This window comes from Streptomyces sp. JH34 (genome assembly GCF_029428875.1).
GTDB lineage: Bacteria > Actinomycetota > Actinomycetes > Streptomycetales > Streptomycetaceae > Streptomyces.
In genome coordinates this window covers 5,351,229-5,464,880 of the sequence record NZ_JAJSOO010000001.1, presented here as the reverse complement: position 1 = coordinate 5,464,880, position 113,652 = coordinate 5,351,229, and the positions used below count along the sequence as shown (strand labels likewise).

101 protein-coding genes and 2 pseudogenes (2 of these 103 running past the window's edge) are annotated in these 113,652 nt (G+C 71.6%); 55 read left to right on the top strand and 48 right to left on the bottom strand.

The features are described from left to right. On the top strand, positions 1-539 hold the 3' portion of the coding sequence (locus tag LWJ43_RS24515) for a hypothetical protein (RefSeq protein WP_277334368.1). 910 nt of this gene lie to the left of the window's left edge; only the last 539 of its 1,449 coding nucleotides appear in the window; its start codon lies off the left edge, out of view; its stop codon occupies positions 537-539. Between the two features lie 103 nt (positions 540-642). Here LWJ43_RS24515 and LWJ43_RS24510 read toward each other — a convergent pair whose 3' ends face one another. Further along, entirely contained in the window at positions 643-999 is a 357-nt protein-coding gene (locus LWJ43_RS24510; RefSeq protein ID WP_014156674.1) for a HesB/IscA family protein, read from the bottom strand. A gap of 220 nt (positions 1,000-1,219) precedes the next feature. On the opposite strand from LWJ43_RS24510, the gene nadA reads away from it, so the two are divergent. Further along, complete coding sequence (gene nadA, locus LWJ43_RS24505) at positions 1,220-2,419, top strand: quinolinate synthase NadA (RefSeq protein ID WP_277334367.1); 1,200 nt, start codon at positions 1,220-1,222, stop codon at positions 2,417-2,419. Between the two features lie 89 nt (positions 2,420-2,508). On the opposite strand, the gene LWJ43_RS24500 is transcribed toward nadA, so the two are convergent. From LWJ43_RS24500 to LWJ43_RS24480, 5 genes are all read right to left on the bottom strand, one after another. Next, positions 2,509-5,664 carry an efflux RND transporter permease subunit gene (locus LWJ43_RS24500; RefSeq protein ID WP_277334366.1) on the bottom strand — a complete coding sequence of 1,052 codons (3,156 nt, stop codon included), beginning with the start codon at positions 5,662-5,664 and terminating at the stop codon, positions 2,509-2,511. 205 nt (positions 5,665-5,869) lie between these two features. After that, positions 5,870-6,559, bottom strand: coding sequence for a response regulator (locus tag LWJ43_RS24495; RefSeq protein ID WP_277334365.1), 690 nt, complete (start codon positions 6,557-6,559; stop codon positions 5,870-5,872). Then, entirely contained in the window at positions 6,556-7,821 is a 1,266-nt protein-coding gene (locus tag LWJ43_RS24490) for a sensor histidine kinase (protein WP_277334364.1), read from the bottom strand. Before LWJ43_RS24490 ends, LWJ43_RS24495 begins: the two co-directional genes overlap by 4 nt. 186 nt (positions 7,822-8,007) lie before the next feature. Further along, entirely contained in the window at positions 8,008-8,286 is a 279-nt protein-coding gene (pspAA, locus tag LWJ43_RS24485; RefSeq protein WP_277334363.1) for a PspA-associated protein PspAA, read from the bottom strand. 10 nt (positions 8,287-8,296) lie between these two features. Next, positions 8,297-9,079 carry a PspA/IM30 family protein gene (locus LWJ43_RS24480; RefSeq protein WP_014156668.1) on the bottom strand — a complete coding sequence of 261 codons (783 nt, stop codon included), beginning with the start codon at positions 9,077-9,079 and terminating at the stop codon, positions 8,297-8,299. A gap of 296 nt (positions 9,080-9,375) precedes the next feature. On the opposite strand from LWJ43_RS24480, the gene LWJ43_RS24475 reads away from it, so the two are divergent. The 3 genes from LWJ43_RS24475 (at position 9,376) to LWJ43_RS24465 (ending at position 11,917) form a co-directional block, all read left to right on the top strand. Beyond that, positions 9,376-9,975 carry a DUF3043 domain-containing protein gene (locus tag LWJ43_RS24475; protein WP_277334362.1) on the top strand — a complete coding sequence of 200 codons (600 nt, stop codon included), beginning with the start codon at positions 9,376-9,378 and terminating at the stop codon, positions 9,973-9,975. A gap of 59 nt (positions 9,976-10,034) precedes the next feature. Next, positions 10,035-10,769, top strand: a complete 735-nt coding sequence (locus LWJ43_RS24470; protein WP_277335979.1) for a class I SAM-dependent methyltransferase — start codon at positions 10,035-10,037, stop codon at positions 10,767-10,769. Between the two features lie 74 nt (positions 10,770-10,843). Further along, on the top strand, positions 10,844-11,917 hold the full coding sequence (locus LWJ43_RS24465) for a S1C family serine protease (RefSeq protein WP_277334361.1): 1,074 nt from the start codon (positions 10,844-10,846) through the stop codon (positions 11,915-11,917). 74 nt (positions 11,918-11,991) lie between these two features. Here the strand turns inward: LWJ43_RS24465 and LWJ43_RS24460 are convergent, their stop codons facing one another. Continuing rightward, positions 11,992-12,195 carry a hypothetical protein gene (locus LWJ43_RS24460; RefSeq protein ID WP_203185752.1) on the bottom strand — a complete coding sequence of 68 codons (204 nt, stop codon included), beginning with the start codon at positions 12,193-12,195 and terminating at the stop codon, positions 11,992-11,994. An 86-nt stretch (positions 12,196-12,281) separates the two neighbouring features. Here LWJ43_RS24460 and LWJ43_RS24455 point away from each other — a divergent pair, with 86 nt between their 5' ends. Continuing rightward, positions 12,282-13,484, top strand: a complete 1,203-nt coding sequence (locus LWJ43_RS24455) for a bifunctional adenosylcobinamide kinase/adenosylcobinamide-phosphate guanylyltransferase (RefSeq protein ID WP_277334360.1) — start codon at positions 12,282-12,284, stop codon at positions 13,482-13,484. A gap of 114 nt (positions 13,485-13,598) precedes the next feature. Beyond that, entirely contained in the window at positions 13,599-14,702 is a 1,104-nt protein-coding gene (gene cobT / locus LWJ43_RS24450; protein ID WP_277334359.1) for a nicotinate-nucleotide--dimethylbenzimidazole phosphoribosyltransferase, read from the top strand. A gap of 23 nt (positions 14,703-14,725) precedes the next feature. On the opposite strand, the gene LWJ43_RS24445 is transcribed toward cobT, so the two are convergent. Then, complete coding sequence (locus LWJ43_RS24445; RefSeq protein ID WP_277334358.1) at positions 14,726-15,502, bottom strand: hypothetical protein; 777 nt, start codon at positions 15,500-15,502, stop codon at positions 14,726-14,728. Between the two features lie 97 nt (positions 15,503-15,599). On the opposite strand from LWJ43_RS24445, the gene LWJ43_RS24440 reads away from it, so the two are divergent. From LWJ43_RS24440 to LWJ43_RS24405, 8 genes are all read left to right on the top strand, one after another. Beyond that, a complete protein-coding gene (locus LWJ43_RS24440) occupies positions 15,600-16,379 on the top strand; it encodes an adenosylcobinamide-GDP ribazoletransferase (protein ID WP_277334357.1) in 780 nt (259 codons plus the stop codon). A gap of 161 nt (positions 16,380-16,540) precedes the next feature. Then, entirely contained in the window at positions 16,541-18,097 is a 1,557-nt protein-coding gene (locus tag LWJ43_RS24435) for a leucyl aminopeptidase (protein ID WP_277334356.1), read from the top strand. Positions 18,098-18,441: 344 nt separating this feature from the next. Further along, positions 18,442-19,830 (top strand): dihydrolipoyl dehydrogenase, encoded by a 1,389-nt coding sequence (lpdA, locus tag LWJ43_RS24430; protein ID WP_277334355.1) that lies wholly within the window; start codon positions 18,442-18,444, stop codon positions 19,828-19,830. A 56-nt stretch (positions 19,831-19,886) separates the two neighbouring features. Continuing rightward, positions 19,887-21,662, top strand: coding sequence for a 2-oxoglutarate dehydrogenase, E2 component, dihydrolipoamide succinyltransferase (gene sucB, locus LWJ43_RS24425; RefSeq protein WP_277334354.1), 1,776 nt, complete (start codon positions 19,887-19,889; stop codon positions 21,660-21,662). 148 nt (positions 21,663-21,810) lie between these two features. Beyond that, entirely contained in the window at positions 21,811-22,434 is a 624-nt protein-coding gene (locus LWJ43_RS24420) for a GntR family transcriptional regulator (protein ID WP_277334353.1), read from the top strand. A gap of 267 nt (positions 22,435-22,701) precedes the next feature. Continuing rightward, positions 22,702-25,371, top strand: coding sequence for a pyruvate dehydrogenase (acetyl-transferring), homodimeric type (aceE, locus tag LWJ43_RS24415; protein WP_277334352.1), 2,670 nt, complete (start codon positions 22,702-22,704; stop codon positions 25,369-25,371). Between the two features lie 78 nt (positions 25,372-25,449). Then, positions 25,450-26,418 carry a helix-turn-helix transcriptional regulator gene (locus tag LWJ43_RS24410; protein ID WP_277334351.1) on the top strand — a complete coding sequence of 323 codons (969 nt, stop codon included), beginning with the start codon at positions 25,450-25,452 and terminating at the stop codon, positions 26,416-26,418. Between the two features lie 83 nt (positions 26,419-26,501). Then, entirely contained in the window at positions 26,502-27,023 is a 522-nt protein-coding gene (locus LWJ43_RS24405) for a DUF4240 domain-containing protein (protein WP_277335978.1), read from the top strand. A 30-nt stretch (positions 27,024-27,053) separates the two neighbouring features. Here LWJ43_RS24405 and LWJ43_RS24400 read toward each other — a convergent pair whose 3' ends face one another. Then, the gene (locus LWJ43_RS24400) at positions 27,054-27,581 is read right to left on the bottom strand and encodes a GNAT family N-acetyltransferase (protein WP_277334350.1); all 528 of its coding nucleotides are present in this window, start codon (positions 27,579-27,581) and stop codon (positions 27,054-27,056) included. Positions 27,582-27,668: 87 nt separating this feature from the next. On the opposite strand from LWJ43_RS24400, the gene LWJ43_RS24395 reads away from it, so the two are divergent. Both LWJ43_RS24395 and LWJ43_RS24390 read left to right on the top strand, forming a co-directional pair. Continuing rightward, positions 27,669-28,568: a TIGR01777 family oxidoreductase gene (locus LWJ43_RS24395; protein WP_277334349.1), complete on the top strand. Its 900-nt coding sequence runs from the start codon at positions 27,669-27,671 to the stop codon at positions 28,566-28,568. A 184-nt stretch (positions 28,569-28,752) separates the two neighbouring features. Continuing rightward, positions 28,753-30,066 carry an NAD(P)/FAD-dependent oxidoreductase gene (locus LWJ43_RS24390; protein ID WP_277334348.1) on the top strand — a complete coding sequence of 438 codons (1,314 nt, stop codon included), beginning with the start codon at positions 28,753-28,755 and terminating at the stop codon, positions 30,064-30,066. Between the two features lie 45 nt (positions 30,067-30,111). Here the strand turns inward: LWJ43_RS24390 and LWJ43_RS24385 are convergent, their stop codons facing one another. Beyond that, positions 30,112-31,719, bottom strand: coding sequence for a regulator (locus LWJ43_RS24385; RefSeq protein WP_277334347.1), 1,608 nt, complete (start codon positions 31,717-31,719; stop codon positions 30,112-30,114). 314 nt (positions 31,720-32,033) lie between these two features. Here LWJ43_RS24385 and lipB point away from each other — a divergent pair, with 314 nt between their 5' ends. The 4 genes from lipB to LWJ43_RS24365 all read left to right on the top strand — a co-directional run bounded on the left by lipB (position 32,034) and on the right by LWJ43_RS24365 (position 35,161). Continuing rightward, positions 32,034-32,852, top strand: a complete 819-nt coding sequence (lipB, locus tag LWJ43_RS24380; RefSeq protein WP_277334346.1) for a lipoyl(octanoyl) transferase LipB — start codon at positions 32,034-32,036, stop codon at positions 32,850-32,852. Between the two features lie 131 nt (positions 32,853-32,983). Then, on the top strand, positions 32,984-33,952 hold the full coding sequence (gene lipA, locus LWJ43_RS24375) for a lipoyl synthase (protein ID WP_277334345.1): 969 nt from the start codon (positions 32,984-32,986) through the stop codon (positions 33,950-33,952). A 270-nt stretch (positions 33,953-34,222) separates the two neighbouring features. After that, on the top strand, positions 34,223-34,423 hold the full coding sequence (locus tag LWJ43_RS24370; RefSeq protein WP_109879887.1) for an SCO2195 family GlnR-regulated protein: 201 nt from the start codon (positions 34,223-34,225) through the stop codon (positions 34,421-34,423). A 30-nt stretch (positions 34,424-34,453) separates the two neighbouring features. Continuing rightward, positions 34,454-35,161 carry a DUF4191 domain-containing protein gene (locus LWJ43_RS24365; RefSeq protein WP_147963090.1) on the top strand — a complete coding sequence of 236 codons (708 nt, stop codon included), beginning with the start codon at positions 34,454-34,456 and terminating at the stop codon, positions 35,159-35,161. A gap of 117 nt (positions 35,162-35,278) precedes the next feature. On the opposite strand, the gene LWJ43_RS24360 is transcribed toward LWJ43_RS24365, so the two are convergent. Next, a complete protein-coding gene (locus LWJ43_RS24360; RefSeq protein ID WP_277334344.1) occupies positions 35,279-35,746 on the bottom strand; it encodes an RDD family protein in 468 nt (155 codons plus the stop codon). A gap of 221 nt (positions 35,747-35,967) precedes the next feature. Between LWJ43_RS24360 and glnA (LWJ43_RS24355) the strand changes: the two genes are divergently transcribed. After that, positions 35,968-37,377, top strand: coding sequence for a type I glutamate--ammonia ligase (gene glnA, locus LWJ43_RS24355; RefSeq protein ID WP_014156643.1), 1,410 nt, complete (start codon positions 35,968-35,970; stop codon positions 37,375-37,377). Positions 37,378-37,456: 79 nt separating this feature from the next. On the opposite strand, the gene LWJ43_RS24350 is transcribed toward glnA (LWJ43_RS24355), so the two are convergent. From LWJ43_RS24350 to LWJ43_RS24325, 6 genes are all read right to left on the bottom strand, one after another. Further along, positions 37,457-38,062 carry a hypothetical protein gene (locus tag LWJ43_RS24350; RefSeq protein ID WP_277334343.1) on the bottom strand — a complete coding sequence of 202 codons (606 nt, stop codon included), beginning with the start codon at positions 38,060-38,062 and terminating at the stop codon, positions 37,457-37,459. A 66-nt stretch (positions 38,063-38,128) separates the two neighbouring features. After that, positions 38,129-39,877: a choline/carnitine O-acyltransferase gene (locus LWJ43_RS24345; RefSeq protein ID WP_277334342.1), complete on the bottom strand. Its 1,749-nt coding sequence runs from the start codon at positions 39,875-39,877 to the stop codon at positions 38,129-38,131. A gap of 99 nt (positions 39,878-39,976) precedes the next feature. Further along, positions 39,977-40,300, bottom strand: a complete 324-nt coding sequence (locus tag LWJ43_RS24340) for a hypothetical protein (protein ID WP_277334341.1) — start codon at positions 40,298-40,300, stop codon at positions 39,977-39,979. Positions 40,301-40,839: 539 nt separating this feature from the next. After that, positions 40,840-41,709 (bottom strand): HalD/BesD family halogenase, encoded by an 870-nt coding sequence (locus LWJ43_RS24335; protein ID WP_277334340.1) that lies wholly within the window; start codon positions 41,707-41,709, stop codon positions 40,840-40,842. A 143-nt stretch (positions 41,710-41,852) separates the two neighbouring features. Continuing rightward, positions 41,853-42,659 (bottom strand): hypothetical protein, encoded by an 807-nt coding sequence (locus tag LWJ43_RS24330; RefSeq protein WP_277334339.1) that lies wholly within the window; start codon positions 42,657-42,659, stop codon positions 41,853-41,855. 85 nt (positions 42,660-42,744) lie between these two features. After that, entirely contained in the window at positions 42,745-43,014 is a 270-nt protein-coding gene (locus tag LWJ43_RS24325) for a hypothetical protein (RefSeq protein WP_277334338.1), read from the bottom strand. A 119-nt stretch (positions 43,015-43,133) separates the two neighbouring features. Between LWJ43_RS24325 and LWJ43_RS24320 the strand changes: the two genes are divergently transcribed. Continuing rightward, positions 43,134-43,493, top strand: coding sequence for an arsenate reductase family protein (locus LWJ43_RS24320; protein WP_277334337.1), 360 nt, complete (start codon positions 43,134-43,136; stop codon positions 43,491-43,493). 65 nt (positions 43,494-43,558) lie between these two features. Continuing rightward, positions 43,559-43,792, top strand: a complete 234-nt coding sequence (locus LWJ43_RS24315; RefSeq protein WP_277334336.1) for a hypothetical protein — start codon at positions 43,559-43,561, stop codon at positions 43,790-43,792. A gap of 34 nt (positions 43,793-43,826) precedes the next feature. On the opposite strand, the gene LWJ43_RS24310 is transcribed toward LWJ43_RS24315, so the two are convergent. Continuing rightward, positions 43,827-44,750: a Gfo/Idh/MocA family protein gene (locus LWJ43_RS24310; protein ID WP_277334335.1), complete on the bottom strand. Its 924-nt coding sequence runs from the start codon at positions 44,748-44,750 to the stop codon at positions 43,827-43,829. Between the two features lie 233 nt (positions 44,751-44,983). On the opposite strand from LWJ43_RS24310, the gene glnII reads away from it, so the two are divergent. The 4 genes from glnII to LWJ43_RS24285 all read left to right on the top strand — a co-directional run bounded on the left by glnII (position 44,984) and on the right by LWJ43_RS24285 (position 49,146). After that, complete coding sequence (glnII, locus tag LWJ43_RS24305; protein ID WP_277334334.1) at positions 44,984-46,018, top strand: glutamine synthetase; 1,035 nt, start codon at positions 44,984-44,986, stop codon at positions 46,016-46,018. Between the two features lie 429 nt (positions 46,019-46,447). Next, positions 46,448-47,068 carry a winged helix-turn-helix domain-containing protein gene (locus LWJ43_RS24295; RefSeq protein ID WP_277334332.1) on the top strand — a complete coding sequence of 207 codons (621 nt, stop codon included), beginning with the start codon at positions 46,448-46,450 and terminating at the stop codon, positions 47,066-47,068. 180 nt (positions 47,069-47,248) lie between these two features. Next, complete coding sequence (locus tag LWJ43_RS24290; protein WP_277334331.1) at positions 47,249-48,514, top strand: sensor histidine kinase; 1,266 nt, start codon at positions 47,249-47,251, stop codon at positions 48,512-48,514. Then, positions 48,499-49,146, top strand: coding sequence for a LuxR C-terminal-related transcriptional regulator (locus LWJ43_RS24285; RefSeq protein WP_205019720.1), 648 nt, complete (start codon positions 48,499-48,501; stop codon positions 49,144-49,146). Before LWJ43_RS24290 ends, LWJ43_RS24285 begins: the two co-directional genes overlap by 16 nt. A 49-nt stretch (positions 49,147-49,195) precedes the next feature. On the opposite strand, the gene LWJ43_RS24280 is transcribed toward LWJ43_RS24285, so the two are convergent. Beyond that, positions 49,196-49,678, bottom strand: a complete 483-nt coding sequence (locus tag LWJ43_RS24280; RefSeq protein WP_277334330.1) for a MarR family winged helix-turn-helix transcriptional regulator — start codon at positions 49,676-49,678, stop codon at positions 49,196-49,198. Between the two features lie 69 nt (positions 49,679-49,747). Here LWJ43_RS24280 and LWJ43_RS24275 point away from each other — a divergent pair, with 69 nt between their 5' ends. The 3 genes from LWJ43_RS24275 to LWJ43_RS24265 all read left to right on the top strand — a co-directional run bounded on the left by LWJ43_RS24275 (position 49,748) and on the right by LWJ43_RS24265 (position 53,263). Next, positions 49,748-50,293, top strand: a complete 546-nt coding sequence (locus tag LWJ43_RS24275) for a carboxymuconolactone decarboxylase family protein (RefSeq protein WP_277334329.1) — start codon at positions 49,748-49,750, stop codon at positions 50,291-50,293. 204 nt (positions 50,294-50,497) lie between these two features. After that, positions 50,498-52,423, top strand: coding sequence for a hypothetical protein (locus LWJ43_RS24270; protein ID WP_277334328.1), 1,926 nt, complete (start codon positions 50,498-50,500; stop codon positions 52,421-52,423). 105 nt (positions 52,424-52,528) lie between these two features. Then, complete coding sequence (locus LWJ43_RS24265) at positions 52,529-53,263, top strand: TetR/AcrR family transcriptional regulator (protein WP_277334327.1); 735 nt, start codon at positions 52,529-52,531, stop codon at positions 53,261-53,263. On the opposite strand, the gene LWJ43_RS24260 is transcribed toward LWJ43_RS24265, so the two are convergent. From LWJ43_RS24260 to LWJ43_RS24250, 3 genes are all read right to left on the bottom strand, one after another. Beyond that, positions 53,248-53,598, bottom strand: a complete 351-nt coding sequence (locus LWJ43_RS24260; RefSeq protein WP_277334326.1) for a 5-carboxymethyl-2-hydroxymuconate Delta-isomerase — start codon at positions 53,596-53,598, stop codon at positions 53,248-53,250. The two genes, LWJ43_RS24265 and LWJ43_RS24260, sit on opposite strands and share 16 nt — an antisense overlap. Before the next feature lie 184 nt (positions 53,599-53,782). Then, positions 53,783-59,089: a pullulanase-type alpha-1,6-glucosidase gene (gene pulA / locus LWJ43_RS24255; RefSeq protein ID WP_277334325.1), complete on the bottom strand. Its 5,307-nt coding sequence runs from the start codon at positions 59,087-59,089 to the stop codon at positions 53,783-53,785. Positions 59,090-59,186: 97 nt separating this feature from the next. Next, positions 59,187-60,905: a carbohydrate-binding module family 20 domain-containing protein gene (locus LWJ43_RS24250; RefSeq protein ID WP_277334324.1), complete on the bottom strand. Its 1,719-nt coding sequence runs from the start codon at positions 60,903-60,905 to the stop codon at positions 59,187-59,189. Between the two features lie 661 nt (positions 60,906-61,566). Between LWJ43_RS24250 and LWJ43_RS24245 the strand changes: the two genes are divergently transcribed. Then, positions 61,567-62,379, top strand: coding sequence for a hypothetical protein (locus LWJ43_RS24245; RefSeq protein ID WP_277335977.1), 813 nt, complete (start codon positions 61,567-61,569; stop codon positions 62,377-62,379). Positions 62,380-62,424: 45 nt separating this feature from the next. Here the strand turns inward: LWJ43_RS24245 and LWJ43_RS24240 are convergent, their stop codons facing one another. The 4 genes and pseudogenes from LWJ43_RS24240 to LWJ43_RS24225 form a co-directional block, all read right to left on the bottom strand. After that, entirely contained in the window at positions 62,425-63,186 is a 762-nt protein-coding gene (locus LWJ43_RS24240) for a hypothetical protein (protein WP_277334323.1), read from the bottom strand. A gap of 72 nt (positions 63,187-63,258) precedes the next feature. Further along, positions 63,259-63,552, bottom strand: a complete 294-nt coding sequence (locus LWJ43_RS24235; protein ID WP_277334322.1) for a hypothetical protein — start codon at positions 63,550-63,552, stop codon at positions 63,259-63,261. Positions 63,553-63,624: 72 nt separating this feature from the next. Further along, positions 63,625-64,583: pseudogene (locus LWJ43_RS24230) on the bottom strand (RpnC/YadD family protein). A 225-nt stretch (positions 64,584-64,808) separates the two neighbouring features. Then, positions 64,809-65,246, bottom strand: coding sequence for an ATP-binding protein (locus LWJ43_RS24225; RefSeq protein ID WP_277334321.1), 438 nt, complete (start codon positions 65,244-65,246; stop codon positions 64,809-64,811). A gap of 163 nt (positions 65,247-65,409) precedes the next feature. Between LWJ43_RS24225 and LWJ43_RS24220 the strand changes: the two genes are divergently transcribed. Both LWJ43_RS24220 and LWJ43_RS24215 read left to right on the top strand, forming a co-directional pair. Further along, positions 65,410-66,288 (top strand): helix-turn-helix domain-containing protein, encoded by an 879-nt coding sequence (locus tag LWJ43_RS24220; RefSeq protein WP_277334320.1) that lies wholly within the window; start codon positions 65,410-65,412, stop codon positions 66,286-66,288. Next, entirely contained in the window at positions 66,285-66,494 is a 210-nt protein-coding gene (locus LWJ43_RS24215; protein ID WP_277334319.1) for a DUF397 domain-containing protein, read from the top strand. The genes LWJ43_RS24220 and LWJ43_RS24215 overlap by 4 nt, the downstream gene beginning before the upstream one ends. Positions 66,495-66,565: 71 nt before the next feature. Here the strand turns inward: LWJ43_RS24215 and LWJ43_RS24210 are convergent, their stop codons facing one another. The 8 genes from LWJ43_RS24210 to LWJ43_RS24175 form a co-directional block, all read right to left on the bottom strand. Beyond that, a complete protein-coding gene (locus tag LWJ43_RS24210) occupies positions 66,566-66,907 on the bottom strand; it encodes a hypothetical protein (RefSeq protein ID WP_277334318.1) in 342 nt (113 codons plus the stop codon). 105 nt (positions 66,908-67,012) lie between these two features. Further along, on the bottom strand, positions 67,013-67,927 hold the full coding sequence (locus LWJ43_RS24205; RefSeq protein ID WP_277334317.1) for an RNA polymerase sigma-70 factor: 915 nt from the start codon (positions 67,925-67,927) through the stop codon (positions 67,013-67,015). Positions 67,928-68,014: 87 nt separating this feature from the next. Beyond that, positions 68,015-68,578: a GNAT family N-acetyltransferase gene (locus LWJ43_RS24200; protein WP_277334316.1), complete on the bottom strand. Its 564-nt coding sequence runs from the start codon at positions 68,576-68,578 to the stop codon at positions 68,015-68,017. A gap of 155 nt (positions 68,579-68,733) precedes the next feature. Next, on the bottom strand, positions 68,734-69,792 hold the full coding sequence (locus LWJ43_RS24195) for a LacI family DNA-binding transcriptional regulator (protein WP_277334315.1): 1,059 nt from the start codon (positions 69,790-69,792) through the stop codon (positions 68,734-68,736). After that, entirely contained in the window at positions 69,777-71,453 is a 1,677-nt protein-coding gene (locus tag LWJ43_RS24190) for a glycoside hydrolase family 13 protein (protein WP_277334314.1), read from the bottom strand. Before LWJ43_RS24190 ends, LWJ43_RS24195 begins: the two co-directional genes overlap by 16 nt. A 99-nt stretch (positions 71,454-71,552) precedes the next feature. Further along, positions 71,553-72,449 carry a sugar ABC transporter permease gene (locus LWJ43_RS24185; protein ID WP_277334313.1) on the bottom strand — a complete coding sequence of 299 codons (897 nt, stop codon included), beginning with the start codon at positions 72,447-72,449 and terminating at the stop codon, positions 71,553-71,555. Further along, positions 72,446-73,462 (bottom strand): carbohydrate ABC transporter permease, encoded by a 1,017-nt coding sequence (locus tag LWJ43_RS24180; RefSeq protein ID WP_014156612.1) that lies wholly within the window; start codon positions 73,460-73,462, stop codon positions 72,446-72,448. The genes LWJ43_RS24185 and LWJ43_RS24180 overlap by 4 nt, the downstream gene beginning before the upstream one ends. A 21-nt stretch (positions 73,463-73,483) precedes the next feature. Next, positions 73,484-74,755, bottom strand: coding sequence for an extracellular solute-binding protein (locus LWJ43_RS24175; protein ID WP_277334312.1), 1,272 nt, complete (start codon positions 74,753-74,755; stop codon positions 73,484-73,486). A 359-nt stretch (positions 74,756-75,114) separates the two neighbouring features. Here LWJ43_RS24175 and LWJ43_RS24170 point away from each other — a divergent pair, with 359 nt between their 5' ends. Both LWJ43_RS24170 and LWJ43_RS24165 read left to right on the top strand, forming a co-directional pair. Further along, on the top strand, positions 75,115-76,158 hold the full coding sequence (locus LWJ43_RS24170) for a LacI family DNA-binding transcriptional regulator (protein WP_277334311.1): 1,044 nt from the start codon (positions 75,115-75,117) through the stop codon (positions 76,156-76,158). A gap of 1 nt (position 76,159) precedes the next feature. After that, positions 76,160-77,230, top strand: coding sequence for a phosphatase PAP2 family protein (locus tag LWJ43_RS24165; protein WP_462100959.1), 1,071 nt, complete (start codon positions 76,160-76,162; stop codon positions 77,228-77,230). 61 nt (positions 77,231-77,291) lie between these two features. Here LWJ43_RS24165 and LWJ43_RS24160 read toward each other — a convergent pair whose 3' ends face one another. From LWJ43_RS24160 to LWJ43_RS24150, 3 genes are all read right to left on the bottom strand, one after another. Next, complete coding sequence (locus LWJ43_RS24160; protein ID WP_277334309.1) at positions 77,292-80,288, bottom strand: bifunctional [glutamine synthetase] adenylyltransferase/[glutamine synthetase]-adenylyl-L-tyrosine phosphorylase; 2,997 nt, start codon at positions 80,286-80,288, stop codon at positions 77,292-77,294. Between the two features lie 146 nt (positions 80,289-80,434). Beyond that, complete coding sequence (locus tag LWJ43_RS24155) at positions 80,435-81,223, bottom strand: putative protein N(5)-glutamine methyltransferase (protein WP_277334308.1); 789 nt, start codon at positions 81,221-81,223, stop codon at positions 80,435-80,437. A gap of 218 nt (positions 81,224-81,441) precedes the next feature. Beyond that, entirely contained in the window at positions 81,442-82,185 is a 744-nt protein-coding gene (locus LWJ43_RS24150; protein ID WP_277334307.1) for a metallophosphoesterase, read from the bottom strand. Between the two features lie 38 nt (positions 82,186-82,223). On the opposite strand from LWJ43_RS24150, the pseudogene LWJ43_RS24145 reads away from it, so the two are divergent. Next, a pseudogene (locus LWJ43_RS24145) lies at positions 82,224-82,427 on the top strand (CGNR zinc finger domain-containing protein); the annotation flags it as partial. 37 nt (positions 82,428-82,464) lie between these two features. Further along, the gene (locus LWJ43_RS24140) at positions 82,465-83,718 is read left to right on the top strand and encodes an MFS transporter (RefSeq protein WP_277334306.1); all 1,254 of its coding nucleotides are present in this window, start codon (positions 82,465-82,467) and stop codon (positions 83,716-83,718) included. A 245-nt stretch (positions 83,719-83,963) separates the two neighbouring features. On the opposite strand, the gene glnA (LWJ43_RS24135) is transcribed toward LWJ43_RS24140, so the two are convergent. After that, positions 83,964-85,325, bottom strand: coding sequence for a type I glutamate--ammonia ligase (gene glnA / locus LWJ43_RS24135; RefSeq protein WP_014156604.1), 1,362 nt, complete (start codon positions 85,323-85,325; stop codon positions 83,964-83,966). 244 nt (positions 85,326-85,569) lie between these two features. On the opposite strand from glnA (LWJ43_RS24135), the gene LWJ43_RS24130 reads away from it, so the two are divergent. From LWJ43_RS24130 to LWJ43_RS24100, 7 genes are all read left to right on the top strand, one after another. Next, positions 85,570-86,244, top strand: coding sequence for a DUF3105 domain-containing protein (locus tag LWJ43_RS24130; protein ID WP_277334305.1), 675 nt, complete (start codon positions 85,570-85,572; stop codon positions 86,242-86,244). Then, positions 86,241-86,957: a DUF305 domain-containing protein gene (locus LWJ43_RS24125; RefSeq protein ID WP_277334304.1), complete on the top strand. Its 717-nt coding sequence runs from the start codon at positions 86,241-86,243 to the stop codon at positions 86,955-86,957. The genes LWJ43_RS24130 and LWJ43_RS24125 overlap by 4 nt, the downstream gene beginning before the upstream one ends. 123 nt (positions 86,958-87,080) lie before the next feature. Continuing rightward, complete coding sequence (locus LWJ43_RS24120) at positions 87,081-87,506, top strand: CBS domain-containing protein (protein WP_277334303.1); 426 nt, start codon at positions 87,081-87,083, stop codon at positions 87,504-87,506. A 174-nt stretch (positions 87,507-87,680) separates the two neighbouring features. Then, positions 87,681-89,291, top strand: coding sequence for a multicopper oxidase family protein (locus LWJ43_RS24115; protein WP_277334302.1), 1,611 nt, complete (start codon positions 87,681-87,683; stop codon positions 89,289-89,291). 92 nt (positions 89,292-89,383) lie between these two features. Then, positions 89,384-91,144 (top strand): NAD+ synthase, encoded by a 1,761-nt coding sequence (locus tag LWJ43_RS24110; RefSeq protein WP_277334301.1) that lies wholly within the window; start codon positions 89,384-89,386, stop codon positions 91,142-91,144. A gap of 147 nt (positions 91,145-91,291) precedes the next feature. After that, positions 91,292-91,960: an RNA polymerase sigma factor gene (locus tag LWJ43_RS24105; RefSeq protein WP_277334300.1), complete on the top strand. Its 669-nt coding sequence runs from the start codon at positions 91,292-91,294 to the stop codon at positions 91,958-91,960. Beyond that, the gene (locus LWJ43_RS24100) at positions 91,957-93,033 is read left to right on the top strand and encodes a CU044_5270 family protein (RefSeq protein WP_277334299.1); all 1,077 of its coding nucleotides are present in this window, start codon (positions 91,957-91,959) and stop codon (positions 93,031-93,033) included. The genes LWJ43_RS24105 and LWJ43_RS24100 overlap by 4 nt, the downstream gene beginning before the upstream one ends. 80 nt (positions 93,034-93,113) lie before the next feature. Here the strand turns inward: LWJ43_RS24100 and LWJ43_RS24095 are convergent, their stop codons facing one another. The 4 genes from LWJ43_RS24095 to LWJ43_RS33115 all read right to left on the bottom strand — a co-directional run bounded on the left by LWJ43_RS24095 (position 93,114) and on the right by LWJ43_RS33115 (position 97,707). Beyond that, complete coding sequence (locus tag LWJ43_RS24095; RefSeq protein WP_277334298.1) at positions 93,114-94,337, bottom strand: MFS transporter; 1,224 nt, start codon at positions 94,335-94,337, stop codon at positions 93,114-93,116. A 177-nt stretch (positions 94,338-94,514) separates the two neighbouring features. Next, positions 94,515-95,699: a Cmx/CmrA family chloramphenicol efflux MFS transporter gene (locus LWJ43_RS24090; protein ID WP_277334297.1), complete on the bottom strand. Its 1,185-nt coding sequence runs from the start codon at positions 95,697-95,699 to the stop codon at positions 94,515-94,517. A 318-nt stretch (positions 95,700-96,017) separates the two neighbouring features. Next, positions 96,018-96,968, bottom strand: coding sequence for an endonuclease/exonuclease/phosphatase family protein (locus LWJ43_RS24085; protein WP_462100958.1), 951 nt, complete (start codon positions 96,966-96,968; stop codon positions 96,018-96,020). A gap of 121 nt (positions 96,969-97,089) precedes the next feature. Continuing rightward, a complete protein-coding gene (locus tag LWJ43_RS33115) occupies positions 97,090-97,707 on the bottom strand; it encodes a TetR/AcrR family transcriptional regulator C-terminal ligand-binding domain-containing protein (protein ID WP_462100907.1) in 618 nt (205 codons plus the stop codon). 57 nt (positions 97,708-97,764) lie between these two features. Between LWJ43_RS33115 and panB the strand changes: the two genes are divergently transcribed. From panB to LWJ43_RS24060, 3 genes are all read left to right on the top strand, one after another. Continuing rightward, on the top strand, positions 97,765-98,652 hold the full coding sequence (panB, locus tag LWJ43_RS24070; RefSeq protein ID WP_277334295.1) for a 3-methyl-2-oxobutanoate hydroxymethyltransferase: 888 nt from the start codon (positions 97,765-97,767) through the stop codon (positions 98,650-98,652). A gap of 143 nt (positions 98,653-98,795) precedes the next feature. Then, entirely contained in the window at positions 98,796-99,815 is a 1,020-nt protein-coding gene (locus LWJ43_RS24065) for an ATP-binding cassette domain-containing protein (protein ID WP_277334294.1), read from the top strand. Continuing rightward, complete coding sequence (locus tag LWJ43_RS24060) at positions 99,812-100,669, top strand: ABC transporter permease (protein ID WP_277334293.1); 858 nt, start codon at positions 99,812-99,814, stop codon at positions 100,667-100,669. Before LWJ43_RS24065 ends, LWJ43_RS24060 begins: the two co-directional genes overlap by 4 nt. Before the next feature lie 3 nt (positions 100,670-100,672). On the opposite strand, the gene LWJ43_RS24055 is transcribed toward LWJ43_RS24060, so the two are convergent. Beyond that, a complete protein-coding gene (locus tag LWJ43_RS24055; RefSeq protein WP_277334292.1) occupies positions 100,673-103,978 on the bottom strand; it encodes a BTAD domain-containing putative transcriptional regulator in 3,306 nt (1,101 codons plus the stop codon). A 126-nt stretch (positions 103,979-104,104) separates the two neighbouring features. On the opposite strand from LWJ43_RS24055, the gene LWJ43_RS24050 reads away from it, so the two are divergent. Further along, positions 104,105-104,917 (top strand): site-2 protease family protein, encoded by an 813-nt coding sequence (locus LWJ43_RS24050; protein ID WP_277334291.1) that lies wholly within the window; start codon positions 104,105-104,107, stop codon positions 104,915-104,917. Between the two features lie 37 nt (positions 104,918-104,954). Here the strand turns inward: LWJ43_RS24050 and LWJ43_RS24045 are convergent, their stop codons facing one another. The 3 genes from LWJ43_RS24045 to LWJ43_RS24035 all read right to left on the bottom strand — a co-directional run bounded on the left by LWJ43_RS24045 (position 104,955) and on the right by LWJ43_RS24035 (position 106,276). Continuing rightward, the gene (locus tag LWJ43_RS24045) at positions 104,955-105,137 is read right to left on the bottom strand and encodes a hypothetical protein (protein ID WP_277334290.1); all 183 of its coding nucleotides are present in this window, start codon (positions 105,135-105,137) and stop codon (positions 104,955-104,957) included. A gap of 80 nt (positions 105,138-105,217) precedes the next feature. Beyond that, positions 105,218-105,928, bottom strand: coding sequence for an NADPH-dependent F420 reductase (npdG, locus tag LWJ43_RS24040; protein WP_277334289.1), 711 nt, complete (start codon positions 105,926-105,928; stop codon positions 105,218-105,220). Positions 105,929-105,937: 9 nt separating this feature from the next. Beyond that, complete coding sequence (locus tag LWJ43_RS24035) at positions 105,938-106,276, bottom strand: hypothetical protein (RefSeq protein WP_277334288.1); 339 nt, start codon at positions 106,274-106,276, stop codon at positions 105,938-105,940. A gap of 118 nt (positions 106,277-106,394) precedes the next feature. Here LWJ43_RS24035 and LWJ43_RS24030 point away from each other — a divergent pair, with 118 nt between their 5' ends. Next, positions 106,395-106,997, top strand: coding sequence for a hypothetical protein (locus LWJ43_RS24030; RefSeq protein ID WP_277334287.1), 603 nt, complete (start codon positions 106,395-106,397; stop codon positions 106,995-106,997). A 56-nt stretch (positions 106,998-107,053) separates the two neighbouring features. Then, a complete protein-coding gene (locus tag LWJ43_RS24025; RefSeq protein WP_277334286.1) occupies positions 107,054-108,361 on the top strand; it encodes an MFS transporter in 1,308 nt (435 codons plus the stop codon). On the opposite strand, the gene LWJ43_RS24020 is transcribed toward LWJ43_RS24025, so the two are convergent. Further along, entirely contained in the window at positions 108,358-108,591 is a 234-nt protein-coding gene (locus tag LWJ43_RS24020) for a hypothetical protein (protein WP_277334285.1), read from the bottom strand. The two genes, LWJ43_RS24025 and LWJ43_RS24020, sit on opposite strands and share 4 nt — an antisense overlap. Before the next feature lie 58 nt (positions 108,592-108,649). On the opposite strand from LWJ43_RS24020, the gene map reads away from it, so the two are divergent. After that, on the top strand, positions 108,650-109,507 hold the full coding sequence (gene map / locus LWJ43_RS24015) for a type I methionyl aminopeptidase (RefSeq protein ID WP_277334284.1): 858 nt from the start codon (positions 108,650-108,652) through the stop codon (positions 109,505-109,507). Positions 109,508-109,676: 169 nt separating this feature from the next. Beyond that, the gene (locus LWJ43_RS24010; protein WP_277334283.1) at positions 109,677-110,339 is read left to right on the top strand and encodes a biliverdin-producing heme oxygenase; all 663 of its coding nucleotides are present in this window, start codon (positions 109,677-109,679) and stop codon (positions 110,337-110,339) included. 24 nt (positions 110,340-110,363) lie between these two features. On the opposite strand, the gene LWJ43_RS24005 is transcribed toward LWJ43_RS24010, so the two are convergent. Next, positions 110,364-111,035, bottom strand: a complete 672-nt coding sequence (locus LWJ43_RS24005) for a PhzF family phenazine biosynthesis protein (protein ID WP_277334282.1) — start codon at positions 111,033-111,035, stop codon at positions 110,364-110,366. 306 nt (positions 111,036-111,341) lie between these two features. Here LWJ43_RS24005 and efeO point away from each other — a divergent pair, with 306 nt between their 5' ends. Together efeO and efeB are read left to right on the top strand one after the other, a co-directional pair. Beyond that, complete coding sequence (gene efeO / locus LWJ43_RS24000; RefSeq protein ID WP_277334281.1) at positions 111,342-112,478, top strand: iron uptake system protein EfeO; 1,137 nt, start codon at positions 111,342-111,344, stop codon at positions 112,476-112,478. Between the two features lie 12 nt (positions 112,479-112,490). Continuing rightward, positions 112,491-113,652 carry the 5' portion of an iron uptake transporter deferrochelatase/peroxidase subunit gene (gene efeB / locus LWJ43_RS23995; protein WP_277334280.1) on the top strand. The gene runs 107 nt beyond the window's last position, so only the first 1,162 of its 1,269 coding nucleotides appear in the window; it begins with the start codon at positions 112,491-112,493; the stop codon falls past the right edge of the window.

Genomic DNA, 113,652 nt, shown 5'->3' with positions numbered 1-113,652 from the left:
AGCCCCTGGAGGACGGCACCAAGACCCCGAAGGCCGACTGCGGCTCCGGGAAGGGAACCCCGCCGGCCACCACGGTGACGGTCGACAAGGCCGCGTTCGGGCTCTCGGCGCAGTACGCGGACGGCGAGCAGATCCTCGTACCCTCGTGGATCTTCTCCGTGGAGCCCGCAGGAGGTGGCCCCGGGAACACGATCGTCCAGGTCGCGGTCGCCCCGGACCACCTCGCGCGGCCGAGCACCGGCCCTTCGCCGGCACCCACGAAGGACCCGGCCGCCGAGGGCGCGGCCATCACCTCGTACAGCGCGGACGGCCGGACGCTGGAGGTGACCTTCTGGGGCGGCGTGTGCAGTACGTACGCGGCCCGCGCCTCGGAGGACGGCACGTCGGTGCGGGTGACGGTCACCGAGTCGAAGCCGGACCCGGGTAAGGCCTGCATCATGATCGCCAAGGAGCTGACCCGGAAGGTGACGCTGGACGCGCCCCTGGGCGGCCGGAAGGTGGTCGACGCCGCGTCGGGCGAGGCGGTGCCGCGCGCCTGACGGCCGCGCGGAGAGGTCCGCACGGGCCTCTCCGCGTACGGACGAACGACGGCGGCGGCGCTCCCGAGTCCGGGAGCGCCGCCGCCGTCATACGACTCAGGGGTCAGCTGAAGGAGTCACCGCAGGCGCAGGAGCCCGTGGCGTTCGGGTTGTCGATCGTGAAGCCCTGCTTCTCGATGGTGTCCACGAAGTCGACGGAGGCGCCGCCCAGGTACGGGGCGCTCATCCGGTCGGTGACGACCTTGACGCCGCCGAAGTCCTTCACGACGTCCCCGTCGAGCGAGCGCTCGTCGAAGAAGAGCTGGTACCGCAGGCCCGAGCAGCCGCCGGGCTGAACGGCGACGCGCAGTGCCAGGTCGTCCCGGCCCTCCTGCTCCAGCAGGGCCTTGACCTTGGAGGCGGCGGCGTCGGACAGGAGGATGCCGTCGCTCACGGTGGTGGTCTCGTCCGATACGGACATCTGCTTCTCTCCCGGGTTGTACGGACTGCTTGCCGACGGTCCAACCATCGGGGCCGCGGATTCATTCCGGGCCAGGCGCGTGTCTGTTCCCTTCATGCTCGCACACCGCGCGGGCCAGGGGATGCGTCACATCGACGCTATGGGCATCGTCAAGCTGACACGAAGCGGTTATGATAGATAGCGTCAATTAGACGAAAAGGCGTTCCGCAGAAAAGAAAGGGTGCGTGTCGTGACCACCGCCCAGCCCCTGGATGTCCAGCCGACACCCCTCGCCCTTCTACTGCTCGGCCGCGAGGCCGACCCGCGGAGCGAGCGCGGGGTCGAATGCCCGGGCGACCTGCCCTCCCCGTCCGACCCGGACCTGGTGGAGCGCGCCCGTGCCGCCAAGGAGAAGCTCGGGGACAAGGTCTTCGTCCTCGGTCACCACTACCAGCGCGACGAGGTCATCCAGTTCGCGGACGTCACCGGCGACTCCTTCAAGCTCGCCCGGGACGCGGCGGCACGGCCCGAGGCGGAGTACATCGTCTTCTGCGGCGTGCACTTCATGGCCGAGTCCGCCGACATCCTGACGGGCGACGACCAGAAGGTCGTCCTGCCGGACCTGGCCGCGGGCTGCTCGATGGCCGACATGGCCACCGCGGAGCAGGTCGCCGAGTGCTGGGACGTCCTGACGGAGGCGGGGGTCGCCGACGCGGTCGTGCCGGTCTCCTACATGAACTCCTCCGCCGACATCAAGGCCTTCACCGGCAGGCACGGCGGGACCATCTGCACCTCGTCCAACGCGAAGCGGGCGCTGGAGTGGGCGTTCGAGCAGGGGGAGCCCTCGGCAGCCAAGGTGCTCTTCCTGCCGGACCAGCACCTGGGCCGGAACACCGCCGTCCGCGACATGGGGATGTCCCTGGAGGACTGCGTCCTCTACAACCCGCACAAGCCGAACGGCGGCCTGACCGCCCAGGAGCTCCGCGACGCGAAGATGATCCTGTGGCGCGGGCACTGCTCGGTGCACGGGCGCTTCTCGGTGGAGTCGGTCGAAGACGTACGGCGGCGGATCCCGGGCGTCAACGTGCTGGTGCACCCCGAGTGCAAGCACGAGGTCGTGGCGGCCGCCGATTACGTGGGCTCGACGGAGTACATCATCAAGGCCCTGGAGGCGGCCCCGGCCGGCTCCAAGTGGGCGATCGGCACGGAGCTGAACCTGGTGCGCCGGCTGGCCGAACGTTTCGCGGCGGAGGACAAGGAGATCGTCTTCCTCGACAAGACGGTGTGCTTCTGCTCGACGATGAACCGGATCGACCTGCCGCACCTGGTGTGGGCGCTGGAATCCCTGGCCGAGGGGAACCTGGTGAACCGGATCCAGGTCGACGCGGAGACCGAGAAGTTCGCGAAGCTGGCGCTGGAACGGATGCTGGCGCTGCCGTAGGGCACGTCCGCCGGCCGCGGCACATGAGAGGGCCCCCGGGCCCCGTCCTCGCGGACGGGGCCCGGGGGCCCTCTCGTCGTCGGAGGCGGTCAGGCCTTCGCGGGCTCCGGTTCCCCGGAGGTGGCTTCCTCCGGCGTCTCCGGGGCACTCCCGCCGGACTTCGCCTCGCGTTCGGCCGCCTTCCTCCCGGCGCGGCGCTCCTTGCGGAGTTCGACCATCGCGTAGAGCGTCGGCACCAGGAGCAGGGTCAGCAGCGTGGAGGTGATCAGGCCGCCGATGACCACAAGGGCCAGCGGCTGGGAGATGAAGCCGCCTTCGCCGGTGACGCCGAGGGCCATCGGGACCAGGGCGAAGATCGTCGCCAGTGCCGTCATCAGGATGGGACGCAGACGGTGACGGCCGCCCTCCATGACCGCTTCGACGACCCCCATCCCCTGCGCCCTGTACTGATTGATCAGGTCGATCAGCACGATCGCGTTGGTCACCACGATGCCGATCAGCATCAGCATGCCGATCATCGCCGGGACACCCATCGGGGTACCGGTGACGAGCAGGAGGCCGATGGCCCCCGTCGCCGCGAAGGGGATGGAGACCAGCAGGATCAGCGGCTGGACGAGCGACCGGAAGGTCGCGACCAGCAGGATGAAGACGATGGCGACGGCCGCCAGCATGGCGAGCATCAGCTTCTTGTTGGCGTCGTCCTGCTCCTGGGTGACACCGCCGATGGTGGCGGTGGCACCGTCGGGGAGGTCCAGGGCGTCGATCTTCTTCTGGAGCGCGGTACTGACCGCGCCGGTGTCGTCGACGGTCGGCTTCGCGGTGACCGTGGCGGAGCGCTGACCGTCGATCCGGGTCATCGAGACAGGCCCCGGCGCCAGTTCCACGTCGGCTATGTCGCCGAGCTTCACGGGACCGAGCGGCAAGGCCTTGAGCTCGGCCATGGTGGTGGCCGGGTGCGAGGACCTGATGACGATGTCGCGCTCGGTGTCGTCCAGGACCGCCTTGCCGGACGGGGTGCCGCGCACCGCCCCCGCGACGAACCCGCCGAGCGCTGCCTGGTCGAAGCCCGCGGCCGCCGCCTTGTCGTTGGCCTTGACCGAGATCCGCGGGATGCTCTGGGACAGGTCGCTCTGGACGTCGGTGACGTCCTCGAGCTCGGCGACCTCGCCACGCACGGTTTCGGACGCCTTCTTCAGGACCTCGGCGTCGGCAGCCTTGACGATGACGCTCAGGTCCTGGGAACCGAACTCACCGGCCGAGGCGAACGTGGCCTCGCCGATGCCGTCGAGCTCGCCGAGTGCCGTGCCGATCCTCTTCTCCGCGGACTCGTGGTCAGCCGCGTCCTCGAGGGTGATCTGGTAGGAGGCCTGGTTGGCTCCCGTACCGCCGCCGAAGGCCGCCATGAAGCCGGACGATCCGACGGTGACCTGGTAGTCCTCGATGCCCTTGTCCGCGGCCAGGACCTTCTCGACCTTCCGCGCGGCCTCGTCCGCCGCTTCCAGGCTGGTGCCGGGGGTCAGCTCCTGCTTGAGCGTGAGAACCTCCTGTTCGCCCGGTTCGAAGAGCGTCGTCTTCAGCAGGGGCGCCATGCCGAAGGTGCCGAACAGCACGACGAGGGCGATGACGACGCTTGCGACGCGCCGCTGGGTGGCGAAGCGGAGCACGGGGACGTACATCCGCTGGAGCCGGCTCGCCGCCTCCTTCTCCTCGGCCTGGCGGCGAACCTCCTCCGGGTTCTCGGCGGTGCCCTCGGGCGCGCGCAGGAACCAGAAGGACAGCACCGGCACCACGGTCAGGGAGACCAGCAGGGAGGCCAGCAGAGCCGCGGTGACGGTGAGCGAGAACGAACCGAAGAGCTCGCCGACCATGCCGCCGACCAGGCCGATGGGGAGGAAGACCGCGACGGTGGTGAGCGTGGACGAGGTGATCGCCCCGGCGACCTCCTTGACGGCGGTGACGATCGCCGACCGGCGCTCCTCGCCGTAGCCGAGGTGCCGCTTGATGTTCTCCAGGACGACGATCGAGTCGTCCACGACGCGGCCGATCGCGATGGTCAGCGCGCCGAGGGTGAGCATGTTCAGCGAGAGGTCACGGGTCCAGAGCACGATCAGCGCGAGCACGATGGACAGCGGGATGGACACCGCGGTCACCAGCGTGGAGCGGATCGACGCCAGGAAGACCAGGATGACGACGACCGCGAAGAGCAGACCGAGCGCACCCTCGGTGGTCAGACCGGAGATCGACTTGGAGACGGCGGGGCCCTGGTCCGAGACCACGGTGACCTCCGCGCCCGGACCGAGGTCCTTGCGCAGGTCCGGGAGCTTGTCCTGGACGGCGTCCGAGATGGCGACGGCGCTGCCGTCCTTGTCCATCGTCGCCATGACGGCGAGGCTCGGCTTGCCGTTCGTCCGGGTGAGGGAGACCGCGGCGGCGGGCTCCTGCTTCACCGTGGCGACGTCACCGACTCGGACGGGCTTGCCGGCCTCGCCCGTCGCCGCGTTCCGCGCGGAGACCTCGAGGTCCTCGATCTGCTGGAGCGAGGTGAAGGAACCGCCGACCTGGATGGTGCGGCTCTTGCCCGCCTCGGAGAAGGATCCGGCGGGTACGGTCGCGCCGCCGGCCTGGAGCGCCTGGGACAGCGAGCCCGCGTCGAGGCCGGCCGCCGCGAGCTTCCTGTCGTCGGGGACGACCGAGACCTGGATCTCCTGGACACCGTCCACGGAGACCTGGCCGACACCCTCGATGCCCTCGAGTGCCGGGACGACCGTGCGGTCGAGCTGGTCGGCCAGCGCCTGCTGGTCCTTGTCCGAGGTGACGGCCAGGACGACGGTCGGGATGTCGTCCGTCGAACCCGCGACGACCTGCGGGTCCACGGAGTCGGGCAGCAGGACGCGGGCGCGGTTCACCGCCTGCTGGATGTCGGCGACGAGCTGCTTCGTGCCCTCGTCACCGAAGTCGAAGCTCGCCATGACGAGGGCGTTGCCCTCGCTGGCGGTCGAGGTGACGCCCTCGACGCCGTCGACGGCCTTGATGGCGTTCTCGAGAGGTTCGACGACCTGCTTCTCGACCACATCGGGGGACGCGCCCTGGTAGGGCGCCAGCACCGACACCATCGGGAGTTCGATGGTGGGCAGCAGCTGCTGCTTGAGCTGCGGGATCGCGATCGCTCCGAAAACGAGCGCGACGATCGAGATCAGTCCGATCAAAGCCCGTTGCGCGAGGCTGAATCTGGACAGCCAGGACATGGGTGGGTCTCTCTTCTGTGGCGTACGCGGCAGGTGGGCGCCTGCAGGTGGTCACGACGGTGCACGGGGCGTGCTCACGCCGGCGATCACAGGGACACAGACCGCCCACCTCTACGATCGCCGGGCCCGCGGGCGGAATCGTCGGCCCCCGGGTTGCTTTCCCGGGCCGCGCATACCGCAGCTGGAGTAGCCGGATCTACACCCGTCACTCCACCCTGGGGCGCACCAGGCCCGATTCGTACGCAATGACGACCAATTGCGCCCGGTCCCGCGCGCCCAGCTTCGCCATGGCCCGGTTCACATGGGTCTTCACGGTGAGGGGACTGACGACGAGCCGGTCGGCGATCTGGTCGTTGGAGTGCCCGCCGGCGACCTGGACGAGCACTTCACGCTCGCGCCCCGTGAGCGCGGCGAGGCGCTGGGCGTACTCCGCTCCGTCCGGCCCCTCCCCCGCGCTGCCGCCCTGGGCGAGGAAGCTCGCGATGAGGCCCTTGGTCGCGACCGGGGAGAGGAGCGCCTCACCGGCCGCGGCGACGCGGATGGCGTTGAGCAGCTCGTCCGGCTCCGCGCCCTTGCCCAGGAAGCCGGACGCACCGGCGCGCAGGGACTGCACGACGTACTCGTCCACCTCGAAGGTGGTGAGCATGACGATCCGTACGCCCGCCAGGTCCGGGTCCGCGCTGATCATCCGCGTCGCGGTGAGTCCGTCGGTGCCCGGCATGCGGATGTCCATCAGCACGACGTCGGCGCGGGTCGAACGGGCCAGCGTCACGGCCTCCGCCCCGTCGGCGGCCTCCCCGACGACCTGCATGTCGGATTCGGAGTCGACCAGCACCCGGAACGCGCTGCGCAGCAGTGCCTGGTCGTCGGCGAGCAGCACCTTGATGGGCGTCATGCGCATCCCCCCGTCGCGCCCGCCGTGTCCGGCCGCTCCGGCGTGCGTGTGCGGGTCGTGAGGGGCAGGATCGCATGGACCCGGAAGCCGCCTCCGTAACGGGGTCCGGCCGTGAGGGTGCCGCCGAGGGCTGTGACGCGCTCGCGCATGCCGATGAGGCCGTGGCCGCCCCCGTCGGCGGGCGCGGGTGGGGTGTCCTGTCCCCCGCCGCCGTCGAGCACGGTGATCTCCGCGGTCTCTCCGACGCGTACGACACTCACCTCGGCCTTCGCATCGGCACCGGCGTGCTTGCGCACGTTGGTCAGGGCCTCCTGGATGATCCGGTAGGCGGCGAGGTCGACCGCAGCGGGCAGCGGGCTGTCCGGGTCGGTGCAGGCCACCTCGACGGGGAGCCCGGCGTTGCGGAAGGTGTCGACCAGCGCGTCGAGGACGGCGAGCCCCGGCGCCGGTTCGGTGGGCGCCTCCGGGTCGCCGGACTGGCGCAGCAGCCCGACGGTGGCCCGCAGCTCGTTGAGCGCGGAACGGCTGGCCTCGCGTACGTGGGCGAGCGCCTCCTTCGCCTGGTCGGGGCGCCTGTCCATCACGTGGGCGGCGACCCCGGCCTGCACGTTGACCAGGGCGATGTGGTGGGCGACGACGTCATGGAGGTCCCTGGCGATCCGCAGGCGCTCCTCGGCGACCCTGCGGCGGGCCTCCTCCTCACGGGTGCGCTCCGCGCGTTCGGCCCGTTCCCTGATCGCGTCGATGAAGGCGCGCCTGCTGCGTACCGCGTCCCCGGCCGCGCAGGCCAGCCCCGTCCAGGCGAGCACCCCGACGTTCTCCTGGCTGTACCAGGGGGTCGGGCCGACCACCATCGCCGCCACGGTCAGCACCACCATGGTCAGCAGGCCGGTCCGCCAGGTGGTGGGGCGGTCGGTGCGCGACGCGACGGTGAACAGCGCGATGACCACGCTCAGCACCACGGGGGCGGGTGGATCCGTCAGGAGGAACCCGACGGCGGACAGCAGCCCCGTCACGGCCAGCACGGCCACGGTCCTGCGCCGGCGCAGGACGAGCGCCCCGGCGGCGAGCACCATCAGCAGCACGCTGAGCGGTTCGGGGGGACGGGCGTGGAAGACGGGCCCGTGGCCCGGGTCCGGCTCTGCGAACGACGCGCAGATCATGCAGACGAGCACGGCCGCCGCCAGCCCCCGGTCGAAGGCGAGGGGATGGCCGCGCAGCCAGCGGCGGGGGCGCACGAACCCGGTTCCGAGGGTGGTCACGTCGAGCAACGGTACGGCGTGTCGTCGACGGGCCGGTCCGGAAGGCGTCCGCACGCCGTCACGGTGCGGGCCCCGGACCGTTCGCCGTCGGGACGACCGTGCGGTGGCGCGCGGGAACAGAGCGGTGCCCCGCGCCGGGCGGACCGGGGCGGGGCACCGTGAGGAGTGCGGAGCGGGTGGCTCCGGTCAGCCGGGGATCAGCCCGTCGTCGCGGAGCATGGAACGCACCTCTTCGAGCGTGGCGTCAGGTGACGGCAGGATCAGTTCGGACGGCTCCAGGGAGTCGTCGGGGAGAGGTGCGCCGAGTTCACGCACCTTGTCCAGGAGCGCGTGGAGCGTGGTCCGGAAGCCAGGCCCGTCACCGCTCTCCATCTCCGCGAGGAGTATGTCGTCGAGCTTGTTCAGCTCGGCGACATGACTGTCGGCCAGTACGACCTGGCCCTCCCCCATGATCCGTACGATCATGACGCCGCCCTCACTGCTTGTCGAACTTGTGCGGGGACTGCTGCGACTGCGGTGCCGCGTCCTCGGCGCCGCCCTCGATGGCCTGCTGCTGTCCGGCGGAACCGCCGGCCAGCTCGGCCTTCATGCGCTGCAGTTCCAGTTCTACATCCGTACCACCGGAGATCCGGTCCAGCTCGGCGGCGATGTCGTCCTTCGCCGTGCCGGACGGGTCGTCGAGCGCGCCGGAGGCCAGCAGCTCGTCGATGGCCCCCGCACGCGCCTGGAGCTGCTGGGTCTTGTCCTCGGCACGCTGGATCGCCAGGCCGACGTCGCCCATCTCCTCGGAGATGCCGGAGAAGGCCTCACCGATCCGGGTCTGGGCCTGGGCCGCGGTGTAGGTGGCCTTGATGGTCTCCTTCTTCGTGCGGAAGGCGTCCACCTTGGCCTGCAGGCGCTGGGCCGCGAGAGTGAGCTTCTCCTCCTCGCCCTGCAGCGTCTGGTGCTGCGTCTCCAGGTCCGTGACCTGCTGCTGGAGGGCGGCGCGCCTCGACAGCGCCTCGCGGGCCAGGTCCTCGCGGCCGAGCGCGAGCGCCTTGCGTCCCTGGTCCTCCAGCTTGGACGACTGTCCCTGCAGCTGGTTCAGCTGCAGCTCCAGGCGCTTGCGCGAGGTCGCCACGTCGGCGACGCCGCGGCGTACCTTCTGGAGCAGCTCCAGCTGCTTCTGGTACGAGTAATCGAGGGTCTCGCGCGGATCCTCGGCCCGGTCAAGGGCCTTGTTTGCCTTCGCGCGGAAGATCATCCCCATACGCTTCATGACACCGCTCATGGGCTTCGCGCGCCCCCTTCTGACGAACTGAGCTCCAGCACTCCGACAGAACCCACAGTACGGGCCCTGTCTCCATTACCGCACTGTTCGAGCGCGGATGTGGTCCTCCGCAAGGACGACTGCCGCCGATGACCACTCCAGCCCAAGGAGTAGACGGAGGTCGGGGATCACGTCGGCGGCGTCCGTTCTGTCCCTGTCGGCACACTTTTCAGGACGCGGGCCGTTGCCGGATCGTTCCCGGCCGGTCCCCGCTCGTCGCGGCCGACCCCGTACCCTTGGGTTTTGTGTTCCGAAGCCGTTCCAAGGAAGAGAAGGCCCCCACCGGCAAGGTGACGGCGGACCTCTCCAAGCAGCCCCGCGACCCTCAGGCTCCCAAAGGTCGCCCCACCCCCAAGCGCAGCGATGCCCAGACGCAGCGCCGGCGTGCCTCCAGTGGCGCGCCGACCGATCGCAAGGAGGCCGCGAAGCGCCAGCGCGAGGCACGCCGGGCCGACATGGCCCGGCAGCGGGAGGCACTCGCGTCGGGCGACGAGCGCTATCTGCCGGTCCGCGACAAGGGGCCCGTGCGCCGCTTCGTCCGTGACTTCGTGGACTCGCGCTTCTGCATCGCGGAGTATTTCCTTCCGCTCGCGGTGGTCATCCTGATCCTCAGCGTGATCCAGGTGCAGAACATCCAGAACATCTCGCTGCTGCTGTGGCTCGGCGTGATCGTGCTGATCGTCGTCGACTCCATCGGCCTCGGGTTCCGTCTGAAGAAGCAGCTGGCCCAGCGCTTCCCGGACACCCCGAAGCGCGGCGCGGTGGCCTACGGCCTGATGCGCACGCTCCAGATGCGCCGGCTGCGTCTGCCCAAGCCGCAGGTCAAGCGCGGAGAGCGGCCCTGAGCACGGAGACCTCCGGCTTCACGGGGGTGTCCTCCCAGTGGCTGAGCGGGCTCGGCGGACTGCGCAACACGGTCCGCCAGGAGCTCGTCGCCCGGCAGCTCGACGAGCAGATAGCCGCGCGCTACCCCGTGGGGCAGCGGCTGCGGGTCCTGGACGTCGGCATGGGCCAGGGCACGCAGGCACTGCGCCTGGCGCGGGCCGGGCACTCCGTGACGGGCCTCGAGTCCGACGCCGAGATGCTCCGGACCGCGCGGGAGTCCCTGGCGGGCGAGCCCGAGGGCATCCGGGAGCGGGTGCGGCTCATCGAGGGCGACGGCCGTGACACCGGGGTGCACTTCCTGCCCGGCAGCTTCGACGTGGTGCTCTGCCACGGGGTGCTGATGTATGTGCCCGAGCCGGATCCGATGCTGGCCGGCCTGGCCAGGATGCTGGCGCCCGGCGGACTGCTCTCGCTGCTCGTGCGGAACGCGGACGCGCTGGCGATGCGGCCGGGGACGGCCGGCGACTTCGGCGCGGCCCTCGCCGCGTTCGAGACGGACACGTACACGAACAGGCTCGGCCTCTCCGTCCGTGCGGACCGGCTCGAGGTGCTGCGGTCCACCCTCGCGGGCATCGCCGCCCCGCTGCACACCTGGTACGGCGTGCGGGTCTTCACGGACAACGTGAGCAACGAGTCGGAGCTGCCCGGCCCCGATGAACTGGCACGGATCTTCGACGCCGAGGACCGGGCCGGGCGGACCGACCCGTACCGCGGGGTGGCCGCTCTGCTGCATCTGTGCGGCGTACGCGGCTGACACGGCCGCGTACGTACCGCTGATCGGCCCAGCCGCGCAGGCCGCCGCCGGTGGGCCCTGGCGATACTCCGGGCATGGACGCAACCCCTTCCCGCAGCCGGGTACGCCGCTCGCTCACGCCCCTGGCCGCCGGCGCCTGCGCGATCGTCCTGGCGGGCGCCTGCGCCGGGCCGGGGCCCGCCCCGTCCGCCGCCCCGGACCGGCGGGCGGCCGTGACCCGGGCCACGGGTGACCTGGAGGACCGGTACCAGTCGGTCATCAGGGACGTGCTGCCCTCCGTCGTGCAGATCGGCGCCGGGGACGGGCTCGGTTCGGGCATCGTCTACGACGACAGGGGCCACATCGTCACGAACGCCCATGTCGTGGGCGGCGAGAAGACCTTCGACGTCAGCGTCGCCACCGGCGAGAAGATACTCAAGGCCTCCCTCGTCTCCTCGTACCCCGAGCAGGACCTGGCCGTCATCAAGCTGGACGACGCGCCCGAGGGGCTGCGGGCCGCGGAGTTCGGGGACACCGACGAGGTCGAGGTGGGGCAGATCGTCCTGGCGATGGGCTCACCGCTCGGGCTGTCCAGCAGCGTCACCCAGGGCATCGTCTCGGCCGTGGGACGGACCGTCAGCGAGAGCCGCTCGGGCGGCGGCACGGGGGCGACGCTCGCCGACATGGTGCAGACCTCGGCGGCGATCAACCCGGGCAACAGCGGTGGCGCCCTGGTGAATCTCGACAGCGAGGTGATCGGCATCCCGACCCTCGCGGCGACGGACCCCCAGCTGGGCGACTCCGCGGCGCCCGGGATCGGGTTCGCCATCCCCGTCTCCATGGTGCGGACGGTCGCCGACCAGATCATCAGGTCCGGCAAGGTCACCGACTCGGGCCGTGCGGCGCTCGAGATCACCGGGCGCACCGTCGTCGACGACGACTACAAGCCGGCGGGTGTCGCGATCGTCAGCGTCCGGAAGGACGGGGCCGCGGCGAAGGCCGGGCTGCGGGTCGGCGACATCATCACCCGGATCAGTGACCGGCGCGTCACGACGATCACCTCCCTCTCGGAGGCCCTGGCGGGAGACGAGCCGGGCCGGAAGGTCGAGGTGACGTACACGCGGGGCGACACGGCGAAGAGGGCCGAGGTCACCCTGGGCGAGGTCTGAGGGCGGTCGAGGCCGTGGCCACCGACGGCCGGGGATCCCGCCCGGACAGCGTGGTCCGGGCGGGTCCGCGGACCTCAGCCCGCCTGGAGGCTCATAGGCCCGTAGATCTTCGTCGCGTCCTCGAAGAGCGTCACCTGGTCCGCGCCGCCTTCGAGGAGCTCCTTCCAGAACTCACCGATCCAGGACTCCGCGTCGCCCTGGGTCGTGAACTCCTCCGGCTGCAGCGCCGGCTCCGTCTCCGTACCGTCGGACTTCTCGAACCGCCACGTCCACGCCATGTCCGCCTCCTGGGTCACGTTGCTCCCCGAAGACTAGTGGGTGTCCCGGGCGCGCAGGTGGCGGACGGACACGGGAGGATCAGAGCGTGGAACTGACACTGCTCGGCACCGGCGCCCCCGACGGGCTGCCCCGGCCCGACTGCCCCTGCGCCGTCTGCGCCTCCTCCCGCGGCGACGGGGCACGCGCCGCCACCGCGCTGCTCGTGGACGACGCGCTGCTGCTCGACCTCACCCCGGGCGCCGTGTTCGCCGCCGCCCGCGCGGGCCACTCGCTCGCCGCCGTACGGCAGGTGCTGCTGACCCACCCCCATGACGGGCCGGCGGTGGAACTGCCCGCCTCCCTCCCGTCCGCGGGGCGTGTCCCGGACGGCCAGGAGCTGACGCTCATCACCGGGCACCGGGTGCGGGCCCTGGCGATGGACGCGCCGGGCACGGGGTACGAGGTGACGTCGCCGGAGGGCGAGCGCCTTCTCTATCTGCCGCCCGGGGCCGCCCCCGCCGGTCTGGCCGCCCCGGTGGCGGCGCCGTACGACATGGTCGTGTGCGACGTGACCGGGCGTCCGGACGCCGTCGCCAGGCTGCGGGCCGTCGGGGCGGTCGGGCACACCACCGAGGTCCTCGCCGTCCACCTGGACCACGACGCGCCGCCGGGAGCCGAGCTGGACCGCCGGCTGGCGGCCGGCGGGGCGCGGGCCGTACCGGACGGGACGACGCTGCCGGTGGGCGCCTACCACGCGGTGCCCGAGGTGCCCCGGCGCACGCTGGTCACGGGCGGAGCCCGTTCGGGGAAGTCGGTGGAGGCCGAACAGCGGCTGGAGACCTTCCCCGAGGTGGTGTACGTGGCGACGGGCGGGCGCCGTGAGGGGGACGCGGAGTGGGCGGCCCGGATCGGGCTGCACCGGGAACGCAGGCCTGCCGCCTGGCGCACCGAGGAGACCTGTGAGCTGGCGGGTCTGCTGGAGGAGGACGGCCCGCCCCTGCTGATCGACTGCCTCTCCCTGTGGCTGACGGACGCGATGGACCGCGTCGAGGCGTGGGACGACGGCCGGTGGGCGGACGGCGCGGAGGAGAAGCTCCGCGAACGGGTCACCGAGCTGGTCCGCGCGGTTCGCGGGACGCGTCGTACGGTCGTCGCCGTGACCAACGAGACCGGCTCCGGTGTGGTCCCGGCGACGGCCTCCGGGCGCCGCTTCCGGGACGAACTGGGCCGTCTGAACGCCGCGTTCGCCTCCGAGTGCGAGCAGGTGCTGCTGGTGGTGGCGGGGCGGGCGCTGGTGCTGCGGGGCTGAGGCGCGGGCGGGTGCGGGGCCGGGGATGCGGGAGTGCGTGCCGGGTACTGTTCCGGACAGGAGCCCCCCGGCGGGTTCCGGCCCACCTAGCGCCGACCCGCGAGGCAGACCCCCGTGAATCTGGACGACTTCTCCGACCTGATCGAACGCCCCGACGGAGGCGTACGGCGTGATGCCGAGGAACGCCGGGAGCGGCTCGCCGTTCCCGTCGGTTCCCTCGGCCGGCTCGACGAGTTGGGGGAATGGCTGTCGGCCGCCCAGCAGTCGGTGCCCGTCAGGGCGATCGAGCGGCCGCGCGTCGTGCTCTTCGCGGGTGATCACGGGGTGGCGGAGCTGGGCGTCTCCGGCCGGGCTGCCGGGACCGCGCACGAACTCGTCCGGGCGGCGCTGGACGGCGCGAGCCCCGTCGCCGTGCTGGCCCGCCGCTTCTCCGTGCCCGTGCGGATCGTCGACGCCGGCCTGGACTGCGATCCGGATCTGCTGCCCGAGGCCGTCGTACGCCACCGGGTGCGGCGCGGCAGCGGCCGGATCGACGTCGAGGACGCGCTGACGGCCGAGGAGGCGGAGGAGGCCGTACGGCTCGGGATGCGCGTCGCGGACGAGGAGGCCGACTCCGGCACGGATCTGGTGGTGCTGGGCGACCTGAGTGTGGGCGGCACGACGGCGGCCTCGACGCTGATCGCCGCCCTGTGCGGTACGGACGCCTCGGTGGTGACCGGGCGCGGAGGTGCCGGCATCGACGACCTGGCCTGGATGCGCAAGTGCGCGGCGATCCGGGACGCGCTGCGGCGGGCCCGGCCGGTCCTCGGTGACCAGCTGGAGCTGCTGGCCGCCGTGGGCGGCGCGGACCTGGCGGCCATGACGGGGTTCCTGCTGCAGAGCGCGGTGCGCCGGATGCCCGTGGTCCTGGACGGGGTGGTCTCGGCCGCCTGTGCGCTGGTCGCCCAGCGCGCCGCCTTCCGGGCCCCGGACTGGTGGCTCGCCGGCCAGGTCAGCGGTGAGCCCGCACAGGCGAAGGCGCTGGACCGGATGGCGCTGACCCCGCTCCTGGACCACGGGGTGACGGTGGGTGAGGGAAGCGGCGCCCTGCTGGCGCTGCCGCTCGTCCAGGCCGCGGCCGCCCTGGCGGCGGAGCTGCCGGAGCGGGCGCCCGAGCCCGCGGAGGAGGAGCCGGACGAGGTGCCGGGCGACTCGGAGCCCGCGGAGTCGACCGCCTGAGCAGTCCCTCCGGGCGGCGGGCCTCAGTCCCCGCCGCCACCCGGGCGGGGTCCCGGCAGCGGGGTCCTGTCCGGGGCTCCTCCGATCAGGTCCTGGAAGCGGCGTCGCGGTCCGACCCAGCGGACGTCGTGGTGATACGCCCTCAGCACCGCCCTGGCACGGGCCCGGTGGCGCCGGCGGTAGAAGCGCCTGGCCCACAGTGAGGCGGGCCGGGCCAGCCGGATCGCTCCGATCAGCGCCACGAAGGGGACGAGCGTGCCGATCACCGCCATCCGGGCCTTGCCCTTGAACAGGGCGACGAGCACGAAGCCGAAGTTGACGACGTAGGTCAGGACGACGCCGAGTCTGTTCTGCTGCTCCTCGCCGCTGAGCTGGTCCACCCCGAGCGGTGAGAATCCGGCGAGCACCAGCAGGACGAGCGAGGCGGTGAGGACGACGACCTCCACGCTCTGGCGGCCCTCCTCCGTCCAGTAGACGTCGTCGAGGTGCAGGATCAGCGCGAACTCGTCGAGGACGAGGCCCGCCCCCACGGCGAAGACGACAGCGAAGATCCCGGCGGCCGCGCCGTGTTGACCGCTCGCGACCGCGCCGAAGCCTCCGACCACCGAGAGCACGACACCGGGCACCACGTGGTGGACGTGCACACCGCCGGGTGTGAAGTTGCGGAACGGCCCCTTACCGGCCCTGATCATCCGGGTGATCATCCGGGTGATCGCGAAGGTCAGCACGAAGGCGGTCAGGGCGAGCAGCAGGGGGAGCTTGCCCGGCTCGACGACGTTCTGCTGGAACCAGTGACCCATGCCACCTCCACCCGAAGGCCCTTCCCTGCCCCACTTCTGACGTTTCGGATCACTCTGCCCGATCCGGCGTGCCGCCGCACCGGCTAGCGTGCGCGCGGTGACCCCCCTGAACAGCCACGGCCTGCGCTTCGCCTTCGGCACCCTGACCGCGCTCCCCGTCCGCGTCTCCCGATGGGACCGCGGGACCGCCGGTGCGGGCATGCTGTGCGCCCCGGTCGCCGGACTCGTCGTGGGCCTGATCTCCGCGGTCCCGGGGGTGCTGCTCCTGCTCTCCGGGGCGGGCCCCCTGACGGCGGCTGTGGCCTCCGCCGCGCTCCCCGCGGCGCTCACCCGCGGACTGCACCTGGACGGGCTCGCGGACACGGCCGACGGGCTCGGCAGCGCCAGACCGGCCGAGGACGCCCTGCGGATCATGAAGCAGTCGGACATCGGACCGTTCGGGGTGATCACCCTGGTGTTCGTGCTGCTGGCCCAGGTCGCGGCCCTCTTCGAGCTGTACGGCCGCGGCTGGGCGGACGGCGCGCTGGGCACGGTCGTCGCCGCCGTCACCGCCCGCCTCGCGCTCACGCTGGCCTCGCGCCGGGGCGTCCCGCCCGCCCGGCCGGAGGGCCTGGGGGCCGCGGTGGCGGGGACGGTGCCGCCGCGGGGTGCGGCTGCCGTGGCCTGCACGGTGCTGGCGTGCTGCGCGGCTGCCGGGGCGCTGCTCGGACACGGCGGCGCACTGCACCACGCCCTCGCGGTCCCGGCCGGTCTGGTGGCCGCCCAGGTGATGCTGCGTCATTGCGTGCGGCGCTTCGGCGGGGTGACCGGTGACGTGTTCGGCGCACTGGAAGAGACGGCCGTGACCACGGCCCTGCTCGTGCTGGCGACGGGCTGACGGGGACCGACGGCCCCGCCCCCGTGAGCCGGGACCAACGGCGCGCGTAGGCTCATTCCCGGCGCATCGCGGCTGCGTCTACGATGCGCCGGGCACGGTCGGCCACCCCCTCGACCGACACAGACCGGCAGAAGACTCAACGGAAGCGAGATTTCACCACCGTGACAGCTCTCACTCTCAGCACCTCAGGTGCGGCGACGCTGCGCGCCGACGCACTCGTCGTCGGCGTCGCCAAGGACGCCGGATCCAAGGCTGGGGGCCTGGTCGTGGCACCGGGCGCCGAGGCCGTGGACAAGGCGTTCGACGGCAAGCTCGCCGCCGTCCTGGAGACCCTGGGCGCCTCGGGTGCCGAGGGCGAGGTGACCAAGCTCCCCGCTCCGTCCGGCCTCAAGGTCCCGGTCGTGATCGCGGTCGGGCTGGGCCCGGTCCCGGCGAAGGACGACGCGTACGACGCCGAGGCACTGCGCCGGGCGGCGGGCAGCGCCGCGCGTGCGCTGAAGGGCTCGAAGAAGGCCGGCTTCGCGCTGCCGACGGAGTCCGCCGAGGACGCCGGGGCCGTCGCGGAGGGCGCCCTGCTGGGCGCGTACGCGTTCACCGCGTACCAGGGCGGCGAGAACAAGCTCGCCCCGAAGGACGCCAAGTCCGGCAAGGACGCGAAGCTTCCGCTCGGCGAGGTCGCCCTGCTCGGCGGCAAGCCGCGTGACAAGGCCTTCAAGGCGGCCGCCGAGCGTGCCGTCGCGGTCGCCGAGGAGATCAACCGCGCCCGCGACCTGATCAACACCCCGCCCAACGACCTGTACCCCGAGTCCTTCGCCGCCGTGGCCACCGCCGCCGGCAAGGAGCACGGCATCAAGGTGCAGGTCCTGGACGAGAAGGCGCTCGTCAAGGGCGGCTTCGGCGGTCTGCTCGGCGTCGGCCAGGGCTCCACGCACGGCCCGCGCCTGGTCAAGCTGTCCTACACCCACCCCAAGGCGGAGAAGACGCTCGCCCTGGTCGGCAAGGGCATCACCTACGACTCGGGCGGCATCTCGCTGAAGCCGGCCGGGCACAACGAGACGATGAAGTGCGACATGGCGGGTGCCGCCGCCGTGTTCGCCGCCGTCGTGTCGGCCTCCCGCCTCGGCCTCCGGGTCAACGTCACCGGCTGGCTGGCCCTCGCCGAGAACATGCCGTCCGGCAACGCCACCCGCCCCGGTGACGTGCTGCGCATGTACAGCGGCAAGACCGTCGAGGTCCTGAACACCGACGCGGAGGGCCGACTGGTCCTCGCCGACGCGCTGACCCGCGCCTCCGAGGAGAAGCCGGACGCGATCGTCGACGTCGCGACCCTGACGGGCGCGATGGTCCTGGCGCTGGGCAACCGCACCTTCGGTGTGATGGCCAACGACGACGCCTTCCGCACGTCGATCCACGAGATCGCCGAGGAGGTCGGCGAGGCCTCCTGGCCGATGCCGCTCCCCGCCGACCTGCGCAAGGGCATGGACTCCCCGACCGCCGACATCGCCAACATGGGTGAGCGGATGGGCGGCGGCCTGGTGGCCGGCCTGTTCCTGCAGGAGTTCGTGGGCGAGGGCATCGCCTGGGCGCACCTGGACATCGCGGGCCCCGCCTTCCACGAGGGCGCGCCGTACGGCTACACGCCCAAGGGCGGCACCGGCTCCGCCGTCCGCACCCTGGTGCGGCTGGCCGAGCGCACCGCGGCCGGCGACCTGGGCTGAGTCCCGGAGCCGACGTCCGCGAGCGGACCCCGCGCGCGGGGTCCGCTCGCGGCGCCCACGGCCCCGGGCATACGTCCGGGGCCGTGGGCGTTCCCCCGGTGGCTCCGACCGCCATTTTTCCGGAAATCTGTACGTATCGGTAACCGTGCGGACCGAATCCCGGTCCGGCTCGGAGCAGGGGCCCGCGTCCCGTCCGTCCCCAACAAGTGCGAAGATGGGTTCTCGGCAGGACAGGGCCCCCACCACAGGGCCGAATAACGCAAGCGGCCGAACACCAGCCGACCGGCCGGTCACACCCCAGCGACGGGGCCCGGCGTACGGCGCACATGCATGGAGGACGTGACGTGGCGAACGACGCCAGCACCGTTTTCGACCTAGTGATCCTCGGCGGTGGTAGCGGCGGTTATGCCGCGGCCCTGCGCGGGGCTCAGCTGGGCCTGGACGTCGCACTGATCGAGAAGGGCAAGGTCGGCGGCACCTGCCTGCACAACGGCTGCATCCCGACGAAGGCGCTGCTGCACGCCGGCGAGATCGCCGACCAGGCCCGCGAGGCCGAGCAGTTCGGCGTGAAGGCCACCTTCGAGGGCATCGACATGGCGGCCGTCCACAAGTACAAGGACGACGTGATCTCGGGCCTGTACAAGGGTCTGCAGGGTCTTGTCGCCTCGCGCAAGGTGCACTACATCGAGGGTGAGGGCCGGCTCTCGTCGCCCACCTCGGTCGACGTCAACGGCCAGCGCGTCCAGGGCCGCCACGTGCTCCTGGCGACCGGCTCCGTGCCGAAGTCACTGCCCGGCCTGGAGATCGACGGCAACCGCGTCATCTCCTCGGACCACGCGCTGAAGCTCGACCGCGTGCCCAAGTCCGCGATCGTCCTGGGCGGCGGCGTCATCGGCGTCGAGTTCGCCTCGGCGTGGAAGTCCTTCGGCACCGACGTCACGATCGTCGAGGGCCTGAAGCACCTGGTCCCGGTCGAGGACGAGAACAGCTCCAAGCTTCTTGAGCGCGCGTTCCGCAAGCGCGGCATCAAGTTCAACCTCGGCACGTTCTTCGACAAGGCCGAGTACACGCAGGACGGCGTGAAGGTCTCGCTCGCCGACGGCAAGACCTTCGAGGCGGAGGTGCTGCTGGTCGCGATCGGCCGCGGCCCGGTCTCGCAGGGTCTGGGCTACGAGGAGGCCGGCGTCGCGATGGACCGCGGCTACGTCCTCGTCGACGAGTACATGCAGACCAACGTCCCGACGATCTCGGCCGTCGGTGACCTGGTCCCGACCCTCCAGCTCGCCCACGTCGGCTTCGCCGAGGGCATCCTGGTGGCGGAGCGGCTCGCCGGCCTCAAGACCGTGCCGGTCGACTACGACGGCGTGCCGAAGGTGACGTACTGCCACCCCGAGGTCGCCTCCGTCGGCATCACCGAGGCCAAGGCCAAGGAGATCTACGGTGCGGACAAGGTCGTGGCCCTCAAGTACAACCTGGCGGGCAACGGCAAGAGCAAGATCCTGAAGACCGCGGGCGAGATCAAGCTCGTCCAGGTCAAGGACGGTGCCGTGGTCGGCGTCCACATGGTCGGTGACCGTATGGGCGAGCAGGTCGGCGAAGCACAGCTGATCTACAACTGGGAGGCGCTGCCGGCCGAGGTCGCGCAGCTCATCCACGCCCACCCGACGCAGAACGAGGCGATGGGCGAGGCCCACCTGGCCCTGGCCGGCAAGCCTCTCCACTCCCACGACTGATCCAGTCCCGGGGACGACCGACCACTTCCGCACTTTCGTAAGGAGCAACTGAAACCATGTCGGTTTCCGTAACCCTTCCGGCGCTCGGCGAGAGCGTCACAGAGGGCACTGTCACCCGTTGGCTGAAGGCCGAGGGCGAGCGCGTCGAGGCCGACGAGCCGCTGCTCGAGGTCTCGACCGACAAGGTCGACACCGAGATCCCGGCGCCCGCGTCCGGCGTCCTGTCGTCCATCAAGGTCGCCGAGGACGAGACCGTCGAGGTCGGCGCCGAGCTGGCCGTCATCGACGACGGCTCGGGCGCCCCCGCCGCCGCCGAGGCTCCGGCCGCCGAGGCCCCGGCCCAGGAGGCTCCGGCCGCCGCTCCGGCCGAGGAGGCCCCGGCCCCCGCCGCCGAGGCTCCCGCCCAGGAGGCGCCCGCCGCCGCTCCGGCCGGTGGCGCCTCCGGCACGGACGTCACCCTCCCCGCGCTCGGCGAGAGCGTCACCGAGGGCACCGTCACCCGCTGGCTGAAGGAGGTCGGCGAGGAGGTCACGGAGGACGAGCCCCTGCTCGAGGTCTCCACGGACAAGGTCGACACCGAGATCCCCGCGCCGGTCTCCGGCGTGCTGCTGGAGATCGTCGTCGGTGAGGACGAGACCGCCGAGGTGGGCGCCAAGCTCGCCGTCATCGGCGCTCCGGGTGCCGCGCCCGCCGCCGCTCCGGCAGAGGCCGCTCCGGCCCCCGCCGCGGCACCGGAGCCGGCTCCGGCCGCACCCGCCGCCCCGGCTCCCGCACCCGCCGCCCCGGCACCGGCACCGGCACCGGCTCCGGCCGCTCCGGCACCGACTCCGGCACCGGCCGCGCCCGCCCCGGCTCCGGCCGCGCAGGCTCCGGCCGCACCCGCCGCCGCTCCGTCGGGTGACGACGGCGCGTACGTCACGCCGCTGGTGCGCAAGCTCGCCGCCGAGAACGGTGTCGACCTGGGCGCGGTCAAGGGCACCGGCGTCGGTGGCCGCATCCGCAAGCAGGACGTGGTGGCCGCCGCGGAGGCCGCCAAGGCCGCCGCCGCTCCGGCTCCGGCCGCCGCCGCCGCTCCCGCGGCCAAGGCCGCGCCGAAGCTCGAGGCGTCCCCGCTGCGCGGTCAGACGGTCAAGATGACCCGCATGCGCAAGCTCATCGGCGACAACATGATGAAGGCGCTGCACTCGCAGGCCCAGCTGACCACGGTGCTCGAGGTCGACATCACGAAGCTGATGAAGCTGCGCAACCAGGCGAAGGAGTCCTTCGCCGCCCGTGAGGGCGTCAAGCTGTCCCCGATGCCGTTCTTCGTGAAGGCGGCGGCCCAGGCGCTGAAGGCCCACCCGGTCGTCAACGCCCGGATCAACGAGGACGAGGGCACCATCACGTACTTCGACTCGGAGAACATCGGCATCGCCGTGGACGCCGAGAAGGGTCTGATGACCCCGGTCATCAAGGGTGCGGGCGACCTGAACATCGCCGGTATCGCGAAGAAGACCGCCGAGCTGGCCGGCAAGGCGCGCGGTGGCGGCCTCACCCCGGACGACATGTCCGGTGCGACCTTCACCGTCAGCAACACCGGTTCGCGCGGTGCGCTGTTCGACACGGTCATCGTGCCGCCGAACCAGGCCGCCATCCTGGGCATCGGTGCCACGGTCAAGCGTCCGGCGGTCATCGAGACCGCCGAGGGCACCGTCATCGGTGTCCGCGACATGACCTACCTCTCGCTCTCCTACGACCACCGTCTGGTGGACGGCGCGGACGCCGCCCGCTACCTGACCACGGTCAAGGCGATCCTCGAGGCGGGCGAGTTCGAGGTCGAGCTCGGCCTCTGAGCAGTCCAGCTGTAACCAGCCTCACCAGCGGCGCCCCCGTCCGGAACACCTCCGGGCGGGGGCGCCGCCGTATTGTCTAGACACCACCGGTCGCCCTCGGACGCCGTGTTGGTGGAGAGCAGCACCGGTTCGCCCGAAGGAGCCCGTCATGACCCCGCCCGTCGTCCACTCGCTGCGCGAGCAGATCCGCGAGCACATCGTGGAAGGGATAGTCAGCGGGCGCTGGAAGCCGGGCGAGCGGATCGTGGAGCGCCGTATCGCCACCGAGCTGGAGGTCAGCCAGACGCCCGTGCGCGAGGCACTGCGGGAGCTGGAGACGCTGCGGCTGATCGAGTCGGCGCCCAACAAGGGCGTACGGGTCCGGAATCTGACCGCCGCCGATCTCGAGGAGAGCTACCCCGTGCGGGCCGGGCTGGAACAGATCGCGGCGGAGCTGGCGGCCCCCGCGCTCGCCGAGGACTGCTCGGCGCTCGCCCCGCACGTCGCGGCGCTGTACGAGGCGGACCGGCTGGCCGACGGCGAGGCGCAGGTGCGGCACACGGTGGGCTTCCACCGGGAGATGGTGCGGGCCGCCGGCAACGCCGTGCTGCTGCACACCTGGGAGGGGCTCGGCATCGAGGTGTTCACGGCCCTGTCGATCCGCTGGCTGGGCACGGTGCAGAAGTCGTACGCGGAGGAGCACGAGGCGCTCATCGAGGCGTTTCTGCGGCGGGACCCGCAGATCGGCGTGCTGGTGAAGGAGCATGTCCTCGGGTGCGCGCCGCGCGCCTGAGGCCCTGCGGACCGTCGCGCCCATCTGCGGCGCGGGGCGCTCCACCGTGCAGGTCGGCGCCCGTTTCGCCCCGTTGATCCAGTCACTCCGTGCCCTGTTTCGCGGCACCGCATGCCACTTTTCTTCATATCAAGAAGTTTTACCCTTCACCCTTTGATCGATCATCGATCGGCGACTTACAGTTCAGTCGCGGGCCCACCGGCCCGATCGCCCTGTCCTGCCAGTCAGGGCCTTCTCCACCCCCTCCCACTCCGGAAGGCGGCGATCATGACCGACCCCGTAGCAAAGCTTCCGAGCGAGCTCGACCAGCTCCCGGACCGCGACCCCGAGGAGACCGCCGAGTGGGCGGCCTCCCTGGACGCCGTCACCAAGGCCGCGGGCCCGCACCGCGCCGCGTACCTGATGCGGCGTTCGCTCCAGCACGCCGAGGGCGCCGGCATCGCGCTGCCCAAGCTGCTGGAGAGCGACTACGTCAACACCATCCCCACCTCCGCCGAGCCCGCGTTCGACGGCGACCTGGAGATGGAATCCAGGATCACCGCGTGGAACCGCTGGAACGCGGCCGCGATGGTCACCCGTGGCGCCCGGTACGGCGTCGGCGGTCACATCGCCACGTTCGCCTCGGCGGCGTGGCTGTACGAGACCGGCTTCAACCACTTCTTCCGTGGCAAGGAAGGTGACGGCTCCGGCGACCAGCTCTACATCCAGGGCCACGCCTCGCCCGGCATCTACGCCCGCGCCTTCCTCGACGGCCGCCTCAGCGAGCAGCAGCTCGACAACTTCCGCCAGGAGTCGGGTGGCGACGGCCTGCCCTCCTACCCGCACCCGCGGCGGCTGCCCTGGCTGTGGGAGTTCCCCACGGTGTCGATGGGCCTCGGCCCACTCTCGGCGATCTACCAGGCGCGCTTCAACCGCTACCTGACCAACCGCAAGATCAAGGACACGTCGAACTCGCACGTCTGGGCCTTCCTGGGCGACGGCGAGATGGACGAGCCCGAGTCGACCGCCGCCCTCGCCCTCGCGGCCCGTGAGCAGCTCGACAACCTGACCTTCGTCATCAACTGCAACCTCCAGCGTCTCGACGGCCCGGTCCGCGCCAACTTCCGTGTGGTCCAGGAGCTCGAGGGCGCGTTCCGCGGGGCCGGCTGGAACGTCGTGAAGACGCTCTGGGGCAACGCCTGGGACGAGCTGTTCCAGCTGGACACCACGGGCGCGCTGATCCGCCGCCTGCGCGAGGTCCCGGACGCGCAGTTCCAGACGTACGCGACGCGCGACGTGGCCTACATCCGCGAGCACTTCTTCGGCACCGACCCCGCGCTCGTCGAGCTGGCGAAACTCCTGAGCGACGCGAAGATCGCCGAGTGCTTCTACAGCTCCCGCGGCGGCCACGAGGCCCGCAAGGTGTACGCGGCCTACCGCGCCGCCCTCGAGCACAAGGGCGCGCCGACCGTGATCCTGGCCCAGACGGTCAAGGGCTACACCCTCGGCAAGGGCTTCGAGTCCAAGAACGCCAACCACCAGATGAAGAAGCTGTCGATCGACGAGTTCAAGGGCATGCGCGAGCTGCTCGGCCTCCCGATCCCGGACAGCGCCTTCGAGGACGGGCTGGTCCCCTACGGCCACCCGGGCGCGGACTCCCCCGAGGTCCGCTACCTCCAGGAGCGCCGTGCCGCCCTCGGCGGCCCGGCCCCCGCCCGCCGGGTGCACGCCGTGGCGCTGCCCGAGCCGGAGGAGCGCGCGTTCAAGGCCCTGTACAAGGGGTCCGGCAAGCAGGAGATGGCCACCACCATGGCGTTCGTCCGCCTGGTGAAGGACCTGATGCGGGACAAGGAGACCGGCAGGCGCTGGGTTCCGATCGTCCCCGACGAGGCCCGTACCTTCGGTATGGAGTCGCTGTTCCCCTCCGCCGGCATCTACTCGCCGCTCGGCCAGACGTACGAGCCGGTCGACCGCGACCAGCTGATGTACTACAAGGAGGCCAAGGACGGCCAGATCCTCAACGAGGGGATCACCGAGGCCGGTGCCATGGCCGACTTCATCGCCGCCGCCTCGTCGTACGCGACGCACGGCGAGACGATGATCCCGTTCTACATCTTCTACTCGATGTTCGGCTGGCAGCGGACCGGCGACCAGATGTGGCAGCTGGCCGACCAGCTCGGCAAGGGCTTCATCGTCGGTGCCACCGCGGGCCGTACGACCCTGACGGGTGAGGGCCTCCAGCACGCGGACGGCCACTCGCACCTGATCGCGTCCACGAACCCCGCGTCGCTCAACTACGACCCGGCGTTCGCGTACGAGATCGCGGTGATCGTCAAGGACGGTCTGCGGAGGATGTACGGTCCCCAGGCCGAGGACGTCTTCTACTACCTGACGGTCTACAACGAGCCGAAGCAGCAGCCCGCGATGCCGGAGGGCGTCGAGGAGGGCATCGTCAAGGGCCTGTACCGCTTCAAGGAGGGCACGCCCGCCACGGCGGACGCGCCCCGGATCCAGCTGCTGGGCTCCGGCACGGCGATCCACTGGGTCCTGGCGGCCCAGGAACTGCTCGCCGCCGACTGGGGCGTCACGGCCGACGTCTGGTCCGCCACCTCGTGGGGCGAGCTGCGCCGCGACGCGCTGGAGTCCGACGAGGCGCTGCTCCGCGGTGAGGAGCGGGTGCCGTACGTGACCCAGGCGCTGTCGGGTGCCCCGGGCCCGGTCCTGGCCGTCAGCGACTGGATGCGCGCGGTCCCGGACCAGATCAGCCAGTGGGTGGAGCAGGACTGGTCCTCGCTCGGCACGGACGGCTTCGGCCTCTCCGACACCCGCGAGGGCGCCCGCAGGCACTTCGGCGTCGACCCGCAGTCCGTCGCGGTCGCCGCGCTGGCCCAGCTGGCACGACGTGGCGAGATCCCGGTCTCGAAGGTCAAGGAGGCCCGCGAGAAGTACGGGATGTGAGTCCGCGCGGGGGCGGGTACCGGGTCGCCCCGGTACCCGCCCCCGCCGTGCTCGCCGGGCCGCCCCACAATGGGGGCCATGCGTGCTGCCCGGCTGATCAAGATGGTGCTGCTCCTGCAGTCCCGGCCCTCCATGACCGCCGCCGAACTGGCGCGGGAGCTGGAGGTGTCGGCGCGCACCGTGACCCGGGACGCCCAGGCGCTCTCCGAGGCGGGTGTGCCCGTGTACGCCGACCGCGGCCGGACCGGCGGCTACCGGCTCATCGGCGGCTACCGCACGCGGCTCACCGGGCTGGCCCGTCATGAGGCCGAGGCCCTCTTCCTGTCCGGGCTGCCCTCCGCCCTGCGCGAGATGGGGCTCGACGACGCCGCCTCGGCCGCCCGGCTGAAGGTCTCGGCCGCCCTGCTCCCCTCGCTCCGGGGCGCCTCGCACACCGTCTCGCAGCGCTTCCACCTGGACGCGCCCGGCTGGTACCAGGACCCGGTCACCCCCGAGCTGCTGCCCGCCGTCGCCGAGGCCGTATGGGACGACCGGCTCGTCCGGGCCCGCTACCGCCGCACGCCCTCGGGCGAGGTGGAGCGGGAGCTCGCCCCGTACGGACTCGTCCTGAAGGCAGGGGTCTGGTACCTCTGCGCGCGGGCCGGGGAGGACTTCCGGGTGTACCGGATCGACCGCTTCACCGCCGTCTCCGTCTCGGAGGACCGCTTCGTGCGGGACGAGGAATTCGACCTGCCGCGCTTCTGGGAGGAGCGGGCCGCACAGTTCGCCCGGTCGATCCTGCGCACCGAGGTGACCGTACGGCTGTCGGAGGCGGGTGTACGGCGGCTGCCGCACGTCGTGGACCGGGCCGCCGCCGAAGAGGCGTTGTCCGGGGCCGCGGAACCGGACGCCGGCGGGCTGCGCACGGTGGTCCTGCCCGTCGAGTCCGAGGAGGTGGCGTACAGCCAACTGCTGCCCCTCGGTCCCGAGGTGGAGGTCCTGGCACCCACCGCTCTGCGCGAACGTCTTGCCGATACCGCCGAACGACTGCGCGACCTCTACCGCTGAAACGGCCCGTACGTGATGCCGAAGGCCTCATTTCGGTGTCTGGGCGTGCGTCGCCCGTCACCGGGGCAGATGCTGGACCCGTGATGGACGAGACGGAGTTCTGGGAGATCGTCGACAGCACCCGCGAGGCCGCCGAGGGCGACCCCGAGGATCACGCCGATCTGCTCGTCGAACGGCTGGTGCGGCTCGATCCCGACTCCGTACTGGACTTCGCCCGGCACTTCGAGGCCCGCTACAACCGCGCCTACCGCTGGGACCTGTGGGGTGCGGCGGCCGTGCTGCTCGGCGGGGCGAGCGACGACGCGTTCGACTACTTCCGCTGCTGGCTGATCGCACAGGGCCGGGAGGTCTTCGAGGGCGCCATGCACGACCCGGACGCCCTGGCCGAGCTGCTGGACGACTTCGACGAGGAGCTCGACGGGGACGGCGAGGACCTCGGTTACGCCGCCGACGAGGCCTACGAGCAGCTCACCGGGGTGGTCGCACCCGATCTGGGGCTGCCGCCGCAGGCCTCGGAGCCCGCGGGCACGCCCTTCGGCTTCGACGACGACACGGCGCTGGCGGAGCGTTTCCCCGCGCTCTGGGAACGCTTCGGAGCGGTCTGACGCCTCCCCGGTCTCCGGTCCCGCCGGGGCTCATGCCGTCAGCGAGCGGCCCATCAGGACGTCGTCGACGTACTGTCCGCCCAGGAAGAACTCCCCCGGCAGTACGCCCTCGACGGCGAAGCCCTCCGCCGTGTAGAGCGCCCGCGCGGCGGTGTTGTGACCGAGTACGCGCAGGGTGAGCCGTCCCGCGCCCAAGCGCCGGGCCTCGGCGAAGGAGGCGCGCAGCAGCGTGCGCGCGACCCCTTGGCGCCGGGCCCAGTCGGCGACGGCGAGGCCCTGTATCTGCAGGACGTGGGCGTTGCAGGCGAGCGGGGTGGGGCGGGCGAGCCGGATGTAGCCGGCCGGACGCACCTCGCCGGTGCCGGTGACCGCGTCGGCGACCAGGAACTCGGCGGGCGGGTGCCGGTCGTCGAAGAACGGCCCGTACGGCGGCTGCGGCCTCGGCTGCACGGCGTGGAGGGTCGACCAGGTGGCCCGGTCGAGCTCCCCGAGCGCGGTCTCGTCACCGGGCACGGCGGCACGGACGGGGCACAGGGAGAGGAACTCGGGCGCGGGCACGCACGCCACTGTGCCATGTGAGGCTCCCGGCCGTTTCCGGCGCTCCCTTTCCGCGTGACGGATCACTCATGGGGCAGGATGGACGGCATGCTGCGCTCCCGAATCGCCGTCACCGGATCGACCGGCCTCATCGGAGCGGCGCTCGTGCGCTCGCTGCGCTCCGACGGGCACGAGGTGGTGCGTCTGGTGCGCCGCCCCGCCGCGACGGGGGACGAGGTGGAGTGGGACCCGAAGCGCCAGTACGTCGACGCGGCGGGTCTGGTCGGCTGCGACGCGGTCGTCCACCTGGCGGGTGCGGGGGTGGGGGACCACCGCTGGACGGAGGCCTACAAGCGGGAGATCCGCGAAAGCCGGGTGCTGGGCACGGCTGCCGTGGCCGAGGCCGTCGCCTCCCTCGACACACCGCCGAAGGTGCTGCTGTCCGGGTCCGCCATCGGCTTCTACGGCGACACCGGCGACCGCGCGGTGGACGAGGGTGCGCCGCCCGGCGAGGGTTTCCTGCCGTCCGTCTGCGTGGAGTGGGAGGAGGCCACGGCTCCCGCGGAGGAGGCGGGCGTACGCACCGCCCACGCCCGGACCGGTCTGGTCGTGTCCCGGCGGGGCGGGGCCTGGGGGCGTCTGTTCCCCCTGTTCAAGGCGGGGCTCGGCGGGCGGATGGGCGACGGTCGGCAGTACTGGAGCTTCATCGCGCTGCACGACCACATCGCGGCGCTGCGGCACATCCTGGACACGGAGACGCTGTCCGGGCCGGTGAATCTGACGGGCCCCTCCCCCGTCACGAACGCCGAGGTGACGGCCGCCATGGGACGGGTGCTGCGGCGTCCGACCCTGTTCACCGCTCCGGCGCCCGCGCTGAAGCTCGCGCTCGGTGACTTCGCCGGGGACGTGCTGTCCAGCCAGCGGGTGCTGCCCGGCCAACTTCTCGACTCGGGCTTCGTGTTCGCCTTTCCCGGCATCGACGACGCGATCCGCGCCGCGCTGCGCTGATCAGGGCCTGGCCTGCTCCGGGCCCCGATCGGGCGGCCCGTGCGACCCCGTGCACCGGTGCCCGGGGTGCGCGCGACTGCGCCGCTCTCGGCCATCCCTCTAGCCTCGACCCGAACTCGGGCATTCCGGGGGCCTGTTGGGGGCAATAGCCCCCCACCAGCCGCACCGACTCGGGGAGGGGCACGTGCTCAGGGCACACACTTCGGACCACGCGGATGTGGTCATCATCGGGGCCGGGATCGCCGGCCTGTCGGCGGCCCACCAGCTGATCAGCGCAGGAGTGGACGTCAGCGTCCTGGAGGCAGCCGCGCATGCGGGCGGCCGGATGGCGACCGACGACATGGACGGGTTCCGGCTCGACCGCCTGGGACCACTGCTCAGCTCCGCCTGTGCGGAGCTGAGCACCACCCCGGGCCTCGACGGGCTGGTGCTCAGGGACTTCGCCCCCGGGGTGCTCGTCCACAGCGGGGGGCGTCAGTACCGTGCGGGGGACGTACGGAGCGCCCGGGGCGCACTTCGCGCGGTGCGCTCCCGACCGAGCGCCCCTCGCGCGCCCCTCGGCGGGGCGATCGAACAGGCCAGGCTCGGGGCCTGGCTGGCCCGCCTGGCCGCGGCTCCGGAGCCCCGGATCCTGGCCCGGCCCGACGAGGCCGCGCTCGACGCCCTGTCGGCACGCGGACTCCCACCGCGGCTCGTCGGCGGATTCCTGCGCCCTCTGCTCTCGGCACTGCTCGGCGACCCCGGACTCATGACGTCGAGCCGCGTGGCCGACCTCACCCTCCGGGACTACGCGCGCGGGCGGCTCTGCGTGCCGTCGGGTGGTTCCGCGACACTGCCGGACCTGCTGGCAGCCGCCCTGCCGCCCGGGACCCTACGCACCGGGGTACATGTGACGGCCGCCGACATCACCTCCGTACGCACCAAGGAGCACGGCGAGCTGGGCTGCCGGTCGCTCCTGCTGGCCACCGGGGCGGGAGCGGCGGCGGAACTGCTGCCGGGGCTGCGGACGCCCGCCTTCCATCAGGTCACCGTGCTGCACCACACCACCTCGCAGCCGCCGCCGACCGGGGCCCGCCTGCTGCTGGACGCGGACCGCTCGGGTCCGGTCGCCCACACGGCCGTGATGAGCGAGGTGGATCCCTCGCGGGCGCCGCACGGCCGGGCGCTGATCACCTCCACGGTGCTCGGTCCGCCGCCGCCGGACCTCGACGGCGCGGTCCGCACGCACCTCGCCACGCTGTACGGCACGCCCACCGACGACTGGGAGCTGCTGGCCGCCCACCACGACGCCGAGGCGGTCCCCGCCATGCCGCCGCCGCACGATCCGCGGCGTCCGGTCCGGCTGCTCGCCGGGCTCTACGTGTGCGGCGACCACCGCGACACGAGCACGGTCCAGGGCGCCCTTCGCTCCGGGAGGCGTGCCGCCTCGGCGATCCTGGCCGACCTGGGGGTGCGCCGGCCGCAGGAGGAAAGGACGGGACTGCCCGCGGCCGCGTAGGGCCTGCCGCCCGGAGCCCCGCTCCGGGCGGGACCCGGCCACGGGTCAGCCCAGTGCGGCGACCCGTTCCCGGTATCCGCGTACGGCGGCGGCTTCACGGTGGGGCTCCAGGCGGCGCTCGAAGTCCCGCACGTACTCCGTCGCGCGCACCGACCGCATCTCCGCCGCCTGCTGGGCCGCCTCGGCACCCAGCAGGCACGCCTGGTCGAGCTCGCCGAGCCCGAGCCGCGCGGACGCGAGCACCACCCGGCAGAACAGCCTGCTCCGGGCGTAGGCCGGTGCGCGCAGCTGGAGCGAGCGCTCGGCGTGCTGGGCGGCGACGCGGTACTGCTGCAGGTCGCGGTGGCAGTGGCCGAACTCGTCGGCCAGCTGGGCCTCGTCGAAGTAGCGGGCCCAGTGCGGCACGTCGTCCCCGGGCCGGGAGATCCCCAGGGCGCGCTCCGCGCGTACGAGCGTGGCGACGCAGGCCCTGGCCTCGCCGAGGACGCCGTGCCCGCGCGCCTCGACCGCGTGCAGCAGGGCCAGCACGACGGGCGGCGCGGAGGAACCGATGCCCTGCTGGGCGACTCGGGCGAGCTGGACGGCTTCCCTGCCGTGCCCGAGGTAGACCGCCTGCCGGCTCATCGTGATCAGGACGAAGGCCCCGTACGCCCGGTCCCCCGCGGCCTGGGCCAGCCGCAGCGCCTGGACGAAGTAGCGCTGGGCGAGGCCGTGCGCCGCGATGTCGTACGAGGTCCAGCCGGCCAGCCGGGTCAGATCGGCGGCGGCGGAGAACAGCCTGCGGCCGATCGCCTCGCCGTAGCTCCCCCGGAGCATGGGTTCGGCCTCGTGTTCCAGGTAGCGGACGAGGGCCTGCCTGGCGTGGCCGCCGCCGTAGGCGTTGTCCAGCGTCCGGAACAGCTCACCCACCGAACGCAGGGCGGCGACGTCGCCGCTGCCGACCCGCTGGCCCGTGCCGCGCTCGGTCTGCCGCTGGCGCGGGACGCCCAGGGGCGGCGTCGTGGGAGCGGGCGGACGCGAGGAGCCGGGGCCACGGGTCCCCGCGGGCCGCAGCCCGTGGGGGGCTGCTCCGGGCACCTGGAGGGTGCCGGTCCCGTTGGCCGGGTGGAGTCCGTGCGGGGGCCGGGCTCCGTGGGCCCCTTCGGGCGTACGCGGGGCGGGCAGGCCCGCTGTGCCGTGCGCCCGGTGCGGCTGCTCACCGTGGCCGGCCCATTCGTCGGCCCGCCCGATCAGCCAGTCCCGGCTGGGCACGACCAGCCCGGCGGGCGTGAACGCGATCTTGCGCAGCTCCGCGTGGCTGCCCGAGTCCTTGCGCCACAGCCCGCTCACGATGTCGACGGCCTCACCGGGCGTGGCCGCGAACTCGAGGCCGGCGTAGACGGGTGCGCAGGCGTCCAGGCCCAGGTCCTGGGCGGAGAGCCGGCGCCCGAGCCGTCTCGTGAAGACCTCGGCGATCAGCGCGGGGGTGGTGCCCCGCGGCTGCTGGCCGCGCAGCCAGCGCGTGACCGAGGTCTTGTCGTATCGCAGGTCCAGCCCGTGTTCGAGGCCGAGCTGGTCCACGCGGCGGGCCAGGCCCGCGTGGGAGAACCCGGCCTCCGAGATGAGGGCGGCGAGCCGCCGGTTCGGGGTGCGCTGCGGAGGTCGTTCCGACATCAGCTGTAAGGTCTCCTGCCTTCGGTGCCGGGCGGGCAGCCCTCACGGGCTCCCCCACGATTGGTGGCGGGCGAGCCCGTTATGGAACGGCGCGAATTTAACGGCCCCGGCGGTGGGCCCGACGGGCTTCGCTCCACATTCATCCGATCGTGTGAGGATTGTCGGATCGCTGACGGAATCCACCCGCACACGACCTGCCTGACCTCACCCTCCGGACCGGTCGTACAGTGGCTGGGGGCGCACATCAGTGCATGGTGACGTGGCTCCGGGGACACCCCCCGGCCCTGCGGCACCGCGAGTAGGGAGGCACCCGAGTGAGTGAGCTGCGGTTCGTCCGTCTGGGATTCGGCGAGGAAGCGGTCGACTACCAGGAGGCATGGCAGAAGCAGCGCGAGGTGCACGCCGCCCGGTTCGAGGACACCGTCCCCGACACCTGCCTGCTCCTCGAGCACCCGCCCGTCTACACGGCAGGGCGGCGCACCACGGACAGCGAACGGCCGCTGGACGGCACCCCCGTCGTCGACGTCGACCGCGGCGGGAAGATCACCTGGCACGGCCCGGGACAGCTGGTCGGCTACCCGATCATGAAGCTGCCCCGCCCGGTCGACGTGGTCGCCCATGTCCGCCGTCTCGAGGACGCCCTGATCCTCACGGCCGCCGAGTTCGGCGTGGAGACCAGCCGGGTCGAGGGCCGCAGCGGCGTCTGGGTCCTCGGCGACCCGGTCGAGGACCGCCTCACGCCCGGGGGGCTCTCGCTGGACTTCGACCCGAGGCTGCACGACGAGGAGTTCGACCCCCGCCTGAACGGCCCCGAGTACGCGCCGTCCAACGCCGGCCAGCGCCGTGAGGACCGCAAGCTGGCCGCGATCGGCATCCGGGTCGCCAAGGGCGTGACCATGCACGGCTTCGCCCTCAACGTGAACCCGGACAACACCTGGTTCGACCGGATCGTGCCGTGCGGCATCCGCGACGCCGGGGTGACCTCGCTGTCGAACGAACTGGGGCGCGAGATCACGATCGCGGACGTCCTCCCGGTCGCCGAGAAGCACCTGCGGGCCGTCCTGGAGAACGCGGAGCTCGCCCCCCGTGTCATCGAGGCCGCGGAGCCGCCCAGGACCGCGGCCCCCGCCTGAGGCGCCCTGAGGGCCCGCGCGGAATAGGGCCCATCGGCCACAGGTTGGCCATACGTAAGACCGTTCTAACCACGGGCGTACCCTGGTGTTCGCCGAAGAATCCAATGCAGCGAAAGCAAAGGGGTGCCGGAGTGTCCGGTGTCGCACCCGACGGGCGCAAGATGCTGCGCCTGGAGGTCCGAAACAGCCAGACCCCCATCGAGCGCAAGCCCGAGTGGATCAAAACCCGGGCGAAGATGGGCCCCGAGTACACGAAGATGCAGGCGCTCGTGAAGGGCGAGGGACTGCACACCGTGTGCCAGGAGGCCGGTTGCCCGAACATCTACGAATGCTGGGAGGACCGCGAGGCGACGTTCCTCATCGGCGGCGACCAGTGCACCCGGCGCTGCGACTTCTGCCAGATCGACACGGGGAAGCCGCAGGCGCTGGACCGTGACGAGCCCCGCCGCGTGGGCGAGTCCGTCGTGACGATGGACCTGAACTACGCCACGATCACCGGCGTCGCACGCGACGACCTCGACGACGGCGGCGCGTGGCTGTACGCGGAGACCGTGCGCCAGATCCACGCCCAGACCGCGGGGCGGGAGGCCGGCGCCACGAAGGTGGAGCTCCTCATCCCCGACTTCAACGCGGAGCCCGCGCAGCTCGCCGAGGTCTTCTCCTCGCGCCCCCAGGTGCTCGCGCACAACGTCGAGACGGTCCCCCGGATCTTCAAGCGGATCCGGCCCGGCTTCCGTTACGAGCGCTCGCTGGAGGTCATCACCCGCGCCCGTGAGGCCGGTCTGGTGACGAAGTCCAACCTGATCCTCGGCATGGGCGAGACCCGCGAGGAGGTCAGCGAGGCGCTCCAGGACCTGTACGACGCGGGTTGTGAGCTCGTCACGATCACGCAGTACCTCCGGCCCTCCCCCCGGCACCACCCGGTCGAGCGCTGGGTGAAGCCGCACGAGTTCGTGGAGCTGAAGGACGAGGCCGACGCGATCGGTTACTCCGGCGTCATGTCGGGGCCGCTGGTGCGCTCCTCCTACCGCGCCGGGCGCCTCTTCCAGCAGGCGATGGAGCGGCGCGGCGCGACCGCCGCGACCCCGCAGGCCGTGTGAATCGGCGCACAAGGGACCACTGAACAGCAGGAGCCGCGACGACGCGGTCCGTACGTTCCCCGCAGGCAGGGGCCCCGTACGGACCGCGTCGACGTGCGCGGCGCCGAAATCAGAGTTTCATTGGTGTTTGACCGACCGGTCATGCACTGGTAACACCGAGCAGTGACCCTAGGTACACACGCGATGGCTCCCGCAGCCGCCGCCGTCATTGCTTCCCGCTACCCAGTGCGCGCCGGACGCGCGCATCCGCTCCGAGGGGGAACACCCACGATGCACGCCGCACCGGTACGAGCCAACACGATCCCGACCGTCACCACCGCGCTCCGCGCGGTCGAGTCGCTGCTGATGAGCAGCGGCCAGCGCACCGCCCGCCGCAACGCCTGGACGGCGGTCCTCGAGGACCGCCGCAGGGCGCAGGACCGGGTCGAGGCGGAGCACGTGCTGAAGGCTGTGGCCGACCACCGTTCCTAGGTCACTCCCGCGCCACGTAAACTTCGCTACATGGCGAGGAAGGCAAACACTGAAGGCGCGGACAGCGCCGAGAACGCGGGGCGGCTCAAGCAGATCGCCCTGACCTACAAGATGACCAGGCGGTCGGACCCCAAGGTGGGTCTCGTCGTCGCGGGTGTGGGAATCATCACCTTCGGTGTCCTCCTCGCCATCGGTTTCCTGATCGGTCACCCTGTCTACGCGGGAATCCTGGGCTTCGTCCTGGCCTTCCTCGCGATGGCGATCATCTTCGGACGGCGTGCCGAGCGGGCGGCCTTCGGTCAGATGGAGGGCCAGCCGGGCGCCGCCGCGGCGGTGCTGGACCGGGTGGGCCGCGGGTGGACGACCACTCCGGCCGTCGCGATGAACCGCAGCCAGGACGTCGTCCACCGGGCCGTCGGCAAGGCGGGCATCGTGCTGGTGGCCGAGGGCAACCCGAACCGGGTGAAGAGCCTGCTGGCGGCCGAGAAGAAGCGGATGGCCCGCATCGTCGTGGACGTACCGGTGCACGACATCATCGTCGGTGACGGCGAGGGCCAGGTGCCGCTGAAGAAGGTGCGCACCACGATGCTGAAGCTTCCGCGGGTCCTCACCGGCCCGCAGGTGACCGCGGCCAACGACCGGCTCAGGGCGATGGGCGACCTGATGAGCAACATGCCGCTGCCCAAGGGCCCGATGCCGAAGGGCATGCGGATGCCGCGCGGCGGAAAGATGCGCTGACCGAGCACGTACGAGCGGAGAGCGGCCCCGGACGAGTCGATCGTCCGGGGCCGCTCTCCGCGTTTCGGGTGCCTCTTTCACGGAGCCGTCTCACCGTGCGGACGCCGCCCGCGGTGGTCAGATACGGACCTGCACGGCGCGGGCGAGGCGGTCGTGGAGGCCGCGGCTGTCCCGGTCCCAGACGATGGCGGGGATCACCAGGAGGAGCAGCACGCTCCGCAGGGCGACCCGTACGACGCCGAGCCGCCCGCCGTCCTCGGCGATGACCCGCAGGCCGAGGATGCGCTTGCCCGGTGTGGAACCCACGGTTCCGACCGTCAGCAGGCTCATGACGAGGAAGACGGCGAGCGCCCAGTTCCCCGCCGCCTGCTGGTCACCCCGAGCGAGCAGCCCGTATGCGATCAGCATGCTCACGGCCCAGTCGATGAAGAGCGCCCCGAAGCGCCGGCCGAGCGGAGCCACGGACCCCGGGCCCTCCCGGGGCAGACCGAGGCGCTCGCCCCGGTGACCGAAGTCGGCGCCCATCTCCTCGGCCGCCGCGCGCGGCCCCGAGAGCCACGATCCGATTGCTCGCCTGTTGTCCACCCGTCCACGGTACTGCGCCCACGTTTGCACCTGGCCGGGCGGGGCACGGAACACGTCGCTGAGGTGCCGCCCGCGACCGGGCTGGTTAACTTGTGCGAAACAAATGGGTCATGCTGGAGAAATGCCGTCTGCCTATGGTCGGTCCAGCGTGCGCCACCGCACTGGCCACACAGACGAGCTGCAACCCCGCCCTTTCCCGGGTCGGGAGTAGGAGGAGTTGGATGTTCCAGAACGCCGACGAAGTCCAGAAGTACATCGCTGACAACGACGTCAAGTTCGTCGACGTCCGGTTCTGCGACCTGCCGGGTGTGATGCAGCACTTCACGATCCCTGCGGCGTCCTTCGACCCGGCCGAGGAACTGGCTTTCGACGGCTCGTCGATCCGCGGCTTCCAGGCGATCCACGAGTCGGACATGGCGCTGCGCGCGGACCTGTCGACGGCTCGTGTCGACCCGTTCCGCCGCGACAAGACCGTGAACATCAACTTCTTCATCCACGACCCGATCACGGGCGAGCAGTACAGCCGTGACCCGCGGAACGTGGCCAAGAAGGCCGAGGCCTACCTCGCCTCCACCGGCATCGCCGACACGGCGTTCTTCGGCCCCGAGGCGGAGTTCTACGTCTTCGACAACGTCCGCTTCCAGACGTCGGCGAACGAGAGCTTCTACCACATCGACTCCGAGGCCGGCGCCTGGAACACCGGTGCGGTCGAGAACAACCGTGGTTACAAGGTCCGCTACAAGGGCGGCTACTTCCCGACGCCGCCGGTCGACCACTTCGCCGACCTGCGCGCCGAGATCTCCATGGAGCTGGACAAGAACGGCCTCCAGGTCGAGCGCCAGCACCACGAGGTCGGCACCGCCGGCCAGGCCGAGATCAACTACAAGTTCAACACGCTGCTCGCCGCGGCCGACGACCTGATGCTCTTCAAGTACATCGTGAAGAACGTCGCCTGGCGCAACGGCAAGACCGCGACCTTCATGCCGAAGCCGATCTTCGGTGACAACGGCTCGGGCATGCACGTCCACCAGTCCCTGTGGTCCGGCGGCTCCCCGCTGTTCTACGACGAGCAGGGCTACGCGGGCCTCTCGGACATGGCGCGCTACTACATCGGCGGCATCCTGAAGCACGCCCCGTCGCTGCTGGCGTTCACCAACCCGACGGTGAACTCCTACCACCGCCTGGTCCCGGGCTTCGAGGCGCCGGTCAACATGGTGTACTCGCAGCGCAACCGCTCCGCCGCGATGCGCATCCCGATCACGGGCTCGAACCCGAAGGCGAAGCGCGTCGAGTTCCGCGCCCCGGACCCGTCGTCCAACCCGTACCTGGCGTTCTCGGCGCTGCTGATGGCCGGCCTGGACGGCGTCAAGAACAAGATCGAGCCGCCGGAGCCGATCGACAAGGACCTCTACGAGCTGGCCCCCGAGGAGCACGCGGGCGTCCAGCAGGTCCCGACCTCGCTCCCGGCGGTCCTCGACGCGCTCGAGGCCGACCACGAGTACCTCCAGGCCGGCGGCGTCTTCACGCCCGACCTGATCGAGACGTGGATCGACTACAAGCGCACCAACGAGATCGCCCCGATCCAGCTGCGCCCGCACCCGCACGAGTTCGAGCTGTACTTCGACCTCTAGAGCGCGGATACCGCACGAAGGCCGTCGTCCCGCGAGGGGCGGCGGCCTTCGCCGTGAGCGCGACACCGGGCAGGGGCTGCTAGGAGTCCGCCCACGCGTGGAACACCCGGGAGAAGCCGGCCCGTACGGCGCCCCGGCGGGTGAGGACGGATCTGTCGACGCCGGAGAAGAGGGCGGCGAGCGCGATGTCCGCCGGGACGGCCGGGCCCTTCGTCCTCACCGTGAGGTGCTTCCGCTTCCCGAAGCCGGACTGCGTCACCGTGACGACCGCTCCGGGGCTCTCCGCGTCCGCCTCCCTGGTGACGGTGAAGTCACGGCGGTCGAGCGCGGTCAGCCTGTACCGGTCGCCGAGGTACCGCATGTGCAGGGAGCGCCCTCGACGGGTCATCGCCCAGCGGTTCCTGCGCAGGTGGACCAGGGCGTCACCGACGCGCAGCGTCGCCCCGTTCAGTGTCGGCTGCACGAGCTCGTCCATGTACGCCCCGCGCGATTCGAAGGTGGCCACGGGCAGGAACCCGCCCCGCGCCTCCGCCGTGCGCGCGTTCGGCAGATGCGGCGGTGCGGGGTACCTCACCTGTATGTCGCCGAAGTCCGGCGAGGTCCCCCGCCAGCCGAAGTACCGCCGTTCGCGGTGCGGGTGCTCCGTCCAGTGGTGCAGGGTGAAGGGCGTGGCGGTGGCATGCATGTCTGTCCCTCGTCGGCCGGGCCCCCAAGATACGTGCGGTGCCGGCCCGCCCCTCCCCCGGCCGGATCAGTCCGTCAGCAGATCGCGCAGTTCCGCGACCGCCTCGCGCAGGTGGTCCGCGAAGGCGTGCATCTGGCCGGCCACCGCGCGTGGTGTGCTCAGGTAGAGGTTGAAGCGGTTCGGGAGCAGGACGTAGGCGATGCCGATGCACGTGCTGCTCGTGGAGCCGAAGCCGAAGTACTGGATGTTCTCGGACGGCGCGGAGCTGGTGCTCAGGTAGTCGTCCCGCATGGTGAGCCAGCCCGGTGAGCGGTACAGGGCGGGCTGTTCACGCACTCCGAGTTCCTCGCCGCGGCGGCGCTGGATGAGTTCCAGCTCCCAGAGGTGCTGCTCGGGGGCCTCGCCCGCCTGGCATTCCTTCGCGCGCGCCACATGGGCCGCGGCTGCGGCCCGGAACGCGGCGCGGCGGGTGTCGCGGCCGGCCCCGGGGTCGTCCATCGCCGCGACGAACACGGGCGTCTCGGGGGTGACCACACGCATGGCCTCGGTGCGGCCGTGGCGGTACTGGCGGGTCGCGATCGACTCGTACGTCGCTCCCAGACGGCCCTTCGCCCGCTGGTGGGCCAGCTGGTAGGCGGCCTGGACGAAGGCGTCCGGGGAGACTCCGAGCGCCTTGGCGGCCGTGCTCCCGAAGTCGCCGAACGACACGGTGCGGGTCGCGGTGTCGTTGCCGTACGCGGCGAACTCCTCGGCCGCGGAGCGCACCCGCGCGCGCAGTGAGGCGTCCAGCGCGAAGGTCAGCGGCCGCGGCACCGGTTCGCCCTGGGGGCGTGCCCCGGACCCGCGGGAGTGTTCGTCCGGCGGAGTGCCGAGCAGGGCGTCGGTGAAGCTGAGGACGGTCGTCCCGTCCAGCTCGCAGTGCTCGACGTTGATGCCGGCCCGGCCGTCCGCGAAGACGACGAAGGAGACGGCCTTGTCGAACCAGCGGTTGCCGCGGTCCCCGTGCAGCAGTTCGTCGCAAGCCGTCTGGGTGTCCTCGGGTGCGAAGTCCTCCAGGCAGACGCAGAAGAGGGCCGTCTCGATGTCGTCCAGCGTCCGGGCGTTCCCGGGGTGGCCGTCGGCGAGGGACGCGCGGGCGGCCGCCCATTCGGCTCGCGCCATGGTGGTGAGGTGGCCCGCCCGGTCCTCCTCGGCCGTGTGCACGTCGGCCTTGGTGACGGCGCGCAGCCCGGCCTCGATCTCGTCGAGGCTGTGCGGGGCGCCGTCCGGTCCGATCACGTCCAGCCGGAACATCGTGCCCCGGAAGAAGACGACGATGTGCCGCGCGGTGGAGGGGCCGGGTGCCTGCTCGCCGTAGGGGGCGCGCACCGTGTCCAGCGGTACCCCGGGGATGCGGGTCGTGGAGAAGAGGTACTGGTTCTGCACCATCGACTGGGGCACGCCACGCTGCTCGACCGGTGCGATCAGCCCTTCGTCGAGCCGCCGCTTGTAGTGGAGCGCGCCCGCCACGAGACCTGCGGCGCGGTCGAGCTGTCCCTCCCCGGTGTCCTGGAAGAGGAAGAAGAAGTTGGCGTTGAGCGCGATCCGGTCCCGGCGGCCGAGGTAACGGTACGGCCAGAAGGTGTCGAGCCAGCTGTGCACGCCCTCCGTCGCGTCGTATTCCTCCAGTGCCGCGTGCAGGGTGCGGCCGGGGCCGCCGGGGCGCAGGAAGGCGGCGACCTCGGCCTCCGTCGCCGCCCTCTCCTCCGCGGTCAGCAGAGGGGCGCACCAGGCGAGGAACCGTTCGCAGCTCGCCTCGAGCGTGGGCAGGGGCACACGCGGGAGGCTCCCTTCACGGGCGAAGGTCGCGCCGGCTGCTGCTTCCTGACTGACGTTCAATGCGGCTCTCTTCTCGGTGAGTGGGGGTGGTGGGGACTATCGGTGCCGGGACGGCCTGGAGAGGTAGAGCTGAGCGTAGAGCCAGCCGTCCTCCTCCAGCCCGCTCGCGTCGAGTCCGGCGGCGGCCATGTTGTCCAGGACTCCGCGCTGTTCCTGCGGACCGGCGAACCGCCGCTGCTTGAAGAGCTCGTCGACCCGGACCGTGCGGTAGCCCAGCTCGTCGAGGGCCTCCTCCACGGGGTCGAACGGGAACATGCGCAGGACGAAGTGCGCCATCCAGGGGAGGCGGCCGTCCTGCGCGCGGACGACACGGGTGAGGGTGCGCTCGGTGACGTAGCCGACGCATCCCGTCGAGATCACCAGATCGGTCCCGGCGAGCAGGTCCCGCTGGGCGGGTGTGGGGTCGTTCGCCTCGAGGTCGGCGTTGACGGTGGCGTCGAGGAATCCCGCCTCGTGGGCGTAGGCCAGGGCGCCGGTGGACGCGTCCAGGCCGGTGAAGCGCAGCGGGTGCGCGGGGTGGCGGGAGCGTGCGAGGTCCCGGTCGCGCTCCAGCAGTCCGGCACGGGACGCGGGGGCCGCTGCCGTCGTAGCGCGCGTACAGCTCGTCCATCGTGAGGTCGTACTTGAGCAGGGCCGCGTTGATCCCGTACGAGCAGCCGATGTCCAGCACGTGGGGTACGGCCACGTGCTCGGTCTCCCGGTACTCCTTGACGATCTTGTCGAACCAGGGCTTGGCGAGCTGGGGGACGTGGTAGCCGAGCGGGCGCAGCACCTGGAAGTAGGTGCGGGGGTCGGGCGCGGTGTAGATGTGGTCCAACGAGACTTTTCCGGACGCGTCGAGACGCAAGGTCTTCTCCTCGGTGGGGCGCGTGGCAGTGTCTGGAACCGTTCCCGGGGCCTCAGTCCAGCAGCCGGTCCCCCCGGACGGCCCGCCCTTCCGCGGCCAGGTGTTCGGGCAGTGCGCGGCCGAAGAGCTGACGGGTGCGTGCCACGCTCCCGATGACGCCGGGGCGCTCGCTGTAGGCGAAGATCGCGCTGTGGCGTGCGAGGCCGCCGCGGACGGGGCTGACCCGGTGCAGCGAGTAGCGGCCCTTGAACAGCTGCAGGTCTCCCGGCCGCAGGGGCAGGCGCTCCGGCTGCCGGTCGCCGCGGCCGTCCAGGACGTTCCGGACGTCGTCGAAGTGCTCGTCCTCGGCGGACCGGATGTTCGGGCAGTACTCGAAGGAGCCGCCCTCCTCGGCGTCCTGGGTCAGCATGCTGACCGTGTACTCGTTGGTGTCGAAGTGCCAGGGGTGTTCCATGCCCGGCCGTACGACGTTGAGCACGAGGCCGGAGAGCGGGTCGGCCAGCTCGTACAGCCGGGGCAGTCCGAAGCAGTCCGCGACGAAGCGCCGGAACGACTCGTGGGAGTAGAGCCTGCTGATGAGGGAGCCGCCGGGGATCCGGTCGCGGGCGACGAACGCGTTGCCGCGCTCGAACGTGCGCCTGCCGGGGTGGTCCTGGGGCAGGTCCGTGTCCACGTCGATGTTGTAGACGTTGACCGTCTCGACGTCGAAGTACGCGTGCGGGGCGAGGGCGGCGCACTCCTGGCGCAGTACCTCGTGCAGCTCGGGCCGGATGAAGTCGGGCAGGACGGTGCAGCCCACCTCGGCCAGTTCGCGCCGCGCCCGCGCCACCACGGCGCGGGCTTCCGTACCTTCGGGGTCCGACAGGGGGTAGTGGTCCGTGTCGACCACCTGGTCGAGCGTGATGGCTTGCAGAGTGCTCATTCGACCCTCTCCACGCGCACGTCGGCAACTCAACTGATGAGTAACAGAGTTGAAGTTCCCACAGCCCCGACGCATTGTCTGTGACACGTCACACTTCTGGCCCGTAAGGGCAGTGGTCAGGGCCCCTTCCCCACCGTGTCCCGTCAGTCCAGATCGATGACGGGACGCACGCCGAAGTCCTCGAACATGCCCTCGCCCTCGGGGCCGTAGAGGAATTCGGCCGTGGACGGGTTGCGGTTGGCGGTGGCCAGCGGCAGCCATTCCAGGAGGGTTCCGTAGCCGCCGCAGACGGCCTCTCCCCCGTCGCCGCCGTATACGGAACCGGGGTCCGATGTCATCTCGGCGGTGTCGTAGACGTCGAAGGCGATGTGCAGCCCGAAGGCGTTGGGCGGGCGGTGGGGGCCGTCGCCCGCTCCGTACGGGGCCACGCCCGCCGGGAAGCCGTCGCCCCAGCGGAACAGCGTGCCGGCACCGGCCCCGCAGGCGTGCTCCCACTCGTCGGGCTCCGGCACCCGCAGACCCTGCTCGGCCAGCAGGGCGGGTACCAGCGCCGGGAGTTCGGGGAGTTCACGGGGCTCGACCGCCATCAGCACGGCGGGCAGGGCTGCTGTGCGGGGCGGGGTCATCACCTGGGCGAGATGGACACGCGGGTCCTCGTCGAAGCCGAATCCTCCCGCCAGACTCTCCTCCCGGTAGGAGACGAGCTGCTCGGGAGCCGGCTGCCAGGCGTCCACGTCGAAGCCGATGGCCGCCTCACCCCCGGGGATCAGGGCGTACCGCTCACCGGCGCGCTCGATCACGGCGCGGTGCAGCGTCCCACCGAGGTGCGGGGCGGCTTCCACCCGCAGGAGACGGCCGTCCACGCGGCGGGCGGCCTCCTCCGCGAACCGGGTGGCGGCCGCGGTGTCCAGGGCGCGCCAGCGGGCGAGGGTCAGGTCGGCGAGAGACATGGCGCGCAGTCTTCCATCAGGTCCGGGCGGTCCCCACGGCACCCGCCTGTGCCCCCGGAGTCCCCGGGGGCACAGGCGGGTGGGGTCAGCGGCCGTACCGGATCAGGGCGCGGACCATGCGGCAGGTGGTGTCGGACGGCGGGTGCATGGCGAGGCGTGCGGCTGTCGCCCGTATCCGGGCGTTGTCGGCGGTGGACGGCTGGTAGACGCCGGAGTCGAGCAGGGCGATGGTCAGGCGCATGGCCTTCAGGCGGCGGTTGTGGGAGACGTACCACTCGCGGGGACGGCCCGCGGGGAGCCGCTTCTTGCGCAGCGGCTTGTGGAGCGGCTCGGTCGTGACTGTGGCGACGGCCATCGGCAACCTCCTGGCACGGTGGTGGAACCCTCACGAACTACCTCCATCCTACGGCCCGCCACTGACAATCGCCCCTGGCCAGAGGCCATTTCGAGGATCCCTCCCGTACCCTTGGCCCCATGGAGATCTGGATCAATCCCGCATGTTCCAAGTGCCGCAGCGCGGTGAGTCTGCTCGATGCCGAGGGCGCCGACTACACCGTCCGCCGCTACCTGGAGGACGTGCCGTCACCCGACGAGATCCGGGCGGTGCTCGGCCGTCTCGGACTGGAGCCGTGGGACATCACGCGGACCCAGGAGGCGGACGCGAAGGAGCTGGGGCTCGAGGACTGGCCGAAGGACGAGGGTTCGCGTGAGCGGTGGATCACGGCGCTGGCGCGGCACCCGAAGCTGATCCAGCGGCCGATCATCACCGCGCAGGACGGCTCGGCGGTCGTGGCGCGGACGGACCAGGCGGTCAGGGACGCGCTCGGGCGCTGAGGAACTCCTCCATGGGACGGCTGATCCCGCCCGCCCCGGGGTCCGTCCGCGGCACGGAGTGATGCGTGGCGCCGGCGATCGTCACCCTCTCGACGACCGGGTGCAGGGACGCCGTCGCGGCGAGCCGCCGGGTGCTGCTCACGGTCGACGCACGGGCGGTGGAGCGGGGGCAGGAGTTCTTCGGGCGCCCTCTGGCCCGGATGGCCGGTCTGCTGCGCACCTTCGACGACCGGGAGGCCGCGGCCGTACGGCGCCTCCTCCTGGAGGCGCACGCGGCTCTGGGCGATGACCGGGACTGAATCCGCCACTCGGGGACGTGGGGCCCCCTCGGGTTCAGGGCCGGCCCAGCTCCGCCTCGGCCTGCGCGAGGACCTCGGTGAGCCGCAGCCCGAACCGTACGTCGCAGGGGTGCGGCGTCCCCGTGCGTACGGCCTCGGACAGCGCGTCCACGGCAGCCCGGAACGCGCCGAGCGCGTCGCCGCCTCCCTCCGGGAGGGCGGACACCCCCGCCTCGCCCCGGAACTCGACCTCGGTGCCCGCCGCGCCCGCCGGAGCGTCCAGGGCCAGCGTCACCGTGCTCGACGCCCCCGAGGTGTGCCGGAGCAGCAGATGGACGGCGTCGGCGGGCCCGCGGGCCGCGACCACGTCCGTCACGTCGCCCAGGACCGGGATCAGGACCGAGAGCGCGTGCGGGCCCACGTCCCACAGGCCCCCCTTCTCGCGGCGCCAGGGCGAGGCGGCGAACTCGTTGTCCGTTCCCGGGGCGAAGAGTGCGCCGATCCACGCCGCGCGGGCCGTGAACCAACCACCCGCCGCGGCCTGTTCGGCGATCCACGGGGCCGTGCCCCGGGCGAACCGCAGGGTGCAGAAGACCACGGAGGCGACCCCGGTCCGCCCGGCGGCGTCGGCGACCTCGTGCGCCGCCGCCACCGTGGTGGCGACCGGTTTGTCCAGCAGCAGGTGGCGCCCCGCGCCCGCGGCCCGCGCGGCCAGGGGCGCCTGGACGTCCGGCGGCACGGCGAAGGCCACGGCGTCGCTCGTGGCCAGGAGCGCGTCGAAGCCCGCCTCACCGGTGTACGCGTCGGTGCCGTGGGCCGCGGCGAGTGCCTCCGCCGCCTCGGGGCGGCGGCCCCAGACGCCGCTGAGTACGACCCCGGGGTGGGCGGCGAGGGCGGGGGCGTGGGTCAGGCGCGCCCAGGGGCCGGCCCCGACGAGGCCGATCCGCAGCGGCGGGGCGGAGGAGTCGTGTGTGGTCATGCCGCCAGTCTGCCCGGCCCCCGGGGCGGCACGGTCCCGGAGCCGCCCGGGGCGCCGGCCCGGAACGTATCCGGTGCGCCGCAGGGTGAGACGGCCCCGGGCGGCGGGGACCTGCCGTCCGACACCTTCGGGAAACCTCGGTAACACCGGGTTCACATTCGGGCAACGGTCGGGAAATCGCGTCTTGCGAAGCTGCGCACCATAGACCGCAGCACCCGCAAAGGATGGCGTCCGTGACGTTCAAGGCTGAGTACATCTGGATCGACGGCACCGAGCCGACCGCGAAGCTTCGTTCCAAGACGAAGATCATGGCCGGCAGCCCCACGCAGGACGTGGCGGATCTGCCCATCTGGGGCTTCGACGGTTCGAGCACCAACCAGGCCGAGGGCCACGCCTCCGACCGGGTGCTGAAGCCGGTCTTCTCGTGTCCGGACCCGATCCGCGGCGGCGACGACGTCCTCGTCCTGTGCGAGGTCTTCAACATCGACATGACTCCGCACGAGTCCAACACCCGCGCCGAGCTGCGCCCGGTCGCCGAGCGGTTCGCGGGCCAGGAGCCGATCTTCGGCATCGAGCAGGAGTACACCTTCTTCGACGGCCACCGTCCGCTGGGCTTCCCCGAGGGCGGCTTCCCCGCCGCGCAGGGCGGCTACTACTGCGGCGTCGGCTCCGACGAGATCTTCGGCCGCGACATCGTCGAGACGCACCTGGACAACTGCCTGAAGGCGGGCCTCGCCATCTCCGGCATCAACGCCGAGGTCATGCCCGGCCAGTGGGAGTTCCAGGTCGGCCCGGTCTCCCCGCTGGAGGTCTCCGACCACCTGTGGATCGCGCGCTGGCTGCTGTACCGCACCGCCGAGGACTACAACGTCTCCGCGACCCTGGACCCGAAGCCGGTCAAGGGCGACTGGAACGGCGCGGGGGCGCACACCAACTTCTCCACCAAGGCCATGCGTGAGGGTTACGAGGCGATCATCACCGCGGCCGAGTCGCTCGGTGAGGGCTCGAAGCCGATGGACCACGTCAAGAACTACGGCGCGGGCATCGACGACCGCCTGACCGGCCTGCACGAGACCGCCCCGTGGAACGAGTACAGCTACGGCGTCTCCGACCGCGGCGCCTCGGTCCGCATCCCGTGGCAGGTCGAGCAGGACCGGAAGGGCTACATCGAGGACCGCCGCCCGAACGCCAACGTCGACCCGTACGTGGTCACGCGGCTGATCGTCGACACCTGCTGCACCGCTCTGGAGAAGGCCGACCAGGTCTGATCCGCGACCGGCTCGTACCGGCCTCGCCGAAGGGGCGTCCGTATCCGGGCGCCCCTTCGGCGTGCCCTGCCGACGCCGGGGCGTGGAGTGGACGGGAGCGCGCGGCCCGGGGCGGTGGTGGACCGGAACGGCAGGTGCGGGAGGGGGCCGTGGGGAACCTGACGCGGCGGTCCGTATCGACGGGTGAGAGGACCCTGCTGCGCGGCGCCGAACTCTGCTTCAATAGGGACATGGCCAGCTACCAGTACACCGCGTCGGGTCGCAGCGACCTCGAGCCGTTCTGGCCCTCCCGTCAGCACCATGACTTCGACCGGGTGTGTTGCCGCGCGTGGAACGCGCAGGCCCTCTAAAGCCGCCTCACCCCGGCCTTCGGCCCGCGCGCACGACGTACGTCCTCGACGACTCCTCGCGCGAAAGAGCTGACCCCTCATGGCGAACACCCGTACTTTCTCCACCGCGTCCGCCGCCACAGCGGCGACCGCGGTGTCCGCTGCGGCCACCACCGCCCGCAACACCCTGTCCCCCAACCGCAACCGGCTGCGTGCAGTCGACCGTGACGAGGTCGTCGAACTCGCGGACGCGGCCGGCTTCCTGCCGCCGGGCGCCACCTGGCTTCCCGCGCCCCAGCACACGCTGCCCGCTCTGCCGGGCCACCCGCCGATGGTCGGCTACCTGGTCCTCGTGCCCGCCGACCAGCAGCCGGCGGGGGCGGTGGCGTCCGCGCAGCACCGCGCGTTCGTGCCGGAACCCGCGGCCGACGCCCCGGCGAGCGGCCCCGTGCGGATCGACTCCACCCGGCGCACCGCCGCCGTGGACGGTGTCACCCTCGACCTCACCTACCTCGAATTCGAGCTGCTGGCGCACCTGGTGGCGCACCCGCACCGGGTGCACACCCGCGATCAGCTGGTGACGACGGTCTGGGGCTACGGACATGTGGGCGACGGGCGCACCGTCGACGTCCATGTGGCCCGGCTCCGCCGCAAGCTGGGCGCCGAGCACCGCCGGTCGATCCAGACCGTGCGGCGCGTGGGCTACAAGTACGCGCCCTGATCGCACACCGAGACGAGGAGGCCCCGGGTCCGGATCCGGGGCCTCCTCGCGTCGCCCGGGGGGTGGTGCCAGATACACCCCCCGTCGGGTGGCGGAACGGCTGACCACGGCGCTCGTGCACGGGGGAGACTGAGGGCCGAACGGGATCCGACGTGGGGCCCGGTGAGGGGAGACACCATCATGAGATCGGCCGAGAGCCGGGTACGGACCGCGCTGCGGAGCGGTGGGCGGGCGTTCGTCCTCTCCTTCGAGGCCCTCGCGGGCTCGGCCGTCCTCTTCATCCTGTCGTTGCTCTCCTTCACCCTCATCCTGCTGGGCGTGGGCCTGGTCACCACTCCGTGGCTCACGCAGGCGGTGCGCAAGCACGCAAACCGGCGCAGGCTGCTCGCGGCCCAGTGGTCGGACATCCGCGTCCCGGTCCCCTACCGGCCGTTCCCGAAGGACGTGCGCGACGGCTTCACCGGGCAGGTCGAGCGCACCACACTGATCATGAAGGACCCGGCGACCTGGCGGGACCTGCGGTGGCTGCTGCTCGACATGACCGCCGGCTTCGTGCTGCTGGTCTTCTGCTGGGCCCTGCTGGTCTATCCGGTGGAGGGGCTCGTCCTGGCGGCGGGGCTGTGGCGGGTGTTCGAGGACGACACGTACTGGTACGCGTTCGTGCCGGTCGACAGCCAGCTGACGGGGCTGGCCGCGGCGGCCCTCGGTGTCGTCCTCTTCCACGTGGGTGTGCGGGCGAGCCGGCCCCTGTTGCGGCTGCACTTCGTGCTCGCCCGGTCTGCGCTGGCGCCCGCCCCGGAGGAACTCGCGCAGCGCATCGACCGGCTCACCGAGACCCGGCACGAGGCTGTGGACACGGCGGCCTCCGAACTGCGCCGCATCGAGCGGGACCTGCACGACGGCGCGCAGGCCCGGCTGGTCGCCATGGGCATGAACCTCGGCACCATCGAGGCGCTCATCGAGAAGGACCCGGCGCAGGCGAAGAAGCTGCTGGCGATGACGCGTACGTCCTCCGCGGAAGCGCTGACCGAACTGCGTGACCTCGTACGGGGCATCCACCCGCCGGTGCTCGCCGAGCGCGGGCTGGGTGACGCGGTGAAGGCGCTGGCGCTGCGGCTCCCGATCACCTCGGAGGTGACCGTGGAACTGCCCGGCCGCGCCGAGGCACCGGTCGAGTCGGCGGCGTACTTCGCCGTCAGCGAGTCCCTGACGAACGTGGTGAAGCACGCGGGCGCGGACCGCATGTGGGTGGACGTGCACCACGCCGAGGGGATGCTGCGGATCTCGGTCACGGACAACGGCAAGGGCGGCGCGACGATCGGCGCGGGCTCGGGGCTCAGCGGAATCGAACGGCGGCTGGGTACATTCGACGGCGTACTGGCCGTCAGCAGCCCTGCGGGCGGCCCCACCATGGTGACCATGGAGATCCCTTGCGCGTTGTCCTAGCCGAAGATCTCTTCCTGCTCCGTGACGGCCTCGTGCGGATGCTGGAAGCCTACGATTTCGAGATCGCGGCGGCAGTCGAGAGCGGGCCCGAACTGACGAAGGCCTTGGCGGAGTTGAAGCCGGACGTCGCCGTCGTCGACGTCCGGCTCCCGCCGTCCCACACGGACGAGGGCCTCCAGTGCGCACTGACCGCCCGCCGCGACCGGCCGGGCTTGCCTGTCCTCGTCCTGTCGCAGCACGTCGAGCAGCTGTACGCCCGGGAGCTGCTGGCAGACGGCAACGGCGGCATCGGCTACCTGCTGAAGGACCGGGTGTTCGACGCCGACCAGTTCATCGACGCGGTGCGCCGGGTGGCGGCGGGCGGCACGGCGATGGATCCGCAGGTCATCTCGCAGCTGCTGTCGCGGCGGTCGGTGGACGAGCCGATGGGCGCTCTGACGCCCCGGGAGCGTGAGGTCATGGAACTGATGGCGCAGGGCCGTTCGAACGGGGCGATCGCCGCGCAGATGGTGGTCACGGAGCGGGCGGTGGCCAAACACACCTCGAACATCTTCAGCAAGCTCGGCCTGCCCGTGTCGGACGACGACAACCGCCGCGTGCTCGCGGTCCTCGCCTACCTCGACCGGGGCTGACCGCACGCCCGCCACCCGGGCCGGGAGCGCGTCCCCCGGCCCGGGGCCCTCAGCCGGCGAACCAGCGCTCGGCGTCCAGCCGGAACGCGGCCGCGGGCGCCATCCTCCTGAGGTCCGCCTCCATCGCCCCGACCCGCTCGGCGCCCAGCTCCGCGACCCATTCGGCGCGGAGCCGGTCGAAGCCCTCGGCGGACCTGGCCAGCATGTCGACGCCTCGCGCGGTGGGCCTGACCACCTTGCGCCGCCCGTCCTCGGGGTCGTCGACGCGTTCCACGTATCCGAGGCCCTCCAGCTTGTCGACCGTCTTCCCGGCCGCCTGCTTGGACACCCCCAGCCGCCGGCCGATCTCGCTGGCGCTCGCCCCCTCCCGTCCGACGGCCTGGAGCGCGAAGCCGTAGGCCGGGCGTACGTCCCGGTGGCCGTGGGCGGCCAGGTCACGGTGCATCGCGTCGATGATCGACCGGAAGCCCGCGAACAGCAGCAGCGGCAGCTCGAATCCCGCTCCCTCCGTGCCGGTCCTCTCCTCAGCCATTGCGCACCTCGACAACCTGGTTTACCTTTTCGACAATCACGTTGTCGAGTTTATCGCGAGGGGACCATCATGTCCGCAACGTTCTTCCCCGATCACACCCCTGACTCCGCGCCGCCCGCCGCTCGCCGCACCATGGAGGCCACGGCCAGGAAGCGAGGCGGCCGGCTGCCGTCGGCCGTTGCCCGGATGGCCACGTCCCCGGAGACGCTGGACGGCTTCCTCCGGGCGAGCGCCACCTTCGAGTCGAGCACCCTGGACCCGCTGTCGCGCGAGGTCGTCGTCATGACGATGGCCACCCGCAACGAGTGCCACGTCTGCGTGGAGATGCACACGCCGAGGCTCAGGTCGCTGGGCGCCTCACCCGAGCTCGTCGCGGCACTGCGGGCTCCCGGCGATCAGCCGCTGCCGGACGAACGGCTGGAGGGCGTGCGCAGGTTCACGCTCGCCGCCCTGGAGTCGGCCGGCGCGGTCGGCGACGACCGGATCCGGGAATTCCTGTCGCTGGGCTACACCGCGCGCAACGCCCTGGAGGTGGTTCTCGGTATCGGCGCCTACACGATCTCGACGCTCGCGAACCGGATGACCGGGGCGCCCGTGGAGGCCGTACCTGCCTGAGCCTTCGCCACCCGGACGAATTCCTCGAGCCTCGCCGACACGGCCGCCGTTGTCCGGCGGGCCCGTCCTCGCCGCCACCCCAACTGCTTCATGATGCGGCCACCGTGCCCCGTGGCTCCCGGCCGCGCGGGGAAACCGCGCGACCCGCCCCCGGAGCGTTCGCCGCCGGAGTGACCATCGCACCATTCGCTCGTTCAGCTGAACATGCCCCCTCTGCGAGCAGTACCGCCGTCCGCCGGCCGCCCGTACGCGGAGCAGGCCGCCGGGGAGCGGGCCGAGGCCGTGCCCTCCGAGCACTACGCCCGGCTGGCGCGGATCGCGTATCTCGTGCTGGCGCCCTCGCTCGGCCGCAACCGCCGTGTGCTGACGGCCCACTGGCTGGCCCAGCGGGCCCTGGCAACGGGGCGGGGTCCGGACCCGGGGCAGGCTTACGCGCACGTACGTCTGAGGGTGCTGCGTCACGCGCTGGAGGCCGGGCGGCCGGTGTTCCGGTTCGCCCGGCCGCGCCGGGCGCAGTTCCCTCCGCTGGTGCCGCAGGTGTGGGGGCTGCGGCTCTTTCCGCACTCCTGCGGGGCGGACGAACTGGCGCTGGAACAGGCCCTCGCCGAGGTGTCGGCCCCCTGCCGGGCCGCGCATGTGCTGCGGGGGCTCGAAGGGCTCGACGACGCCGAGGTGTGCCGGGCGCTCGAGGCGGTGGGCGTCGGGGACCCACGGGCCTCGCTGCTGGAGGCCGACGGGCTCACGGCACCCCACGCGCTGCTGGCCTCACCGGAGTTCGACCCGTGTTCCCTGCAGGTCAGGCCGGCGGACGTGGCCCGTCGACGGCGGCGGGGGCGGACGCTCCTGGCCGGCGCCGGCGCGCTGCTGGTCTGCGGGACGCTGCTGCTGATGCCGGGGGACGGCCTGGGCGGCCCGAGCGCCTCCTCCGCGCCGCTCTACGCACGCCACCGCACCGCCCAACAGGCACTGGATCCGGCTGCGTTGCACCGGGTGCCCAGCGGGCTGTGGCGGAGTTCCGCACGGCGTGACTTCAGCGTCTGGCCGACGCGCGGGGACCGGGCCGCGGACACCGGCCTGCTGGGACGCGCGCTCGCCGTGTGGGCCCGGCCCGGTCCCGCGGTGGTCTCGTCGGCGACGCCCGGGACCCCTGACGGCCCGCCGATGGGACCGCCTCAGCTGCTGTACGCGGGCGAGGTGGGCCCGGCCGCGGTCGTGCTGTTCCACGACGGCCTGCGGGTCGTGCGCTACGCCGAGCCGCGCGACGCCGACCCGTCGAAGGGTGCCGCGCTGGACTTCGCCCGGGTGGACGGTGCGGACGCGGTGGCGGCGAGTGCGCTGGTGGCGCAGCGCCGCGCCGGCCGGATCCGCTATCTGACCGCGCCCTGGGTGCGGGAGGTCGGGGTGCGGGATCTGCTGGCACCCCACGGGCCGGCCCGTCCGCTGTCCCGCGACCGCCACGGGGTGACGGATCCGCTGACGGGGCCCGGGCCGGAGACGGGGGGCCGGACGGACTGCCGTTCGTGGCAGGCCCTGGAGCTGCGGGACGGGTCGGCGGCGCGGTTGATGACGGACCTCGGTGAGCTCACTCCCGTACGCCTGACGTCCGGCGCGCCGTCCGCGCCGCACGACGTGTCGGGGCGGGCCGAGCGCGAGAGCTGGGCGCGCACCGCCTGTCTCCTGCCGGCGGTGCGGTCCCATGGTGTCCGGTCGGTGAACTCCTGGCCGTACGCGAAGCAGCGGCTGCCGGAGGGTGAGGGTGACGCGCTGTGGTTCTGCACCCGGGCGGACACCTGGCGGGGCACGGGCAGCAGGGTCCTGGCTCAGTTCCAGGCGCCGCCCGAATCGTCGGGCGGTGCCGGGGCGCCGGGGGCGGTGGCGGCGCGTGCGGAGGACTCGCCGGACTGCGGGACACGCAGACCGCGGGTGCTGGCGGGTGTGCTGTGGAAGTCGGACGGCGGGCGGTGGTACGTACTGGCGGCGGGCTCCGGGCAGTTCGCGTCCCTGACCGCGTCCGGCGGCGTGCGGGGCCGGACGGACGGGCGGCTGCTGACGCTGCCGGCGGCGGAGGGGGACCGGCCCCGGCTCGCCGGACTGCTCGCGGACGGCAGCAGGGTGGGCTCGCTGCACTGACTCCGGGCGGTCCCGGGGCGGCCGGCGAGCTCGTCGGCCGCCCCGGGTACGGCCGCAGGGAGTGCGGATGAGGGCCACCTGCCCTGCCCCGTTAGGCTGTTCGGCATGACGACCCGGGTACGGCGCAGGATGGGTGTCGAGGAACGCAGGGCCCAGTTGATCGGCGTCGCACTGGAGTTGTTCAGCCACCGCTCGCCCGACGACGTGTCGATCGACGAGATCGCGGCGGCGGCCGGCATCTCGCGCCCGCTCGTCTACCACTACTTCCCGGGGAAGCGCAGTCTGTACGAGGCGGCGCTGAAGCGGGCGGCCGACGAGCTGTCCGGCCGCTTCCTGGAGGCGCACGAAGGACCCCTGGGTGCCCGGCTGATCCGGGTGATGCACCGGTTCTTCGATTTCGTCGAGGAGCACGGCCCGGGCTTCGCCGCGCTGATGCGGGGCGGTCCGGCCGGAGGTTCGTCGACGGCCGACGCCCTGGTCGACGGGGTGCGCCAGGCGGCGTACGAGCAGATCATGGCGCATCTCGGCGTGGAGTCCCCGCCCGCGCGGCTGGAGTTCGTCGTGCGGTCGTGGGTGTCGCTGGCCGAGTCGACGGCGCTGCTCTGGCTCGACGGGAAGCGCGTTCCGCGTGCCGAGCTGGAGTTGCAGCTGGTGCACGACTTCGCGGCGCTGGGGGCGGTGAGCGCGGCGTACGACCAGGAGACGGCCGGCGTGATGCTGCGGGTCTTCTCGCAGGAGCCGGCGGACGGCCCGTTCGGCGAACTCATCGCCAGGCTCTCGGTCCTGGCGCCCGCCGCACCGGCCGTCCCGCAGCGGCGGCTGCCTCAGTTCTTGCGGTAGGACGCGTCCAGGTCCCGGATCTCGGCCGACGCGTGGACGGTGAGCCCGTCGACGGGCTTCAGGTGTCCGGCCAGCAGCTCCAGCACGGCTTCCGTCAGCCGCGCCTTGATCTCGGGGGTCCGGCCGGGCAGCATCGCGATCGAGACGTTCACGATGGAGTCGCCAGTGGCGGAGTCACCGACGACGGAGTCCTCGGCCCGGCGGAAGCGGGTCTTGCAGGCGGGGATCTTGGCGGACACGGTCTCGGCGACGAGCGGGTGCAGGGCCAGCGCGAAGCCGCGGCGGTCGAAGCTGTCGTCGAGCTCGGCGGAGTAGTCGACGGTGATCTGCGGCATCAAGCGCTCCTGGGTGCGGTTCGGGTGCGTATACGTGTACGGCGTGCATGCACGTGTACGGCTTCAGCTTCGCGTGATCGTGGCGCCCGCACAAGGCAGATCCCCCGCGACACGGGACCGGCCGGTCTCCGGCTCCGGGCCACTGGGGCCCTGAGCCGGAGACCGGCCGGTGGGGTCGGTGTCGTCAGCGCTGGGAGAACACGGCGACCGTGCGTCCCGGCACGGTGAAGCTGCCCGACTTCTCTTCGTACGAGGACTTCCTGACGGTGGCGTCCGCGCCCGCCGCCTGGACGGGGTGCAGCGCGTACGCCTTCCCGGCCAGGCCGGAGAGGGCCTGCACCTGGGTGTCCGGGCTCGCGTTCATCACGACGACCAGCTTGCCCAGGCGCATCGTGATCACGCCCGGGGTCTCCTTCGTGCCGGAGAGCGGGAAGGACAGGGTGTCCTGGACCTGCCCCGTGGTGGCGAGGCCGAAGTCCTTCTCCGTGGTGCGGATGGTGAGCAGGTCCTGGTAGGCGGCGGAGGCGCCGGTGATCTGCGCGCATCCGGGGCTGAGCGCCGCGTCGGCCAGCAGCGGCTTTCCGTAGGACCACTTGTCCTGGTTGTCGGCGGCGGGCGGCAGTCCCCGGCCGAAGCCGTTGCCCTTGCGGCAGTCCCAGTGGAGCGCGTTGAACCAGTCACCGCTGTCGTAGGAGTTGCGGTCCAGCGACTTGGAGCGCAGCAGGTCGGTGCCGGCCTGGGAGAGCGCCGGGCCCTGGGAGAGCACGGCGGTCGCCATCGCCACGACCTGCATGCGGGCCCGGTCGGCGGCCGTGGTGTCGGCCGGGAGCTTGAAGGCGAGGGCGTCGTAGAGGGTCTCGTTGTCGTGGGCGTCGGCGTAGGCGAGCGCGTCGCCGGGCGCCGCCGCGTATCCGGCGGGGGCCCCGTTGTAGTCGACGGCCGAGCCCTTGACCGTGCGGCCCTGGGCGTCGGTGAAGGTGTAGTCGGCGAGGTTGCCGGTGAGGCCGACCTTGATGAGGTCCTGGTAGTGGAGCAGCCGGGCCTTCTGTTCGGCCTCGGTGCCGTTGGCGGTGGAGGTGTTGGGGTCGGTGTAGAGGCCGGACGCGAAGCCCTGGACGCCGGGGTCCTCGTCGAAGGGGCCGCCGCCGCGCACGGCGTCCCGGGCCCGGTCGGAGAAGGTGGCGATGCCTGTCCCGGCCATGTTCTTCTGGGTGGCCTGGACGAAGCGGGCGTCGTCGGCGATCTCACCGAAGTTCCAGCCCTCGCCGTACAGGATGATCTTCTTCCCGTCGACGCCGTCCTTGGCGACGGTGAGCTCGTCGAGGGCCTTGCGGACCGCGAGGATGTTGGCCTTGGGGTGGTGGCCCATGAGGTCGAAGCGGAAGCCGTCGACCTTGTACTCCTTGGCCCAGGTGACGACCGAGTCCACGACGAGCTTGCCCATCATGGTGTTCTCGGTCGCGGTGTTGGCGCAGCAGGTCGACGTGGCGACGGTGCCGTCCTCCAGGAGCCGCTGGTAGTAGCCGGGGACGATCTTGTCGAGTACGGACTTGTCGTCCTGGCCGGAGGCGACGGTGTGGTTGTAGACGACGTCCATGACGGTCCGCAGCCCGGCGCCGTTGAGTCCCTGGACCATCTGCCGGAACTCGGTGGTGCGCTTCGTGCCGTCGGGGTCGGAGGCGTAGGAGCCTTCGGGGACGGTGTAGTGCAGCGGGTCGTAACCCCAGTTGAAGGCGTCCTCGGCGGCGGCCTTCGTGACGCAGGCCTGCTGCTCCTCGGAGTCGGGGGCGTAGACGGACAGGTCACAGGCCGGCTTCCGCTGGTCGGACTTCTTCTCGGGGATCGTCCCGATGTCGAAGACGGGCAGCAGGTGCACGTAGCTGGTGCCGGAGTCCGCGAGCTCCTCGAGGTGCTTCATGCCGTCGGAGCGGGTGTCGGTGAAGGCGAGGTACTCACCGGGGTGCTTCGACGTGGAGTCCGTGACCGAGAAGTCACGGACGTGCAGCTCCTGGATCTGGGCGTCGCGGAGCGGGACGGCGGCGGGCTTCTTCAGCGCGGACCAGCCGCGCGGCGCGAGCTTCGGGTCGTCGAGGTCGACGACGAGGCTGCGGGCGGAGTCGGCGGTCAGTGCGGTGGAGTAGGGGTCGGTGACCTTGTTGGTGACCAGCTTCTGCACGGTGGGCGCCCAGACCTGGACGGCGTAGCGGTAGGGCTTGCCCGTCCAGGACTTCTTGCCGGTGACCGACCAGACGCCGGTGCGGTCGTCGCGCCGCATCGGAACGTTCTTCCCGTCGAGTTCGAGCGAGACCGTCCGGGCGGTGGGTGCCCAGACGGAAAGCGTCGGGCCGCCCTTGCGGAAGACGGGGCCGAGGGCGGCGCCGCTCGCGGCCTTGCCGTACAGCTCGTCCAGTACACCCGCGGTCTGTACGCCGGTGGCGGCGAGCAGGGCTCCGTTGGCGGCGCGCTGGGTGGCGATCAGCTGGCCTCGGAGGGACTCGCGGACGCGGTCCCGGTCCCGGGTGTCGACGGTGAACGCCGGATAGTCCTTGAGGTGCGGGTACTTCGCCTTCTGCGCCTCGGTGAGTCCGGTGGCGGCGAGCCGCAGCCACTGTCCCTCGTCGGACAGGGCTCCGTCGACGACGGAGATGCCGCCGTTCTTCGCGTACACGAGCTGCTGACTGGTGGCGTCGGTGGCCTTGACCTTCCAGACGACGGTGTCCGCGTCGATCCACTGGGCCTCGGCCTTGGTGAGGTCGGGCGTGGGCACCCCGCCCGCCTGCGGCAGCAGGTAGCCGGACATGCCGCCGAGCATCCAGACCTCGTGGCCGTGCGAGGCGATGTCGAGGGACTGGTCGCCCGGGAGGTCCTTCTCGTCGCCCTTGTGCAGGATGTAGCTGAGCGAGGTGGCGCCGTCGGTGAGCGGGACCTCGAAGGTGACTCCGTAGGCGTCGCTCCTCACGGGCTGCAGCGGCTTGGCCCAGTCCGTGGGGGCGGCGGCACCGGTCCAGGTGTGCAGGCCCCAGCCGGCGTAGTCGCCGTCGGCGCGGTGGTAGTGCAGGACGGCCTTGCCGGTGTCCTGCGGCGGGGTCCCGGGTGCCTCGGTGGTCTGGTCGTCCTTGCCCTGCTCGATCCAGACCTGGCCGGTCCTCGCGAGGTCGACGGTCCGCTCGGGCCCGTCGGCCGTGCCGTCCTTCTCGACGGTGTACGGGACCGAGGAGGCGCCCTCGTCGAGGTCGATCCAGGCGAAGGCGCCGTAGGCGTCACGGCCGACGAAGTCGGCGGTCTTCCCACCGGACTTCAGCTGCCACCCCTCGTAGTCGCCGTCCGCGCGCTTGTAGTGGACGACGGCGTGGTCGCGGTCGACGGCGACGGGCTTCGGGGCGGGCGGTGCCTGGCCGGCGGTCGTGGAGGCGAGGGCGCTCGTGGTGCGTCCGGCGCGGTCGACGACCACGGCCTTGTAGCGCAGCGCGGTCCCGGCCTTCACCGACGCGTCGAGGTGCTGGGTGACCTTGTACGGGGCGTGGTCGGCGGAGCCCAGCGTCGTCCACTTCCCGTTGCCGGACTGCGCGGCGAAGACGACGCGGTTCAGGTCCCCGCCGTCGACGTCGGCGGTGAGCTCGACGGTGCCGGTGGCTCCGGCCGCCGGGGCCTTCAGGGTGATCGAGGGCTTGGTGGCCGGGGTGCCGAGCTGCTTGTCGGCGCGGAGCACGATGCTGGACAGCGCGGGCACCGTGACCTTGACGGTCCTGTCGGAGGCGCTTCGCACCGTGCCGGAGCCGCCGTACAGGGTGCGGAAGTTCATGCCGGCGGACTCGGTGGGGAGCTCCACCGTCCTCGCCTCGGCGCCGTTGTTGGAGGCGACGAGGTATTCGTAGGGGCGCTTCGTGTCCGTACGCGAGAAGGCGTGGACGGAGCCCTCGGAGTAACGCTCGGTCTGGGTGCCGTCGCGCAGGGCCGGGTGGTCCCGGGTGAGCTTCGACAGCGCGGCTATGGAGCGGTAGAGCGGGTGCTCCGTGTCGTACGCGTCGGAGGCGTGCGTACGGTCGGTGCCCAGCTGGTCGTCGTCGAGGTAGTCGGCGGCCTTCGAGGCGAACAGCGTCTGGCGGGAGTCCTTGTCGCCGCCCGCGCCGGTGTAGCCCTGCTCGTCGCCATAGTAGATCACCGGGTTGCCGCGGCCGAGGAACATCAGCTCTTCGGCGAGGCGGGCGCGGTCCAGGAGTTCGGCGTCGGAGGCCTTCGGGTTGTCCTGCTTCAGGAAGGTCCCGATGCGGCCCATGTCGTGGTTGCCGAGGAACGTGACCTGCTCGTAGGCGTTGGCCTTGTCGGTGGTGTACCGGTAGTCGTCCGCGTAGACCGCGGCGAGCTTCGAGGCCGGGGCGCCCTGGGACGCGTACTGCCGGGCGGCTTCCTGGAACGGGAAGTCGAGGGTCGCGTCGAGCCTGCCGCGCGTCACGTAGGGCGAGGTGATCGCGGTGTCGGCGGAGTAGACCTCGCCGAACATGAAGAAGTCGTCCCGGCCGCGCTTCGCCGCGTAGTCGTCGAGGGCGGTGGCCCACCGGGTCCAGAAGTCGAGGTCGACGTGCTTGACGGTGTCGATGCGGAAGCCGTCGATGTCGAAGTCGCGGACCCACTTCTCGTAGATCTTCTCCATGCCGGAGACGACCTCGGGGCGCTCGGTCCACAGGTCGTCGAGGCCGGAGAAGTCGCCGTACTCGGTGGACTCGCCCGCGTAGGTCGAGTCACCCCTGTTGTGGTACATCGTGGGGTCGTTGAGCCAGGACGGGACCTTCTCGCCCGTGTTCACCGGGGTGTACGGGAAGGAGTCGGCGTCCACGTCCGCCATGCCCCGGGCGTCGTCGAAGGGCCGGCCGTCCCGGTCGAGGTACGGGAAGGCGCCCTTGGGCTTGTAGCCGTACTTCTTCTCGGCGTAGTCGACGGTGTCGGCGGTGTGGTTGGTGATGACGTCGAAGAAGACCTTCATGCCCTTGCCGTGGGCCTTGTCGATCAGCTTCGTGAGGTCGGCGTTCGTCCCGAAGTGCGGGTCGACCTGGGTGAAGTCGGTGATCCAGTAGCCGTGGTAGCCGGCCGAGGCGTTGTCCCCGGTGCCCTGCACGGGCCGGTTCTTGAAGATCGGCGCGAGCCAGATCGCGGTGGTGCCGAGCCCCTTGATGTAGTCGAGCCGCTGGGTGAGGCCCTTGAGGTCGCCGCCCTGGTAGAACCCCTTGTCCGTCGGGTCGTAGCCGGTCTCCGTCCGCGAGCCGGTGAGCCCGCCGCGGTTGTTGGAGGCGTCCCCGTCGGCGAACCGGTCGGGCAGCACGAAGTAGAACTGCTCGCGGGTCAGGTCGTGCCGGGCCGGCTCCTTCGCGAGTTTCGCGTCCGAGGGCGGGGCCGGGGGTCTGGGTGCGGCGGCCGCGGAGGCCGCCGGCACGACGGGCAGCAGCGCCGCGCACAGCGCGGCGACGGCTCCCCGGCGGAGGGTGGTTCGGGACACGGGCGGGTACTCCTCGGCGTTCGGGGGTCGGGCTGTGTGCGGAGCGGTGCGGGCCGGGGACGCTCACCCTCGCGTCCCCGGCCCGCGACGAGTGGGGTCAGCTGCGCCAGACGTCGGCGGTCAGCGCGACCTTCCCGGAGGACGGCACGGTGGCGGTGCGGTTGGCGCCGCTCTCCCAGGTGACGTTGCCGCTCGCGTCCTTGCGGAGGTACTTGTACTCGAAGGAGGTCCCGGCGGGCAGGGTGACGTCGAGCTTCCATACGGGGTAGGCGGCCGGGTCGAGCTTCAGCGCGCTGCCGGGCGCCCAGTTGCCGAGGGCGGCCTGGCTGCCGGTGACGTAGATGTTCTGGCCGGTCTGGGTGGTGGCGTTGACGCCGAAGGAGGCTCCGGACTGACCGGTGCCGGGCGTCGTGCCGCCGCCCGTGCAGGTGCGGGCGCCGACGTGCAGGGCGACGGCGGTGTTCGCGCCGAGCGTGGCGGTGAACTGCCCGGAGCCGTTGACGGTGACGCCCTTGCCGGACTGGACGTCGCAGTAGTCACCGGCGGGCAGCGCGGTCTGGAACGTCCGGGTCAGCGACGAGCTCTCGTGATTGATGGCGACGTACGCCTTGGAGCCCCGGCCGAAGGCGATCTGGTCGCCGCCGTTGTCCCACCAGTTCGAGACCGCCTGGCCGCGGGCGGCGTTGCGGAAGCCGACCATGGAGGAGATCTCGCGCCAGGCGTGCTGGCACTTCCAGCCGTCGCTGTAGCAGGCGTTCACCTGGCCGCCGTTGGGCGGGCCGGCGTCCTTGTCGGTCCACTCGTAGCCGGAGTGGACGTCCGGGGAACCGTAGGGGTAGGCCAGCATGAAGACGCTCGCCAGGGTGTAGTTGGCGCCGTCCTTGTAGTTCAGGGTGTCGCCGCCGCGCTCCGTGTCGTGGTTGTCGACGAAGACCGCCGACCTGCCCGACTCCATGAAGCCCCAGCCCTCGCCGAAGTTCTTGAGGTAGGCGAGGTTCTCGTCGTTGAAGACCTGCTTGAGGCTGCGGCCGTAGCGGAACTCCTGGACGTCGCCGCTGCCGAGGTACTCCGAGGGGGAGACGGCCTCTCCGGCCCCGTAGATCGCCTCGTGCTTCCAGTACACGCCGGGGTTGCTGAGGCGGGACTTGATGTTCGCGAGGTCGGCGGCCGGCATGTGCTTGGCAGCGTCGATGCGGAAGCCGTCGACACCGAGGGACAGCAGGTCGTTGAGGTAGCCGGCGATCTTGCCGCGGACGTAGTCCTCGCCGGTGTCCAGGTCCGCGAGGCCGACCAGTTCGCAGTTCTGGACGTTGGCCCGGTCGCCGTAGTTGCTGATCTGCGACTGGCAGTCGTTCATGTCGCTGACCGAATAGGTCCCCGGGTAGTCGTACTTGGTGTACGAGGAGCCGCCGGTGCCGGTGCCGGAACCGGCCGACATGTGGTTGATCACGGAGTCGGCTATGACCTTGACGCCCGCTGCGTGACACGTGCTGACCATGTTCGCGAAGGCCGTGCGGTCGCCGAGACGGCCGGCGATCTTGTAGCTGACGGGCTGGTACGAGGTCCACCACTGGGCGCCCTGGATGTGTTCCTGGGGCGGCGAGACCTGGACGTAGCCGTAACCGGCAGGCCCGAGGCTGTCGGTGCATGCCTTGGCGACCGAGGCGAACTTCCACTCGAACATCACCGCGGTGACGTCCTTCTCTCCGGGCGGCGCGGCCTGGGCCGTTCCGGCGGCGCCGAGCCCGGCGGGGACGGCGAGCACGGCGGCGCCCATGGTGAGGGCGAGCGCGCCGGACAAGGGCCTGCGTGCCATGACGTTCCTCCTGCGGTGGGGGGAAGTGCGGGGATGGCGGAGCAGCCTCACATGGCAACGCGCCGTGCCTCAAGGCTTCTGAAGGTTCTTGCAGCAAGGCTGCAAAACCCTGTGTGCCGCAGACCGTACGATCCTGACCTGCCCTGGTCAACCCCCTGGACATGACCCGATCACACGCCTTTCACATCCACGAAATCCTGGAGATTTCTTTCTGCAAGGCCTTACGCAAAATATTGCGCGGCTGTTAAGTTCTTCCCGACTCCGGCCCGGTCGGCCGGGGGGCCGGTCCGCCGGGCCCCACGCGCCCGGCCGACCGGACCGGTCACGCCACGGAGGGGCCTGGACGTCGCTTCCCCGCCGGCCCGCCCTGGGCCGACGTCCGGCCCCCTCCTGTGCGTGTCTCCCATGGCGCGGGGGCCACTGCCGCGCGCTCCCCCGACTCGCCCCCCGATGGCTCGACTTGCACGGCGCCACACACCTGCGCGGCCATGCGGACCCCCGGAGAACGCGTCGCGGGTGCGCTCCTGGCCGGGCACTAGACTCACCCCCCATGTGGCCAGGACAGCAGTCGCCCTCCGGACAGCCGAACCCGCAGGACGGCCACCCCCGTCCGGACCCCACGCATTCCGACCCGGGCCGGCACTACGCGCCCACGATCGGTATGGGGGCACCCGAGCCGCCCCGTCGCCGCTGGAACCGGACCGCCGTCGTCGCCGTGGCCGCCGCCGCGGCGGTCGTCGTGGCATGCGGGGTGACCGGCTTCCTGGTGCTCCGCGGCAACGGGTCCGACTCGACCGACGCGCGGCCCGAGGCGACGGACTCGGCGAGCACCGGGGAGACGGACCGGAGTTCGACCGAGGGCGGTTCCGGCCCTCTCGTCCCCGGCTGGAACACGGTGGTCAACTCCAAGCGAGGCATCACCTTCGACGTGCCCGCCACCTGGGCGCGGCAGTCGGCGGACTGGGTCAGCTACGTCGCGGAGGACAGCGACCCCGACGAGAAGCCGCTGGTCGCGATGATGGCCCCGGCGGTCTTCAAGGAGAAGTGGTGCACGTCCGACGACGACAAGGACGGCACCGCGGAGGACACACCGCTCGCGTCGACGGGCACCACCGGCGAGAAGGGCGCGAGGAGCGCCGCCGAGGCCGCGGAGGACACGGCGAAGCAGTGGGTGTACGGCGGCTACACGCAGCCCGACAGCACACACCTGGAGATCGGTGAGGCCGAGTCGTACCGGACGAAGTCGGGCGTCGAGGGCAGCCTCGTGACCGTCACGTCCTCGGGGGCACCGTCGAAGGGCAAGTGCGACACCGACGGCAAGGCGGTGACGTTCGCCTTCAAGAACGCGGAGGGCAAGTTCGTGTCGTGGACCTACGTCGGTGCACACGGGGTGCCCGACGAGGTGCCCGACGCCACCATCCGCGAGATCCTCAGCACGGTCAGACTGTTCGAGAACGGCGACGGGCAGGGCTGAGGGCGGACCTCGGCCGGTGCACCCGGCCCCGGCCGGCCGTCCCGCTCAGCCGGTGCGCCAGGGCCAGTGCGGGTCCTCCCAGCGGGCGGGCCCGGAGATGCCGAGCAGCCGTACGCAGTGGCGCAGTTCCTCGGAAGCTTCCTGGGAGTCCAGACGTGCGGGGGCGTGCAGGGCCAGCCAGGCGCTCAGCTCGCCGATCAGTTTCTCGTCGTGCACCCAGGCGTACCAGGGGAGTTCGCCTCCCAGCAGGTCGTACTCCCAATGGTCCACGGCTTCCACAAGCCTCCGGTCGGACGTGGGGTCGACCGCCCTCTCCCATTCGGCGAGCCAGGGAGCCACCGCACCCGAGGCCTCGGCGCACAGGGCGAAGACTTCGTACGCCGGGACGGCGGGGTCGGGGGCCGTGAGACTGTCGGCCCACCACGCGTGCAGGAACTCCCGCACGGATGCGGCCTGCGGGGCGGGCCACTGCTGCCATCTGCCACGTGCGAAGGACTGGCCCACGTCCCCCATGTCGAAGAGCGGCTCCACCCGGCCGTCGACGAGAGCCGCTGCGAACCGGGGCAGTATGCGGCGCAGTACGGCCCCGTGATCGCGCCAGTCGACCGCCTGCCAGGTGCGTCGCAGCAGGTCGGGGTCGAGTTCCACGTCGGGTGTCTTGAGCTGGGCGAGTTCCTCCGCGCTGCCCCAGTGACACTCGCAGTTGTTCTCGTCCGGGACGGCCGTCATCCCACCGAAGGTGGTGGCGAGGTCGGCGAGCGCGGCGTCGAGACGGAGGCGGGATGGTGTCCGGCCGGTCTGGGTCATGGGCTGTCGCCTTTGTGACTCCGGACGGTCGCGCCGACCGAAGAGCGCCACGTTACAGGCTTCCGAGCCGGCTCACTGCTCGGACGGCCCGTCCTCACCGAAGATCTCTTCGGCGGTGGCGACCACGGCGGAACGGAGCAGCCACCGGCGCAGGAGTTCCGGGTCGCGGCAGGCGGTGATCTTCTCCCGGGTGGCATGGGCGACGTCGACGCGACGCGCACCGAGAACGATCAGGATGTTCTCGGCCCGGCCCTGAGCCCGGCCCTCTTCCCGGCCCTGAGCCCGGCCCTCTTCCCGGCCCTGCGCGCGGCCCTCCTCCCGGATCTCCTCGGAGAGGGGTGAGACGTAGAAGGAGAGATCAGCCATGCGTTTTCTCCGCTCTTGTGCGGGCGAGAGACCTGCGCCCGGCGCACAGGGGCGCCGGCACCGACGTCGGTACTACCGGTCGACGGGGGCTTGCTCGTCAAAGATCTCGTCGGAGGTGGTGACGAACGCCGCACGAACCAGCCACCGGCGGAGCACGTCCGAGTCACCGCAGGCGGTCACCTTCACGCGAGTGGCGTGGGTGATGTCGACACCACGCGCGTCAAGGACGAGCAGCACATCCTCGGCGGCCCTCTCGACGTGGCCCTCGGCACGGCCTTCGACGCGACCTTCGACGCGACCTTCGACGCGACCTTCGACACGGCCCTCGACGCGTCCCTCGTCCCGGATCTCTTCGGACAGCGGCGAGGTGTAGAAGGAAAGATCCACGGCCACCAGATTCCTCCACTGTTGTGCGGCCGGGCGGTTGCCCAGGCCTTGTGCGATGAATTCGACGAAGGGTCCTACGATCACATCCGGTGCGTCGCGCAGAGCGACGGACATCGTCTTCAGTATCGCATCGACGTCCGGATTGTCAGCGTGTGTGATCGCCGAGAGCGTGGCGAGCGCGAGGTCTTTTCGCGCCTCTGCCACGTTCGTGATGACGGGCATGTTGTGGGGTCCCGCCACGAGGGGGCGGGTCGTGACTGTCGGCCATTGGGGCAGGCCGATGGTGAGGGGACGGGCCGCCCATGCGGCGGTGGCGTGATCCTGGCAGATCACGAGGAGCAGCACCGGGATCCGGTACTTGTTGTTGAGGTACGTGACGTAGTAGGGCCAACTGGCCGTCTTGCCAGGGTCCTTCTTGCCCTGGGCTTCGACGATGAGGAGGAAGGGCCCGCCGTTCTGCGTCTCGATGCGCAGGAGGGTGTCGACGCGCCGTTCGAGCGGTTCGGTCTCGGTGAGGTCGACGGTCAGGGGCTTGCCCGCCCCGAGGGCGGCAGGTCGAGCCCGAGGACGCCGGAGAGCCGGGAGAAGAGGCCCGGGTCTTCCTGGAAGATGCGGTGCATCGCTTCGTGGGGTGCGCTGACCATGGAGTTCCGTTCGGGATCAGGCGGTGTGGACAGGTCGGTCTGCTGGGTACCCATCGGGAAGCCTCTGCTTCCTCGTCGGTCCAGGCCCTCGATCGGGGTGCCGATGGAGGCGAGCATATGCCCGGTAATACGTACTAAATCCAGCTCAGTTGCGTCATGTCACCCGCGTGAGTGACAGGCGGGTCGAGCCGGGCACCTCGGGGCTCCGCGCCCCAGTGGCGGTGATCACCGGACGAGGTCGAGTTCGGCCCAGACCGTCTTGCGCAGGGCAGGTCGGGCGTCAACGCCCCAGCGGTCCGCGAGCGCCCCGACGATCAGCAGGCCGCGCCCCGATTCGGCTTCCCAGTCGGCCTCCACGACGGTTCCGGGCGCGGGAGGCAGCCGTTCGCCCCGGGCGTCGGTCACCTCGATGCGGAGGACCGCGTCACGGTGGACCGCCAGGCGCAGCCGGAAGTCCCGGCCCTTCACGCGGCCGTGCAGGACAGCGTTCGTGGCCAGCTCGGCAACGATGTGCGCGGCCGGCCCGGTGGGCAGCCCCCAGTCCCCCAGATGCGCTGTGGAGAGCAGACGGGCGAGCCGGGCGCCCCGACGGGTGGGAGAGAGCAGAACGGTGAACTGCCGGGTGGGAGCGGAATGTTCGATTCGGGTGATTTCTTGGGTCACATCACTCAGCGTGGTTCCCCTTGCCTACCGTGAGAACCGAAAAGCCGGTTACGTCCGGTGATTGTCCCGTCGCTGTCCAGTGTTGTCCCGGCTGTCCGGGGTGACTCGGGAGGGACGACCGAGGTTGGTGCAGGAACGGCAGGCGCATCGGAAGTGGGTACGGATGAGCGTGGACGAGACCGTCACGGAGCGCGGCGACGACGGTGCGGACGAGCCCGGCTGGGACGTGGACCCCGATGACGAGTCGGGAGCCGCCATGGCGGCGACGGTGGGCCGCCAGATCAAGGCCTGGCGGGAAGCGGCAGGCATGCGGGCCGGCGAGTTCGGGGCTGCGATCGGGTACGGGGAGGACCTGGTCTACAAGGTCGAGGGCGGCCGTCGCATCCCCCGCCCCGAGTTCCTGGACCGGGCCGACGAGGTGCTGGGGGCGGGCGGCAAGCTCGCACTGATGAAACGGGAGCTGGCGGAGGTCCGGTACCCGAAGAAGGTGCGGGATCTGGCGAGGCTGGAAGCGCGGGCTGTCGAACTCATGGCGTACGGGGACCACAACCTGCACGGCCTGCTACAGACCGCCGAGTACGCGCGGGCACTCTTCGAGATGCGGCTTCCCGCGTACGAGCCGGATGCGGTCGAGCAGGCAGTCGCCGGGCGCGTGGCCAGGCAGGCGATCTTCGAACGAGCCCCAGCTCCCGCTCTCAGTTTCGTTCAGGAGGAAGCAACCCTGAGGCGCCCACTCGGGGGCACAATGGTTCTACGCCGCCAGCTCGAACACCTCCTTTCCATCGGCCAGTTGCGTCAGGTCTCCATCCAGGTCATGCCGATTGCCCGCGAAGAACACGCAGGAATGCAGGGAGAGACACAGGTGCTGAAGTTCAAGGACGGAACGGCTCTGGGACGCTCCGAGGGGGCGTTCAACGGCCGGGCGGTGTCCGATCCGAAGCAGCTTCGAATCCTTGAGCTGCGGTATGGCATGATCCGGGCCCAAGCTCTCCCTCCTCGGGAGTCGCTGGCCTTCATCGAGCAACTTCTGGGAGAAACATGATCAGCGAGCTGCCCGCCGAGGGCGTTCACGAACTGCAGTGGTCCAAGAGCAGCTACAGCAGCAACAGCAGCGAGGCCGACTGTGTCGAGGTGGCGACCACCCCCGGCACCGTGCACATCCGCGACTCCAAGGACGTTCGCGGCCCCCGCCTCGGTTTCGCCCCTACCACCTGGGAAGCCTTCGTCACGTACGCCTCCCAGAACTGACAGCGGGAGCGCAGCGGTCGCGTACGTACGGTTCCCTCAGGTATGCCCCTGAGGCTGTCCGGAGCACCGGGTTACTCCTTCCACGCGACGGCCACGACTGCTGCGGCCGCTGTGAAGGACCCCACGGCGTAGAAGGCCCACGCCCGCTTGTTGCGCATGCCGACCAGTGCGGTCACCGCCACCAGGACGTCCAGGGCCAGTTTCACCCCCATCTTCGCCTCGTCGACCGGCAGGTCCTGGGATATCCGGGTCCAGATGAGTCCCGCACCGGTGACCAGCTGGACGACCGCGCTGCTCAGCATGTAGCTGCCGGCCACCGGGTCCTTCCCTCTCAGCTGGAAGAAGACGCCACCCATGAGCGCGGCGAACCCGAAGAGGTGGAAGACGAGGAACACATACCGAAGGATCTCCATGCGGACGGCCTCTCTCCGGAGTCGGACGAGTCGGTGGTTCTTCACGTGGGGACGAGGTCCGCTGCTGCGCGGGGTTCCCCCAGTCGCCCTTGCGCTACGAGTGATTCATCGCAAGGTGAGCGGTGTCTCGGAGGCGATGCGAGACAGCTTCTCGGGGTTGCGGACGACGTAGAGACCGGTGATGCGGCCCGCTTCCACGTGGACCGCGACGATGCTGTCCAGCTCACCGTCCAGGTGGAGCGCGAGCGCCGGGCTGCCGTTGACCATGGTGCGGCCGAAGGTGATCGGGATCGTGTTCCGGCCGAGGCCACCCGCCAGCAGGCGGGCCACCTTGTCGGCTCCGGCGATCGGCCGTGGCGCGGCGCGCTTCACGCCGCCGCCGTCGCCCATGTAGACGACGTCGGGCGCGAGCACGTCGAGCAGCTCCTGCAGGTCCCCGCCCTCCAGTGCCCGCACGAACGACTCCACGGCCTCCCGCGTCTGCCGCTGGGAGACCACAGTGCGCGGCCGCCGGGCATCCACGTGACGGCGTGCGCGGTGCGCGATCTGGCGAACGGCTGCCGGGGTCCTGTCGACCGCTGCCGCGATCTCGTCGTAGCCGACGTCGAAGACCTCGCGCAGCACGAAGACGGCCCGTTCGGTCGGTGACAGCGTCTCCAGGACCAGCATCACCGCCATCGACACGCTCTCGGCGAGTTCGACGTCCTGGGCCACGTCCGGTGTGGTCAGCAGGGGCTCCGGCAGCCACGGGCCCACGTACGACTCCTTGCGCCGGGACATCGTGCGCAGCCGGTTGAGCGCCTGCCGGGTCGTGATCTGGACCAGGTACGCGCGCTGGTCGCGCACCTGGTCGAGGTCGACCCCGACCCACCGCAGCCAGGTCTCCTGAAGGACGTCCTCGGCATCGACCGCCGAGCCGAGCATCTCGTACGCGACGGTGAACAGCAGGTTGCGTTGGGCGACGAAGGCCTCGGTCGCCCGGTCGACGACGTGTTCCTCACTCGTGCGGTTCTCCGCCATGACGATGTCTCCCTCGTTCCGAGCGGTTCGAGCGGTTCGGGCTCAAGACACCACCCGCACGCCCTCTGTGACAGCGTGTGACCCGGATCACCTGGCGTGTACGGGTAGCCGGCCGCCGCGACCGAGGGTCGCACCGAACCACTGCTCCGCGCCGTACTCCTCGAACCGCTCGACCTCCGTGAACCCCAGCTTCGCCGCGAGGCGCATCGAGCGGGTGTTGGCGGTCTGGGTGCAGAGGACGACCGGCTCTCCGGGAAGCACGCCGGCGAACCAGGCGAGTGCCGCCGCGCACGCCTCGGCGGCGTATCCGTGCCCCCATGCCTCGGGCAGGAAGGTGTAACCGAGTTCGGCCTCCCCGGCGTCCGGGCTGATGTGCCCCGGGCGTTCCGCGTCGCGCCGGTCGAGCGCGACCATGCCGATCATCGCTCCGTCGAGTTCGGTCACGAAGAGGCCGGGGCGCCGCCCGGGCACCTCGGGCACCGCGCGTTCGAGCTCGTCACGCGGGCGGGGTCCACCGAGGTAGGTGCGCACCTTCGGCGAGGCGAACAGCTCGATGAACCCCGCGCGGTCCCGGGCCTCGGACTCGCGGACCACGAGCCGTTCGGTCCGTATCGGGGCGGGTGGCCAGGCGACGGCTCCGAGTCCGGTCATGGCGGGGAACCTATCGCGCCTTCGGCAGTGATAGCGGATGAGCCACGAAACCGCACCGCCGGTGGGCCAGTTGAGAGCGTTGTCGGCCGGCGTGCGGAGGGGCCGGGTCCCCCCTCCGGACCCGGCCCCTCACACTCCCCTGTTCGCGCGCCCGTTCAGGCGCCCGGCGCCGCCGCGGTGGACCCCCGGACCACCAGCTCCGGCTGGAACACGTACTCCGTGCGCTGCACGGGGCTCCCGGCGATCTCCTCCAGCAGCGCGCCCACCGCCGCCGCCGCCATCGCCTGCACCGGCTGGCGCACGGTGGTCAGGGGCGGGTCGGTGAAGGCGATGAGCTGGGAGTCGTCGAAGCCGACCACAGAGACGTCCCTGGGGACGTCGAGTCCTCTCCCCCGCGCCGCCCGGACGACGCCGAGCGCCATCAGGTCGCTGCCGCAGACGATGCCGGTGCAGCCGCGGTCGAGGAGTGCGCCCGCCGCGACCTGGCCGCCCTCGACGCTGAACAGGGTGGAGCAGACGAGGAGCTCGGCCTCGTCACGGTCCATGCCCAGCAGGGAGACGGCCGCGTCGAGGAAGCCGTCCGCCTTGCGCCGGGACGGCACGTAACGCTGCGGCCCGATCGCCAGGCCGATCCGCCGGTGCCCGAGTTCGGCGAGGTGGCTGACGGCCATGCGTACGGCGGCCTGGTCGTCGGGCGAGACGAACGGGGCGCTGATGCGTTCGTTGTAACCGTTGATCAGGACGAACGGCACGCCGCGTTCGGTGAGCGCGGCGTAGCGCGCCGGGTCGGCCGAGGTGTCCGCGTGCAGCCCGGACAGGAACACGATGCCGCCCACACCGCGCTCGACGAGCTGTTCGACCAGCTCGTCCTCGGTGGCGCCCCCGGGCAGCTGGGTGCAGAGCACGGGCGTGTAGCCGTGCCCCGCGAGCACCTGCTCCACGGACTGGGCGAACGCCGGGAAGATCGGGTTGACGAGTTCGGGCGTCACCAGCCCGATCAGCCCCGCGCTGCGCTGCCGCAGCCGTACGGGGCGTTCGTAGCCGAGGATGTCGAGCGCCGCGAGCACCCGCTGACGCGTGGTGTCCGCGACGCCCGGCTTCCCGTTCAGGACTCGGCTGACGGTGGCCTCGCTGACCGCGGCCTGACCGGCGATGTCGGAGAGCCGCAGCGCCGGTCCGGTCCTGGGTGCGGGGACGGTCACACCGTCCACCACACCGTGGTGTCGGCGGGCAGCTCGACGGTGGTGCCGTCGACGGCGACCGGGCCGCTGGCGAGCAGCAGCGTGCCGGGGGCGGCGACGCGCACCGGCGCGCCCGTCGTGTTGACGGTGCAGACGAAGCCGGGGCGGCCGAGGGCGAGCACGCCTTCGGGGGCGTCCAGCCACTCGACGTCCGTGCCGGCGCCGAGGCCCGGGTGCTCGCGCCGGGCGGCGATCGCGGCCCGGTACAGCTCCAGCGTGGAGCCTTCCGTGCCGGTCTGCGCCTCGACCGAGAGCTCGCCCCAGCTGTCGGGCTGCGGGAGCCAGCTGCCGCCGCTGCCGAAGCCGTACGAGCTGCCCTCGCGGGTCCACGGGATCGGGACGCGGCAGCCGTCGCGGTAGCCGTCCTGACCCTCGGCCCGGAAGAAGGACGGGTCCTGGCGGGCCTCGTCGGGCAGGTCGGTGACGTCCGGGAGGCCCAGCTCCTCGCCCTGGTAGACGTACGCGGATCCGGGCAGCGCCAGCATCAGCAGGGTCGCCGCGCGTGCCCTGCGCAGTCCGAGCTCGCGGTCTCCGGGGGTGCGGATCTGGGTGCCCAGGCCCGGCGGGTTGGCGAAGCGGGTGGCGTGCCGGGTGACGTCGTGGTTGGAGAGCACCCAGGTGGTAGGGGCGCCCACCGGACGCATCGCGTCGAGCGAGGAGTCGATGACGGCGCGCAGCTCGGCGGCGTTCCAGGCGGTGGACAGGTACTGGAAGTTGAAGGCCTGGTGCATCTCGTCCGGGCGCACGTAGTTGGCCGTGCGCTCGACGGTGGGGGTCCACGCCTCGGCGACCAGGACGCGGTCGCCGGAGTACTCGTCGAGGACGGTGCGCCAGCTGCGGTAGATCTCGTGCACACCGTCCTGGTCGAAGAACGGCATGACGTCGTTGCCCAGCAGTTTCAGCTGGTCGTGCGATCCGAGGTCCGGCAGGCCCTCCGCCTTGACGAGGCCGTGGGCGACGTCGACGCGGAAGCCGTCGGCGCCCATGTCGAGCCAGAAGCGCAGGATGGAGCGGAACTCGTCCGCGACGGCCGGGTGTTCCCAGTTGAAGTCGGGCTGCTCCGGCGCGAAGAGGTGCAGATACCAGTCGCCGGGGGTGCCGTCCGGGTCGGTGGTCCGGGTCCAGGCGGGTCCGCCGAAGATGGACTCCCAGTCGTTGGGCGGGAGTTCGCCGTCGGTGCCCTTGCCGGGGCGGAAGTGGTAGCGCTCGCGCAGGGCGGAGCCGGGGCCCTCGGCGAGGGCGCGCTTGAACCACTCGTGCTGGTCGGAGGAGTGGTTGGGAACCAGGTCGACGATGACGCGCAGGCTCAGACCGTGGGCCTCGCGGATCAGGGCGTCGGCGTCCAGCAGGGTGCCGAACATCGGGTCGATGGCCCGGTAGTCGGCGACGTCGTAACCGGCGTCGGCCTGCGGGGAGGCGTAGAAGGGGCTGAGCCAGACGGCGTCGACACCGAGGTCCCGGAGGTACGGGAGCCGCGCGGTGACACCCGCGAGGTCCCCCATGCCGTCGCCGTTTCCGTCGGCGAAGCTGCGTGGGTACACCTGGTAGATCACCGCGTCCTGCCACCAGCCGGTGCGGTGGCCCGGGGCGTCGTCGGACGTGCCGGTGGAGGGGGCAGCGAGGTGCTGGGTCATGTCGTCCCTGGGGTGTCTGGGTGGGGAGCGGCGCCGGTACCTGGTCGGGGATCCGGCGCCGCCGTGACGTTGCGTGCGGTCGTGCGGGGACTGGGTGCGTCAGCCCTTGACGGCTCCGGCGGACATGCCGGTGACCAGGTGCTTCTGCGCGAACAGGAAGACCAGCGCGGCCGGGATCGCGATGAGCACGGACGCCGCGGTCATCGGGCCCCACTGGGCTCCGTACTGGTTGACGAACTTCTGCAGTCCGCCGGCGAGCGTGAGGTTCTCGTCACCGACCATGAAGGCGGAGGCGTAGGCCACTTCGCCCCAGGCGGTGATGAAGGAGTAGAAGGCCGTGACGGCGAGGCCGGGCTTGGCGAGCGGCAGGATGAGCCGCCAGAACGTGCCGAACGGGGTGAGTCCGTCGACCTGTCCCGACTCGTCGATCTCGCGCGGGATCGTGTCGAAGAAGCCCTTCATCATCCAAGCGCAGAAGGGCACCGAGATGGTGAGGTAGGTGATGACGAGCCCGGCCGGCTGGTTGAGCAGGCCCATCGTCGACATGATGTTGTAGATCGGCACGATGAGGACGGCCACCGGGAACATCTGGGTGACGAGCAGCGTCCACATCAGCCCGCGCTTGCCGGGGAAGCGGAAGCGGCTGACGGCGTAGCCGGTGGTGGCGGAGACGAAGACGCCGATGACGGTGGAGAGCCCCGCGACGATCACGGAGTTGCCGAACCAGGCAAGGAACTCGGTGTCCTTGATCAGGTTGCTGTAGTTCTCGAACGTCGTCTCTTTGAAGAAGTCCGTGGTCGACGCGAACTTCGCGGGCTTCAGCGACGTCAGCAGGACCCAGAGCACCGGGAAGACCGCGATCACCGAGGTGACGATCAGCGTGAGGTGCAGGGCCACGGACGCGGCCGGCGAGCGGTCGCCCCGGCGGCGGACCTTGCGGGCGTCGTGCCGGGCGGAGGTCGCGGCGGTGGCGGAGGGTGCGGTGGCGGTGGTCACCAGTTGTCTCCCTGCGTGCGGAGCACTCGCCGGTACACCATGGCGAAGAGCATCAGGAGTACGAGGATCAGCACGCCCCAGGTGGAGGACTGCGCGAAGTCGCGCGGGCTGATCTCGAAGGAGAATTTGTACGCCTGGGTGACCAGGATCTGCGTGGCCTCACCGGGTCCGCCGCGGGTCAGCAGGAAGATCACCGGGAACATGTTGAAGGTCCAGATGGTGGAGAGCAGGACCACCGTGGTGGACACCGGACGCAGTCCGGGGAGCGTGACGTGGCGGAAGCGCTGCCAGGCGGTGGCGCCGTCCATCTCCGCGGCCTCGTACTGCTCGGCGGGGATCGACTGCAGTCCGCCGAGGAGGGCGACCATCATGAAGGGCACGCCGAGCCAGACGTTGACGGCGATGACGGAGAACTTCGCCCAGGTGGGGTCGTTCAGCCACGGTATGCCGTCGATGCCGGCGCCGCCGAGGATCTTGTTGAGCAGCCCGTTGTTCTCGTTGTAGAGGAAGCGCCAGGCGAAGACCGACACGAAGCCGGGGATGGCCCAGGGAAGGATCAGGGCCATGCGGTAGGCGGAGCGGCCGACGATCCTGCGGTTGAGGATGTTGGCGAGGGCCATGCCCAGGCAGAAGGTGATGGTCACACAGGAGACCGTCCACACCAGGGTCCAGCCGAGCGTCCCGAGGAACTGGTTGCCGGTCAGGGCGTCGGCGTAGTTGTCCAGACCCACGAACTCGTAGGTGGCGGGCATCTCGTTGACACCGATGGACCGGGCGACGTTGCGCTCGTTGGCGTCGGTCATCGACAGCCAGATGCCGCGGACCAGCGGGTAGCCGATGATCACGCCGATCACGAGCACGACGGGGGCGACCATGGTCCAGGCGTACCAGTGGACCGACAGGGCACGCCGGAACCTGCTCGGCGGTGGGGGGTTACCAGTACCGCGGCTCCGGCCGCGGGCGACGTCGTCGCCCGCGGCCTTCGCCACCGACTGGCTGGTGTGGACAGCCATCAGCCGGCCTGCCTTCCTGAGTTACTTCCAGCCCTTGAGGAGCTTGCGGTAGGAGTCGCCGGTCGCCTTCGCGGCCTTGTCCGGCGTGGTCTGGCCGGTGAGGACCTTGGTGTACTCGACGTTCAGCGGGGCGAAGAGGCTGCCGGTCTCCGGGATCCACGGACGCTCGACGGCGGTCTCGACGACGGGCTTGAAGAACTGGACGATCTCGCTGTCCACGGCCTCCTTCTTGGAGTACGCGGAGGTGCGGGTCGGCAGCAGGTTGAGCTCACCCGCGGTCTGGGCCTGGGCCTCGACCGAGGTCATGTACTCGACGAACGCGTAGGAGGCGTCGAGGTTCTTGGAGCCCGCGTAGACACCGAGGTTGTGGCCGCCCTGCGGAGCGCCCTGGCCCGCGGAGCCGGCCGGCACCGTGGAGATGCCCAGGTTCGCCTTGTCGGTGAACTCCTTGCCGGTCAGGGTGTCGGCCACGGCCCAGGGGCCGTTGATCATCATGGCGACGTCGCCGTTCTTGAACGACTGCATCATGTTCTCCCAGCCGTCCGTGGCGTCGGTCTTCGCCGTCCCGGAGTCGACGAGGTCCTTCACGACACCGAACGCCTTGACGCCCGCGGCGTTGTCCACGGTGACGGTCTTCGCGTCGGCGTCGACCAGGTCACCGCCCTCGCCGTAGAGGAAGGAGAGGAAGTAGTACGAGTCGTCGCCGCGCAGGTAGAGGCCGGTCTTGCCGGTCTTCTTCTTGATCTTCTCGGCGACGGTCTTCAGGTCGGCGATCTTCGCCGGCGGCTCGACGCCCGCGTCGGCGAACATCTTCTTGTTGTAGAAGATGCCCATGGAGTCGATCACCTGCGGGACCGCGTACGTCTTGCCCTTGTACTTGGTCGAGGCGGCGGCCTGCTTGAGGAAGTCGCCCTCGTCCTTGAGCGCCGCGGTGCCGTCCAGCGGGGCCAGGTAGCCGAGGTCGGCGAACTCGGGGGTCCAGGCGACCTCGGAGCGGATGACGTCGGGGGCGCCGGAACCGGCCTGGGCCGCGTTCTTGAACTTGTTCTGCGCCTCGCCGAAGGGAACGTTGACGTACTTGACGTCGACCTTCGGGTGCTTCTTCTCGAAGCCCTCGGCGATCTTCTTGAAGACCTTGTCCTCGCTGCCGACGTTCGAGGTGTCCCACCAGGTCACCGTGCCGGAGAGCTCGCCCGAGCTCTTGCTGCCGCCGGACTCGTCGTCGCCTCCGCAGGCGGTCGCCGCGAGCGCCAGGGTCGCGACCAGGGCGGTGGCCGTTATGCCACGTCGCATCTGAACTCCTTCAACTGCCGTACCGCTCCGTCGCGGCGCCGGGTCGACGTGAACGTAACAAGGATGAAAGACGACCGAAAGACCTTGCGGAATATTTCTGCAAGCACTGCTGATCGTTACATTGGCGTGTCCGCAAGGTTGCCGTCAAGCCTCTTGACGGAAGCCCTTCCGCCCTGCCCATGCCTGGCCAGGCCCGGCGCAGCGCGGTACGACGATCGGACCGCACATGACTGAAGGGGCCCGCAAGGACTTGCAAGATGTTGCCGCGGGAAGACCGCCGACCGGTGCCCACCGGGGCGCTACGGCCGAATCCCGCGCACGGTGGGCAATCCGACACGCGCCCGGTACAGTCCATTGCCATGACCGCACGGCTTGCCGATATCGCAAATCAGGCGGGGGTCAGCGAAGCGACGGTCAGCCGCGTACTGAACGGCAAGCCCGGTGTCGCAGCGGCCACCCGCGAATCAGTCCTCGCGGCGCTCGACGTCCTCGGCTACGAGCGCCCCGTCCGGCTGCGCCGGCGCAGCGCGGGTCTCGTCGGCCTGATCACGCCCGAGCTGGAGAACCCGATCTTCCCCGCGCTGGCCCAGGTCATCGGCCAGGCGCTCACCAGGCAGGGCTACACGCCGGTGCTGGCGACGCAGACGCCGGGCGGCTCGACCGAGGACGAGCTCACCGAGATGCTCGTCGACCGCGGGGTCTCGGGCATCATCTTCGTCTCCGGACTGCACGCCGACACGTCGGCCGACATGCAGCGCTACGAGCAACTGCGCGCCCAGGGTGTTCCCTTCGTCCTGGTCAACGGCTTCTCCCCCAAGGTGCAGGCTCCCTTCATCTCTCCGGACGACCGTGCGGCGATGCGGCTCGCGGTGACGCACCTGGTGGCGCTCGGGCACCAGCGCATCGGACTGGCGGTCGGGCCGAAGCGCTTCGTCCCGGTCCTCCGCAAGATCGAGGGGTTCCACGCCACGATGCGGGAGCAGCTGGACCTCACCGCCGACGCGGTGGAGCAGCTGATCCAGCACTCCCTGTACACGCTGGAGGGCGGCCAGGCGGCGGCCTCGGCGCTGATGGAGCGCGGGTGCACCGCGGTGGTGTGCGCGAGCGACATGATGGCGCTCGGCGCCATCCGGGCGGCCCGCAGGCTGTCGATGGAGGTCCCGCGCGACCTCTCCGTGGTGGGCTACGACGACTCGCCCCTCATAGCGTTCACCGATCCGCCGCTCACCACGATCCGGCAGCCGGTGACGGCGATGGGCCAGGCCGCGGTGCGCACCCTGCTGGAGGAGATCGGCGGCACACCGGCTCCGCACAGCGAGTTCGTCTTCATGCCCGAGCTGGTCGTACGCGGTTCAACCGCATCGGGCCCGGGTCCTTCCTCCCCGGCTCCCGCCCGCCGGTGAACTGCTGGATGTGCGACCGGAACCCGACCGGAGGATCATCGGGCAGAGGGGGATGTATCTGGCAGACTCTGCGCCTATGGGTGAATCGCACGTGACCACACAGGAAGACCGCACGGCGGCCACCCCGTCACCCGTCGCGGACGGAGCGACGGCGTCCGGTTCGCCTGGCTCATCCGGGCCCGCTGGTTCATCCGGTTCGACGAGAGCGATCACCCCGCCCCGCACGAGCACCCGCCTCTCCCTTCGCTCCCTGCGGTCGCCGCGCCGCCCGCGCCTCTGGTTCGAGGTGCTGCTGATCGCGGTCAGCTACTGGCTCTACTCGCTGGTGCGCAACGCCGTTCCCGAGCAGAAGGCTGCGGCGCTGCGGAACGCCGACTGGATCTGGTCCCTCGAGCACACCGTGGGTCTCGCCTTCGAACAGACGGTCAACCAGGCGGTCAATTCCGTGACATGGCTGATCGTGTCGATGAACTACTACTACGCGACGTTGCACTTCGTCGTGACCATCGGTGTGCTGGTCTGGCTGTTCCGCCGTCATCCGGGCCGCTACGCGGCCGCCCGTCTGGCCCTCTTCGCCACCACCGCGGTGGCCCTGCTCGGCTACTACGTCTTCCCGCTGGCGCCGCCCAGGCTGATGAACGGCGGCGGCTTCATCGACACGGTGTTGCTGCACCAGACCTGGGGTTCGATGGCCTCGGGCAACTTCAAGCACATGTCGAACCAGTACGCGGCGATGCCGTCCATGCACATCGGCTGGTCCCTGTGGTGCGGTCTGACCATCTGCGCCCTGGCCTCCGCCCCGTGGGCGCGGATCCTGGGCGCGCTGTACCCCATGGCCACGCTCGTGGTGATCGTGGCGACGGCGAACCACTTCTGGCTGGACGCGGTGGGCGGGATGGCCTGCCTGACGTTCGGCGTGGCGATGTCCTACGCCTGGTACGGGGCGCTGCCGCACCGCCTGCCGAGGCGTGTCCAGCGTCCCGGCGGGAGTCGTCTGCGCGCCCTGCGCCGGCCACCCGCGCGAGCGCCTGAGCTGACCCCCCGGGCCGAAGCGGGTTCGGCCGGAGACTGAGGGCGACATCCGGCCGCCGAACGGTGAGCCGTACCGCGGGACGCCGGGGCCGCCCGTCGCCTCACCCCGAGGCGCCGTAGAACCGCTCGTCCACGACCGCCCGGGCCCTGCGGGTGATCCGCCGGTAGTCGTCCAGCATGTCCCCCACGTGGCCGGGCTCGTACCCGAGGTAACGGCCCACCGCCGTCAGCTCACGCGGGTTCGAGGGGAACGTGTCGCCGGGCCGCCCCCGCACCAGCATCACCGCGTTGCGCACCCGGGAAGCCAGCACCCACGCCTCGTCCAGCGTCTGGGCATCCTCCGCCGGGATCAGGTCCGCCGCGCACGCCGCCGCCAGCGCCTCCCGCGTACGTGTGGTCCGCAGGCCGGGTTCCGCCCAGCCGTGCTGCATCTGCATGAGCTGCACCGTCCACTCGACGTCGCTCAGCCCGCCGCGCCCGAGCTTGGTGTGGAGGGTCGGGTCGGCACCGCGCGGCATGCGCTCGGACTCCATGCGCGCCTTGAGCCGCCGGATCTCACGGACCGCCTCGTCGCCCAGTCCCTCGACCGGGTAGCGCAGCGGGTCGACGAGCTCCACGAAGGCGCGTCCCAGTTCCTCGTCACCGGCCATGGGCTCGGCGCGGAGGAGCGCCTGGCTCTCCCAGACCAGGGACCAGCGCCGGTAGTAGGCCCCGTACGACTTCAGGGTGCGGGCCAGGGGCCCGGTCTTGCCCTCCGGCCTCAGGTCGACGTCGATGAGCAGCGGCGGGTCCGCGGTCGGCAGCTCCAGCAGTCTGCGCATCTCCGCGACGACGGCGTTCGCGGCCCTGGCGGCCTCCTCGTCACCGACCCCCTCCCGGGGCTGGTGCACGAACAGGACGTCCGCGTCCGAGCCGTAGCCCAGCTCGTGGCCACCGAAGCGGCCCATGCCGATGACGGCGAACCGGGTCGGCAGGGTCGATCCCCACCGCTCGCGGACGGCGGCGCGCAGCGCGCCGGAGAGGGTGGCGGCGTTCAGGTCGGTGACCGCGGAGCCGACCCGGTCGACCAGGGCGCCCGGGTCGGTCTCCGCCGGGTTGTCCTCGGTGCCGTACGAACCGATGATGTCGGCGGCGGTCGTGCGGAACAGTTCACGCCGCCGCACCCCGCGTGCCACCGCGACGGCCGCCTCGGCACCCGGGGCACGTCCGACCGCGGCCAGCACCTCCTGCTCCAGGTGGTTCCGGCCGCGCGGCCTCAGTCCCTCGGGGTCGCCGAGTATGGCGACGGCCTCCGGGGCGCGCATCAGCAGGTCCGGGGCGAGCCGGCCCGCGGACAGGACCCGGGCGAGGTTCTCGGCGGCGGCGCCCTCGTCACGCAGGAGCCGCAGGTACCACGGGGTCTTGCCGAGCGCGTCGGACACCTGCCGGAAGCCGAGGAGCCCGGCGTCCGGATCCGCGGAGTCCGCGAACCAGCCGAGCAGCACCGGCAGCAGCGTCCGCTGGATGGCGGCCTTACGGGTGACACCCGAGCTCAGGGCTTCCAGGTGCCTCAGCGCGGCGGCGGGATCGGCGTAGCCGAGGGCCTCCAGCCGGACACCGGCGGCCTTGGCGCTGAGCCTGCTCTCGCCGGGCGCCAGCTGGGCCACGGCGTCCAGGAGCGGCCGGTAGAACAGCTTCTCGTGCAGCCGCCGCACGACGGAGGCGTGCCGCCGCCATGCCCGGTTGAGGTCGGCGACCGGGTCCGTACGCAGCCCGAGGGACCGCCCGAGCCTGCGCAGGTCGGCCTCGCCCTCGGGGACGAGGTGGGTGCGGCGGAGCCGGTAGAGCTGGATGCGGTGCTCCATGGCCCGCAGGAAGCGGTACGCCTCGTCCAGCTGGGCGGCGTCCGCCCGCCCGACGTATCCGCCGTCGGCGAGCGCCCTCAGTGCCTCCAGGGTGGAGCCTACGTGCAGGGTGCTGTCGCTGCGCCCGTGCACGAGCTGGAGCAGCTGGACGGCGAACTCGACGTCCCGGAGGCCTCCGGGACCCAGCTTGAGCTCGCGGTCGACTCGGTCGACGGGGATGTTGTCGACGACGCGGCGGCGCATCTTCTGCACGTCGCCGACGAAGTTCTCACGGTCGGCGGCCTGCCACACCAGCGGGGACACGGCTTCGAGGTACTGCGCCCCGAGCTCCGGGTCGCCGGCGACGGGCCGGGCCTTGAGCAGCGCCTGGAACTCCCAGGTCTTGGCCCAGCGCTGGTAGTAGGCGAGGTGCGAGGAGAGGGTCCGTACCAGCGGTCCGTTGCGGCCCTCGGGGCGGAGGTTGGCGTCCACGGGCCAGATGGTGCCCTCGACGGTGGTGTCGGAGCAGATGCGCATCATGTGGGCGACCAGCCGGGTGGCGGCCTGCAGGGCGCTGCTCTCCTCCGCCCCGTTGACCGGCTCCCCGACGAAGATCACGTCGACGTCGGAGACGTAGTTGAGCTCGTGTCCGCCGCACTTGCCCATGGCGATGACGGCGATCCGGCACTGCGCGGCGTCGGAGGGCGCCTCGGCCCGTGCCAGGGCGAGCGCCGCCCTCAGGGTGGCCGTCGCGAGGTCGGCGAGTTCGGCGGCGACCTCGGCGACGTCCGTGGTCCCGCAGACGTCCCGGGCCGCTATCGACAGCAGGGACCGGCGGTAGGCGACCCTCAGCGAGTCGGGGTCGACCACGCCGCTGAGCATGTGTTCGAACTCGGGGACCCCGGGATGCAGATCGGTGGCCTCGTAGGTGACCAGCACCTGCCAGTCGCGAGGATGCCGTGCCAGATGGTCCCCGAGGGCCTCGGAGGCGCCGAGGGCCCCGAGGAGCCGGTCCCGCAGCGGCTTGGCCGTGACGAGGGTGTCCAGCAGGATCTGCCGTTCGTCGGGCTCCTCGGCCTCGACGAGCCGCACGAGGCCGTGCAGGGCCAGATCGGGGTCGGCCGTCGCGCCGAGGGCGTCGAAGAGGACGGGATCGGCCCGTACGGAGGCGAGCTCGGGCAGATCGAGCAGCCGTTCGGCGGCCGACGGATCGGTGAAACCGTGCCGCAGCAGGCGGGTGAACGTACTGCTTCTGCGTCCCGGCACCGTCGTCATCCCGTGTCTCCTGCCCGCCGATCACACATATCCGCCCTACGAGCCTAGCCCCGCGCCGGTGAATGCGGTGCGGTGGCGTGGCCCCCACCCGCCCGCGCCCGGTGCGAGGGCCACGCCGCCGCACCGGACGTCCGGGGTCGTTCGGGTCAGTGGGGCCTGGTGCCGATGACGACGGTGGCGTACAGCTCCTCGGAGACCACGACGCGCGCGGCCAGTCCGCCGCCGCGTACCGTCTCCTCGGCCGCCGGTGCCTGCCGCTCGCTCGTCTCGACCAGCAGGCTGCCGCCGGGGACCAGCCAGTCCGCCGCCTCGTCCACCACGCGGCGCATGACGTCGAGACCGTCGCCCCCTCCGTCGAGCGCGACGCGCGGCTCGTGCACGCGCGCCTCGGCCGGCAGCAGCCCGACGTCGCCGGTCGGTACGTACGGCACGTTGGCGAGCAGGACGTCGACCCGTCCGCGCAGCGCGCGGGGCAGCGGCTCGAAGAGGTCGCCCTCGTGGACGGTTCCGAGGCCGCCCACGTTGCGCCGGGCGCAGCGGACGGCGGCGGGTTCCACGTCGGCGGCGTGCAGTTCCACGTCGCGCAGCGCCGCCGCGAGCGCCCTGCCGAGCGCCCCGGTGCCGCAGCACAGGTCGACCACGACCGCCCCGTCGGGTGCGAGTGCGGCGGCCTGCCGGACGAGGAACTCGGTACGCCGCCGGGGCACGAAGACCCCGGGGTCCACGGCGATCCGCAGCCCGCAGAACTCGGCCCAGCCGAGGACGTGTTCGAGCGGGTGACCGGCCACGCGGCGTTCCAGCATGGCCGCGAGTCCGGCGGGGTCGGACGCCGTCGAGAGGAGGAGTTCCGCCTCGTCCTCGGCGAAGACGCAGCCGGCGGCGCGAAGGGTGGTGACGAGGGTGGCGAAGGTGAGCGGTGGGGCGGATTCCTGCACGGTGCGGAGCCTTTCGGGAGTACCGATGGGCGCTCCGCGATCGCTCAGGCCCGGTCGGCCCTACGACGGCGAGGGGTGAGCGCCCAGCCTGCTGAAGCGGTAATGGGTCTCACCTCCTGGGTCGGTCCCGGTCTCGGGAGGGGTCACACTACCCGAGACCGTTCGCCTCTACACCGGCCTGTGCCAGGCCGGATGGCCGTCCCCGCCGCTCCGGTCCCTCAGCTCACGACCCGGTAGTGGGTGGTCAGCCGCCCGTCGTCGTCCAGGACGTGGAAGGCGAGTCCGGGAGGCTGGTCGCGGTCGGCCGCGAGGTCACCCTCCCAGGGCATCCGCAGCGTCCAGGTGGTCGCCGGACCCACGATCAGAGGGCGCCCCGCGAAGGTGGTGGCCGCCGCGGTGTGGGCGTGCCCCGTGAGGACGGCGGCGACCTGCGGGTGCGCGTCGAGCAGGGTCTCCAGGTCGCCGGGGCTCTCGAGCATGCAGGAGTCGGGCAGCGGGTGGTGGAGCTCGAGGGGCGGCTGGTGAAAGGCGATCAGGGCCCGGGCTCCACGGGGGAGTTCCGCGAGGGTGGTGTCCATCCAGGCGAGGGTCTCCTCGTCGAGGCGTCCCTCGTCGCGTCCGGGGATCGTGGAATCGCACATCAGGATCGCCACGCCCGCGATGTGGTGCACCCGGTTGACGGGTCCGGTCCCGGACTCCTCCCCCAGCAGCGCCGTCCGGTAGGCGGGCCGCGCGTCGTGGTTCCCTGGGCACGGGAGAACCGGGAAGGGGGCGGCCAGGATCCGCGCCGCCTCCTCGTACTCCGCCTCCGTCCCGTGGTCCGCGATGTCCCCGGTCACCAGTACGGCGTCAACGGGGCGGGGAAGGGCCCGCAGGTGGTCCATGACGCGTTCGGCGCGCCGGGCCGCCCTCTCACTGCCGTCCAGGTGCAGATCGCTGATCTGTGCGAGCAACACGGTCATGCTTCCCCCTCCAACGGTTGCCTCACGTTATCCGTGAGGGACCTCGGGGGCACCCACGGGCCGCCACATCACCGTGCCGCGTCCGGTACTTCGTGAAGGGCCGTGGCCGACAGGAGTGGTGCAAGCCGTCCTGCGGGAACCGCGCCCGCGCGGCCCGTCACTACGACCGCCCCCGTCTCGCGGTACGCACTTCCGCTGCCCGATCCAGGAGTGTACGTTCGTACATGCTGAGCCCGGGGTGACGTCCACCCCGTCGCATCCTCGTGAAAGACGTGCCTGATGGACCTGTCCACCCGTCGCCGCCGGACGGCGTTGTTCCTCTTCTTCCTCATCCCCGGACTGTCGATCTCGTCGTGGGTGACGCGGACCCCCGACATCAGGGATCAACTGGGCGCTTCCACGGCCGAGATGGGGCTCGTCCTGTTCGGTCTGTCCGTCGGGTCGATGCTCGGCATCCTGATCTCCGGGGCGCTGGTGGCACGGTTCGGCACCAGGCCGGTCATGGGGGTGGGGGTGGCTCTGGTCATCGTCAGCATGGTGGTCGTCGGCTTCGGGGCGATGCTCGGGTCCGCGCCCACCGTCACCGCGGGGCTGTTCCTCTTCGGTGCCGGGATGGGCGGCGGTGAGGTCGCGGTCAACATCGACGGCGCCGAGGTGGAGCAGCTCGTCGGGGGGACCGTACTGCCCACCCTGCACGGCTTCTTCAGCCTCGGCACGGTGGTGGGAGCCGCCGTCGGCATCCTGCTCACCGCGACCGAGTTCCCGGTGCAGTGGCACCTGACCGCGACGGCCGTGATCACCGCCGGGATGTTCGTGTACGCCATCCGCGCCGTTCCTCCCGCGGTCGGCAGGACCAAGGGGCCCGGGTCGGCCGACGGCGGCTCCGCGCCGGCCCGGAGCGCGGTGTGGAAGGACAAGCAGCTGCTGCTGATCGGCGGCATCATCCTCGCCATGGCCCTGGCGGAGGGCGCCGCCAACGACTGGCTTCCCCTGCTCATGGTCGACGGCCACGGTGTGGACCCCGCCCTCGGATCCGCCGTCTACGCGGGATTCGCCGCCGCCATGACGATCGGCCGCTTCTGCGGCGCCTTCTTCATCGACCGCTTCGGCCGCGCGCCCGTCGTCCGGGCGAGCGCCCTGTCCGCCGCGCTCGGACTCACGCTCGTCATCTTCGCCGACTCCCCCGTGTTCGCGGGCGCCGCAGTGCTGTTCTGGGGCCTGGGGGCATCGCTCGGCTTCCCCGTGGCACTGTCGGCGGCCGGCGACTCGGGCCCCGACTCGGCGGCGCGCGTCAGCCTGGTGGCGATGATCGGCTACATCGCGTTCCTCGTCGGTCCACCCGGCCTCGGCTTCCTCGGCGACCACTACGGGCTGCGCTCAGCCATGATCGTCGTCCTCGCGTTCGTCGCCGTGGCGGTCTTCCTCGCCCCGGCCATCACCACCCGCCACACTGCCCGGCCGGAGGTGCACCCCGCGCGGACGTCGGCAGCCGACGCGGCCCCGGACGTCACCCGGACCGCCCGGGGCGAGTGACGGACCCCCCGGGTGCGGCGCTCCGCCGGCCGGGCGGTCAGCCGACCGGGTCCAGGGCCGTGCGAGGGGCCACCGGCCGGTAGCCCCTCGCGCGGCGGCGAGGCAGGCGGCTGCCGTGGCCGCGTCCCACGCGCCCGCCGCCAGCAGGCCGCCCGCCCGTCCGTTCCACCCGACGGCCCGAGGACGGCCCGGACGGCGAGAGGGCCCGCAGCCGGTGGCTGCGGGCCCTCTCGCCGAAGGTGCGGTCACAGCACCGGCAGCAGGTTCTTCAGCTCGAAGGCCGTGACCTCGCTGCGGTACTCCTCCCACTCCTGCTTCTTGTTGCGCAGGAAGAAGTCGAAGACGTGCTCGCCCAGCGTCTCGGCGACCAGTTCGCTCTTCTCCATCAGCGAGATCGCCTCGCCCAGGTTCTGCGGGAGCGGCTCGATGCCCATCGCGCGGCGTTCCGAGTCGGAGAGGGCCCAGACGTCGTCGTCGGCGCCGGCCGGGAGTTCGTAGCCCTCCTCGATGCCCTTGAGGCCCGCGGCGAGCAGCACCGCGTACGTCAGGTAGGGGTTGGCGCCGGAGTCGATGGAGCGCACCTCGACTCGGGCCGAACCGGTCTTGCCGGGCTTGTACATCGGGACGCGGATCAGGGCCGAGCGGTTGTTGTGGCCCCAGCAGATGTACGAGGGTGCCTCGCCGCCGGCGCCGGCGGAGCGGCTGGAGCCGCCCCAGATGCGCTTGTAGGAGTTGACCCACTGGTTGGTCACGGCGGAGATCTCCGCGGCGTGCTTGAGCAGGCCCGCGATGAAGGACCGGCCGACCTTGGAGAGCTGGTACTCGGCACCCGACTCGTAGAAGGCGTTGCGGTCGCCCTCGAAGAGGGAGAGGTGGGTGTGCATGCCCGAGCCCGGGTACTCCGAGAAGGGCTTCGGCATGAAGGTGGCCTGCACGCCCTGTTCCAGCGCGACCTGCTTCATGACGAGACGGAAGGTCATGATGTTGTCGGCGGTGGAGAGCGCGTCCGCGTACCGCAGGTCGATCTCCTGCTGGCCGGGGGCGCCCTCGTGGTGGCTGAACTCGACCGAGATCCCCATCGACTCGAGCATGGTGATCGCCTGGCGGCGGAAGTCCATGCCGACGTTCTGCGGAGTGTGGTCGAAATAGCCGGAGCTGTCGGCCGGGGTGGGGCGGCTGCCGTCGACCGGCTTGTTCTTCAGCAGGAAGAACTCGATCTCCGGGTGGGTGTAGAAGGTGAAGCCCAGGTCGGAGGTCTTCGCGAGGATGCGCTTGAGGACGAACCGCGGGTCCGCGAAGGAGGGCGAACCGTCCGGCATCAGGATGTCGCAGAACATCCGCGCCGTCCCCGGTGCCTCCGCGCGCCACGGGAGGATCTGGAACGTGCCGGGGTCCGGCTTCGCGATCATGTCCGATTCGTATACACGGGCGAAGCCCTCGATGGCCGAGCCGTCGAAGCCGATGCCCTCGTCGAAGGCCTGCTCGAGCTCGGCCGGGGCCACGGCGACGGACTTGAGGTAACCGAGAACGTCGGTGAACCACAGCCGTACGAAGCGGATGTCGCGCTCCTCAAGCGTCCTGAGGACGAATTCCTGCTGCTTGTCCATAGCCACATCCTTGCAGTTCAGACGGTCCGTGCACCACCGCCCGGGGTAGGGGGACACCTCAGTATCGCGACCCGGGATTTCACCCAGATTACGCACTCGGTGTGAGAGAGAGCACGCGGCCACCCACTACGATCGGCGCCCATGGTGTGCAAGGGCCGCAGCCACCGCGTCACGGCCTGCCCCGACCATGTTCTCCCCGCTCCGCTCCCGTCCCTCCCGACACCTGGCAGAAGGACCCGACGTCATGAGCTTCGACCGCAGGACCCGCATAGAGCACATGCGCAGTGCCGACCGTGCGCGCGACCGCCGCAACAAGGTCCTCGCCATAGGCCTGAGCGCCGCAGTGGTCGCCGGCCTGCTCGGATTCGGCTCGTACATGCTCCTGGAGAAGTCCGAGGCGAAGGAGAGGACGGAGGAGAGCCAGGCACAGGACGCCAAGCAGACCGAGCAGGACAAGAAGAAGCTCGCCGCCGAGCCGATCGCGGACGAGAAGTCGTGGGACGCGAAGAAGCTGACCCGTGACCACGTCACCACGGAGGTGACGTATCCCATGGAGCCGCCGGTCGGCGGGAACCACAATCCGGCGTGGCTGAACTGCGACGGCGTCGTATACGAGAAGGCCGTCCCGAACGTCAACGCCGTGCACGCCCTGGAGCACGGTGCGGTCTGGGTCACGCACAACGCGAAGGCCTCGGGGAAGGACGTCGAGGCGCTCGCGTCGCGCGTCAGGAGCACCCCCTACACCCTGATGTCCCCGTACGAGGGACAGGCCGGGGCGATCATGCTCAGCGCCTGGGGCAAGCAGGTCACCGTGGACAGCGCCGACGACCCGCGGGTGGCCCGGTTCCTCGCGAAGTACGTCCAGGGCGCGCAGACTCCCGAGCCGGGCGCGCCCTGCACCGGCGGGGTCGACGGGTGAGCGCCGCGCTGAGCCGGCGTGCGCGGTGGGCCGTGGGGTCCGCGGTGGCCCTCGCGGTGCTGTTCGCGGGGGCGGCGACGGTCGCCTCCGCGCGGGGGGACGCAGCCGCGTCCGCGCCCCTCACGCCCGCCGCGGACTCGGCCGACGCCGGGTTCGCGCGGGACATGGCCGTCCACCATCAGCAGGCCGTGGAGATGGCGTTCGTGGTGCGGGACGTGACCGACGACGAGGACGTACGGCGCCTCGCGTACGACATCGCCCACACACAGGCCAACCAGCGCGGCATGCTGCTCGGCTGGCTCGACCTGTGGGAGCTGCCGAAGACGGCACCCGAGGGGCAGGGTCCGATGGCGTGGATGCCAAAGGACGCGCACAGCGGCCACGCCATGCACGACATGAAGGGCGCCGGGGGCGCCGAGAACATGGACGGCACGGCCGAGATGGACCGCGACGGAGCCCTGATGCCCGGCATGGCCACCAGGACCGAGCTGGCCGAGCTCCGCGGGGCCCGTGGCAAGCAGGCCGAGATCCTCTTCCTGCAGCTGATGACCGACCACCACGAGGGCGGCGTCGCGATGGCCCGGGGTTGCGCCGAGCGGTGTGCCGTGCCCGTGGAGAAGCGGTTGGCCCAGGGAATGGTCGAGGCCCAGCAGTCCGAGCTCGACCTGATGGCCGACATGCTGGCGGCGCGCGGAGCCGCACCCCGCCCCTGATCGCGGAACCGACCCGGCGTACGCCCGAACGAGTGACAGCACTCGCGTGCGCCGGGCGGTCCCGGCACGATGGAAGGACTCGGGGCCGTAGCGCAGTGCCCATCGGCACGCAGGAGGCAACCCATGACCACGGCCAAGGACATCATGCACACCGGGGCCCACTGGATCCCCGCCCACGAGACCCTCGACCGTGCCGCGCAGATGATGCGGGAGCACAAGGTGGGGGCTCTCCCCGTCTCCGCCGGCGGCGAACAGGACCGGATGGTCGGGATCATCACCGACCGGGACATCGTGATCAAGTGCGTGGCGGCGGGGCACGATCCGTCGACGGTGACGACGGATGAGCTCTGCGACGGCACTCCGCGCTGGATCGAGTCGACGTCGGATGTCGACGCGGTGCTGGAGACGATGCAGAGCCATCGGATCCGCCGGCTCCCGGTGGTCGAGGACAAGAAGCTGATCGGCATGATCAGCGAGGCCGACCTGGCGCTCCACCTCTCGGACGAACAGGTCGCGGGCTGGGCGGAGAAGGTCTACTCGCACGCCTGACGGCCGCACGCACGACCGCACCACCTTCCCCGGCGCCCCGCACCGCCCACACCGCCCCCCGCCCTGCCGGCCGGGCTCCCCGGCACGAGGTGTCCGGCCCGTGCCCCCGGGTGTCGGGAAGGCCCTCGGGTGTCGCACCGTACCCCTATACCCGACAGGGGTACGGTGCGCAATATGTCTGAAATGCACACGCGCCGCGCCGTGCTCGGCGCCGGTGTCGCCCTGGCCGGATCAGCGGCACTCGCCGCGCAGGCCGCCGCCGTCCCGACCCACGGCGCTCCCCGACGCGCACCCGCCCCCTCCCCCGCGCGAGCCGCCGACCAGTACGTGACACCCGACGGACCGGAGGTGGTGGACGCCGAGGCCCGTCGGGGCGCCGGCCCCGTGCGGAAGGTCTCGCTCACCGCCACCGTCTCCCGCCTGGAACTGGGCGGCGGCCTCACCGTGCCCAGCTGGGCCTACGGCGACCGCCTGCCGGGTGAGGCGATCCGGGTCACGGCGGGCGAAACCCTCGAGCTCGCCCTGGCCAACCATCTGCCGCAGGCCACCACGATGCACTGGCACGGTCTCTCCCTGCGCAACGACATGGACGGCGTGCCGGCGCTGACGCAGCAGGCGGTCAAGGCGGGCGCCGACTTCACCTACCGGTTCGCGGTCAGCCGCCCCGGGACCCACTGGATCCACCCGCACTCGGGTGTCCAGATCGACCGGGGGCTGTACGCGCCGCTGATCGTCGAGGACCCGAAGGAGCCGCTCGGCTACGACAAGGAGTGGATCGTCGTCCTCGACGACTGGCTCGACGGGGTGGACGGCTCCACCCCCGAAGCGGTCTTCGACGAGCTCACCAGGGGACGGGGCTCGGCCCATGACGCCGGCGGCCACGGTGCGGCGCGGCGCACAGGCGACGCCGGCGGCCACGGTGCGGCACGTCACGCCGGCGACGGCGACGCCCCCTCACGGCTCCTGGTGGGCGCGAGCAGCGATCTGCTCGGCGGCCACGCCGGCGACGTCGCCTATCCGCACTACCTGGTCAACGGCCGGAGGGCGAGCGACCCTTCGGTCTTCGAGGCCGCACCCGGCGACCGCATCCGGCTGCGCGTCGTCAACGCCGGCGGCGACACCGCGTTCCGGCTGGCGCTCGGGGGTCACCGGATGACGGTGACGCACACGGACGGCTTCCCGGTGCGGCACACCGAGACCGACGCCCTGCTGCTGGCGATGGGCGAGCGGTACGACGTACTGGTGACCGCCGGGGACGGGGTGTTCCCGCTGACCGCTCTCGCCGAGGGCAAGGAGGCTTCGGCGCTGGCCGTGCTGAAGACGGGGTCGGGAGAGATCCCGCCTGCCACGGCGCGGCCCACGGAGCTGGACGGCGAGCTGCTCACGGCCGACCGGCTGGCACCGGACGAGGCGGTGGCCCTCACGGAGCGCACGCCCGACCGCACCGTGCGGATGACGCTCACGGGCTCCATGGACGCGTACGACTGGGCCTTCGACGGGAAGCCCTACGACCCGGCGGGCCGGCATCCCGTCAAGGCCGGGGAGCGTGTGCGGCTGGTGTTCACCAACCGCACCTCGATGTGGCATCCGATCCATCTGCACGGCCACACGTTCGCCCTGGCCGGTACGGCTCTCGGCGCGCGCAAGGACACAGCCGCGCTGCTGCCCGGACGCTCGCTGACGGTGGACTTCGACGCCGACAACCCGGGGCTGTGGATGCTGCACTGCCACAACGTCTACCACGCAGAAGCGGGGATGATGACGGTCCTCGGCTACCTGCGCTGACCCCCCGGCGTACCCCGGTCCGGACCCGGCCCGCGGCTTCCGGACGGGGATACGCCAGGACATAGCGTCAGTCAGACGATTACACTGGCCGTGTGCCTCAACTACGTCTCGCACTCAATCAGATCGACGCGACCGTCGGAGACCTCGCCGGCAATTCCGAGTCGATCCTCCACTGGACCCGGCACGCCGCCGAGCAGGGCGCCCACCTGGTGGCCTTCCCCGAGATGGTGCTGACCGGCTATCCCGTCGAGGACCTGGCCCTGCGGTCGTCCTTCGTCGAGGCCTCACGGAAGGCGCTGCGCGCGCTCGCCGTCCGCCTCGCCGACGAGGGCTTCGGGGAACTGCCGGTCGTCGTCGGCTATCTCGACCGCTCGGAACACGCCGCGGTCCGCTACGGGCAGCCCGCCGGGTCCCCGCGCAACGCCGCCGCGGTGCTGCACCGCGGACGGGTCGCGCTGAACTTCGCCAAGCACCACCTGCCCAACTACGGCGTCTTCGACGAGTTCCGGTACTTCGTGCCGGGCGACTCGATGCCCGTCGTGCGGGTGCACGGCATCGATGTGGCGCTCGCGATCTGCGAGGACCTGTGGCAGGACGGCGGCCGCGTCCCGGCCGCGCGTACCGCCGGAGCCGGTCTGCTGCTGTCGATCAACGCCTCTCCGTACGAGCGGGACAAGGACGACACCCGGCTGGAGCTGGTGCGCAGGCGGGCGCGGGAGGCCGGCTGCACGACGGCCTACCTGGCGATGATCGGCGGCCAGGACGAGCTGGTATTCGACGGGGACTCCATCGTCGTCGGCAAGGACGGCGACGTCGTCGCGCGCGCGCCGCAGTTCGCCGAGGGCACCGTGATCCTCGACCTGGACCTGCCCGCCGCCACGGCCGAGGCGCCGTCCGGGGTCGTCGACGACGGGCTGCGGATCGACCACGTGGTCCTGAGCGAGGAACCGCTCCCGGCCTACGAGCCCGAGCTGGCCGGCGGATACGCCGAGCGGCTGGACGACGACGAGGAGCTGTACTCGGCGCTGGTCGTGGGCCTGCGCGCGTACGCCGCGAAGAACGGTTTCAGCAGTGTGCTGATCGGGCTCTCGGGCGGTATCGACTCGGCGCTGGTCGCGGCGATCGCCTGCGACGCGCTGGGCGCCGCGAACGTGTACGGCGTCTCGATGCCGTCCAAGTACTCGTCGGAGCACTCCAAGGGCGACGCGGCGGAACTGGCCCGGCGTACGGGACTGAACTTCCGCACCGTCCCGATCGAGCCGATGTTCGACGCGTACATGGACTCCCTGGGGCTCACCGGCCTGGCGGAGGAGAACCTCCAGTCGCGGCTGCGCGGCACGATGCTGATGGCCCTCTCCAACCAGGAGGGCCAGATCGTGCTCGCGCCGGGCAACAAGTCCGAGCTGGCGGTGGGCTACTCCACGCTGTACGGGGACTCCGTCGGCGCGTACGGGCCGATCAAGGACGTGTACAAGACGTCGGTGTTCCGCCTCGCGAAGTGGCGCAACCGCGCCGCAGAGGAGCGCGGGCAGACCCCGCCCATTCCGGAGGCGTCCATCACCAAGCCGCCGAGCGCCGAACTGCGCCCGGACCAGGTGGACACGGACTCGCTGCCGGACTACGACGTGCTGGACCGCATCCTGGAGCTGTACGTCGACCGGGACCAGGGCCGGGACGCGATCGTGGCGGCGGGCTTCGACGACGCTCTGGTGACGAAGACCCTGCGGATGGTCGACACGGCGGAGTACAAGCGCCGGCAGTACCCGCCGGGCACGAAGATCTCGCCGAAGGGCTTCGGCAAGGACCGCCGTCTGCCGATCACCAACCGGTGGCGGGAGTCGAACGAGTCCTGACGCCCGGAGAGGACAGCGCCCCGGACGCCTCGGCGTCCCGGGAGCTGTCGCGTGCGGCCCGCGGTGTGGCACAGGTCACCGGAACCCCTCGGACCGGCCGGAGAGGTAGGTGGTGTGAGCTGTGACGAACAGGAAGACCGGGGCCGGATGCGTGCACGGATCAGGGCGGGCGACCGCGAGGCGTTCGCCGCCCTCTACGAGGAGTACGCGCGGGCGGTCTACAACCACGCCTACCGCCTGACGGGCAACTGGGCGACGGCCGAGGAAGTGCTGTCCGACACCTTCCTGGCGGCCTGGCGCACCCGGCGTTCCGTCGAGCCCGAGGGCGACTCGCTGCGGCCGTGGCTGCTGGGGATCGCCACGAACAAGGCGCGCAACGCCAACCGGGGTACCGGGCGGCGCCTGGCCTTCCTGGCCCGCCGCCCCGCCCCCGAACCGGTGGCTGACATCGCGGACGCCACGGCAGGTCGTGTCGACGACGCGCGGCGGCTCGCCGCTGTCCGGCGGGCGCTGGGCGGGCTCCGCCGCCAGGAACGCGAGGTGCTGGTCCTCTGCGTCTGGTCCGGGCTGGACTACGCCGAGGCGGCCGAGGCCCTGGGAGTCCCGGTGGGCACCGTGCGGTCACGGCTGTCCCGTGCCCGCACCCGGCTCCGCCGGCTCACCGACGAGGAGCTCGGCCGGGAGCCGGAGAGGCCTGCGCGAGTGGCACGGCGGGGAGAAGAGGTCCGGTCGGGACGGGAACCCCGCCCCGGTCGCGGAGAGGTAGGGAGCGGGGCCGCGTTCGTGGCCCTGCCCATCCAGGAGGAAGCCCGATGAACGACCGCACCTCCGGCTCCGAGCGGGCCGAACACGAGGAACTGGCCCGGCTGTTGCCGGCCCCGGCCGAACGGGACCTGCCCCCGGGCCGTCATCTCCGCCACAAGGACACCCTGATGCGTCTGATCGACCAGGACGGCGACCGTGCCACCGCGCGCCCCCGCCCCCGCCTCCTGCGGCCCGCCGTGCTGCTGCCCGCCGCCGGACTGGCCCTGGGCGGGGTGCTGCTGACCACGCTCGCCGTGACCGGCCAGGACAGCGCCCCGGCACCGTCCGCCGCGGGTGAGGAGTCCCGGGTCACGGCCCCGAGCGGCGCGGCGGTGCTGCTCGACCGGATCGCCCTGGCCGCCGGGAGGAGCGTCGAACGGACGGTCACCGGTGACCAGTTCGTGTACGTCAGGACACTGGAGTCCGGGAACGAGGGGGAATTCGGCGGCCCGGTGAGAATGACCGAGCCCGGCGAGCGCGAGGTCTGGATGACGCAGAAGGCGGGACCGGTGATCGACGAGGGCCTGATCCACCAGGACGGCTCGTACGTCCCGCTCGTCGTCGGCGTCCCGGACGGCGAGACCCCCGTCGGCTACCCGGCGGGCCTCAACCGCCCGACGTACGCCTGGCTGGCCTCGCTGCCCACCGACCCCGACGCCCTGCTCCGGCGCCTCACCACCGAGATCACCCGGGACCAGGACGCGCGCGACACCCCGGCCGAGGACCGGGACCAGGCGCAGGACGCCTTCGACACCATCGGCGAGCTCCTGCGGGAGACGGTGATGCCGCCGAAGACAGCGGCCGCCCTCTACAAGGCCGCGGCGAGGATCCCCGGCGTGACCGTGGACCCCGACGCGGTGGACGCAGCCGGCCGGCACGGGGTCGGGGTGGCCCGCGACAACACGTCGGCCGGTTGGCGCACCGCCTGGATCTTCGACCCGGCCACCCTGGAGTACCTGGGCGACCGGAGCTACCTCATCAGGGACACCTCCATGGGCAAGAAGGGCGCCCTGATCGGCGTGTCGGCGGTCCTGGAGCGTGCCGTCGTCGACGCCCTCCGCGAGAGGCCGTCGACGACGACCTGAGAGGACGGGCCGGTGGGGGCGCGCGTCGCGCGCCCCCACCGGCCCGTCGTCGTGATCCGCAGACCGTCGGGCCTTACGGCTCAGGCGTCCGAGGAGGAGCGTGCCTCCGCGTACTCCCGTGTCTCCGCCCGGACACCGGACGCCACGACGCGGGAGGCGGCCGGGGTACGGTCCAGGACGCCCGCCGTGACCGCCACGGCGAGTCCGGCCACGGCCAGCACCGCGCCGACCAGGGCCGGGGACGTCCAGCCCCATCCTGCAGCGATGGCGACCCCGCCGAGCCAGGCGCCGCCCGCGTTGGCGAGGTTGAAGGCGGAGTGGTTGGAGGCGGACGCCAGCGTGGGGGCGTCCTTGGCCGCGTTCATCACGAGCATCTGGAGCGGTGTGGTCGTCATGAAGCCGATGCCGCCGAGCAGCACCACCATGACCAGTGCCGCCCAGTGGACATGGACCGTGAAGGGGAAGACCACCAGGACGACGGCCAGGGCCCCCAGCGACCCGTAGAGGGTGGGGCGCAGCGCCCGGTCGGTCAGCGGTCCCGCCGCCAGCGCGCCGAGTGTCATCCCGATGCCGAAGAGCGCCAGGACGAGCGTCACCGAGGACTCGCCGAAGCCCATCGCCTCGGTCGTCATGGAGGAGAGGTAGGAGTAGACGGCGAAGACACCCGCGAAGCCGAGGACGGCGGTGAGCAGGCCGAGGATGACCTGCCGGTTGCCGAGCGCGCTCAGTTCACGGCGTACGTTCTGGTGCGCCTCGACGGGGATCTGCGGTACGAGCCGGGCGAGGGCGGCCATCGCGCCCAGCCCGATCACCGCGACGACCATGAACGTGGCGCGCCAGCCGAGGTGCTGTCCCAGCAGGGTGGCCGCCGGTACGCCGACGATGTTGGCCACGGTCAGGCCGAGGAACATCGTGGCGACGGCGCGGGCCTGGCGGCCGTCCGGCACGAGGCGTGCGGCGACGACGGCGCCGACACCGAAGAACGCGCCGTGCGGGAGTCCGGCCAGGAAGCGGCCGGCCAGCAGCCAGCCGAAGTCGGGGGCGAAGGCGGAGGCGAGGTTGCCGACGGTGAAGACGGCCATCAGCAGCAGGAGCATCCGCTTGCGCGGGATCCTGGAGCCGAGGCCGGTGAGCAGCGGGGCACCGACGACGACGCCGATCGCGTACGCCGAGACGAGGTAACCGGCGGTGGGCACGGACGTTCCCAGATCGTCCGCGACGTTGGGCAGCAGGCCCATCATCACGAACTCGGTGGTGCCGATGCCGAAGGCGCTCACAGCGAGGGCGAGCAGGGCCAGGGGCATGGGGAGGACCTTTCGGGCAGGGGCCGCCCGGACCGTACGGGGTCCGGGTGGCGGTGGTGAGTGCGGGAGCGTCGGCTTCGTTGCCGGGACGGGTTATGTACCCCGTCGGAACAAAGTCTCTCAGACGTTTTATGCCCGGACGTGAACATGCCGTTGCGCCGGGGTGTGATCTGGGCGTCACTCGGTGGGTACGCGCGTCGCTGAGCGCACCGCGGGCACGCCGCCCGACGACAGCGCCAGCGCTCCCGTACCCACGAGTGCCGCGCACATCAGCAGGGCGCTCACCCAGACCGGGGCGCGGAAGCCGAGGCCGGCGCCGAGGGCCAGGCCGCCCAGCCAAGGTCCGGCCGCGGCACCGACGTTGAAGGCGGCCGTCGCGAAGGAGCCCGCCAGGGTGGGGGCGTCGGGGGCCAGGTGGAAGACCCGGGTGATGAGTGTCGTCCCCGTACCGAAGGCCAGCGCGCCCTGGAGCAGCACCAGTGCGAGGGCCGCGGCCGGGTGCGCGGCGGTCAGGGCGAGGGCGGCCCAGCCCAGGGCCAGCGCGGCCATGCCGATCCCGGCGACCGCGTCCGGGCGGGCGTCGGCCAGCCGTCCGGCCAGGGTGACACCCGCGAACGATCCGACGCCGAACAGCGCTAGCACCAGGGGCACCCACCCCGCGCCGAAGCCGGTGACCCGGGTGACCAGCGGTTCCAGGTAGGAGAACGTGCAGAAGGTCGCGCCCTGTACGAGCGCCATCACCATCAGGGTGAGCAGCAGCCGGGGCCGGGCCAGGGCGCGCAGTTCACTCCTGGCGCTGACCTTCGGTGCGTCGGGCCTGCCGCCGGGCACGGCGACCAGCAGCGCGACCGCCGCCGGTACGGACACCAGGGCGACGGCCCAGAACGCCGAGCGCCAGCCCCAGAGTTCACCGAGTGCCGCCCCCGCCGGAACGCCCACGACACACGCGAGGGTGACCCCGCCGACGACCACGGCGGTGGCCCGCGCCCGCTGGTGCGGGGCGACCATGGCCAGTGCGGTGACCAGCGCCACCGCCCAGAAGCCGGCGTTGGCCAGCGCCCCGACGACCCGGGTGGCGAGCAGCACGCCGTAGCTGGAGGTCAGCGCGCCGACGACGTGGACGGCGCCGAAGACGCCGAGGAAGAGCAGCAGGGCCCCGCGCCGGGGCCAGGTGCGGCCGGCCAGAGCGGTGAGCGGCGCGCCGATCACCATCCCGACCGCGAAGGCCGAGGTCAGCAACCCGGCGGCGCCGAGTGAGACGTGCAGGTCACCGGCGATGTTCGAGAGCAGGCCGGACAGCATGAACTCCGAAGTGCCCTGGGCGAAGACGGCCAGCCCGAGCATGTGGACAGCGAATGGCATGAGAAGGGGACCCCTTGTACGGAACCGTCGGAGGAACGAGCGGTGTGCAGGGGGGATGCGGGCCGCGCCCGTCCTCACGCGGGAGCGCGAGGACGGCGACGCGGTGGAATGCCCGGTGTTCGTCACGGACGGGGAAGTCGGCCCGCACCGCCGCCGAGGATCCGGCGGTGGCCGACGGCGCGACGCGGAGGGCCGTCGACCGCTGGGGTCAGAGGCTCTCTGCGTCGATGACCGGCCACCGGCGAACCGGCGGCCCGACTCTGTCGGACTCGGGGCTGGACATGGCCGCGAGCGTACCGCCTGCCGGAGGGGCTGCGCTCACCATTGCACGCGGGCCGCGATCGGGAGGTGGTCGCTGGCCGTGGCGGGGAGGGTCCAGGACGCGAGGGGTTCGACGCCCCGCACCATGATCTGGTCGATCCGCGCCATCGGGAAGGACGCGGGCCAGCTGAAGCCGAAGCCGTCGCCCGCCGCTCCCTGGGTGGAACGCATCTGGGCGGTGACCGCGTTCAGCGAGCGGTCGTTCATCGTGCCGTTCAGGTCGCCGAGCAGGACGACCCGCTCCATGGGTTCGTCGGTGATCGCCTCGCCCAGGGCATCCGCGCTGTCGTCCCGCTGGTTGGCGGTGAAGCCCGCGTTCAGCTTGACCCGCACCGAGGGGAGGTGGGCGACGTACACCTTGACCGGGCCCTCGGGGGTGGTGACCGTGGCGCTCATCGCGCGGGTCCAGCCCAGCTTGATGTCCACGGGGCTGGAGTCGGTCACCGGGTACTTGCTCCACAGGCCCACGGTGCCCTGCACGGAGTGGTGCGGATAGTGGCCGGCGAGGGCGTCCTCGTACGCCTCCACCTTGCCGCTGGGCAGTTCCTGGAGGGCCAGGATGTCCGCGCCGGAGCCGGCGACCTGCCGGGCCGTTCCCGCGGGATCGAGGTTGCCGGCGTTGACGTTGTGCGTGGCGACGGTGAAGTCCCCGCCGGTACCCGACTTGTCGGCGAACAGCAGGCCGCCGAAGAGGTTCAGCCATACGGCGACCGGCAGGACGAGGGCGACCACCGCCGTCGCGGAGCGCCGTACCAGTCCGAGGATCAGCAGCACCGGGATGAGGACGCCGAACCAGGGCAGGAAGGTCTCGATGAGACTGCCCGTGTTGCCGATGGTGTTCGGGATGTCCGAGTGCAGGACCAGCACGACGGTCAGGAGGACCGAGCAGAGGGCCAGAAGGACGCCCCGCCGCCAGATCCCCGGGTCGGAGACCAGTTTTCGGCGCATGGCCCGGAAAGGGGAGACCGGCTGCGGACCCGCACCGGCGTTCTCGGTGTCCGCCCTGTACGCCTGCACCATTGCGCTCGTCCTCACTGCCTTGCCGTACACATCACCGCGCCTCCCGACCCTAGGCGATGGGTGACGCCGTTCTCGCCGTCGACGACGGCCGTTCTGCCATCAGGACGACCGACGCGGCATGACGGGTTCCGGTCCGGGTGGCTGTGGTGAGGCTTGTGACAGAACGTTCACGCGGAAGCAGTCGTCGGTTCCGCGACCGTGTCCCGCGCATTCCGCGCGCGTGGCGCGAGGCCCTGGAGGAGGTCCGGATGACACGGTAGACGAGGTCCTCCGGCAGGGCCGTCTCCGGACGGTGGACGGTGCGGACGAACATGGGTCCCAGGAACAGGTCGTCCATGAGGTCCACGTCGAGGTCGTCGCGCAGCTCGCCCGCGTCCACCGCCCGCCGCACGGCGGCCGTCATGCGACGCGGCGGGGCGCGATGACGGTGCTCTGGTACTCCGTCCAGAGCCTGGGGTGCTTCTTCATCCGCACGAACACGTTGTGCAGGAGGGCGGAGGACCGCTGGGCGAGACCGCGCGTGCGCATGGACTCCAGCACGACCCGCAGGCCGTCCAGGCCGGCGGTGCCGGAGACGGTGGGGTCGGGGGGCTCTACCCGGTTGCCGCGCACCGTTCACCGGGCACGGCGGGCCCACTTCCCGGGAACCGTCCCGGGATGCCACCATGGAAGGGATCCGGGGACGCCGTCAGGGCGCCTCGAGATGACGAAGGAGCCGTTGGCCATGTCGCTTCAGGCTGCGCAGAACCAGTCCGCCACACCCCCCGCGGGGCCGACTCCCGGCGCCGGCAAGGCGCTGTACGGAGGCAAGAGCACCCGCCGCATCAGCGTCCACGACATCGCCGCCGCCAGTGAGCGCGGCGAGAAGTGGCCCATGCTCACCGCCTACGACGCGATGACCGCGTCCGTCTTCGACGAGGCCGGCATCCCGGTCATGCTCGTCGGTGACTCCATGGGCAACTGCCACCTCGGCTACGAGACCACCGTGCCCGTCACCATGGACGAGATGGCCGTCCTCTCGGCCGCCGTCGTGCGCGGCACCAAGCGCGCGCTCATCGTGGCCGACCTGCCCTTCGGCGCGTACCAGGAGGGCCCGGTCCAGGCGCTGCGCAACGCCACCCGGCTGGTCAAGGACGCCGGGGTCGGCGCGGTCAAGCTGGAGGGCGGCGAGCGCTCCCACGAGCAGATCCGGCTCCTGGTCGAGGCCGGGATCCCGGTCATGGGACACATCGGCCTGACCCCGCAGTCCGTCAACGCGATGGGCTACCGGGTCCAGGGCCGCGGCGAGGAGGCCGCCCAGCAGCTGCTGCGCGACGCGAAGGCGGTGCAGGACGCGGGCGCGTTCGCCGTCGTCCTGGAGCTCGTGCCGGCCGAACTCGCGGCCGAGGTCACCCGCACCCTGCACATCCCGACCGTCGGCATCGGCGCCGGGCCCGACACGGACGCGCAGGTGCTGGTCTACACCGACATGGTCGGCCTGACCGGCGGCAAGGTCCCGCGCTTCACCAAGCAGTACGCCAACCTGCGTCAGGTCATGACCGACGCCGCGAAGGAGTTCGCCGAAGAGGTCGTCGGCGGCACCTTCCCGGCGGCGGAGCACACCTTCCACTGACGCCCACACGACCACTGCCGCACCACCGACAGCCCGCCGACTTCCCCCATCGGCGGGCTGTCGCCTTCCGTCGGCGCCCTGTCGGCCCCCTGTCGGTGCGTTGTCGGCGACATGTCGGTGACTTGTCGGTGACGGCTGGTCCGATGGTGTCCATGACGCGAAACGACAAGAACCTCAAGGGCGGCACGAACGCCGTCGAGGTACGGGGGCTGGTCAAGCACTACGGCGAGACGAAGGCGCTGGACGGGGTGGACCTCGACGTGCGCGAGGGCACCGTCCTCGGCGTGCTGGGACCCAACGGAGCCGGGAAGACCACCCTCGTACGCTGCCTGTCCACCCTGATCGTGCCCGACGCCGGTCACGCGGTCGTGGCGGGCTGGGACGTGGTGAGGCAGCCCCGGCAACTGCGCCGCACCATAGGCCTCACCGGGCAGTACGCCTCGGTCGACGAGAAGCTCTCCGGCTGGGAGAACCTCTACATGATCGGGCGGCTGCTCGACCTGCCGCGCAAGAAGGCCCGGTCCCGCGCCGACGAGCTGCTGGAGCGCTTCTCGCTCACCCCGGCGGCGAAGAAGGCCGCCATGGACTACTCCGGCGGTATGCGCAGGCGCCTGGACCTGGCCGCCTCCATGATCGGCAGCCCGGCCGTCCTCTATCTGGACGAGCCGACGACGGGGCTCGACCCGCGGACGCGCAACGAGGTCTGGGAAGAGGTGCGGCGGATGGTCGCGGAGGGGGCGACCGTGCTGCTCACCACCCAGTACATGGAAGAGGCCGAGCAGCTCGCCGACGAGCTCACCGTCATCGACCAGGGCAGGATCATCGCCCGGGGCGGCGTGGACGAGCTCAAGGCGAAGGTCGGCGGCCGCACCCTGCACATCCGGCCCTCCGACCCGGCCGAACTGGCCGCGATGGCGCAGGCGCTCCGGGAAGCCGGTCTCGACGGCGTCGCCGGCGTCCAGGCGGTCCCGGACGAGGGGCTGCTCCACGTCCCCATCCTCAGCGACCAGCAGCTGACCGCCGTGATCGGGCTGCTCGGCACCCGGGGCTTCTCCCTGGCCCATGTGGCCACCGCGCTGCCCAGCCTGGACGAGGTCTTCCTGGCCGTCACGGGCGACAAGGCCACCCGCACCGACACGATCCCGCAGGAGGTCGCGGCATGAGCACGACGACTCTGACGCCCGCCCCCACCGGCGCCGGCACGTCCGCACCGGCAGCGAAGCTCCACGACGAGGGCAGGATCGGGCTGCGGAACAACCTTCGCCACATCGGGGCACTCGTACGGCGCAATCTGCTCCAGATCAAGAAGGATCCGGAGTCGATGTTCGACGCGCTCCTGATGCCGGTCGTCTTCACGCTGCTGTTCGTGTACGTCTTCGGCGGCTCGGTCGGCGGCAGCATGGGCGGGGACCGGCAGGACTACCTCAACTACCTGATCCCCGGCCTGATGGCGATGATGGGCATGAACATCGCCATGGCGGTCGGTTCCGGCGTCAACGACGACTTCCGCAAGGGGGTCATGGACCGCTTCCGCACGATGCCGATCGCCCGCTCCTCGGTGCTCGTCGCGAAGATCGTGGTCGAGCTCGGCCGGATGATGGTCGCCACGCTGATCCTGCTGGCCATGGGCTTCGCGCTCGGCATGGAACTCCAGCAGTCGGTGCTCCGGCTGATCGGGGCGATCGCCCTCTCCGCCGCGTTCGGCGCCGCCATCATGTGGATCTTCATCCTGCTCGGACTGACCATGAAGACGGCCCAGGCCGTCCAGGGGATGGGGATGCTCGTGCTGATGCCGCTCCAGTTCGGGTCGTCCATCTTCGCCCCGACGCAGACCATGCCCGGCTGGCTCCGGACGTTCACCGACTACAACCCGCTGTCCAACCTGGCGGACGCCGCGCGCGCCCTGATGATGGGCGGCCCGCTCGCCCACTCGGTCTGGGTGACGCTCGGCTGGACCGTGGCCGTCACCGCGGTGACGGCCCCGCTCGCGGTGTCCAGGTTCCGCAAGAAGTCCTGACGCCTACGCGTCCAGGTACACGTGCAACAGGGCGGTGGCCTCCTCCAGGGTGAGGCCGCCGCCCTCCGCGTACGCCGATTCGTAGGCGGCGTCACCGAGAACCCCGCGGGCGAGTTCCTCGGCCGCGGCGTAGTCGTCCCGCTCCATCGACGTCGGCACGTGCCCGTCCGGCAGCAGCGCCTGTCCGGCGGCCAGCAGCCGCGCCGCGAGGGTGGCCCGGTGCTCCCCTCCGAGTCCACCGAGCGCCCGTGCCACGGTCACCAGGTGGAGCAGGTGCATCTGCGGAGCCACCATCTGCGACAACCGGTCATCGGCCTGCGCCAGCACCTCGCGGCCCCGGGCCAGGGCGTCCGCGTACAGCCCTTCCTGGTTGTCCAGCCATGCCATCCCGCCCAGCACGAACGCCTCGAAGACACCGATGGAGGCGGACCTGAAGTCGTCGTACAGCACTCCGAGCTGCTCGCGCGCCTCGACGGTACGGCCGGACCTGCCCAGCCACATGGCCAGGAAGAACCGGGCGAACGCCGTGCCCTCGTGCCCCACGTGCCGTCCCTCGACCAGCACCTCCCGGAGGATCACCTCGCCCTCCGCACCACGGCCAAGCTCGATCAGCGCCGAGGCGTAACGGGTACGGAGAACCAGGACCTGGGCCCGGGCGCCGAGCTTCTCCGCGTAGCCGATCGCGGCGCGGTAGTCATCGGCCGCCCGGCCGTGGTCGCCTCTCTTCTCGTGGGCCTCGCCGCGTGCGGAGAGTGCCTCGGCCGTACCCCAGTCGTCGCCGAGGCGCCGGACGATCTCCAGGCTCTCGTCGGAGTCCGCGAGGGCCGCGGCAGCCCAGTCGGGCCGGTTGGCCAAGACGTTGGCGCGCATCTGGAGCGCGGCGGCCAGTTCCCAGTCGTGCCCGAGCTCCCGTGAGGCACGGACCGACTCGTCCAGCAGTCCCCGCAGGTCCGTGGTCTCCCCGGTGAGTACGACGGCGAAGAGCCAGAGCCAGCCGGGGCTGCGGCACGTCTGCGGCTGACCGGCGCGGTAGGTGGCGGCTATGGTCCGCAGACGCGCCATGCCGGCCTCGTTCGCCCAGAGGTCCGTCGCGTGGTCCATGCTGGTTATCTGGACCAACGCCACCTGGCGCCGCGCCTCCTGGAGCATGTCCGGGCCCAACGGCGGCGGCGTGTCGGTGCAGTGTGCCGTGAGCGAGGGCGCGGGAGCGGCGGGCAGGGCGAACGGATCCGGGCCGAGCGCCGCGGCGGCTTCGGACCACTGCAGGGCGTCGCCGCGCAGATCGCGCATCTGCCAGTACCAGGCGAGCGAGAGCACCATGCTGAGCGCCTCCTGCTCGTCGCGGGCGGCGACGGCGTGCCGGAGGGCGGTGCGCAGGTTCTCGTACTCCCGCTGGAACAGGTCGAGGGCGGCGAGCTGTCCGGCACCACGGAGTTCGGGGTCGGTGGTGCGGGCCAGCTCCCGGTAATACGTGAGGTGCTGCCGCTCGACGGCGTCCCGTTCCCCTGCCTCGTCGAGGCGTTCGGAGGCGTACTCGCCGACCGTCTCCAGGAGGCGGTAGCGCATCCCGCCGTCGGCGGCGGGGGCGGCGACGACGAGGGACTTGTCGACGAGCGAGCCGAGCGCGGCGGCCACGTCGTACGCGCCGCCCGGCAGGTCCGCGCAGATCGCCTCGGCGGCGGCGAGGGTGCAGCCGCCCGAGAAGACGGACAGCCTGCGCAGAGCGGTGCGTTCGTCCTCGTCCAGGAGGTCCCAGGACCAGTCGACGACCGCGCGTAGGGTCTGCTGGCGCGGAAGCACGGTGCGGCTGCCGCTGGTCAGGAGCCGGAAACGGTCGTCGAGGCGGTCGGCGATCTGACGAGGGGTGAGCATGCGCAGCCGGGCCGCGGCGAGTTCGATCGCCAGCGGAAGCCCGTCGAGGCGCCGGCAGATCTCGGCACAGGCCGCTGCCGTCTCCTCGTCCGCGTCGACCCGGAAGCCGGGCAGCGCCGCGGCGCCCCGGTCGGCGAGCAGCCGCAGCGCCGTCGGGTCGGGCAGCGGGTCGACCGGCCGGACGAACTCCCCCGGTACGCCGAGGGGTTCACGGCTGGTCGCGAGGACGGTGAGCCCGGGGCAGCGGGCCAGCAGGTGGTCGGCGAGGGCCGCAGCCGCCTCGACGAGGTGTTCGCAGTTGTCCAGGAGCAGCAGCATGCGGCGCCCGGAGCAGTGTTCGGTGAGCCGGGCGAGCGGTTCGCCCGCGCCCCGCTCGGCCGCCCGGAGTTCCTCCGCGCCGGCCCCGCGCATCACGGTCTCGCGTCCGCCGAGCGCGGTGAGGACGGCCTCCGGCACCGCTTCCGGGTCGTCGACCGGGGCGAGTTCCGCCAGCCACACCCCGTCGGGCCAGGCGGCGGAGGCCCGCTCGGCCGCCTCCTGGGACAGCCTGGTCTTGCCCGCGCCGCCGGGGCCGAGGAGGGTGATCAGCCGTGCCCTGGGCAGTTCCTCGCCGAGGTCGGCGAGGTCCGACTCACGTCCCACGAAGCTGGTGAGTCTGGCCCTCAGGTTGCCCTGCCGTGCGGGGAGGGCGGCGGGAGCGGGGGCCGGGGCGGGCCGGTCCTGGTGCAGCAGCCCTTCGTACAGGGCGCGCAGGGCGGGTCCCGGGTCGGTGCCGAGCCGGTCGGCGAGCAGGGTGCGCACCTCGTCGTACACCGCGAGGGCCTGCGCCGTGCGTCCGGCGTCCCGCAGCGCCCGGACGCGGAGGGCCTGCAGGGGTTCGTCGAGGGGGTGGTCGGCGCAGAGTCCGGCGAGTTCGGGCAGGGCGTCGTCCGTCCGGTCCTGCGCGAGGAGGGCCTCGATCCGGGTGCGGCGGGCGTCCAGGCGCCTGGCCTCCCAGCGGGCCGCCGCCACGGAGCGGTCCGGCAGGTCGGCGAGGGCGGGCCCGCGCCAGAGGGCGAGTGCCTCGTCGAGGACCGTGGCCGCCTTCGGAGCGTCGCCGTCCACCAGCGCCCGCGCGCCCTCCCCCGCGAGCCGCTCGAAACGGTGCAGGTCGACGGCGTCCGGGGCCGCGGCCAGGCGGTAGCCGCTCGTGACGGACTCGACCGAGTCCCGGCCGACAGCGCGCCTGAGGCGGCCGACGAGTGCCTGCAGCGCGCCGGGGGCGTCGGCGGGCGGGTCGCCGTCCCACACCTCGTCGATGAGCGTCCCGGCCGGGACCGTACGCCCCGGGCTGAGGGCGAGCACGGTGAGCAGGGCGCGCAGCCGCGCCCCGCCGAGGGCGACGGCCGTGCCGTCGGGGCGCAGGGCGCGGGTGGTGCCGAGGATGCCGTAGTGCACGGGCCCATTGTCCGTGACGGCTCGGCCCCGCGGGGAACTACCACCAGCCGGTGAGACGTTCCCGCCCTGTCACCCGTACGCTCGGGGGCTCCAGCCGCTGTCCAGAAGCCCTCGGGAGTGTCGTCGATGACCACCGCGTTCCGCCGCCCCAGCGACCGGCGGGTCAGCCCGATCTTCCTCGGGATCGTCGCCGTCATGGCCGTCTCGGGCTGGGCGGTGTGGACGGACTTCGCCGAGCAGACCGGTTTCGCGGTCTTCCTCTTCGTCACCGCGGCCTGGATCGTCTCGCTCTGCCTCCACGAGTACGCGCACGCGCGGACCGCGCTGCACAGCGGCGACATCTCGATCGGGGCGAAGGGCTATCTGACGCTCAATCCGCTCAAGTACACCCACGCCCTGCTGAGCATCGTGCTGCCGGTGCTGTTCGTGATCATGGGCGGCATCGGTCTGCCGGGCGGGGCGGTGTACATCGAGCGGGGCCGCATCAGCGGGCGCTGGAAGCACAGCCTGATCTCGGCGGCCGGCCCCCTGACGAACGTGCTGTTCGCCGTCGTCTGCACGGCCCCGTTCTGGCTGGACGCCCTGGACGGCGTCCCGCTGCCCTTCCGGCTCGCGCTGGCCTTCCTGGCGCTGCTCCAGGTGACGGCGGCGATCCTGAACTTCCTCCCGGTCCCGGGCCTCGACGGCTACGGCGTGATCGAGCCGTGGCTCTCGTACAAGGTCAGGCGCCAGGTGGAACCCTTCGCGCCCTTCGGACTGATCGCCGTGTTCGCGCTCCTGTGGATCCCGGAGCTCAACGGGGTCTTCTTCGACGCGGTGGACGCGCTGCTGCGCGGCCTGGGCGTCAGCGAGGTCGAGACGTACTGCGGGCTCGACACCTACCGCTTCTGGCAGGAGTGGTTCGGCGACCAGGACCCGGGCTGCGCGATGATCCGCTAGGTCTCCCGCCCGGGCCGGACCGGGTGCGGGCCGGCCCTCAGGCGGCGTCGGCGCGGGACTGCGCGCGGTGCCTGCGCAGGTAGAACCACGCCATGTTCGAGGAGAGGCCGGCCAGCAGCACCCAGACGATCCCGAGCAGGCTGCCCTCGGCGAAGGACACCACGGCTGCGGCGACGGCCAGGACGCAGACGGCGATGGAGTAGAGAGCGAGGCGGGGCATGAGGGCGGGTGCTCCTGTCCGGGGATGGTGCGTGGTCCCGTCCAGTGTCCCTCATGCCCGATTCGGCTCGGGTCACGGGCTCACACGTCGGTGGTGCGCAGCCCCGCGTGTGCCTTGTAGCGGCGGTTGACGGAGATCAGGTTCGCCACGAGCGACTCGACCTGGTGCGCGTTGCGCAGCCGGCCGGCGAACACTCCGCGCATACCGGGGACACGGCTCGCGAGCGCCTGCACGATGTCGGTGTCGGCGCGGGCCTCGCCCAGCACCATGACGTCGGTGTCGATCTCTTCGATGGTCTCGTCCTGGAGGAGCACCGCCGAGAGGTGGTGGAAGGCCGCGGTGACCCGGGAGTCGGGCAGCAGGGCGGCGGCCTGTTCGGCGGCGCTGCCCTCCTCGGGCTTCAGGGCGTAGGCGCCCTTCTTGTCGAAGCCGAGCGGGTTGACGCAGTCCACCACGAGTTTCCCGGCGAGTTCCTCGCGGAGGGACTCGAGCGTCTTGGCGTGGCCGTCCCACGGCACGGCGACGATCACGATGTCGCTGCGGCGCGCGCACTCCGCGTTGTCGGCGCCCTCGACGCCGTGGCCCAGCTCGGCGGCGGCGGCCTCGGCGCGGTCGGCGGCGCGGGAGCCGATGACGACCTTCTGCCCGGCGCGGGCGAAGCGGTAGGCGAGCCCGCGGCCCTGGGGGCCGGTTCCGCCGAGTACGCCGACGGTCAGCCCGGAGACGTCGGGAAGGTCCCAGGGGTCCTTGGCGGGGGGCTTGGGTGCGCTTCCATTGTCATTCGTTGTCATGGCGCGACCCTACTGCGAGGTAGGGAGGGCCTTCCCGCGCCGTCGTCGCTCTGCGACGTCCGTCACGCCGACGAGGACGATCGCGACGAGCACCGCGACCGGGCCCGCCAGGGTCCTGACGGGGTACCACGCGTCCGTGGAGGCCCCGACGAGCGGGAAGACCGCCGAGGTCACGGCGCTCGCCCAGAGGATCAGGCCTCCGACACCCCGCATCCGGACCATGCGCGGCGTGGCGCGGCGGAGCAGCCATGCGGGCCCCCGGCCGCGCAGAAGCGCGAGGGACAGAGGCAGGACCAGCAGGGTCCAGCCGAGGGACCAGGACCAGGCGAAGGTGTGTGCGGCGGTCATGGCGTCATCGTGCCGGGGACGGCGGGGGCGGGGCAGTGCCCTTCCTGGCAGTTCCCGTCCGGGTGAACTGCCGCGTTCCGGCAGCCACGGGTGGATGGCCGGGGCATGATGCCGGGCCATGGATGCTGTGCGTGTCGCGTTGCTGCGCGAAGTCCTGGCCGGTACCGAATGGCCCACGGCGGCCCGCGGGTTCGCCCGGACCCTGCGGTCGTCGGTCGTGCCCCGGGGCGGCGGGCTGCTGCTGGTGGGGACCGAGGTCTACGAGCCGTGGCACATGGCCGCGCATCTGGTGGACGAGTCCACCTGGTCGGGTCTGCCGCAGCTGCGGCCCACGCTCGTGCGCCACCGGGTGGAGCCGGACGGTCCCGCGCACCTGGCCGTCGGGCTCGGCCGGATCGAGGCGGCCGGGCGCGGCGAGACGCTGCTCGTGGTCGCGCCGGAACGGCCGGACGCCGGGTTGCTGGAGCGCGTGCACGACGCGCGCCGGGCGGGGGCGACCGTGCTGTCGCTGGACGGCGGCGACACGGAGGTGCGGGGCCTCGCCCATGAGGCACTCACGGTGACGGACGAGGACGAGGTCGACCTGGACACGGTCCAGCACCTGGTGAGCGCGGCGGCCGGGGAGAACGTGGCGGTCACCCCGCGGGGCCGGCGGTCGTTCCGGGACCGGCTGTCCAGGCTCGCCGACCAGCTGACTGCACCTCCCCCACCGCGTTGGTGAGGGGTGCCGGGGAATTCGGTTGCCGCCGCGGGTGCGGCGACGGACCATGACCTCTCGTGACCTCCCGCCTGCTGCCCGACCTCTCGCCCTGGCGCGCCTCGGCCGACTTCCGGCTGCTGTGGGTCCAGGGGCTCGTGACCTACTTCGGCAGCTTCATGGCCTTGATCGCACTGCCGCTGCAGATCAAGCACCTCACGGGTTCGCCGCTCGCCGTGGGCGCGATGGGCGCGGTGGAACTCGTGCCGCTGGTCGTCTTCGGGCTGTACGGAGGGGCACTGGCCGACTCCGCCGACCGCCGCAGGGTGATCCTGGGCACCGAGGCGGGGCTCGGGCTGCTGGCCCTGGTGCTGCTGGTCAACGCTCTCGCCCCGGAGCCCGCCCTCTGGCCCCTGTACGTCGTGGCCGGCGGGGTGTCCGCACTGGCCGGACTGCAGCGGCCCGCCCTGGACTCCCTGATGGCCAGGATCGTGCCGCACGACCAGCAGACGGCGGCGGCCGCGCTGAACTCGCTGCGCTGGCAGGTCGGCGCGATCGCGGGCCCCTCGCTCGCCGGGGTCGTGGTGGCGTACGCGGGACACGCCACCGCCTACGGCGTCACCGTCGTCACGTTCGCCGTCTCGGTGCTGCTGTGCCTGCGGCTGTCGTCGGCGCCGCCCGCCCATGACGCCGCCAAGCCGTCCCTGCGCGGGATCGCCGAGGGCGCCCGCTACGCGTGGAGCCGCCCGGTGCTGCTCGGGACGTACGCCGTCGACCTCGCCGCGATGTTCTTCGCCTTCCCGAACGCGGTCTTCCCGTTCCTCGCGGACGATCTGGACGCGGAGTGGGCCCTGGGGTTGATGTACGCCGCGGGGTCGGTCGGCTCGCTCGCGCTCGGGCTGACCAGCGGCTGGACCTCGCGGGTGCGTCGGCACGGGCTGTTCGTCGTGGGCGGCGCGGCGGGCTGGGGACTGGCGATCGCGGCGGCAGGGTGGTTCCAGGACGTCTGGCTGGTCCTGGTCTGCCTCGCCCTCGCCGGGGCGGGCGACATGCTCAGCGGTCTCGGCAGGTCGACGATCTGGAACCAGACCGTCCCGGACGGACTGCGGGGACGGCTGGCCGGGATCGAGGTGCTGTCGTACAGCGTGGGCCCGCAGCTGGGCCAGGTGCGGGCCGGTGCGATGGCCGGCTGGACGGGGACCCGCTCCGCCGTGTGGTCCGGCGGGGCGGCGTGTGTCGCCTCGGTGGCGCTGCTGGCCGCGGCGCTGCCGAAGCTGCTCACGTACGACTCCGCGACGGACGAGGACGCGGTCCGCAGGCGGGCGGCGGGGGCCGGCCCCGCAGGGGACCGGCCCGACGCGGAGCCCGGTGTCCTGCCGGGTGTCTAGGCCCCTGGGTCCGTCGTCCCGTCCTGGCGGTCGTGCCACTTCGGGTCGTTCTCCCACTCCAGGTTCCGCTCACGCGCGGTGTCCATCGCGCGCTGCGCCTCCCCCCGGGTGGCGTACGGGCCGAACCGGTCCTTCCCCGGGCAGTCCGGGCCCTCTTCGACCGTCTTGTGCTCCAGGCAGTAGTACCACTCGCCCGGTTTGCCCACCGTGCGCTTCTTGAACAGGGCCATTGCGGGATCCTTTCCTCGTTGCCATGGTGCCCCGGGCACGCTGGTTAGACTCGCTGACATGTCTGGCCAGTCGCTTCTCGTACCAGGGGAGATCACTCCCGTCCGTTCCGTCCCCGGGAGGATCCGGCGCCCCGAGTACGTGGGGAAGCCCGCCCCCACCCCCTACACCGGGCCGGAGATCCAGGACTCCGGCACCGTGGAGCGCATGCGGATCGCGGGCCGCATCGCGGCGCAGGCGATGGAGGAGGCCGCCAAGCTCATCGCCCCGGGGGTCACCACCGACGAACTCGACCGGGTCGCCCACGAGTTCATGGTGGACCACGGGGCCTACCCGTCGACCCTCGGCTACCGGGGCTTCCCGAAGTCGCTCTGCACCTCGCTGAACGAGGTCATCTGCCACGGCATCCCGGACTCCACCGTGCTGCGGGACGGCGACATCGTGAACCTCGACGTCACCGCCTACATCGACGGCGTCCACGGCGACAACAACGCCACCTACCTCTGCGGCGAGGTCGACGAGGAGTCGCGACTCCTCGTCGAGCGCACCCGGGAGTCGCTGAACCGCGCGATCAAGGCGGTGCGGCCCGGACGGCAGATCAATGTGATCGGCCGCGTCATCGAGTCGTACGCGAAGCGGTTCGGTTACGGGGTGGTGCGGGACTTCACGGGACACGGGATCAATTCGTCGTTCCACTCCGGCCTGATCATCCCGCACTACGACAGCCCGCACGCGACGACCGTGATGCAGCCCGGGATGACGTTCACCATCGAGCCGATGCTGACGCTCGGGACCCACGACTACGACATGTGGGACGACGGCTGGACCGTGGTGACGAAGGACCGGAAGCGGACCGCCCAGTTCGAGCACACCCTGGTGGTGACCGAGACCGGGGCGGAGATCCTGACCCTCCCGTAGGGCGTCCCGTCAGGCATCATGTTTACCGACAGCCAGTCGGGAACCTGTTGACTTAGGTATGCCTAAGCAGGAGGATCGGCATATCGTCGCGCGGCGGCGTGCACCAGCCGCCGCCGGTACGGATGCACATGTCCGGACTTCCCGTCCCCATGATCCCCGGAGGCCCGCCTTGGACCCGACCGCCACCACGCCCTTCTCCACCCTGATACGCACCGCCTCGCACGAGCAGCACACGGAGGCCGAGTCGTCGACCTTCATGAGCGACATGCTCGGCGGGCGGCTCGGCGTGGAGGCGTACACGCGCTACACCGAGCAGCTGTGGTTCGTCTACCGGGCGCTGGAGGACGGCGCGCAGGCTCTGCGCGAGGACCCGGTCGCCGGACCCTTCGTCCAGCCGGAGCTGATGCGCACGGCCGAGCTGGAGCGTGATCTCGCCCACCTGCGGGGCGAGGGGTGGCGCGAAGGCCTGGAGCCGCTGCCCGCCACCGCCGCCTATGCCGCGCGGGTCGCCGAGTGCGCCCGCGAGTGGCCGGCCGGATACGTGGCACACCACTACACCCGCTACCTGGGCGACCTCTCGGGCGGCCAGATCATCCGCGGCACCGCGGAGAAGACGTGGGGCTTCGAGCGCAAGGGCGACGGGGTCCGGTTCTACGTCTTCGAGCAGATCCCCAATCCGGCGGCCTTCAAGCGGGAGTACCGGGAGCTGCTGGACGCGGTGGACGCCGACGACCTGGAGAAGCAGCGCGTCGTCGACGAGTGCAAGCGCGCCTTCGCGCTGAACACCGCCGTCTTCCATGAGCTCGGCGAGGCCTTCCCGCTCAGCGCGTAGCGCCTTCCGCCGCGCGGACGCCCCTCAGGACGCGACCGCCAGGAGTACCCGCCCGCCGACCTCGTACGTGCCGTCCGGCGCGGGTGCGGTCAGGATCTGGGAGCCGCGCCCCTGGGTGATGTTGAGGGCCCGGCCGAGTGCGGCGCTCAGCAGCATGGCCGCCGCACCGGTCGCCTCGTCCTCGTCGACGGAGTCCCCCCGCCGCGGGAAGGCCCGCGCCCGTACGCGTCCGGCGGCCTCGTCCTCCCAGGCCCAGACGTAGAGCCAGCCGTCGCCGGGTGGCGGCCCCGTCAGCGCCTCGACCTCCGCGACCGAGGCGTACTGCTCCAGCGTCCTCGGCGGCACCCATTCGGGGCGGCCCGTGATCCAGGTGAACTCGCCGTCCTGGCGCGCCGTCACGTCCCCGACGGGCAGTTCCAGCACCTCGATGTCGAGCAGCCAGGCGGCACCGACGAGAGGGTGCCCCACGAAGGGCAGCCGCAGACCCGGCGTCCGGATGTCGACAGTGCCACGCTCGGGGTCGTCGACGAACACGGTCTCGCTGAAGCCGAGTTCGCGTGCGAGCGCCTGCCTGGAATCGTCGTCGGGATACCGGCGCCCGTCGCGCACGACACCGAGCGCGTTACCGTGACCGCCGTCCGGGCCGCAGAACACGCGCAGTACGTCGATGCCGTCGGGTACGTCGAAGTCGTTCACATGCGCATTCAAGCACCGCCCGGGGCCTCGGTCCCGGGCAGCACCGCGAGCCGCGCCGCGAGAAGCGCGACGGCGAGCGAGCGCCGGATGGGCGTGACGGCACGGGAGCGCCCGCTTGACCCGCGTTTGACCTTTCCGTGGGTTCCCCATGAGGTCATCGTGACCGGACCGTTTCCGATACGGGCGGATGAGACCCGAATCACCTCACCGACGGGTGGCGGCGAGGTGAGTCGCGGTTAAGTTAGGCCAGCCTCACCTGCTTTTCTTCCCTGTCGTCCCCCGCTCTTTCACCCATGTGGAGCCCTCATGCGAGCCCTTCGCCCCTCCGTCGCCACCGCTGTCGCCGCGGTGGCCGCACTGACCGCCGTCACGGGCTGCGCCGAGAAGAGCGACAGCAAGGGCGACGGCGCCGTCGAAGTGGTCGCCAAGGACGACTCCTGCGAGGTGTCGTCGAAGAAGATCCCGGCCGGGCACGTCGAACTCTCCGTGCAGAACAAGGGCTCCAAGGTCACCGAGGTCTACGTCCTCTTCCCGGACGACCGGATCGTCACGGAGCGCGAGAACATCGGCCCGGGAACCAAGGCGAAGATCACGGCCGAGATCAAGGCCGGTACGTACGAGATCGCCTGCAAGCCCGGAATGAAGGGCCAGGGCATCCGCCAGACGGTCGAGGTCACCGGAGGCACCTCCGCCGGGCGCAGCCCCGAGATGGACAAGGCCGTGGCCGGCTACCGCACCTACGTGCAGGCGCAGGCCGACGAGACGCTGCCCAAGGTGAAGGTCTTCACGGACGCCGTCGCCGCGGGCGACATCGAGGCGGCGAAGAAGGCGTACGCCGGCTCCCGTATCGGCTGGGAGCGGACCGAGCCGGTCGCCGAGTCCTTCGGCGACATCGACCCGAAGGTCGACGTCCGCGAGGACGGCCTCGAGGACGGCCAGGAGTGGACCGGGTGGCACCGCCTGGAGAAGGCGCTGTGGCACGACCGGAAGCTGGGCGCCGAGGAGAAGGCGCTCGCGCCCACCCTCTACAAGGACCTGCAGGACTGGCAGAAGCGGGTCGGCCGGGCGGACATCACCCCGACGTCTATGGCGAACGGCGCCAAGGAACTCCTCGACGAGGTGGCCACCGGCAAGGTCACCGGTGAGGAGGAGCGCTACAGTCACACCGACCTCGTCGACTTCAAGGCGAACGTCGAGGGCGCGGAGCGGTCGTACGAGCTCCTGAAGCCGATCGCGTCGAAGAACGACCCCGCGCTGACCGCGTCCCTGGACAAGCAGTTCGCGGCGCTGGACACCCTGCTGGACAAGTACCGCACGGACAAGGCGTCCTACGACTTCACCTCGTACGACAAGGTCGGCGCGGCGGACCGCAAGGAGCTCTCGGACGCGGTCAACGCACTCGCGGAGCCGCTGTCCAAGCTGGCCGCCGCGGTCACGAAGTAAGGGAACGCGATCATGACGGAAACCGGGACCGGGGGCGGGGAGCCGGGCGGCTCCCCCACACCTTCGCGCCGTGCCCTGCTCGGCTGGGGCGGTGCCGGGCTGGCGCTCGGCGCGGTGGCGGCGGGCGGCGCGGTCGCCGCGGTGCGCTCCGGCGGGGACGCGGAACCGGCGTCGGACAGCGGCGTCGCGGTGCCCTTCCACGGAGCGCACCAGGCCGGGATCGCCACCGCGGTCCAGGACCGGCTGCACTTCGCCGCGTTCGACGTGACCACGAAGGACAGGGCCGAGCTGACCGCCCTCCTCGAGGAGTGGACCCGGGCCGCCGAGCGGATGACGGCCGGGCGGGCCGTCGGCGAGGGGGCGTACGGAGGGCCCGCCGAGGCCCCGCCGGACGACACGGGAGAGGCGCTGGGTCTCAGGCCGTCCCGTCTGACGCTCACCATCGGCTTCGGCCCGTCCCTGTTCGCCAAGGACCGCTTCGGCCTGGAGGACCGGCGGCCCGAGGCGCTGGTGGACCTGCCGAAGTTCCCCGGCGACAACCTGGACGCCGCCCGCAGCGGCGGCGACCTGTGCGTGCAGGCCTGCGCGGACGACCCGCAGGTCGCCGTGCACGCCATCCGGAACCTCGCCAGGATCGGGATGGGGCGCACCGCCGTGCGCTGGTCGCAGCTGGGGTTCGGCAAGACGTCCTCGACGACGCCCGGCACGCAGACCCCGCGCAACATGATGGGGTTCAAGGACGGCACCCGGAACATCTCGGGCACGGACGAAGCCGCCCTGAAGAAGCACGTGTGGGCCGGGGCGACGGACGGCACCGGATGGATGACCGGGGGTTCGTACCTGGTGGCCCGGCGCATCCGCATGCACATCGAGACGTGGGACCGCGCCCCTCTGCAGGAGCAGGAGGACATCTTCGGCCGTGACAAGGGCGAGGGCGCTCCGGTCGGCAAGGCGAAGGAGCGCGACGAACCGTTCCTGAAGGCGATGCTGCCGAGCGCGCACGTGCGCCTGGCCCACCCTGACAGCAACGGCGGGGCGACGATCCTGCGCCGCGGCTACTCCTTCACCGACGGCACGGACGGTCTGGGCAGGCTCGACGCGGGGCTGTTCTTCCTGGCCTACCAGCGGGACGTCCGCAAGGGCTTCATCCCGGTGCAGCGAGGCCTCGCGGCGC

Bases quoted from the DNA above. Each gene is read 5' to 3' on its own strand.
- LWJ43_RS24510 (WP_014156674.1), bottom strand. From the start codon at position 999: ATGTCCGTATCGGACGAGACCACCACCGTGAGCGACGGCATCCTCCTG.
- LWJ43_RS24500 (WP_277334366.1), bottom strand. From the start codon at position 5,664: ATGTCCTGGCTGTCCAGATTCAGCCTCGCGCAACGGGCTTTGATCGGA.
- LWJ43_RS24495 (WP_277334365.1), bottom strand. From the start codon at position 6,559: ATGACGCCCATCAAGGTGCTGCTCGCCGACGACCAGGCACTGCTGCGC.
- pspAA (WP_277334363.1), bottom strand. From the start codon at position 8,286: ATGATCGTACGGATCATGGGGGAGGGCCAGGTCGTACTGGCCGACAGT.
- LWJ43_RS24480 (WP_014156668.1), bottom strand. From the start codon at position 9,079: ATGAAGCGTATGGGGATGATCTTCCGCGCGAAGGCAAACAAGGCCCTT.
- LWJ43_RS24465 (WP_277334361.1), top strand. From the start codon at position 10,844: ATGGACGCAACCCCTTCCCGCAGCCGGGTACGCCGCTCGCTCACGCCC.
- LWJ43_RS24460 (WP_203185752.1), bottom strand. From the start codon at position 12,195: ATGGCGTGGACGTGGCGGTTCGAGAAGTCCGACGGTACGGAGACGGAG.
- LWJ43_RS24445 (WP_277334358.1), bottom strand. From the start codon at position 15,502: ATGGGTCACTGGTTCCAGCAGAACGTCGTCGAGCCGGGCAAGCTCCCC.
- sucB (WP_277334354.1), top strand. From the start codon at position 19,887: ATGTCGGTTTCCGTAACCCTTCCGGCGCTCGGCGAGAGCGTCACAGAG.
- LWJ43_RS24420 (WP_277334353.1), top strand. From the start codon at position 21,811: ATGACCCCGCCCGTCGTCCACTCGCTGCGCGAGCAGATCCGCGAGCAC.
- aceE (WP_277334352.1), top strand. From the start codon at position 22,702: ATGACCGACCCCGTAGCAAAGCTTCCGAGCGAGCTCGACCAGCTCCCG.
- LWJ43_RS24410 (WP_277334351.1), top strand. From the start codon at position 25,450: ATGCGTGCTGCCCGGCTGATCAAGATGGTGCTGCTCCTGCAGTCCCGG.
- LWJ43_RS24405 (WP_277335978.1), top strand. From the start codon at position 26,502: ATGGACGAGACGGAGTTCTGGGAGATCGTCGACAGCACCCGCGAGGCC.
- LWJ43_RS24395 (WP_277334349.1), top strand. From the start codon at position 27,669: ATGCTGCGCTCCCGAATCGCCGTCACCGGATCGACCGGCCTCATCGGA.
- LWJ43_RS24385 (WP_277334347.1), bottom strand. From the start codon at position 31,719: ATGTCGGAACGACCTCCGCAGCGCACCCCGAACCGGCGGCTCGCCGCC.
- LWJ43_RS24370 (WP_109879887.1), top strand. From the start codon at position 34,223: ATGCACGCCGCACCGGTACGAGCCAACACGATCCCGACCGTCACCACC.
- LWJ43_RS24365 (WP_147963090.1), top strand. From the start codon at position 34,454: ATGGCGAGGAAGGCAAACACTGAAGGCGCGGACAGCGCCGAGAACGCG.
- glnA (WP_014156643.1), top strand. From the start codon at position 35,968: ATGTTCCAGAACGCCGACGAAGTCCAGAAGTACATCGCTGACAACGAC.
- LWJ43_RS24350 (WP_277334343.1), bottom strand. From the start codon at position 38,062: ATGCATGCCACCGCCACGCCCTTCACCCTGCACCACTGGACGGAGCAC.
- LWJ43_RS24335 (WP_277334340.1), bottom strand. From the start codon at position 41,709: ATGAGCACTCTGCAAGCCATCACGCTCGACCAGGTGGTCGACACGGAC.
- LWJ43_RS24330 (WP_277334339.1), bottom strand. From the start codon at position 42,659: ATGTCTCTCGCCGACCTGACCCTCGCCCGCTGGCGCGCCCTGGACACC.
- LWJ43_RS24325 (WP_277334338.1), bottom strand. From the start codon at position 43,014: ATGGCCGTCGCCACAGTCACGACCGAGCCGCTCCACAAGCCGCTGCGC.
- LWJ43_RS24320 (WP_277334337.1), top strand. From the start codon at position 43,134: ATGGAGATCTGGATCAATCCCGCATGTTCCAAGTGCCGCAGCGCGGTG.
- LWJ43_RS24310 (WP_277334335.1), bottom strand. From the start codon at position 44,750: ATGACCACACACGACTCCTCCGCCCCGCCGCTGCGGATCGGCCTCGTC.
- LWJ43_RS24295 (WP_277334332.1), top strand. From the start codon at position 46,448: ATGGCGAACACCCGTACTTTCTCCACCGCGTCCGCCGCCACAGCGGCG.
- LWJ43_RS24290 (WP_277334331.1), top strand. From the start codon at position 47,249: ATGAGATCGGCCGAGAGCCGGGTACGGACCGCGCTGCGGAGCGGTGGG.
- LWJ43_RS24280 (WP_277334330.1), bottom strand. From the start codon at position 49,678: ATGGCTGAGGAGAGGACCGGCACGGAGGGAGCGGGATTCGAGCTGCCG.
- LWJ43_RS24275 (WP_277334329.1), top strand. From the start codon at position 49,748: ATGTCCGCAACGTTCTTCCCCGATCACACCCCTGACTCCGCGCCGCCC.
- LWJ43_RS24270 (WP_277334328.1), top strand. From the start codon at position 50,498: ATGCCCCCTCTGCGAGCAGTACCGCCGTCCGCCGGCCGCCCGTACGCG.
- LWJ43_RS24265 (WP_277334327.1), top strand. From the start codon at position 52,529: ATGACGACCCGGGTACGGCGCAGGATGGGTGTCGAGGAACGCAGGGCC.
- LWJ43_RS24260 (WP_277334326.1), bottom strand. From the start codon at position 53,598: ATGCCGCAGATCACCGTCGACTACTCCGCCGAGCTCGACGACAGCTTC.
- LWJ43_RS24250 (WP_277334324.1), bottom strand. From the start codon at position 60,905: ATGGCACGCAGGCCCTTGTCCGGCGCGCTCGCCCTCACCATGGGCGCC.
- LWJ43_RS24245 (WP_277335977.1), top strand. From the start codon at position 61,567: ATGGGGGCACCCGAGCCGCCCCGTCGCCGCTGGAACCGGACCGCCGTC.
- LWJ43_RS24240 (WP_277334323.1), bottom strand. From the start codon at position 63,186: ATGACCCAGACCGGCCGGACACCATCCCGCCTCCGTCTCGACGCCGCG.
- LWJ43_RS24235 (WP_277334322.1), bottom strand. From the start codon at position 63,552: ATGGCTGATCTCTCCTTCTACGTCTCACCCCTCTCCGAGGAGATCCGG.
- LWJ43_RS24220 (WP_277334320.1), top strand. From the start codon at position 65,410: ATGAGCGTGGACGAGACCGTCACGGAGCGCGGCGACGACGGTGCGGAC.
- LWJ43_RS24215 (WP_277334319.1), top strand. From the start codon at position 66,285: ATGATCAGCGAGCTGCCCGCCGAGGGCGTTCACGAACTGCAGTGGTCC.
- LWJ43_RS24210 (WP_277334318.1), bottom strand. From the start codon at position 66,907: ATGGAGATCCTTCGGTATGTGTTCCTCGTCTTCCACCTCTTCGGGTTC.
- LWJ43_RS24205 (WP_277334317.1), bottom strand. From the start codon at position 67,927: ATGGCGGAGAACCGCACGAGTGAGGAACACGTCGTCGACCGGGCGACC.
- LWJ43_RS24200 (WP_277334316.1), bottom strand. From the start codon at position 68,578: ATGACCGGACTCGGAGCCGTCGCCTGGCCACCCGCCCCGATACGGACC.
- LWJ43_RS24190 (WP_277334314.1), bottom strand. From the start codon at position 71,453: ATGACCCAGCACCTCGCTGCCCCCTCCACCGGCACGTCCGACGACGCC.
- LWJ43_RS24180 (WP_014156612.1), bottom strand. From the start codon at position 73,462: ATGGCTGTCCACACCAGCCAGTCGGTGGCGAAGGCCGCGGGCGACGAC.
- LWJ43_RS24175 (WP_277334312.1), bottom strand. From the start codon at position 74,755: ATGCGACGTGGCATAACGGCCACCGCCCTGGTCGCGACCCTGGCGCTC.
- LWJ43_RS24170 (WP_277334311.1), top strand. From the start codon at position 75,115: ATGACCGCACGGCTTGCCGATATCGCAAATCAGGCGGGGGTCAGCGAA.
- LWJ43_RS24160 (WP_277334309.1), bottom strand. From the start codon at position 80,288: ATGACGACGGTGCCGGGACGCAGAAGCAGTACGTTCACCCGCCTGCTG.
- LWJ43_RS24150 (WP_277334307.1), bottom strand. From the start codon at position 82,185: ATGACCGTGTTGCTCGCACAGATCAGCGATCTGCACCTGGACGGCAGT.
- LWJ43_RS24140 (WP_277334306.1), top strand. From the start codon at position 82,465: ATGGACCTGTCCACCCGTCGCCGCCGGACGGCGTTGTTCCTCTTCTTC.
- glnA (WP_014156604.1), bottom strand. From the start codon at position 85,325: ATGGACAAGCAGCAGGAATTCGTCCTCAGGACGCTTGAGGAGCGCGAC.
- LWJ43_RS24130 (WP_277334305.1), top strand. From the start codon at position 85,570: ATGAGCTTCGACCGCAGGACCCGCATAGAGCACATGCGCAGTGCCGAC.
- LWJ43_RS24120 (WP_277334303.1), top strand. From the start codon at position 87,081: ATGACCACGGCCAAGGACATCATGCACACCGGGGCCCACTGGATCCCC.
- LWJ43_RS24115 (WP_277334302.1), top strand. From the start codon at position 87,681: ATGTCTGAAATGCACACGCGCCGCGCCGTGCTCGGCGCCGGTGTCGCC.
- LWJ43_RS24105 (WP_277334300.1), top strand. From the start codon at position 91,292: ATGCGTGCACGGATCAGGGCGGGCGACCGCGAGGCGTTCGCCGCCCTC.
- LWJ43_RS24100 (WP_277334299.1), top strand. From the start codon at position 91,957: ATGAACGACCGCACCTCCGGCTCCGAGCGGGCCGAACACGAGGAACTG.
- LWJ43_RS24095 (WP_277334298.1), bottom strand. From the start codon at position 94,337: ATGCCCCTGGCCCTGCTCGCCCTCGCTGTGAGCGCCTTCGGCATCGGC.
- LWJ43_RS24090 (WP_277334297.1), bottom strand. From the start codon at position 95,699: ATGCCATTCGCTGTCCACATGCTCGGGCTGGCCGTCTTCGCCCAGGGC.
- LWJ43_RS24085 (WP_462100958.1), bottom strand. From the start codon at position 96,968: ATGCGCCGAAAACTGGTCTCCGACCCGGGGATCTGGCGGCGGGGCGTC.
- LWJ43_RS33115 (WP_462100907.1), bottom strand. From the start codon at position 97,707: ATGGTGGCATCCCGGGACGGTTCCCGGGAAGTGGGCCCGCCGTGCCCG.
- panB (WP_277334295.1), top strand. From the start codon at position 97,765: ATGTCGCTTCAGGCTGCGCAGAACCAGTCCGCCACACCCCCCGCGGGG.
- LWJ43_RS24065 (WP_277334294.1), top strand. From the start codon at position 98,796: ATGGTGTCCATGACGCGAAACGACAAGAACCTCAAGGGCGGCACGAAC.
- LWJ43_RS24060 (WP_277334293.1), top strand. From the start codon at position 99,812: ATGAGCACGACGACTCTGACGCCCGCCCCCACCGGCGCCGGCACGTCC.
- LWJ43_RS24050 (WP_277334291.1), top strand. From the start codon at position 104,105: ATGACCACCGCGTTCCGCCGCCCCAGCGACCGGCGGGTCAGCCCGATC.
- LWJ43_RS24045 (WP_277334290.1), bottom strand. From the start codon at position 105,137: ATGCCCCGCCTCGCTCTCTACTCCATCGCCGTCTGCGTCCTGGCCGTC.
- npdG (WP_277334289.1), bottom strand. From the start codon at position 105,928: ATGACAACGAATGACAATGGAAGCGCACCCAAGCCCCCCGCCAAGGAC.
- LWJ43_RS24035 (WP_277334288.1), bottom strand. From the start codon at position 106,276: ATGACCGCCGCACACACCTTCGCCTGGTCCTGGTCCCTCGGCTGGACC.
- LWJ43_RS24030 (WP_277334287.1), top strand. From the start codon at position 106,395: ATGGATGCTGTGCGTGTCGCGTTGCTGCGCGAAGTCCTGGCCGGTACC.
- LWJ43_RS24020 (WP_277334285.1), bottom strand. From the start codon at position 108,591: ATGGCCCTGTTCAAGAAGCGCACGGTGGGCAAACCGGGCGAGTGGTAC.
- map (WP_277334284.1), top strand. From the start codon at position 108,650: ATGTCTGGCCAGTCGCTTCTCGTACCAGGGGAGATCACTCCCGTCCGT.
- efeO (WP_277334281.1), top strand. From the start codon at position 111,342: ATGCGAGCCCTTCGCCCCTCCGTCGCCACCGCTGTCGCCGCGGTGGCC.